The 111710-nt window shown below is 52.2% G+C and carries 125 protein-coding genes and 1 tRNA gene (1 of these 126 running past the window's edge); 71 read left to right on the plus strand and 55 right to left on the minus strand.

Going from position 1 to position 111710, the window contains the following annotated elements:
- A partial coding sequence (locus Q394_RS19470) for a zinc ribbon domain-containing protein (RefSeq protein WP_038140844.1) occupies positions 1–286 on the plus strand: 286 nt, incomplete at its 5' end.
- Positions 287–386: 100 nt separating this feature from the next.
- Here the strand turns inward: Q394_RS19470 and Q394_RS0107360 are convergent.
- On the minus strand, positions 387–1628 hold the full coding sequence (locus Q394_RS0107360) for a rhodanese-like domain-containing protein (protein ID WP_038140845.1): 1242 nt from the start codon (positions 1626–1628) through the stop codon (positions 387–389).
- Positions 1618–2187, minus strand: a complete 570-nt coding sequence (locus Q394_RS0107365) for a cysteine dioxygenase family protein (protein ID WP_028488712.1) — start codon at positions 2185–2187, stop codon at positions 1618–1620. The genes Q394_RS0107360 and Q394_RS0107365 overlap by 11 nt, the downstream gene beginning before the upstream one ends.
- Before the next feature lie 60 nt (positions 2188–2247).
- On the opposite strand from Q394_RS0107365, the gene Q394_RS0107370 reads away from it, so the two are divergent.
- Together Q394_RS0107370 and Q394_RS0107375 are read left to right on the plus strand one after the other, a co-directional pair.
- Positions 2248–3447, plus strand: a complete 1200-nt coding sequence (locus Q394_RS0107370) for a methionine gamma-lyase (protein ID WP_028488713.1) — start codon at positions 2248–2250, stop codon at positions 3445–3447.
- A 14-nt stretch (positions 3448–3461) separates the two neighbouring features.
- Entirely contained in the window at positions 3462–3968 is a 507-nt protein-coding gene (locus Q394_RS0107375) for a hypothetical protein (protein ID WP_028488714.1), read from the plus strand.
- 105 nt (positions 3969–4073) lie between these two features.
- Here the strand turns inward: Q394_RS0107375 and Q394_RS0107380 are convergent, their stop codons facing one another.
- Both Q394_RS0107380 and Q394_RS0107385 read right to left on the minus strand, forming a co-directional pair.
- Positions 4074–4415 carry a UPF0175 family protein gene (locus Q394_RS0107380; RefSeq protein WP_028488715.1) on the minus strand — a complete coding sequence of 114 codons (342 nt, stop codon included), beginning with the start codon at positions 4413–4415 and terminating at the stop codon, positions 4074–4076.
- Between the two features lie 67 nt (positions 4416–4482).
- On the minus strand, positions 4483–5085 hold the full coding sequence (locus Q394_RS0107385; protein WP_051543045.1) for a glutathione S-transferase family protein: 603 nt from the start codon (positions 5083–5085) through the stop codon (positions 4483–4485).
- A gap of 82 nt (positions 5086–5167) precedes the next feature.
- On the opposite strand from Q394_RS0107385, the gene Q394_RS0107390 reads away from it, so the two are divergent.
- Together Q394_RS0107390 and Q394_RS0107395 are read left to right on the plus strand one after the other, a co-directional pair.
- A complete protein-coding gene (locus Q394_RS0107390; RefSeq protein ID WP_028488717.1) occupies positions 5168–5536 on the plus strand; it encodes a hypothetical protein in 369 nt (122 codons plus the stop codon).
- Positions 5537–5627: 91 nt separating this feature from the next.
- Positions 5628–6830, plus strand: coding sequence for a pyridoxal-phosphate-dependent aminotransferase family protein (locus Q394_RS0107395; RefSeq protein WP_028488718.1), 1203 nt, complete (start codon positions 5628–5630; stop codon positions 6828–6830).
- Between the two features lie 5 nt (positions 6831–6835).
- Here Q394_RS0107395 and Q394_RS0107400 read toward each other — a convergent pair whose 3' ends face one another.
- Positions 6836–7291: an NfeD family protein gene (locus tag Q394_RS0107400; protein WP_051543047.1), complete on the minus strand. Its 456-nt coding sequence runs from the start codon at positions 7289–7291 to the stop codon at positions 6836–6838.
- Positions 7291–8166, minus strand: coding sequence for an SPFH domain-containing protein (locus Q394_RS0107405; protein WP_028488720.1), 876 nt, complete (start codon positions 8164–8166; stop codon positions 7291–7293). The genes Q394_RS0107400 and Q394_RS0107405 overlap by 1 nt, the downstream gene beginning before the upstream one ends.
- Positions 8167–8417: 251 nt before the next feature.
- On the opposite strand from Q394_RS0107405, the gene Q394_RS0107410 reads away from it, so the two are divergent.
- The 7 genes from Q394_RS0107410 to Q394_RS21395 all read left to right on the plus strand — a co-directional run bounded on the left by Q394_RS0107410 (position 8418) and on the right by Q394_RS21395 (position 15127).
- Complete coding sequence (locus Q394_RS0107410; protein ID WP_028488721.1) at positions 8418–8660, plus strand: hypothetical protein; 243 nt, start codon at positions 8418–8420, stop codon at positions 8658–8660.
- On the plus strand, positions 8653–9882 hold the full coding sequence (locus Q394_RS0107415; protein ID WP_028488722.1) for a 4-vinyl reductase: 1230 nt from the start codon (positions 8653–8655) through the stop codon (positions 9880–9882). Before Q394_RS0107410 ends, Q394_RS0107415 begins: the two co-directional genes overlap by 8 nt.
- Positions 9883–9890: 8 nt before the next feature.
- The gene (locus tag Q394_RS21390; protein WP_051543050.1) at positions 9891–12509 is read left to right on the plus strand and encodes an ATP-binding protein; all 2619 of its coding nucleotides are present in this window, start codon (positions 9891–9893) and stop codon (positions 12507–12509) included.
- Between the two features lie 24 nt (positions 12510–12533).
- On the plus strand, positions 12534–12890 hold the full coding sequence (locus Q394_RS0107425) for a response regulator (RefSeq protein WP_028488723.1): 357 nt from the start codon (positions 12534–12536) through the stop codon (positions 12888–12890).
- A gap of 67 nt (positions 12891–12957) precedes the next feature.
- On the plus strand, positions 12958–14028 hold the full coding sequence (locus Q394_RS0107430; RefSeq protein WP_028488724.1) for a hypothetical protein: 1071 nt from the start codon (positions 12958–12960) through the stop codon (positions 14026–14028).
- Between the two features lie 25 nt (positions 14029–14053).
- Complete coding sequence (locus tag Q394_RS0107435; RefSeq protein ID WP_028488725.1) at positions 14054–14287, plus strand: hypothetical protein; 234 nt, start codon at positions 14054–14056, stop codon at positions 14285–14287.
- Positions 14288–14356: 69 nt separating this feature from the next.
- Complete coding sequence (locus Q394_RS21395; RefSeq protein WP_051543053.1) at positions 14357–15127, plus strand: transglycosylase SLT domain-containing protein; 771 nt, start codon at positions 14357–14359, stop codon at positions 15125–15127.
- Positions 15128–15131: 4 nt separating this feature from the next.
- On the opposite strand, the gene ppk2 is transcribed toward Q394_RS21395, so the two are convergent.
- Complete coding sequence (gene ppk2 / locus Q394_RS0107445; protein ID WP_245606749.1) at positions 15132–15947, minus strand: polyphosphate kinase 2; 816 nt, start codon at positions 15945–15947, stop codon at positions 15132–15134.
- Between the two features lie 458 nt (positions 15948–16405).
- On the opposite strand from ppk2, the gene asd reads away from it, so the two are divergent.
- On the plus strand, positions 16406–17524 hold the full coding sequence (gene asd / locus Q394_RS0107450; protein WP_028488727.1) for an aspartate-semialdehyde dehydrogenase: 1119 nt from the start codon (positions 16406–16408) through the stop codon (positions 17522–17524).
- Here the strand turns inward: asd and Q394_RS19485 are convergent, their stop codons facing one another.
- The 4 genes from Q394_RS19485 to Q394_RS0107470 form a co-directional block, all read right to left on the minus strand.
- Positions 17525–18187, minus strand: coding sequence for a PspA/IM30 family protein (locus Q394_RS19485; RefSeq protein ID WP_051543057.1), 663 nt, complete (start codon positions 18185–18187; stop codon positions 17525–17527). It lies immediately after the preceding gene.
- 11 nt (positions 18188–18198) lie between these two features.
- Positions 18199–18471 carry a YiaA/YiaB family inner membrane protein gene (locus Q394_RS0107460; protein ID WP_028488728.1) on the minus strand — a complete coding sequence of 91 codons (273 nt, stop codon included), beginning with the start codon at positions 18469–18471 and terminating at the stop codon, positions 18199–18201.
- A 135-nt stretch (positions 18472–18606) separates the two neighbouring features.
- Complete coding sequence (locus tag Q394_RS0107465) at positions 18607–19152, minus strand: RNA 2'-phosphotransferase (protein WP_028488729.1); 546 nt, start codon at positions 19150–19152, stop codon at positions 18607–18609.
- A 48-nt stretch (positions 19153–19200) separates the two neighbouring features.
- Positions 19201–20361, minus strand: a complete 1161-nt coding sequence (locus Q394_RS0107470) for a slipin family protein (protein WP_028488730.1) — start codon at positions 20359–20361, stop codon at positions 19201–19203.
- Between the two features lie 69 nt (positions 20362–20430).
- Here Q394_RS0107470 and Q394_RS22980 point away from each other — a divergent pair, with 69 nt between their 5' ends.
- Positions 20431–20559 carry a hypothetical protein gene (locus Q394_RS22980; RefSeq protein WP_281169636.1) on the plus strand — a complete coding sequence of 43 codons (129 nt, stop codon included), beginning with the start codon at positions 20431–20433 and terminating at the stop codon, positions 20557–20559.
- 435 nt (positions 20560–20994) lie between these two features.
- Here the strand turns inward: Q394_RS22980 and Q394_RS0107475 are convergent, their stop codons facing one another.
- Positions 20995–21315, minus strand: coding sequence for an NGK_0946 family protein (locus tag Q394_RS0107475; protein WP_028488731.1), 321 nt, complete (start codon positions 21313–21315; stop codon positions 20995–20997).
- 43 nt (positions 21316–21358) lie between these two features.
- On the minus strand, positions 21359–21586 hold the full coding sequence (locus Q394_RS19490; RefSeq protein ID WP_038140849.1) for a hypothetical protein: 228 nt from the start codon (positions 21584–21586) through the stop codon (positions 21359–21361).
- Positions 21587–21767: 181 nt separating this feature from the next.
- On the opposite strand from Q394_RS19490, the gene ung reads away from it, so the two are divergent.
- Entirely contained in the window at positions 21768–22451 is a 684-nt protein-coding gene (gene ung, locus Q394_RS0107485; RefSeq protein WP_028488732.1) for a uracil-DNA glycosylase, read from the plus strand.
- Here the strand turns inward: ung and Q394_RS0107490 are convergent.
- The gene (locus Q394_RS0107490) at positions 22448–23332 is read right to left on the minus strand and encodes a fructosamine kinase family protein (RefSeq protein WP_084260385.1); all 885 of its coding nucleotides are present in this window, start codon (positions 23330–23332) and stop codon (positions 22448–22450) included. The genes ung and Q394_RS0107490 overlap by 4 nt on opposite strands.
- 25 nt (positions 23333–23357) lie before the next feature.
- Here Q394_RS0107490 and Q394_RS0107495 point away from each other — a divergent pair, with 25 nt between their 5' ends.
- Entirely contained in the window at positions 23358–24086 is a 729-nt protein-coding gene (locus Q394_RS0107495; RefSeq protein ID WP_028488734.1) for a MipA/OmpV family protein, read from the plus strand.
- A gap of 6 nt (positions 24087–24092) precedes the next feature.
- Here the strand turns inward: Q394_RS0107495 and Q394_RS0107500 are convergent, their stop codons facing one another.
- Entirely contained in the window at positions 24093–24353 is a 261-nt protein-coding gene (locus Q394_RS0107500) for a hypothetical protein (protein ID WP_028488735.1), read from the minus strand.
- Positions 24354–24416: 63 nt separating this feature from the next.
- Positions 24417–26690 carry an NADP-dependent malic enzyme gene (locus Q394_RS0107505; protein ID WP_028488736.1) on the minus strand — a complete coding sequence of 758 codons (2274 nt, stop codon included), beginning with the start codon at positions 26688–26690 and terminating at the stop codon, positions 24417–24419.
- Between the two features lie 254 nt (positions 26691–26944).
- Here Q394_RS0107505 and Q394_RS0107510 point away from each other — a divergent pair, with 254 nt between their 5' ends.
- The 6 genes from Q394_RS0107510 (at position 26945) to Q394_RS0107535 (ending at position 32482) form a co-directional block, all read left to right on the plus strand.
- A complete protein-coding gene (locus Q394_RS0107510) occupies positions 26945–27952 on the plus strand; it encodes a TRAP transporter substrate-binding protein (protein WP_028488737.1) in 1008 nt (335 codons plus the stop codon).
- Between the two features lie 61 nt (positions 27953–28013).
- Complete coding sequence (locus Q394_RS19495; protein WP_038140851.1) at positions 28014–28634, plus strand: TRAP transporter small permease; 621 nt, start codon at positions 28014–28016, stop codon at positions 28632–28634.
- Entirely contained in the window at positions 28631–29914 is a 1284-nt protein-coding gene (locus Q394_RS0107520) for a TRAP transporter large permease (protein ID WP_028488738.1), read from the plus strand. Before Q394_RS19495 ends, Q394_RS0107520 begins: the two co-directional genes overlap by 4 nt.
- A 12-nt stretch (positions 29915–29926) precedes the next feature.
- Positions 29927–30421, plus strand: coding sequence for a universal stress protein (locus Q394_RS0107525; protein WP_038140853.1), 495 nt, complete (start codon positions 29927–29929; stop codon positions 30419–30421).
- Positions 30422–30659: 238 nt separating this feature from the next.
- Positions 30660–31076: a CBS domain-containing protein gene (locus Q394_RS0107530; RefSeq protein WP_028488740.1), complete on the plus strand. Its 417-nt coding sequence runs from the start codon at positions 30660–30662 to the stop codon at positions 31074–31076.
- 74 nt (positions 31077–31150) lie between these two features.
- On the plus strand, positions 31151–32482 hold the full coding sequence (locus Q394_RS0107535) for an ATP-binding protein (protein WP_028488741.1): 1332 nt from the start codon (positions 31151–31153) through the stop codon (positions 32480–32482).
- 191 nt (positions 32483–32673) lie between these two features.
- On the opposite strand, the gene Q394_RS0107540 is transcribed toward Q394_RS0107535, so the two are convergent.
- The 3 genes from Q394_RS0107540 to Q394_RS0107550 are packed head-to-tail and all read right to left on the minus strand — an operon-like array spanning position 32674 to position 34345.
- Positions 32674–33264 carry a hypothetical protein gene (locus tag Q394_RS0107540; protein ID WP_028488742.1) on the minus strand — a complete coding sequence of 197 codons (591 nt, stop codon included), beginning with the start codon at positions 33262–33264 and terminating at the stop codon, positions 32674–32676.
- 5 nt (positions 33265–33269) lie between these two features.
- Positions 33270–33548: a hypothetical protein gene (locus Q394_RS0107545; RefSeq protein WP_028488743.1), complete on the minus strand. Its 279-nt coding sequence runs from the start codon at positions 33546–33548 to the stop codon at positions 33270–33272.
- A complete protein-coding gene (locus Q394_RS0107550) occupies positions 33545–34345 on the minus strand; it encodes a hypothetical protein (protein WP_028488744.1) in 801 nt (266 codons plus the stop codon). Before Q394_RS0107550 ends, Q394_RS0107545 begins: the two co-directional genes overlap by 4 nt.
- 203 nt (positions 34346–34548) lie before the next feature.
- Here Q394_RS0107550 and Q394_RS0107555 point away from each other — a divergent pair, with 203 nt between their 5' ends.
- Positions 34549–35775 carry an ATP-binding protein gene (locus tag Q394_RS0107555; RefSeq protein ID WP_038140855.1) on the plus strand — a complete coding sequence of 409 codons (1227 nt, stop codon included), beginning with the start codon at positions 34549–34551 and terminating at the stop codon, positions 35773–35775.
- Here the strand turns inward: Q394_RS0107555 and Q394_RS0107560 are convergent.
- From Q394_RS0107560 to Q394_RS19500, 6 genes are read right to left on the minus strand one after another with little or no spacing between them, the layout of a single operon-like run.
- The gene (locus Q394_RS0107560; RefSeq protein WP_028488746.1) at positions 35753–36829 is read right to left on the minus strand and encodes a DUF3616 domain-containing protein; all 1077 of its coding nucleotides are present in this window, start codon (positions 36827–36829) and stop codon (positions 35753–35755) included. The genes Q394_RS0107555 and Q394_RS0107560 overlap by 23 nt on opposite strands.
- An 18-nt stretch (positions 36830–36847) precedes the next feature.
- Positions 36848–37831: an acrylyl-CoA reductase (NADPH) gene (gene acuI, locus Q394_RS0107565; RefSeq protein ID WP_028488747.1), complete on the minus strand. Its 984-nt coding sequence runs from the start codon at positions 37829–37831 to the stop codon at positions 36848–36850.
- A 2-nt stretch (positions 37832–37833) separates the two neighbouring features.
- A complete protein-coding gene (nadA, locus tag Q394_RS0107570) occupies positions 37834–38886 on the minus strand; it encodes a quinolinate synthase NadA (RefSeq protein ID WP_028488748.1) in 1053 nt (350 codons plus the stop codon).
- Positions 38883–40130, minus strand: coding sequence for a DNA cytosine methyltransferase (locus tag Q394_RS0107575; RefSeq protein WP_028488749.1), 1248 nt, complete (start codon positions 40128–40130; stop codon positions 38883–38885). The genes nadA and Q394_RS0107575 overlap by 4 nt, the downstream gene beginning before the upstream one ends.
- On the minus strand, positions 40114–40857 hold the full coding sequence (locus Q394_RS0107580) for an Eco47II family restriction endonuclease (RefSeq protein WP_028488750.1): 744 nt from the start codon (positions 40855–40857) through the stop codon (positions 40114–40116). The genes Q394_RS0107575 and Q394_RS0107580 overlap by 17 nt, the downstream gene beginning before the upstream one ends.
- 3 nt (positions 40858–40860) lie before the next feature.
- Positions 40861–42147: a DEAD/DEAH box helicase gene (locus Q394_RS19500; RefSeq protein WP_051543063.1), complete on the minus strand. Its 1287-nt coding sequence runs from the start codon at positions 42145–42147 to the stop codon at positions 40861–40863.
- 117 nt (positions 42148–42264) lie between these two features.
- Here Q394_RS19500 and Q394_RS0107590 point away from each other — a divergent pair, with 117 nt between their 5' ends.
- The 4 genes from Q394_RS0107590 to Q394_RS22330 all read left to right on the plus strand — a co-directional run bounded on the left by Q394_RS0107590 (position 42265) and on the right by Q394_RS22330 (position 45751).
- Positions 42265–42618 (plus strand): YkgJ family cysteine cluster protein, encoded by a 354-nt coding sequence (locus tag Q394_RS0107590; protein WP_028488751.1) that lies wholly within the window; start codon positions 42265–42267, stop codon positions 42616–42618.
- A gap of 153 nt (positions 42619–42771) precedes the next feature.
- Positions 42772–43785, plus strand: coding sequence for a ligand-gated ion channel (locus Q394_RS19505; protein ID WP_051543066.1), 1014 nt, complete (start codon positions 42772–42774; stop codon positions 43783–43785).
- A gap of 85 nt (positions 43786–43870) precedes the next feature.
- Positions 43871–45316: a cell envelope integrity protein CreD gene (gene creD / locus Q394_RS0107600; RefSeq protein ID WP_245606747.1), complete on the plus strand. Its 1446-nt coding sequence runs from the start codon at positions 43871–43873 to the stop codon at positions 45314–45316.
- Between the two features lie 291 nt (positions 45317–45607).
- The gene (locus Q394_RS22330) at positions 45608–45751 is read left to right on the plus strand and encodes a hypothetical protein (RefSeq protein ID WP_156946768.1); all 144 of its coding nucleotides are present in this window, start codon (positions 45608–45610) and stop codon (positions 45749–45751) included.
- On the opposite strand, the gene Q394_RS0107605 is transcribed toward Q394_RS22330, so the two are convergent.
- The 5 genes from Q394_RS0107605 to Q394_RS0107625 all read right to left on the minus strand — a co-directional run bounded on the left by Q394_RS0107605 (position 45743) and on the right by Q394_RS0107625 (position 49433).
- Positions 45743–46009 (minus strand): hypothetical protein, encoded by a 267-nt coding sequence (locus tag Q394_RS0107605; protein ID WP_028488753.1) that lies wholly within the window; start codon positions 46007–46009, stop codon positions 45743–45745. The two genes, Q394_RS22330 and Q394_RS0107605, sit on opposite strands and share 9 nt — an antisense overlap.
- 69 nt (positions 46010–46078) lie before the next feature.
- Entirely contained in the window at positions 46079–46240 is a 162-nt protein-coding gene (locus Q394_RS22335) for a HipA N-terminal domain-containing protein (RefSeq protein WP_156946769.1), read from the minus strand.
- Positions 46227–46472, minus strand: a complete 246-nt coding sequence (locus tag Q394_RS0107615; protein WP_038140858.1) for a helix-turn-helix transcriptional regulator — start codon at positions 46470–46472, stop codon at positions 46227–46229. The genes Q394_RS22335 and Q394_RS0107615 overlap by 14 nt, the downstream gene beginning before the upstream one ends.
- A 77-nt stretch (positions 46473–46549) precedes the next feature.
- Entirely contained in the window at positions 46550–48334 is a 1785-nt protein-coding gene (locus tag Q394_RS0107620) for an ABC transporter ATP-binding protein (protein WP_028488755.1), read from the minus strand.
- An 85-nt stretch (positions 48335–48419) separates the two neighbouring features.
- Positions 48420–49433, minus strand: a complete 1014-nt coding sequence (locus Q394_RS0107625) for a c-type cytochrome (protein WP_028488756.1) — start codon at positions 49431–49433, stop codon at positions 48420–48422.
- Between the two features lie 214 nt (positions 49434–49647).
- Here Q394_RS0107625 and Q394_RS0107630 point away from each other — a divergent pair.
- The 10 genes from Q394_RS0107630 to Q394_RS0107675 all read left to right on the plus strand — a co-directional run bounded on the left by Q394_RS0107630 (position 49648) and on the right by Q394_RS0107675 (position 59285).
- Positions 49648–49723, plus strand: a tRNA-Arg gene (locus Q394_RS0107630).
- Between the two features lie 205 nt (positions 49724–49928).
- Positions 49929–51437 (plus strand): YifB family Mg chelatase-like AAA ATPase, encoded by a 1509-nt coding sequence (locus Q394_RS0107635; protein WP_028488757.1) that lies wholly within the window; start codon positions 49929–49931, stop codon positions 51435–51437.
- A 33-nt stretch (positions 51438–51470) separates the two neighbouring features.
- On the plus strand, positions 51471–52643 hold the full coding sequence (locus Q394_RS19510; RefSeq protein ID WP_038140861.1) for a YbfB/YjiJ family MFS transporter: 1173 nt from the start codon (positions 51471–51473) through the stop codon (positions 52641–52643).
- Between the two features lie 6 nt (positions 52644–52649).
- Positions 52650–53588 (plus strand): nucleoside recognition domain-containing protein, encoded by a 939-nt coding sequence (locus tag Q394_RS0107645; RefSeq protein WP_028488758.1) that lies wholly within the window; start codon positions 52650–52652, stop codon positions 53586–53588.
- 42 nt (positions 53589–53630) lie between these two features.
- Positions 53631–54521 (plus strand): ABC transporter ATP-binding protein, encoded by an 891-nt coding sequence (locus tag Q394_RS0107650; protein ID WP_038140863.1) that lies wholly within the window; start codon positions 53631–53633, stop codon positions 54519–54521.
- The gene (locus Q394_RS0107655; protein WP_028488760.1) at positions 54518–55534 is read left to right on the plus strand and encodes an ABC transporter permease; all 1017 of its coding nucleotides are present in this window, start codon (positions 54518–54520) and stop codon (positions 55532–55534) included. The genes Q394_RS0107650 and Q394_RS0107655 overlap by 4 nt, the downstream gene beginning before the upstream one ends.
- Positions 55535–55766: 232 nt before the next feature.
- A complete protein-coding gene (locus Q394_RS0107660) occupies positions 55767–56798 on the plus strand; it encodes a bifunctional nicotinamide-nucleotide adenylyltransferase/Nudix hydroxylase (protein ID WP_028488761.1) in 1032 nt (343 codons plus the stop codon).
- A 61-nt stretch (positions 56799–56859) separates the two neighbouring features.
- A complete protein-coding gene (locus tag Q394_RS0107665; protein WP_028488762.1) occupies positions 56860–58242 on the plus strand; it encodes a nicotinate phosphoribosyltransferase in 1383 nt (460 codons plus the stop codon).
- Positions 58243–58250: 8 nt separating this feature from the next.
- Positions 58251–58508, plus strand: coding sequence for a membrane protein insertion efficiency factor YidD (yidD, locus tag Q394_RS19515; RefSeq protein ID WP_038140866.1), 258 nt, complete (start codon positions 58251–58253; stop codon positions 58506–58508).
- Between the two features lie 72 nt (positions 58509–58580).
- Entirely contained in the window at positions 58581–59285 is a 705-nt protein-coding gene (locus Q394_RS0107675; protein ID WP_028488763.1) for a flagellar basal body-associated FliL family protein, read from the plus strand.
- A 5-nt stretch (positions 59286–59290) separates the two neighbouring features.
- On the opposite strand, the gene Q394_RS0107680 is transcribed toward Q394_RS0107675, so the two are convergent.
- Together Q394_RS0107680 and Q394_RS0107685 are read right to left on the minus strand one after the other, a co-directional pair.
- Complete coding sequence (locus tag Q394_RS0107680) at positions 59291–59947, minus strand: thiopurine S-methyltransferase (protein WP_028488764.1); 657 nt, start codon at positions 59945–59947, stop codon at positions 59291–59293.
- A 19-nt stretch (positions 59948–59966) separates the two neighbouring features.
- Positions 59967–61430 (minus strand): RimK family protein, encoded by a 1464-nt coding sequence (locus tag Q394_RS0107685; RefSeq protein WP_028488765.1) that lies wholly within the window; start codon positions 61428–61430, stop codon positions 59967–59969.
- Positions 61431–61492: 62 nt separating this feature from the next.
- On the opposite strand from Q394_RS0107685, the gene rimI reads away from it, so the two are divergent.
- Positions 61493–62602, plus strand: coding sequence for a ribosomal protein S18-alanine N-acetyltransferase (rimI, locus tag Q394_RS0107690; protein WP_028488766.1), 1110 nt, complete (start codon positions 61493–61495; stop codon positions 62600–62602).
- Here the strand turns inward: rimI and Q394_RS21880 are convergent.
- Together Q394_RS21880 and Q394_RS19520 are read right to left on the minus strand one after the other, a co-directional pair.
- Positions 62561–62842: a helix-turn-helix domain-containing protein gene (locus tag Q394_RS21880; protein ID WP_084260387.1), complete on the minus strand. Its 282-nt coding sequence runs from the start codon at positions 62840–62842 to the stop codon at positions 62561–62563. The genes rimI and Q394_RS21880 overlap by 42 nt on opposite strands.
- Before the next feature lie 117 nt (positions 62843–62959).
- A complete protein-coding gene (locus tag Q394_RS19520) occupies positions 62960–64045 on the minus strand; it encodes a ChaN family lipoprotein (protein ID WP_051543071.1) in 1086 nt (361 codons plus the stop codon).
- Between the two features lie 30 nt (positions 64046–64075).
- Between Q394_RS19520 and Q394_RS19525 the strand changes: the two genes are divergently transcribed.
- Together Q394_RS19525 and Q394_RS0107705 are read left to right on the plus strand one after the other, a co-directional pair.
- The gene (locus Q394_RS19525; protein WP_051543074.1) at positions 64076–66061 is read left to right on the plus strand and encodes a M1 family metallopeptidase; all 1986 of its coding nucleotides are present in this window, start codon (positions 64076–64078) and stop codon (positions 66059–66061) included.
- A 295-nt stretch (positions 66062–66356) separates the two neighbouring features.
- A complete protein-coding gene (locus Q394_RS0107705; protein ID WP_028488767.1) occupies positions 66357–67421 on the plus strand; it encodes a hypothetical protein in 1065 nt (354 codons plus the stop codon).
- A gap of 59 nt (positions 67422–67480) precedes the next feature.
- Here the strand turns inward: Q394_RS0107705 and Q394_RS0107710 are convergent, their stop codons facing one another.
- The 4 genes from Q394_RS0107710 to Q394_RS0107725 are packed head-to-tail and all read right to left on the minus strand — an operon-like array spanning position 67481 to position 70482.
- Positions 67481–68221: a dolichyl-phosphate beta-glucosyltransferase gene (locus Q394_RS0107710; RefSeq protein WP_028488768.1), complete on the minus strand. Its 741-nt coding sequence runs from the start codon at positions 68219–68221 to the stop codon at positions 67481–67483.
- Positions 68214–68612 carry a DMT family transporter gene (locus tag Q394_RS0107715; RefSeq protein ID WP_028488769.1) on the minus strand — a complete coding sequence of 133 codons (399 nt, stop codon included), beginning with the start codon at positions 68610–68612 and terminating at the stop codon, positions 68214–68216. Before Q394_RS0107715 ends, Q394_RS0107710 begins: the two co-directional genes overlap by 8 nt.
- On the minus strand, positions 68609–68974 hold the full coding sequence (locus Q394_RS0107720) for a DMT family transporter (protein WP_028488770.1): 366 nt from the start codon (positions 68972–68974) through the stop codon (positions 68609–68611). The genes Q394_RS0107715 and Q394_RS0107720 overlap by 4 nt, the downstream gene beginning before the upstream one ends.
- Positions 68974–70482: an ArnT family glycosyltransferase gene (locus tag Q394_RS0107725; RefSeq protein WP_028488771.1), complete on the minus strand. Its 1509-nt coding sequence runs from the start codon at positions 70480–70482 to the stop codon at positions 68974–68976. The genes Q394_RS0107720 and Q394_RS0107725 overlap by 1 nt, the downstream gene beginning before the upstream one ends.
- Before the next feature lie 136 nt (positions 70483–70618).
- Between Q394_RS0107725 and opgC the strand changes: the two genes are divergently transcribed.
- The gene (gene opgC / locus Q394_RS0107730) at positions 70619–71845 is read left to right on the plus strand and encodes an OpgC domain-containing protein (RefSeq protein WP_028488772.1); all 1227 of its coding nucleotides are present in this window, start codon (positions 70619–70621) and stop codon (positions 71843–71845) included.
- 7 nt (positions 71846–71852) lie between these two features.
- Here the strand turns inward: opgC and Q394_RS0107735 are convergent, their stop codons facing one another.
- From Q394_RS0107735 to Q394_RS0107765, 7 genes are all read right to left on the minus strand, one after another.
- A complete protein-coding gene (locus Q394_RS0107735; protein WP_028488773.1) occupies positions 71853–73091 on the minus strand; it encodes a cation:proton antiporter in 1239 nt (412 codons plus the stop codon).
- A gap of 296 nt (positions 73092–73387) precedes the next feature.
- Entirely contained in the window at positions 73388–74074 is a 687-nt protein-coding gene (locus Q394_RS0107740) for a response regulator (protein ID WP_028488774.1), read from the minus strand.
- Positions 74067–75347 carry a DUF4118 domain-containing protein gene (locus Q394_RS0107745; protein WP_084260390.1) on the minus strand — a complete coding sequence of 427 codons (1281 nt, stop codon included), beginning with the start codon at positions 75345–75347 and terminating at the stop codon, positions 74067–74069. Before Q394_RS0107745 ends, Q394_RS0107740 begins: the two co-directional genes overlap by 8 nt.
- A 115-nt stretch (positions 75348–75462) precedes the next feature.
- Entirely contained in the window at positions 75463–77496 is a 2034-nt protein-coding gene (locus Q394_RS0107750; protein WP_028488776.1) for a solute symporter family protein, read from the minus strand.
- Between the two features lie 10 nt (positions 77497–77506).
- The gene (locus Q394_RS0107755) at positions 77507–77821 is read right to left on the minus strand and encodes a DUF485 domain-containing protein (RefSeq protein ID WP_028488777.1); all 315 of its coding nucleotides are present in this window, start codon (positions 77819–77821) and stop codon (positions 77507–77509) included.
- A 226-nt stretch (positions 77822–78047) separates the two neighbouring features.
- On the minus strand, positions 78048–78944 hold the full coding sequence (locus Q394_RS0107760) for an EF-hand domain-containing protein (protein ID WP_028488778.1): 897 nt from the start codon (positions 78942–78944) through the stop codon (positions 78048–78050).
- A complete protein-coding gene (locus tag Q394_RS0107765; RefSeq protein WP_028488779.1) occupies positions 78913–79488 on the minus strand; it encodes a LemA family protein in 576 nt (191 codons plus the stop codon). Before Q394_RS0107765 ends, Q394_RS0107760 begins: the two co-directional genes overlap by 32 nt.
- A gap of 116 nt (positions 79489–79604) precedes the next feature.
- On the opposite strand from Q394_RS0107765, the gene Q394_RS0107770 reads away from it, so the two are divergent.
- Positions 79605–80147 carry a chalcone isomerase family protein gene (locus tag Q394_RS0107770; RefSeq protein WP_028488780.1) on the plus strand — a complete coding sequence of 181 codons (543 nt, stop codon included), beginning with the start codon at positions 79605–79607 and terminating at the stop codon, positions 80145–80147.
- A 22-nt stretch (positions 80148–80169) separates the two neighbouring features.
- Here the strand turns inward: Q394_RS0107770 and alkB are convergent, their stop codons facing one another.
- Positions 80170–80817, minus strand: a complete 648-nt coding sequence (gene alkB / locus Q394_RS0107775; RefSeq protein WP_028488781.1) for a DNA oxidative demethylase AlkB — start codon at positions 80815–80817, stop codon at positions 80170–80172.
- A gap of 79 nt (positions 80818–80896) precedes the next feature.
- Here alkB and Q394_RS0107780 point away from each other — a divergent pair, with 79 nt between their 5' ends.
- Positions 80897–81814, plus strand: a complete 918-nt coding sequence (locus Q394_RS0107780; RefSeq protein ID WP_156946770.1) for a PGN_0703 family putative restriction endonuclease — start codon at positions 80897–80899, stop codon at positions 81812–81814.
- A gap of 14 nt (positions 81815–81828) precedes the next feature.
- Positions 81829–82305, plus strand: a complete 477-nt coding sequence (locus Q394_RS0107785; RefSeq protein WP_038140870.1) for a DUF6998 domain-containing protein — start codon at positions 81829–81831, stop codon at positions 82303–82305.
- An 87-nt stretch (positions 82306–82392) separates the two neighbouring features.
- Here Q394_RS0107785 and Q394_RS0107790 read toward each other — a convergent pair whose 3' ends face one another.
- Positions 82393–82725, minus strand: coding sequence for a helix-turn-helix transcriptional regulator (locus Q394_RS0107790; protein ID WP_028488784.1), 333 nt, complete (start codon positions 82723–82725; stop codon positions 82393–82395).
- 324 nt (positions 82726–83049) lie between these two features.
- Between Q394_RS0107790 and Q394_RS0107795 the strand changes: the two genes are divergently transcribed.
- The 4 genes from Q394_RS0107795 (at position 83050) to Q394_RS0107805 (ending at position 87178) form a co-directional block, all read left to right on the plus strand.
- Positions 83050–84567: a Fic family protein gene (locus Q394_RS0107795; RefSeq protein WP_028488785.1), complete on the plus strand. Its 1518-nt coding sequence runs from the start codon at positions 83050–83052 to the stop codon at positions 84565–84567.
- 2 nt (positions 84568–84569) lie between these two features.
- On the plus strand, positions 84570–84806 hold the full coding sequence (locus Q394_RS19530; protein ID WP_051543081.1) for a hypothetical protein: 237 nt from the start codon (positions 84570–84572) through the stop codon (positions 84804–84806).
- 415 nt (positions 84807–85221) lie between these two features.
- Positions 85222–86391 carry a hypothetical protein gene (locus Q394_RS21400; protein WP_051543084.1) on the plus strand — a complete coding sequence of 390 codons (1170 nt, stop codon included), beginning with the start codon at positions 85222–85224 and terminating at the stop codon, positions 86389–86391.
- Between the two features lie 421 nt (positions 86392–86812).
- Positions 86813–87178, plus strand: coding sequence for an HVO_A0114 family putative DNA-binding protein (locus Q394_RS0107805; RefSeq protein ID WP_028488786.1), 366 nt, complete (start codon positions 86813–86815; stop codon positions 87176–87178).
- 81 nt (positions 87179–87259) lie between these two features.
- On the opposite strand, the gene Q394_RS19540 is transcribed toward Q394_RS0107805, so the two are convergent.
- Together Q394_RS19540 and Q394_RS19545 are read right to left on the minus strand one after the other, a co-directional pair.
- The gene (locus tag Q394_RS19540; RefSeq protein ID WP_051543086.1) at positions 87260–87943 is read right to left on the minus strand and encodes an ATP-binding protein; all 684 of its coding nucleotides are present in this window, start codon (positions 87941–87943) and stop codon (positions 87260–87262) included.
- Positions 87944–88040: 97 nt separating this feature from the next.
- Positions 88041–88829, minus strand: coding sequence for an expansin EXLX1 family cellulose-binding protein (locus Q394_RS19545; protein ID WP_051543089.1), 789 nt, complete (start codon positions 88827–88829; stop codon positions 88041–88043).
- Positions 88830–89027: 198 nt separating this feature from the next.
- On the opposite strand from Q394_RS19545, the gene Q394_RS0107820 reads away from it, so the two are divergent.
- The 6 genes from Q394_RS0107820 (at position 89028) to Q394_RS0107845 (ending at position 94505) form a co-directional block, all read left to right on the plus strand.
- Complete coding sequence (locus Q394_RS0107820; protein ID WP_028488787.1) at positions 89028–90785, plus strand: methanol/ethanol family PQQ-dependent dehydrogenase; 1758 nt, start codon at positions 89028–89030, stop codon at positions 90783–90785.
- A gap of 76 nt (positions 90786–90861) precedes the next feature.
- Complete coding sequence (gene pedF, locus Q394_RS19550) at positions 90862–91335, plus strand: cytochrome c-550 PedF (RefSeq protein ID WP_051543094.1); 474 nt, start codon at positions 90862–90864, stop codon at positions 91333–91335.
- A gap of 51 nt (positions 91336–91386) precedes the next feature.
- Complete coding sequence (locus tag Q394_RS0107830) at positions 91387–92250, plus strand: substrate-binding periplasmic protein (RefSeq protein ID WP_028488788.1); 864 nt, start codon at positions 91387–91389, stop codon at positions 92248–92250.
- A 7-nt stretch (positions 92251–92257) separates the two neighbouring features.
- Positions 92258–93004: a quinoprotein dehydrogenase-associated SoxYZ-like carrier gene (locus tag Q394_RS0107835; RefSeq protein WP_028488789.1), complete on the plus strand. Its 747-nt coding sequence runs from the start codon at positions 92258–92260 to the stop codon at positions 93002–93004.
- The gene (locus Q394_RS0107840) at positions 93001–93933 is read left to right on the plus strand and encodes a quinoprotein relay system zinc metallohydrolase 1 (protein ID WP_028488790.1); all 933 of its coding nucleotides are present in this window, start codon (positions 93001–93003) and stop codon (positions 93931–93933) included. The genes Q394_RS0107835 and Q394_RS0107840 overlap by 4 nt, the downstream gene beginning before the upstream one ends.
- Complete coding sequence (locus Q394_RS0107845) at positions 93930–94505, plus strand: rhodanese-like domain-containing protein (protein ID WP_028488791.1); 576 nt, start codon at positions 93930–93932, stop codon at positions 94503–94505. The genes Q394_RS0107840 and Q394_RS0107845 overlap by 4 nt, the downstream gene beginning before the upstream one ends.
- A 17-nt stretch (positions 94506–94522) precedes the next feature.
- Here Q394_RS0107845 and Q394_RS0107850 read toward each other — a convergent pair whose 3' ends face one another.
- Both Q394_RS0107850 and hisI read right to left on the minus strand, forming a co-directional pair.
- Positions 94523–95257: a sulfite exporter TauE/SafE family protein gene (locus tag Q394_RS0107850; RefSeq protein ID WP_028488792.1), complete on the minus strand. Its 735-nt coding sequence runs from the start codon at positions 95255–95257 to the stop codon at positions 94523–94525.
- On the minus strand, positions 95257–95643 hold the full coding sequence (hisI, locus tag Q394_RS0107855; RefSeq protein WP_051543097.1) for a phosphoribosyl-AMP cyclohydrolase: 387 nt from the start codon (positions 95641–95643) through the stop codon (positions 95257–95259). The genes Q394_RS0107850 and hisI overlap by 1 nt, the downstream gene beginning before the upstream one ends.
- Positions 95644–95732: 89 nt before the next feature.
- On the opposite strand from hisI, the gene Q394_RS21405 reads away from it, so the two are divergent.
- Positions 95733–96401 carry a glutathione S-transferase N-terminal domain-containing protein gene (locus tag Q394_RS21405; protein ID WP_084260391.1) on the plus strand — a complete coding sequence of 223 codons (669 nt, stop codon included), beginning with the start codon at positions 95733–95735 and terminating at the stop codon, positions 96399–96401.
- A 2-nt stretch (positions 96402–96403) separates the two neighbouring features.
- On the opposite strand, the gene Q394_RS0107865 is transcribed toward Q394_RS21405, so the two are convergent.
- The 4 genes from Q394_RS0107865 to Q394_RS0107880 form a co-directional block, all read right to left on the minus strand.
- Positions 96404–97264, minus strand: a complete 861-nt coding sequence (locus tag Q394_RS0107865) for a class I SAM-dependent methyltransferase (RefSeq protein WP_028488795.1) — start codon at positions 97262–97264, stop codon at positions 96404–96406.
- Positions 97261–98205 carry a hypothetical protein gene (locus Q394_RS0107870; protein WP_028488796.1) on the minus strand — a complete coding sequence of 315 codons (945 nt, stop codon included), beginning with the start codon at positions 98203–98205 and terminating at the stop codon, positions 97261–97263. Before Q394_RS0107870 ends, Q394_RS0107865 begins: the two co-directional genes overlap by 4 nt.
- A gap of 194 nt (positions 98206–98399) precedes the next feature.
- On the minus strand, positions 98400–99155 hold the full coding sequence (locus Q394_RS0107875) for a helix-turn-helix domain-containing protein (protein WP_028488797.1): 756 nt from the start codon (positions 99153–99155) through the stop codon (positions 98400–98402).
- A 117-nt stretch (positions 99156–99272) separates the two neighbouring features.
- Complete coding sequence (locus tag Q394_RS0107880) at positions 99273–99848, minus strand: DUF6174 domain-containing protein (protein ID WP_156946771.1); 576 nt, start codon at positions 99846–99848, stop codon at positions 99273–99275.
- A gap of 228 nt (positions 99849–100076) precedes the next feature.
- Here Q394_RS0107880 and Q394_RS19560 point away from each other — a divergent pair, with 228 nt between their 5' ends.
- The 16 genes from Q394_RS19560 to Q394_RS0107960 all read left to right on the plus strand — a co-directional run.
- On the plus strand, positions 100077–100463 hold the full coding sequence (locus Q394_RS19560) for a PIN domain-containing protein (protein ID WP_051543100.1): 387 nt from the start codon (positions 100077–100079) through the stop codon (positions 100461–100463).
- Positions 100464–100575: 112 nt separating this feature from the next.
- Positions 100576–101583, plus strand: coding sequence for an ABC transporter substrate-binding protein (locus Q394_RS0107890; protein ID WP_084260392.1), 1008 nt, complete (start codon positions 100576–100578; stop codon positions 101581–101583).
- Positions 101580–102326, plus strand: coding sequence for an ABC transporter permease (locus Q394_RS0107895; RefSeq protein ID WP_245606750.1), 747 nt, complete (start codon positions 101580–101582; stop codon positions 102324–102326). The genes Q394_RS0107890 and Q394_RS0107895 overlap by 4 nt, the downstream gene beginning before the upstream one ends.
- Positions 102323–103090 (plus strand): ABC transporter ATP-binding protein, encoded by a 768-nt coding sequence (locus tag Q394_RS0107900; RefSeq protein WP_028488801.1) that lies wholly within the window; start codon positions 102323–102325, stop codon positions 103088–103090. Before Q394_RS0107895 ends, Q394_RS0107900 begins: the two co-directional genes overlap by 4 nt.
- Positions 103083–103841, plus strand: coding sequence for an ATP-binding cassette domain-containing protein (locus Q394_RS0107905; protein WP_028488802.1), 759 nt, complete (start codon positions 103083–103085; stop codon positions 103839–103841). The genes Q394_RS0107900 and Q394_RS0107905 overlap by 8 nt, the downstream gene beginning before the upstream one ends.
- A complete protein-coding gene (locus Q394_RS19565) occupies positions 103838–104764 on the plus strand; it encodes an alpha/beta fold hydrolase (protein WP_051543105.1) in 927 nt (308 codons plus the stop codon). Before Q394_RS0107905 ends, Q394_RS19565 begins: the two co-directional genes overlap by 4 nt.
- A gap of 46 nt (positions 104765–104810) precedes the next feature.
- A complete protein-coding gene (locus Q394_RS0107915) occupies positions 104811–106151 on the plus strand; it encodes an NAD(P)/FAD-dependent oxidoreductase (RefSeq protein ID WP_028488803.1) in 1341 nt (446 codons plus the stop codon).
- Between the two features lie 93 nt (positions 106152–106244).
- On the plus strand, positions 106245–106577 hold the full coding sequence (locus Q394_RS0107920) for a rhodanese-like domain-containing protein (RefSeq protein ID WP_028488804.1): 333 nt from the start codon (positions 106245–106247) through the stop codon (positions 106575–106577).
- Positions 106578–106661: 84 nt separating this feature from the next.
- Entirely contained in the window at positions 106662–107126 is a 465-nt protein-coding gene (dsrE2, locus tag Q394_RS0107925) for a sulfur carrier protein DsrE2 (protein WP_028488805.1), read from the plus strand.
- 71 nt (positions 107127–107197) lie between these two features.
- Positions 107198–107812: an NAD(P)H-dependent oxidoreductase gene (locus tag Q394_RS0107930; protein WP_028488806.1), complete on the plus strand. Its 615-nt coding sequence runs from the start codon at positions 107198–107200 to the stop codon at positions 107810–107812.
- Positions 107813–107836: 24 nt separating this feature from the next.
- Positions 107837–108700, plus strand: a complete 864-nt coding sequence (locus Q394_RS0107935; RefSeq protein ID WP_028488807.1) for a metallophosphoesterase — start codon at positions 107837–107839, stop codon at positions 108698–108700.
- Between the two features lie 177 nt (positions 108701–108877).
- A complete protein-coding gene (locus Q394_RS19570; RefSeq protein ID WP_038140874.1) occupies positions 108878–109375 on the plus strand; it encodes a response regulator in 498 nt (165 codons plus the stop codon).
- 12 nt (positions 109376–109387) lie between these two features.
- Positions 109388–109774, plus strand: a complete 387-nt coding sequence (locus Q394_RS0107945; RefSeq protein ID WP_028488808.1) for a response regulator — start codon at positions 109388–109390, stop codon at positions 109772–109774.
- Complete coding sequence (locus tag Q394_RS0107950; protein ID WP_028488809.1) at positions 109767–110297, plus strand: chemotaxis protein CheW; 531 nt, start codon at positions 109767–109769, stop codon at positions 110295–110297. Before Q394_RS0107945 ends, Q394_RS0107950 begins: the two co-directional genes overlap by 8 nt.
- Positions 110294–111433: a methyl-accepting chemotaxis protein gene (locus tag Q394_RS0107955; protein ID WP_028488810.1), complete on the plus strand. Its 1140-nt coding sequence runs from the start codon at positions 110294–110296 to the stop codon at positions 111431–111433. The genes Q394_RS0107950 and Q394_RS0107955 overlap by 4 nt, the downstream gene beginning before the upstream one ends.
- A gap of 13 nt (positions 111434–111446) precedes the next feature.
- Positions 111447–111710, plus strand: the start of a protein-coding gene (locus Q394_RS0107960; RefSeq protein WP_028488811.1) for a FimL-related protein. The gene runs 1566 nt beyond the window's last position; the window shows 264 of its 1830 coding nt (coding positions 1–264); the start codon lies at positions 111447–111449; its stop codon lies off the right edge, out of view.

Raw genomic sequence — 111710 nt, forward strand, 5'->3', positions numbered from 1 at the left:
TGTGGTCGTCGTGGCTGATCGGTTTTTTGCCTCCAGCAAAACCTGTTCTGCTTCTGGCTGTGGGCATAAAGTGGACAATCTGCCGCTGTCGATACGTCAATGGACTTGCCCTGTTTGCGGTGCAGTCCATGACCGTGACGTAAACGCCGCCAAGAATTTGCAAGAATACGCCGTGAGTTACACGGTGTCTGCCTGTGGAGGGGAAGGCGCTGGCTCTCGGTGTAAGCCGAAAGCGAAACCAGCCCCCGTGAAGCAGGGATTCAACACCATGACTACTTTTAGCTAGCTATAGGTATATTTGGGTAGGTTTGAAATAACGGTAAAATGTCTCTTCATACCTTGCAATTTAAAATGTTAACTTTTATTTTGCAAGGTATGAAAAGGATTTAATCTGCTTTCAGCGGTTGAAAATGGTGCGTCCCATCCCGCCGCAACTGCTCAATCAGCCCAAATTCCCAATCCAGATAAGCTTGCATCGCCAGCGGTGGCGCATCTGTCCCCTCATACGGGCGCTTATAACGCCGCATAGGCGGGGAGTCTTTCGGTTTTTCATAACCTGTTTCTGAAAAATCGCGGGCGGTCAGGCCGTCAATCACGTACACATCCCACGCCATTTGTGCCAGCCACGAGGCGGACATATTGGCGCGAGTGCCATCATCATCAACCAGCAACAAGCGTGCGCCGCGCACCGGGGCGTACATTTCGGTTTCCTGCACCAACTGACCGCCGGGGATCGGGTAACAGCCCGGCAAGTGGCCGGTGGCGTATTCAGCGACATTGCGCACGTCGAAACAATAGGTGGTGCGGCTGTCCTGTTGCATCCACGTTGCCCAATCCTGCTTGCTGGCACGTTTAACCCCGGCACGATCAGCGACTGCCCGCGCCCGTTGCCGGGCAATGCCTGCCGACGGGGCGGAGGTTGCTGAGAAACGCCGCGTTTGCCCAAAGTCCAATTGCTGCTGCGCCAACAACCAGCCGATCGTGCCATTGCGCAAGGCTGCAATCGGATTCGGGAAACCCGCATTAATCAACGATTGCGTACCGATCAAGCTACGGGTACGGCCTGCACAATTGACAATGATTTGCGTGGTAGGCTTGCGCACCAAATCCGCGACACGCAACACCACTTCCGCGCCGGGAACGCTGATGCCGGTGGGGATGCTCATGGTCTGGTATTCGTCGAAACGCCGCACATCCACGATCACCATATCGGCTTTGGCGTCGAGCATCGCCTTGACTTCCTGCGCGGAAAACGACGGGGTGTGGCAGGCCGCTTCCATCAATTCGCCAAAGGCTTTGCTGGGCACGTTCACGTCGATGAAAACTTCGCCGCCCGCCGCTTTCCAGCCGTCAAGGCCACCGGCAAACACCGCCACATCGCTATAACCCAGCGCCAGCAGACGTTCAGCCGCTTGTTCCGCCAGCCCTTCGCCATTATCGAAGGTCACAATCGGCACATCGCGGCGCGGCAATTTGGTAGCAGCATCCAGTTCCAGACGCACCAGCGGGAAATTGGCGGCAAACAGTGGATGCCCTTCGGCATGAGGCGCTTCTTCGCGCACATCGAGAAAAGCGATTTCCTCACGGTTCAGCAGTTTTGCACGCACCTCGGCATAATCACGCAACATTGGAATACCCCGAAATAAAGTCCTTGGCAGCACCGCCTTCGGGTGGGAAAACGTGGCGCTTGACCTTGCCGATATTCGCGCCATAAATGTGAATGCTGATGGATACTTGATCAGACAACGCATTCCTGACCTTGTGCACATCACCCAAAGTCGGGGAAACAAATTCAACCGCACCGGGGGCAAGCGTGAGTTCTGCACCAGTCGGAGTCGGCGTGCCGTCAGCGGCAATGGCGTAGTTTTGGCACATTTCCGCACCACGTAACATGCCGATCACGCCCCAAACCGTGTGGTTGTGGATCGGCGTTTGCTGCCCCGCCCCCCACACGAAACTGACGACTGAAAAGCGGTCTTCCGGGTCGGCGTACAGCAGGTATTGCTGGTAATACTGCGGGTGCGGCTGCGCATATGCCGGGTCAAGCCAGTTATCTTGCGCAACCAGCGTGCGCATGGACTCGCCAATCTTGGGCAAATAGCTGCTTTCCTCTTCAGGGTTTGCCAGCAGCGCGGTTACTTCGTCCACGAATTGCTTCAATGGCGCAGGTAGGTAATTGTTCTGCATCTTGTGATTCTCCTTTGGTACTATCGCCAACTATATAGGAAATACGCTAGTGAGGAACCGATGAGCAAGCCAACACACGAGAAAATGGGATTTTCTACCCGCGCCATCCATCATGCTTACGATCCGTATGCAGGCACAGGCGACCTGAACCCGCCGGTACACATGAGCTCCACCTACACCTTCCCCACCGTGGAAGACGGCAGCAAGCGTTTCGCGGGTGAGCAGGAAGGCTTCGTCTATTCCCGCGTCGGCAACCCGACCACCGTATTGCTGGAGCAGCGCATTGCCAGCCTTGAAGGTGGTGAAGCAGCGTTAGTAACAGCTTCCGGCATGGGTGCAACGGCTTCACTGCTGTGGACGCTGCTGAAACCCGGTGACGAAATCCTTGCCGACAAGACGCTCTACGGCTGCACCTATGCCTTTTTCCATCACGGCCTGAGCAAATTCGGCGTAACGATTCGCCACGTTGACATGACTGACCCTGCCAACCTTGCCGCCGCCATCAGTGCCAAAACCCGCATGGTCTTTTTTGAATCCCCCGCTAACCCCAATATGCGGCTGGTCGACATTGCTGCCGTGTCTGAAATCGCCCATCAATACGAAAACTGTAAAGTGGTAGTCGACAACACCTACTGCACACCCTACTTGCAACGTCCGCTGGAAATGGGTGCGGATTACGTGGTGCATTCCGCCACCAAATACCTCGGCGGACACGGCGACCTGATTGCCGGGGCGATTGTCGGGGATGCAGAAACGCTGACGGAAGTACGCTTCTATGGCATCAAGGACATGACTGGCGCGGTAATGTCGTCGCAGGATGCTTTTCTGGTGTTACGCGGCCTGAAAACGCTGGCGCTGCGCATGGATCGCCACTGCCAGAATGCGCAAGCGATTGCCGAAATGCTAGCGCATCACCCCAAGGTCGAGGTCTGCCATTACCCCGGTTTGGCGAGCTTCCCCCAATACGCGCTAGCAAAACGCCAGATGGCGCAGCCGGGCGGCATGATCGCGTTTGAACTCAAGGGCGGATTCGAGGCGGGTTGCCGTTTCATGAATGCGCTGAACCTGATCACCCGCGCCGTTAGCCTTGGTGATGCGGAAAGTCTGGCACAACACCCCGCCAGCATGACGCATTCCACCTATACCCCGGAAGAACGCGCCGAACACATGATCAGCGAAGGCTTGGTTCGGGTATCGGCAGGGTTGGAAGATACGGCTGATTTGCTGCGGGATGTGGAGCAGGCGTTATTGGTTGCCTGAACAAGGGGAAAATCATGTATCGCAACTTATTGATCTGTTTACTGATGGCAACTGCCCTTACAGGGTGTGCCAAGCTGGAAAAGGTTAATCACTTCTTACCAGCAGCCTTGGCGTGGTTCAATCAGACAGAACAGGAATTGTTGGCTGTCGGGCGTCCGCTGACTGCGGAGGAGCTGGAAATTGCCCATAAAGTCGGCGTCAGTCAACCAGAAAAAGTGCGGCTGGTTGTGCATCCAGACTTTCCGATCCCATCTGACCCGGAACTTCGTCGGGAAGCGGAGCGTTTGCGCTTAGGAAGTGATTGGGAAGGAGGCAGAACCATGGGGTATGCCATTTTGCTCAAACCCGAGTTTGCAACCAACCGAACCATGCTCACCCATGAACTTGTGCACGTCACGCAAATTGACCGTATGGGGAATGAGGACTTCCTCAAACGTTACCTGATTGAAATGGAATTGCTTGGCTATGAGAACTCACTGATGGAAAGGGAAGCCCGGCAAGTGGCTGGGGAGGCTTTCTAGTCATATGAAAACGCGATTTTTCGAGGATGTCATCCCTTTGTCCGACTTGAAGGCAAACCCCGGCAAGGTAGCCAAACAAGCCAATGAAACCCAAAGTCTTCACGACTACGATGTGAGCCATTGATCCAGCGTATCCATATCCTGTTGAACTTCCACCACCGTCTGGCTAATAACAGGGATACCCAAACGTGACACGTGCGCGATGAAATCAGCCAAAACCATTTGTGCCGACCGTGCGGAACGTGCCAATGACAACGCCCCCTCGTTGAACAGGGCGGTTGCCAGTGCAGCCCGCACGCCGGGTATATCCAGCGTATCTATCTGGTTCACGCCAACCATTAACACATCTGGCTTGTCGCAGCTCATCACCAACACCATATCTTCGCGGGCAAAGCGCAGCACCTCGCCGGGGTTGTTTTTCAGGCTGCTGACATTAACCGTTCTCATAGAGACACCTCCCAAAAATATTGGACAGGAACATTGCAGGGAAAGACTGCTACTACCACCCTTCTGACTAGCCGGGTTGGGTTGCCAACATCGCCGGGCGCTGCCGGAAGACCGCATACCACGTGATAATGTGCGGGCAACGCGCTTCTTGCAATAGCTGTGGCAAACGGAATTCGAGATAACCAAGTGCTGCGCCTAGTGCGATATGCGCCAGCGTCAGCGCATCGCCCAACGTTTCCAGCCGGGTTTCGATGTATTGCAGGGTACGGATAATTTCGGCTGACCAACGCTGCATGGTTGGCGGGGAACGTTCCTGTTCTGGGCGACTGCGCTGCTCCATCACCAAATTATAAGCGGCGTCAGTCAGTCCATCCGCGAGGGCTTCCCAGCGTAATACTTCCCACTGCTGCCAGCCGGAGGCGGGAATCAACGGCACATCATCCAAACGATCAAGGTAACGGCAAATCACTGGACTATCAAACAACGCCTCACCATTTTCTAGCAATAGCGCTGGCACTTTGCCGAGTGGGTTGGATGCGAGCAATTCCACGGTAGGCTTGCTGACATCTACCGTGACAGTCGTGATGCGGGCATCCAGCCCTTTTTCGAGCGCCAATAGGCGGACTTTGCGAGCGTAAGGCGAAGTTGGAGAGTAAAACAATGTCATCATGAGTGTTTTGCCTTGTTTTGAGCGATTCAAGCTAAAATGATAGTATCAAATACCCACGGTGCATACTGCACAAGGAACTCACATGAAACACCCCTACTTGATCGCCTGCGTTGCGGCTGCCCTGCTGGCAGGCTGCGCCAGCACTCCACCTGCCGAACAACTGAACCGTGAAATGGTCGGTGTCAGCGGCAAATCAGCACTGTTTACCTCAGGCTACCGCGACGGCTGCCAAAGCGGTTTATCCGCAGGTGGCAACAAGTCATTTGCTTACGCCAAGGACTTAAGCAAGGTCAATAACGCTGACTACAAACTGGGTTGGGAAGACGGTTTCCGCGTGTGCCAGTCACGGCAGGTACAACGCAATAATGACCGCAACAGCTACGAGGGTTTTGGTGGCCACCCTTCCCCGTGGTTCCCGCGTACTGGAGTGAGCATTGGCGTACAATTGTAAGAAACACGGGCGGGGCTTCCATTACAATACGGTTACAGCTAATGTTAGCGCGGGTTAAATCACAACACATATTTTGAAGGACAGCATTGCCATGAATGAATTACTCCCCCCGCCCAGTATTGTGCCACTTGAGCACATTTTACCGGATGAACCACTCCTGATGATGGGCGCGGGGCCTGTACCCATCCCGCAAAAAGTCGCGGCGGCGAACTCGATCGTCATCAATCACCTCGGCGAAACCATGAACCGGGTGATTGAACAGGTCAAAGACATGGGGCGCTACGTGTTCCAGACTGATTCCAGCCACGTCATGGGGGTCAGTGGACCAGGATCAGCGGCAATGGAAATGGCAGTCGCCAATCTGGTATTACCGGGTGAGCGCGTGCTGTGCATTACCAACGGCTATTTCAGCCTGCGCATGGCCGAAATCGTGCGACGGGTACGGGCAGAACCGACGATTCTGGAAATGCCCCATAACGAAAGCGCCGATCTCGCCTTGGTGGAACGCGCCCTTAAACAAGGCCAATTCCACGCAGTCACGCTGGTGCAGGGTGAAACCTCCAACACCGTCTGCAACAAAAACCTCGACCAGATCGCCAAACTTGCCAAACGCTATGGCTGTCTGGTCATCGTGGATGCGGTTTGCACCTTGAGCACCATGCCACTGGCGATGGATAACTGGCAAGTCGACGCCATTATTACCGGCGGGCAGAAAGGCTTATCCTCAATCCCCGGCGTATCACTGCTGGCATTTTCTGAATCAGCATGGTCAAAGAAAATTGCCCGCCGCGAAGAGCTGCCGTTCCATTGGTGTCTGGATGCGCAACTCGCCGACAAGTTCTGGAACCAGAAATCCTATCACTACACCGCGCCCGTTTCCGGCATCCTCGCCCTGCACGAAGCCTTGCGCTTGGTGTGTGAAGAAACCTTGCCACAACGTTTCGAGCGCCATTTACGCTGCTCGGAAGCCCTGCAAGCCGGGATAGAAACCATGGGTTTGAAAATGCTGGTCGAAAAACAGCACCGTTTGAATTCCGTGGTGGGCATTATCGTGCCAGATCACGTTTCCGCAGACGTGGTACGCGCCCACATGTCGAAAGTCCACAAAGTGGAAATTTCTGGCGCGTTTGGGTTGAATATCCTGCGTATCGGGCAGATGGGCGAACAAAGCCGCGCTTACAACCTGTTCCGCACCTTGCACGCCCTCGGGTCGAGTATGCGTGCAGCAGGCGCATCGCTGGATTTACCAGCCGGTATGGCTGAAATGGAACGGGTCTTGTCGGGCGAAGGTTAAGCGCTTCACCCGCCTGACTTTTCGACGATAAACATCACACCATCCACGCCGGTCACACGCACCCGTGTACCGGCGGGCATGTCCGCTCCCTGTACTCGCCATGCGGTGTCACCGACCCGCATGGTGCCACGCCCGCCGATAATGGCGGTGGTTAGCACGTATGCCTTACCGATATGGCTATGCAGGCGGTTGTTAAGGTCAGGGGAATCCGAGGTAATGTTGGCTTCGCTGAAGCGCGATTTGCGCCAGCCGAGCACACTGATCAATGACACCAGCCCAAATATCAGAATTTGCACCCCCAGCGACAGCGACGGTATCAGCCACAGCGCAACCCCGGCGACTATTGCACCAAAGCCGAACCACATCAGCACCATCGCAGGCGCAAACACTTCCAGCGCCATCAACAGCATACCGAAAATCAGCCAGTGCCAGAATTCAATTAGTAACGTTTCCAGTTCCATCAGCTTTTATCCCTCATCGCTTTCCACAATTCGTTGATGCTGCCGATGGAACCCATCAGACCGCTGGTATCAAGTGGCATGAAAATGGTTTTTTGCTGGTCGGAATCGGCAAACTTGCCCAGTGCTTCGACGTATTTTTGTGCCACAAAGTAGTTGAGGGCTTGCACATCCCCTTCCGCGACCGCTTTGGACACCATCTGGGTGGCTTTCGCTTCAGCGAGGGCTTCACGTTCACGGGCTTCGGCACGCAGGAATGCGGCAGATTTTGCGCCTTCGGCTTCGAGGATTTGTGCCTGCTTTTTACCTTCGGCTTCAGTGATCTGGGCGCGTTTCTGGCGTTCGGCGGTCATTTGCAGGTTCATGGCGCGGATCAGGTCGGCGGGCGGTTCGATGTCCTTGATTTCGACCCGCAGTACTTTAACGCCCCACGCATTGGTGGCTTCGTCGACAATGGTGAGTACCCGTGCGCCGATTTCATCACGTTTGCTTAGCAGGTGGTCGAGTTCCAGCCCACCACACACCGAACGCAGGTTGGTCATGGTCAGATTGAGGATGGCGTGTTCCAGCTTGGCGACTTCATACGAGGCTTTGGCCGGGTCGAACACTTGATAGAACACGACGCCGTCGATGTTGACGTTGGCATTGTCAGCGGTAATAACTTGCTGCGGCAGAATGTCGAGTACCTGTTCCATCATGTTGACCTTGCGCCCGACACGGTAAATCACCGGAATAATCAAGCCCAAACCGGGTTGCAGAGTGGTCACGTAACGCCCGAAGCGTTCGACGGTGTAGTTGTAGCCTTGCGGTACCATTTTCACGCCCATGAAAATGAGCGCGGCAATGAAAACCAGAACGGCGATGGCAAATGGGGTCATAAGATACTCCTTACTGGTGACTCTAGGGTATTGTTTCTATTGACCTACAGTGTATGCCTCTCAAACGCAAACCAACACTATTTCCAGATGAAGATAGGGTTACTGCCGGGGGAAGTTAATAAAAATCAAGACATGAATCGGCATGTCGCCCTACAGCTCATCGGTTAGACTTTGCTCAATTCTGACAACCAACGGTATAATCGGTAGGGATTTTCCGATAAGCTCTGCTGACTCTATATAAATAAAAAATTATGAAAGATATACAACCGATTTTTGAATGGGCCTTACAAAACGGTGATGTTAAGGTGGTAGACCGCATCTGTATCAAGTTATTGCCGGTAATGCTCAAAAATAATATCCAGTTAACCGAAGCCTTGATCAAGGACTGTGACTCGATAGACGTTCCCGATGCCCTCTATGAAGAGGTACTGAAAATGGCCGTCAGTCTGGTAGGCCAGCCCTACGATACAAACAAGGAGGCCAAGCATGTTTGATATTAACGCCTACCCCTTCGACACAGAGCACAATTACATGGAAATAGGCGGTGAAGCCATGATTTTCCATTGTCACCACTATCTCACTATTCTGACTCGCACTATCCTTGATGCAGACTATATCGACAGCCGCCCGATGATGATTGGTAGTTCCGCTGACGCCAACTACAACCAGCTAAAAAACCTCTGCGCGAATCACAGCATCGCTGAATCCAAACTCATCGCCCAAGAGGTCTACAAAACGTTTGGCTATGGTTTGCTCGATCTTTCCAGCATGGACGAGAACGGCATCACCTTATCCACCACCAAATCTTTTTTCTCCAAAACGTGGAAAATGAAGTTTGGGCTGAGAGATCAACCGATCGACTATTACACCAGTGGTTTTCTGGCAGCCGCCTATGCCGTGATCTACGGACGTGAGCTTGCTGAAGTACAGGTGGAACAGACCGAATGTATCGCCTGTGGAGCCTCAGCCAATATCCACGTCGTGAAACCGGGCACGAGCAACTTCGCCATTTACCCGCCAAAACAACCGGTCGCATTCAAGAATGTGCCCAAATTGCCGTTGAACTGGGAACACGAAGCGGCTCTGACCAATACATTCCTTGGCGCTCATGCCACCTTAATCGGTAATGAGGAAGGCTATATCCCGGCCTTTGGCGTTTATGTGGTGCGTAACCAAAGCGATTACGTCAATCGCCTCCAGTTCGAGTTTGGGCGTGCCATGATCGAAGTGGCGGGTGACTATGGTATTACCCTTGCAGGTGAACTGTTGATGGAGGCAGGCCATGCCTGCGGCTTCTTCACCTATGGTGGCATCATGACGTCCAACGAATGGAATACCTATGTTAAGCCCTATCTCAAAACCCGTGAAGATTGGGTCAAAGGGCTTGCGGCCATGATCAACACCATGGGCTGGGGCTATCATACCGCTGCCGAATTAAGCGAAGAACGCGCTGTATTCCGTAACTACAACGATTTCGAGGATCTCAGCTACCTGCGCATGTATGGCAAGAGCGACTACCCCATTCACTGGGCAAACAGTGGTGGATTTACCGGCCTGATGCAACTGATTTATAAAACAAATTTAGTCACAGACGGCAGTTTAGGAACCGAGGAAGGTTTTCGTCAGATGCGCCGCTCCAAGCTGGGTTATAAGACCCACATGAGCAAAAGCATCGCTTGCGGAGACGACTACCTCGAAGTCATCATTAGCCAGTAACCAGTCAAATGTCTGAACCTATCTCACAAAGTGAGTTCACCAAACTCAAACAGGATCTTGCCAGATTAGAGGGTGAGGCACGTGCGAAAACGCGTATCTATAAACGCTTGCACGCATTGGGCAAGAGCCTGAATGAAACCTTAGAAGTCGAGCAGGTTCACACTATTGCTGCCCGCTTTGCGACCGAGGAACTAGGCTTTGAGAAGTGCTTGATCTTTCAGCATGATGATAGTAATGGCTGGTTCAGAATCGTACAGGCAGTTGGTTATCAAAACCCCACTGAACAACGGGTTCTGAAAATCATCAACCTGTTGCTGTCCGGTGAGGTGGTGGAGTATCTGCGGGTGAGCGGCAAGGCCATCATTCACACACAGGAAGAGCCAAACCACATGGTTGAGAAACTGACCAATTCCTTGTTTCTGAGCGAATGTACGCTGGAGTTGTTCGGTGGGGATGTGGAAATGCCCTTCGGCTTGATCATCGCTGGCAACGGTTTTCATGAACCGGAACGTTTTTCGCGCATTGGCACCGATTCCATGCGGATGCTGGCACTGGGCAATTTCATCGTCCAACTGTCCAACAGCACCAACAATATTATCTTTTATAAGGCTTGGCACGCAGAAAAGCAGTATTTGGAAGAAAACATTCTACGGCGCACCGAGGAAATCACCGCACAGAAACAAACGTTTGAGGCGATCTACAAAACATCCAAGGATGGCATTGCCATCATCGATGTCGAAACCAGCGCTTTTCTGGATGCCAATCAAGCCTACCTCGACATGACCCGCTTCAGCTACGACGAATTGCTGTATACCAGTAATATCAAGCTCTGCGTCGAGGCCGACCGGGCGAGAACACGGCTGGCCATCCAAGAGGTGGTAGAGCAAGGCTACATCAAGAATTTTATCCAGACTTCCCTAACCCGCGATGGCACACCCATCATCACCACGATGTCTATTGCTCTCATGAGCGACACTTCCAAAATGCTGGCCAGTGTGAAAGACATCACGGTGCAAAAGGAGTTGGAGAGGAGTCTCACCGCCGAGAAACAACGGGCTGAAAGTGCAGCACAGGCCAAGTCAATGTTTCTGGCCAATATGAGCCATGAAATTCGCACGCCCATGAATGCCATCATCGGCATGACCCACCTAGCATTGAAAACCGACCTCGACAACAAACAACGCAACTATGTCTACAAAGCCAATCACGCCGCAGCAAGTTTGCTCGGCATCCTCAATGACATTCTGGATTTCTCCAAGATCGAGGCGGGCAAAATGGCACTGGAGTGTACCCCCTTTCGCCTTGAAGACGTTCTCGAACATCTGGAAAACTTATTGTCCTTCAAAGCCGAAGAGAAAGGCATCCACTTCAGCATCCACACCGACGCGGCGGTTCCTACCGCACTGATCGGCGATCCGCTGCGCCTTGGCCAAATTCTCATTAACCTCGGTAACAACGCCATCAAGTTCACCAACATGGGTGGCAAAGTCGACATCCGGGTGCAGCTTGAAAAAACAAGCAACACGCAGGCACTGTTACATTTCCTGATACAAGACACCGGTATCGGCATGACAGAGGAACAGCAAGCCCGGCTGTTCCAGTCGTTTAGCCAAGCGGATAATTCCACCACCCGCAAATTCGGTGGTACAGGGCTAGGGCTTGCCATCTGCAAGAGTTTGAGCGAGCTGATGAGTGGTCATATTTGGACAGAAAGCCAGCCCGGCGCAGGCAGCACTTTCCATGTCACCTTAGCCATGCTGATACAGCAAGGGCAAGCATCTCCCAGACGATCCGAACAAGTCGCCGACAGTGCTCAGGTAGCCATCAACCTTGCTAGCTTAACAGGCAGAAGAGTCCTGTTAGTCGAAGATAACGCCCTCAATCAGGAAGTGGCTTCTGACATACTGACCGACTATGGGATGCAAGTAGGCATTGCCAACCACGGCCAAGAAGCGCTGGATATCCTCAAAGATCAGACCTTTGACTGTGTTTTAATGGACTGCCAAATGCCGGTCATGGATGGATGTACCACCACCCGTGAAATACGCAAGCAAGCCAGATTCCAGTCATTACCGATCATTGCCATGACCGCCAACTCCATGAACGGTGATAAAGACAAGATTCTCGCTGTTGGCATGAATGACTACATTGCCAAACCCATTGATATTGCTAACCTGATCGACACGCTGGTGAAATGGGTAAACGTCCAACAACCTGATTCAAACAGGGCATCCCAACCCGATAAAACCTTGCCGTCGACCAACACCATCGACCTGCCCGATTTGCCCGGTATCGATACGGCTAAGGGTCTCGCTCAAGTCGGTGGCAAAATGAATCGTTACCGCAAGTATTTAGGCGTCTTCCTTGAGGATAATCAGGACTTTGCATCAAAGCTGGGTCATGCACTGCAACAGCAAGACTTAGAACTGGCTCACCGCCTGACTCATACCCTTAAGAGCAATGCCGCAGGCTTGGGCATGACCGAACTGCACCAAACCGCATTACATCTGGAAAACGTTTACCAAACAGCACTGGACAACAGCGACGAATTGAAAGAGGCTCTTATCTCTCAATTACAGACTGTACTACAGGGGTTGCACAGCCTGTTTGAGCAACACGATACGTAAAAATAATCACCTGGGGATAGCCTAATGGCAAAAATATTGGTCGTAGATGACGATAAATTGACGAGAATGATGCTGAATGATGCGTTAAGTGAAGCGGGTCATCAGGTTATCGAAGCGGATGATGGTAAAAAGGTTGCAACCTTGCTTAAGCAGCATTTCCCGCACATCCTGATTACCGACATCATCATGCCAGATCAGGAAGGGATTGAAACTATTCTGCAAATGAAGCGAGAGCATCCTGCTTTACCGATCATCGCCATCTCGGGACACTATAACTACCTGAAAATGGCAGAAACATTTGGTGCCAGTGCCATCATGTTAAAACCGATAGATGAGGCACAATTGCTGAAAAACATCGATGAGCTGTTAGCATCGCTGTAACCTGAGTGACAGGTACTGCATACGCTTCCCTCTTCCGTTTCAAACGTCTCAACAATCAGCATTAATAATGAAACACCTTGTTATTGACATTACCGCTCACGGCTTCGGGCACATTGCGCAAACGGCTGCCGTTTTGAATGCGTTGGACTGCACCAATACCCGTCTCACCATTCGCTCCTGTGCAGCGGAAGAAGTGTTGCGTGAACGCATTCACCACCCGTTTACACGCATTCACCACCAGCAAGACGCGGGCATGTTGATGCATGATGCTTTGAGGGTTGATGTGACCGCCAGTATGGACTGGTATGAACACTTTCATGCCACCTATGCCTCTCGCAAAGCCCAAGCTGCTCACGAATTGGAACAACTCCAGCCTGACCTGCTATTTGCCAATGTGCCTTACCTCAGTCTGGACGCCGCCGGAGAAATTGGCATACCCAGTGTGGCACTGTGCTCGTTAAACTGGGCAGATGTCTTTCACGCCTACTGCGGTCACTTACCGGGGGCAGGGAAAATTCGTGAAGCAGTACTTCAGGCTTATGCGCAAGCGAGTGTATTCCTGCAACCGACCCCTTCGATGGATATGCATCCTAGCCTGCAAACGCAAACAATTGCCCCGATTGCAGCTATCGGCACACCCCAACGGACGTTATTGCAGGAAAAAACCGGAGCATCTGAACATACCCGTTTCGTACTGGTCGCACTGGGTGGCCTAGGTATGGATTACCCACTGGACAATTGGCCGTACCTACCCGGTATCCTGTGGATTTTCCCAGACAATGCACTAACCCAATCACGCGCCGACTTTATTCCCGCATCGTTCATCGGGTTGGATTACGTGGATTTGCTAGCATCCTCTGATGTCGTTATGACCAAAACCGGCTACGGCACACAAACCGAAGCCGTCGTCAATCAAGTGCCAGCCTTATGCATTTCACGCCCCGGTTGGCCAGAAGAACCGAATTTACCCCGTTGGCATCAACAACAGGGCGAAGTTCTCTTCAGCGACTGGCGCACCATACAAACTGGCGCATTTGCCCAACAGATACTGGCATTACTGGAAATGCCGTGGGAAAAGCCGCTAGTATTGCCCACTGGCGCAAGTGAAGCAGCAGCCTTACTTGAACGGATGAACTAATCACCTCACCCAAGGAGCAAACACCATGCAAGATGGCATTATACAAGACAGCATGAAAGGCATTGCCAACATCGCTGACAACCCTTACAAGCATTTGCAGAAAATTTCGAGTGAGTTGGATAGCTACGATACCCGTGACAAAATTGACCGCGTACTGGATGAATTAGACTTTATTCACGAATTAATTGACCCCGAAGCGCAACCCATGGTGACACAAGTCACCAACGCTTTAATGGAGCGTTACCGGGCGTTAGCCTAATTTTTCTATTGACCCTCTGGTTCTTTTTGCTTAAAACGTTCACTTTGTATACGCCAAAGTGAACTTAACATGAACAAGAGTGTCTTTTCTGCCGCTAGCATCGCGCTAACGGCAGCGCTGATTATGTCAGTAAACCTAATCCCCAATACCGCTTATGCAGCAGGCTGCCAAACATTAAGTAGTGATAACTTACAAGAAAGAGCAAGTGCTTATCAGCCCGCTATTCAAACGGCTGCCAGCCAGCATGGGGTCAGTGCCAGCCTGATAAAAGCAGTGATTACCGTAGAAAGTTGTTTTCGCAGCAAGGCGCGGGGTTCATTGGGTGAAAAAGGCTTGATGCAACTGATGCCAGCCACCGCACGGCGCTTCAATATCAGCAACGGCTACAGCCCCCAGCAAAATATTCACGGCGGGGCACGTTATCTCGGTTTACTGCTACAACGCTATGATGGCAGCGTGCAACACACTGTCGCTGCCTATAACGCAGGCGAAGGCAATGTCAAACCTAATGGACGCATTCCCAACAAAAGCTACGTCAGCAAAGTACTGGAAGCCTACGGGAAATTCTCAGGCAAAGGGGAAAAAGTGGCTAGTGCAACGCTAGAAACCACCAAAAAACAGCCGGTTACACAAAAAGCAGCTTGGAACAAACCAGCATCACACGGCCTACCGTGGGCAGACTTACCAACAACCTCAAGCAGCACGTACACCGTAAAAGCGGGCGACACAGTATACGCAGCCATGCGTAACACCGGGATAAACGCTAAACGCATTATTCGTCTCAATGGCCTGTCCGCGCCTTACGCTATCAAAGCGGGACAGGTATTGCGACTCCACTAAGGGTTTAGCTGTTACTGCCACCAAAACTGGCTCGACCCACAATCAGCGGGTCGGCCTGATTGATATTACGCAGGTCTTTACCCTTGTAATCCATTTTGTTGAGCACGTAACGCATCGCATTGAGGCGGGCGCGTTTCTTACAGTCTGACTTAACGATGATCCACGGGCACTCAGACGTATCGGTGTGGAAGAACATTGCTTCTTTCGCCTTGCCGTATTCATCCCATTTTTCGAGGGAGGCCAAGTCGATCGGGCTAAGCTTCCACTGCTTAAGCGGGTGAATTTCGCGCTCCTTGAACCGACGACGCTGCTCTTTACGGCTCACGGAGAACCAGAACTTAATCAGGTGGATGCCACTATTCACCAAATGACGTTCCATTTCAGGGGCTTGGCGCATGAACGCAAGGTATTCATCTTCCTCACAAAAGCCCATGACACGCTCAACACCTGCACGGTTATACCAAGAACGGTCCATCAGCACGATTTCACCAGCGGAAGGCAAGTGCTGAATATAACGTTGAAAATACCATTGCCCACGCTCCATATCCGTAGGTTTTTCCAAAGCGACGACGCGCGCACCCCGTGGGTTAAGGTGCTCCATGAAGCGCTTGATCGCGCCCCCCTTACCCGCCGCATCACGCCCCTCAAACAAAATCAGGACACGTTGTCCTGTTTCGCGCACCCAAGCTTGCAGCTTCAGTAATTCCACCTGTAGGTGGTATTTTTGTTTTTCATAACTCTTACGTGACAGACGGTTTTTATACGGATAAACCGCATTGCGCCAATCATCCACCAACTCATCATCTGGGCTGACCGGCATCCGCGCTTCATACTTTTTCCAGCGCAACAACGAGGCTTTCAGCGCGGCGGCATCATCAGGTGACGCTCCCTCCAGAATCGCCTCTAATGCCTTGAGTGCGGCTTCACCATCCGTCGGCGACGGGGAAGTGTGCTCCAAAATATCTTCTGCTGCACTGATTTGAGCATCTTGCGCTTCAGAACTGGCCTGCGTCACCGCAAACTCCTCAACCGCATAATCAGTAATAGGGTCAATACTGACGGGCTGTTTTTGCTCTACACTGTCTTTATCCATTATGCACTCCGCGTTTTTTTCATAAAATTTAACGCTCCCATGCTAGCAAAAACGCAACAGCTCGTTCCTGACAAATGTCAGAACACGTTATTTTCAAGCCACTCTCCAGCACGGGCAACTGTTTTGCTCCACTCATGAGGGTGCTACAATCCCGGCCTTAATAGCGGTTTTTGTCGGAGTTTGTCATGTTAAAGGTAGGTTTTGTCGGTTGGCGCGGCATGGTCGGTTCAGTACTGATGGAACGGATGCGCGCTGAAAACGACTTTCAGGGGTTTGAACCAGTATTTTTCACTACCTCACAGTCCGGTAAACCCGGCCCTGACGTCGGCATGGGCGCACAGCCGCTGGAAGATGCCATGAACCTCGACAAGCTGGCAGAAATGGACATTATCCTCTCCTGCCAAGGTGGCGATTACACCACAGCTGTATACGAAAACCTGCGCGCCAACTGGAACGGCTACTGGATTGACGCAGCTTCCACCCTGCGCATGGCCGATGATGCCATCATCGTACTCGACCCAGTAAACCGCGCTGTCATCGATGCAGGTCTGAAACGCGGCATCAAAAACTACATTGGTGGTAACTGCACCGTTTCTCTGATGCTAATGGCGTTGGGTGGCTTGTTTGAAAAAGGGCTGGTCGAATGGATCAGTTCCATGACCTATCAGGCAGCCAGCGGCGCGGGCGCGAAAAACATGCGTGAATTACTCACCCAGATGGGTGAACTCAACGGCGAAGTCGGCGACTTGCTGGCAGATCCTGCTGCCGCGATCCTCGACATTGACACCAAAGTGACCGCGAAACTCAACGACGGCACACTATCCACGGCTAACTTCGGCGCACCGTTGGCAGGTAGCTTGATCCCGTGGATCGACAAGTTGTGGGAAAACGGCCAGACCAAAGAAGAGTGGAAAGGTATTGCCGAAACCAACAAAATCCTCGGCAAAACCGCAGCAAACATCATCCCTGTTGATGGTCAGTGCGTGCGCATTGGCGCTATGCGTTGCCATTCACAAGGCTTCACCATCAAACTGAAGCAGGATTTGCCACTGGCTGACATCGAAGCCATCATCGCCAGCCACAATGAATGGGTTAAAGTCATCCCGAATGACAAAGCTTCTACCTTAAATGGCCTAACGCCTGTACAGGCTTCTGGCACGTTAACGGTTCCTGTTGGACGTATCCGCAAGATGAACCTGGGGCCAGAATACCTCACCGCGTTCACTGTTGGCGACCAACTGCTATGGGGTGCGGCCGAACCTGTACGGCGAATGCTGAAAATCGCGCTGGCTCATTTAGGCTGACTATGCGCGTAACCGCGCCAGCACCTCCACCGCCCGCTGTTGGTGTTGCTGCTTTTCGGTCGGTTCGCCACTGAGATAAGCATCAATCTCCTGCATCGCCTCCAGCTTGTCGTCGAAAGCATGGTGGCGGTGCTGGATGCGTTCCAGCGAATCCTGCATCCGCGAAAAAGTTTCGCTATGGGCATTCGGCTGGCGGGCAAGTTTTCCCAGCGCTTGTTGGGCGTGGGTGGTGGCTTGCGCCATACGCAGTTCAGCGCGGTAATGTTCCAACTTGCTGGCAACGGTTTTCAGGGTGTGCAATAAACGTTGTTCGTAAGCCAGCAGTTGTGCGTGCTGGCGTTGCTGGGTTTCCAGCCAGCTTTCCTGCTGGGCAAGCTCTTCCGCCAACGGCAGGGCTGCGGCTTCGTTGCCTTGCTGCAACTGGACGCGGATGGCGTTTTCTTTGCTCGCCATACGGGTTTTGTGGGTGTCCATCTGGCGTTGCAGGCTGAGCTTTTCGGCCATGACTTGCGCCAGATGTTGTTTGGATTGGCGTAAGTTGCTTTCGCATTCGTAAATCTCTTGGGCAAAGATGCGTTGGGCATTGGCATCAACGGCCGTTTCCAGCACTTCGCGTGTCCCACCGCGCACGGCGGTGGCGAGTTTTTCAATCAGGTACAGCATGGTGATTCCCCTTACTCAGCGTATTCTTTCAGGATTTTGTTGGTTTTGGCTTCGTTGATGCGGCTGATCAAACGTTGTGCTTCGTGGTCATCACGCAGGGTTTTCGAGAGCATAATGGTGGAACTGACAAGAAACAGGGCGTTCAACGCCAGATACCCCTTGGTCAATAAATTGCCTTCCAAAAAGAAAATGAAAGCGACCATTGCCGTTAAAGCGATGCCAAACGTTAACTTGACGAAGAATGTCCAGCTACTGGTATTGGGCAGGTTGAGTGTATCGTTCATGGTGTGTTCCTCTGGTTTGTCGTTGGGCTTGGTATGAGAGGAAGATTAAGGGAAGGTAGCACAAGCCGCAACGCTGGCCGCAGAGGTTGAATCCGGCAAGGCTTTGGGTAGCAAAATACGCTACCTGTGGGTTGATCATTTCAATAAATAGGCAATTGGCACATGATCAGTCAACCAGACGCCGTTGTCCGAGCAGTAAAAAATAAAGCCGTCGTGCTGCATTTGCCGTGCCGCTACCCTCAAAATAACGGGCGAGCCGTGGCGCGAACCCACTTTATGCGCGGTAAGTTCATCCACCGATAAATGCACATGCTGGCGGGAACGTTTTTCCAGTCCGGTTTGCAGGATGGAATCCAGAAAGCGTTTGGCAGTACCATGATACAGAATGTCGGGGGGTTCAGCAGATGCTAAGCCCAAATCCAGTGTTTTCAGCGAATGCCCCTGATTAGCACGGATCTGGGTTTTATCGGCATTGAAGCTGTAACGTTGCTTATCATTGCTGGCAACGATGTCTTCGAGTTCAGCCATGCTCATGCCGCGCCCATGCGCCGCCAATTGCTTTAGCAGTTCAGGAACAGCCACCCAGCCAGCGGCGTCCAAGGTCAAACCGATGGCCTCCGGTTCGTGGCGCAAAATAAGACTGAGAAATTTACCTTGTTTGATTTTATTTTTTGAATGCATTGTTATTTTCCAATAGTGTGTCGGGCTGCACTTCAGCCCGACGAGTTGTCAAATTTTAGGTTTGTCGGTCAACTTGACCAAATCGTTCATCACGCCATCCAGACCGCCGTAGACGTTCAGGGTACTGATGCGGGCAGCAATCTTTTCCAGCACATCCAGCTCTTTGAGGCGCAGCAACACGGGGTTGCCTTCCATGACTTTGGCGGTGTTGTGCAAGGAACGGGTTTCATGCGTTTCCTCACGGCGGCGGATCAGGCTGGCTTCGGCCTTTTTCTCGGCTTCCACCACTTGTGCCAGAATCGCTTTCATTTCACCGGGCAACACGATGTCACGCGCCCCAACCGTTTTCAGGTCGATGCCATAAGCGGCGGCCTTTTCCGCCACGGTTTGCTGAATGGTTTGATTCAGCAGGTTTTTATCTGCCAGCAACTCATCCAGCGTTTGGGTGGAAACCACCGCCCGCAACGCCAGTTGCAGCTCGCGGTACAGGTAATCTTTATGGTCTGCCAATGTGACTTTCACTTGTTGTGGATCAACAATCTGCCACATGGCGGAAAAGTTGATGCGCAAACCCACGCGGTCTTTGGTGAGGATTTCCTGACCGTTGACCTCCATGTTTTGCAGGCGGCAATCCAGTTGCGTGACCTTGATACTGTGATTGAATTGCCACCAAACATGCGTGCCGGAGGTGAGCATTTCACACTGTTCGCCATCCACTTCCAGAAAACCGCTGTGACCGTCGGGAATCGGTGCAGCCACCAATGCCGCCCCGACGGCACTACGCAAAGGCTGTTCTTTCGCTGCCAGCAATTGGCTTGCCAAGGCTTTGGGCAGTTTAAAGTCGCCACTGATGTCGAGGGTGCGCACCTCGATGCTACGTTGGTTACGCCAATACGCGCCGCGCTGCGCGGGGGCTTTGAGGTCTTTCAGCACACCATTTTGGTAAACCAGACCAACTTCGTGTTCGCCTGTCGCCCAGGTATACAGATGCTCGGCGAAGGTGTCGGGGTGTAAATCCGCCAACACCAGAATGTCTTCCGCCACGCCTTCTTTCAGGGTTTGGCTGGTATTGATGAGCTGGATACGGTGATCCTTTTTCCAGTTGCCATAGTAGTGCAAACCAGCGGGTAACACGGCGGTCAGTTGCTCATTTTTGAACAACAACCCACGATGTGCTTCTGGAACGATAGTCTTTGTTTTGAAAAACATGGTGTTGTCCTTTCTAAAAATAGTAAAAGCATTGCTCCCCACCCTTACCGGCTTGACGGCTTGTGGGGGATGGGAAAACCGCACCAGCCGAAGCATTGGCGGTTTCGCATCCCACAAACCCACCGTCAAGGCGGCGCGGGTGGTGGTCGCAACCGTCTGGCAATCAGTGCCGAAATACCTGTTGCCATCAGGCATTGACCGTGGAGGTTTGCCATTTTGCCCTTGCGGGCTACCGTTGAGGGGTAGGGCCGTTTCAAGATGGGATTCGAACCCATTCGCCTCGGCAGAGGCTTTACCATTGACTGCCTACGCAGTATTCAACCGCTGTACAACCGATACGCTGGTACACCAAAGGGGCAGCGTCAGGTCGGCTGTTAAACCGACTCCACAGGTTCTACAGCGGATCAAATTTGTTATCTGTGTTATTGCAATGGGTGTGCCAAGCGAGTGATATTTTTGCAAGCCATTGAATTAGATAGGATTGAATATGTTTTACTGGTGAGCAAGGGAAAGAACAGGCAGGAAATTTCTATCTAAAAAAATAGAGATCTATCAGAAAAACAGGAGCAACTCATGCAAGCCAGGCTGCACTAGAGACCAATGCAGCACAAGCTTTTCAAAAACCGAGGGGACTTAAAAACGGTTTAATAATTCCAAGCTCTTCAATGAAGCCCCGACATTGACGGCCGTTTCTGCCATTGAATTAATACCATGCAAGGATGTATCAACATTATCCCGAGCAGCCTCATTACTAGCCATTTGCGTCTGAGCTTCATTAACACGCGCTACTTGTTGACGATGAATTTGATCAGCTTGAGCCGCTGACATAATCGCCCCTGGTTTACTCGCCGCACTATTAATGCTGGTAGCACTAATACTCTCGCCAGTGGAGGCACAACCTGAAAACAAAACAACAGATGCTAATACAGCCGGAAAGAAATAAATGCTTTTCATAGGGGAATCCTTTTGTTTTTAAATATTAAGGGAAAAACGAATATTATTTAATGATTACCAGTGACGGGGAGCTTTGGTTGATACGCTCAATAGCTTCCACTTCACGCATACGCTCAACATGAGCGCGATTACGGTCACTCTCATCGATTTGGTCAACGTATTGACGATTGATTTCTGCTTGCGCTTGCGTCATTTCTGGGGCTGGGGTAGCACATCCACTCACAACACTCACTAGCAACAATGCACCACTCAAGGTGATAGGCTTTATCATGGTATTTGACACTCTTTAATATTTTTAACTTTGTTATTCAGTAAACAAGGTTATCCATTCCTAATAAACTGTTACTGCCCACAAATATTCACATAAATTTAAATTAACGTTAAATGGTTTCGGACGAGAGGAATAACGTTATACTTTTTGGACTTTAATTAAATCCAACACCCGAATTTTCATGAAGAATATGCATATCACTTGGCAGTCAGCGCTTGCCGCTGAATTTACCCAACCTTATTGGCAAACCTTGCAGGATTTTCTAATGCGGGAACAAGCAGCAGGGAAAACCCTCCTGCCGCCGGAAACCATGCGCTTCAATGCCTTGCAAGCCACTGCTCTAGACAAGGTGAAGGTGGTGATTTTGGGGCAAGACCCCTACCCAACCATCGGCCATGCGCACGGCTTAGCGTTTTCGGTATTGCCAGACGTGAAGCCCTTGCCACGTTCCTTGCAGAACATTAACAAGGAATTGCTGGAGGATGTGGGCGTAGACAATCGCCAAACAGGTTGCCTGCAAGCGTGGGCAGATCAGGGCGTGTTATTGCTGAATACCGTGCTGTCGGTCGAAGCAGGTCAGGCAGGCAGCCACCAGAAACAGGGCTGGGAACGTTTTACCGATGCGGTGATTCAGGCGGTTAACCAACAGGCGCAGCCGGTGGTGTTTGTGCTGTGGGGTGGTCATGCGCAGAAAAAGGCGGCGTTGATTGATGCATCCCGCCACTTGATTATTCAGAGCGCACACCCTTCCCCGCTATCGGCACGACGCGGCTTTTTTGGCAGCAAGCCGTTTTCGCGGGCGAATGCATTTTTGCAGACGCAGGGGCGTGAGGGGATTGACTGGCGGATTTCCCCTGAACCTTAAACCTCTGCCAGCAGCTTTTCCGTCATCCGCGCCGCCTGTTCACCGTAACTCCCGCCGAATAAGTTGAAATGGTTGAGGATGTGATACAGGTTGTACAGCGTCTTACGTACCGCATAGCCGCTATCCACCGGCCATGCCGCCTGATAAGCCGCGTAAAAATCTTCCCCGAAGCCACCAAACAGCTCGGTCATGGCAAGGTCGGTTTCACGGTCGCCGTAATACACCGCCGGGTCGTAAACCACCGGGCTGCCATCCGCGAGATAGGCCAGATTGCCACCCCACAAGTCACCGTGCAGCAAGGAGGCTCCAGGCTGGTAGTCAGTGAAGAAAGCGCCTAATGCATCCTTAAGCTGCATCCCCAACTCATACGACCGACCGGGGTAGCCATTGCGCCGCGCCCGTTCAAGCTGAAAACCGAGGCGGTATTGCTGCCAAAAGCTCACCCAATCAGCATCTTGTGGATTACGTTGCGGGCTAGCACCAATGGTATTGTCACGGAACCAGCCATGTTGGGCGGCAGTATAACGGTGCATGGCTGCCAGTTGTTCACCAGCCTGCGAGAGGTTGCCCTGATCTTGCAACGGCAAGTACTCCAGCAGCAAGTAAGCATGATTGCCCTCAACACCATAGCCCAACGGCTCAGGTACACGCAGGGTGTTACTGGCACGGATAGCTGCCAGCCCTGCCGCTTCCGCTGCAAACATTTCCAGCATACTGGCTTGATTTAGTTTAAGGAAATAGCCGGAACCATCGGCAAGTGTTACCTTATTGGTTTGGTTGATACACCCGCCACTGGCGGCTTCAACGCTGCGGATAACAACAGCATTCCCCACATGGCGCTGGATGACAAGTTGGGACAGGGTGGTGGTGTTAGGCTTCACTTAATTTGACACTAGGATAATGAATATGAAGTATGCATTGTGTGCCGCGCTGGCATTATTGGCAACCCTTCCGGCACACGCGGACGACAACACTGCCGAAGGCTGGAATGTTGGTCTCGCAGCCACGATGAGTCAATCTCCCTTTGTTGATGGTGATAACGCACTGGGCGGCAAACCCGTCATGCTCAGTAACGATGAATTTGACATTGCAGGTCCTACGCTATCCTTCAACGCCACCCCGCAACGCGAGTTTTATGTCGGAGCAGGGCTGGATAGCTGGGATCACGAGCGTGGTGATAGCCCTACCCTGCAAGACATGAAGTCGTTGGATCGTGCGATTAATCTACGGGTTGGTGGCGCATGGAAGTTGGCCAGTGGTAATGCGACGGTTGATCTGGCACAAGATGTGACAGCACACAAAGGTGCTCAGGTCAAAGCGCGTTACACCCAACGGCTTGCCGGGTCATACGCCGCTGTGCGCCCGTATGTGGAAGCGCAATGGCTTTCCGCCGACATGACCGACTATTACGTGGGCGTGGATGCGGATGAGGTCAAAGCAGGCCGCCCAGCCTATCAAGCCGATGCTGCACTAGCACTGAAAGCAGGTCTACTGTTGGAACAGCCGATCAGTAAACGCCTGACCTTGGTGGGTGAGGCAAATGTTACCGGCTACGACAGCGCCATCAGTGACAGCCCGATCATCGACAACAGCACCATTTGGGGTGGCGCGATGGGTGTTGCCTACCGCTGGTAAAACGCCTTATTTGCCACCGCTTAATTGCTGAACCTCGGCAACGGCGGGGGCAGAACCTTCAATATCGAACTGGGGCGGGAACGATTCACGTACCGCCAGCACCTTCAACTGACCGGCTTTTTCAAGCGCACGAATCTTCATTTCTACCGGATCGGGTTTGGCGGCAGTGCCGTGTATCGTGGCTCGGCTGGTGGGACTATTGTCCGTCGGCGGGGTGCAAGCACTGAGGGTAGCGAGACAAAATGCCAGTGTGCTGAAGGTTTTCATGATGCGTCCTTAGGTTGGGTGGAGACACAAAAGCTTGCGTCTCCACGCACCCATTGTCAAATCTTACGCTTTGCGGCTAACCGCTTCTACGCCTGCAAACGCCGCCATGTTCACAATCCCGCGCACCGTGGTACTTTCCGTGAGGATATGTGCCGGGTAATTCGTACCCACCAGCATAGGCCCAACAGGTGTGCCTTCGCCCAGCATTTTCACCATATTGTAGGCAATGTTCGCCGAGTTCAGATCCGGGCACACCAGCAAATTGGCTTCGCCTTCAAACGCGGAGTTAGGGAACAAACGGTCGCGGATTTCCTGTGACAGCGCCGCATCCGCGTGCATTTCGCCTTCTGCCAAAATGTGCGGGTACTTCTCGCGCAGGATTTCCAATGCCTGACGCATCTTGTCGGACTGCGCATTCATGCGGCTGCCGAAATTGGAATGCGACAGCAATGCCGCCTTCGGTTCCATCCCAAACCCCGTAATCAGCTCCGCCGCCAGCGCGGTATTGTCAGCAAGCTGTGCGGCACTTGGCTCGATGCCTGCATGGGTATCGGTGAGGAAATACGTGCCTTTTTTCAGGATCAGCATGGTGACAGCCGCCACGTCAGCCAAGCCGGGGCGAGCACCAATCAGGTCACGCACGTAATGCAGGTGGGAAATAAAGTTACCTTCTACCCCGCAAATCATCGCATCGGCATCCCCACAACGCACCATTACCGCCGCAATCTGGGTGGTACGTGCGGTCATGACCCGACGGCTGTAGGTCGGGGTAATGCCTTTGCGGCACATCACCGCGTAATGTTCCGCCACATGCTTTTCGTAGTGGGGGTTGTTACGCGGGTCAACCACTTCGATGTCTTTGCCGATCTTCAGGCGCAGGTCGTAAGCGGTAATATTGCGCTGAATGCTTTCCGGGTCGCCGATCAGGATCGGTTTGCAAATGCCGTCATCCACCAGTTGTTGCACGGCATTGATGACACGTTGTGATTCACCTTCGGCAAACACAATGCGCTGCGGGTTGAGTTTGGCGCGTTCAAACACCGGCTTCATGGTCATGCCGGAGCGGAACACGAAACTTTCCAGTTGACGCCCATAAGCCTCGAAATCGGTAATCGGACGAGTAGCAACCCCGCTATCCATCGCTGCCTTAGCAACACGCGGCGGGATAATGGTCATCAAGCGCGGGTCAAACGGCTTGGGGATCAGGTAATCGCGCCCGAAGTGGAATTCCGCACCACCGTAAGCGGAGACCACTTCGTCGGAAGCTTCACGGGTGGCAAGGTCACCAATCGCTTCGACCACGGCGATTTTCATCGCTTCATTGATTTCGGTTGCGCCCACATCCAACGCGCCCCGGAACAGGAACGGGAAGCACAACACGTTGTTAACTTGGTTCGGGTAATCGCTGCGCCCGGTGGCCATAATCGCGTCGGAACGCACTTCGTACACCAGTTCCGGGCGGATTTCAGGCTCAGGGTTGGCGAGTGCGAGGATAAGGGGGTTTTCCGCCATCACCCTAACATGCTCCTGCTTGAGCACACGCGGAGCGGACAGGCCGAGGAAAACATCCACACCGTCCATCACATCATCCAGCGTGCGGGCGGTAGTGTCGATGGCGTAGGCGGAATTGTACGGGTTCATTTCCTCCTCACGCCCTTTGAAAATGATGCCGAAACGGTCGTTGACGATAATGTTTTCTTTCTTCAGACCCATTTCCACCAGCAGGTTGAGGCAGGCAATCGCTGCCGCACCCGCGCCGGAACACACCAGCTTGATGTCTTCGATATTCTTGCCTGCGACGCGCAAACCGTTACGGATAGCGGCTGCCACGCAAATCGCCGTACCGTGCTGGTCGTCGTGGAACACCGGGATTTTCATGCGGGCTTTCAGACGCTTTTCCACCTCAAAGCATTCTGGCGCTTTGATGTCTTCGAGGTTGATGCCGCCGAAAGTGGGTTCCATCAGGGCGATGGCTTCGACCAGTTTGTCCACATCCAGCGTGTCCAGCTCGATGTCGAAAGCGTTCACACCGGCGAATTTCTTGAACAGTACCGCCTTGCCCTCCATGACGGGCTTGGAGGCCAGTGCGCCAATCGACCCTAGCCCCAGCACCGCTGTGCCGTTGGAAATCACCGCTACCAGATTGCCACGGGTGGTGTAATTGGCCGCCAGTGTCGGGTCGGCGGCAATCGCCAGACTCGCTGCCGCCACACCGGGGGAATACGCCAGTGCCAGATCGCGCTGGTTGGTCATGTTTTTGGTCGGGGTCACTTCGAGTTTGCCCGGCTGCGGGAATTCGTGGTAATCAAGCGCGGCTTGGTCTAGTTCGTCTTTCATGGCGGTCTGTTATCCTCTATATTTTTAGCGGGGAGGTGGCGGAATCCCGCCGCCTGACAAAATGCCTTCTGGCGGGATTCCGCCGTTTGTCTGATATTACCTGACTTTGATGCAATGCGGAAATATTTCTTAAGTCATTGTTTTTTAATTATTTTAATTTATTTTAATTATTTATCTGCTAAAGATAGGAGCTTGGCACGTTTCTTCCAATGCTTAACCTGTGTTTAATTCGTAATGCATTTGGAGAGAGAGAGATGAAAAAGACCCTACTGACCCTGACCACTGCCGTTGTCCTTGGTTTATCTAGTATGTACGCCTACGCTGCCGACCCAATCGTGATCAAATTCAGCCACGTGGTTGCACCGGATACCCCCAAAGGCAAAGCGGCTGAAAAATTCAAAACCTTGGCAGAAGAAAAGACCAAAGGCGCAGTCAAGATAGAAGTTTACCCCAACAGCACCCTCTACAAAGACAAGGAAGAAATGGAAGCCCTGCAAATGGGTGCTGTGCAAATGCTCGCGCCATCACTGGCGAAATTTGGCCCCTTGGGTGTAAAAGAGTTTGAAGTATTCGACCTGCCGTATTTGTTCCGCAACTACGACGACCTTCACAAAGTTACCCAAGGCGACATCGGTGCAGGCTTGATGACCAAACTGGAAACTAAGGGCGTGAAAGGCTTGGCGTATTGGGATAACGGTTTCAAGGTGATGAGCGCGAACAAGCCGCTGAAAACACCCGATGATTACAAAGGTCTGAAAATGCGCATCCAATCTTCCAAGGTATTGGAAGCTGAAATGCGTGCCTTAGGGGCAAATCCACAAGTCATGCCATTCTCCGAAACTTACCAAGCCCTGCAAACCGGCGTGGTTGATGGCACTGAAAACCCACCATCCAACCTGTTCACCCAAAAAATGCACGAAGTGCAAAAGAACGCGACCGTGACCAACCACGGCTACTTGGGTTACGCCGTCATTGCAAACAAAGATTTCTGGGAAAAACTGCCAGAAGACGTGCGCACAGGCTTGGATGAAGCGCTGAAAGAATCCACCGATTTCGCCAACCAAATCGCCAAGGAAGAAAATGACAAGGCACTGGAAGCAGTGAAAGCGTCTGGTAAGACGGAAGTTTACACCCCGACTGAAGATGAGATCAAAGCCATGCAAAAAGCCCTTGCCCCAGTGCACACAGAAATGGCTGATCGGATTGGCAAGGATGTCATTGAGTCCGTTTATAAAGCAACCGGATTTGATCCTTCCAAATAATTAACAGGAAGGTGGGGGAGAGGAAAACCCTCTCCCCCAATACATTTTGGAGGAGAAATGTATGAAATGGCTCGATCATCTGGAAGAAATATTCATTACCGCGTTGATTGGTGTAGCAACGCTGATCATTTTCATTGCGGTGGTTCACCGCTACGCGTCCGGCTTACCGCTGGGTGCTTTCCAAGATTTTTTACTCAGCATTCACATGAGCTGGGCGCAGGAGCTGTGCATTATCCTGTTTGTGTGGATGGCAAAATTCGGCGCAGCTTACGGTGTGCGCCAAGGCATTCACGTTGGGGTGGATGTACTGGTTAACCGCTTGAACGCTGATAACCGTCGCCGCATGACGACGGTAGCATTATCGGCGGGCATTTTGTTTACGGGTATCGTTGCCATTCTGGGCGCACGCATGGTTTGGGAAAACGGCTTGGCGTATGTTGCCCTCAACGCACTGGGCATGGATACGGGCAGCCATTACGAAGGCCCCACCACCCCCGATTTGGAATGGCCAACGTGGATCGTGTATATGGCCGTACCGCTGGGTTCGTCGTTAATGTCATTCCGATTTATGCAAGTGCTGGCGAATTTCTGGCGCACGGGTGACTTACCCCATCATGACCACGGCCACGTCGAAGGGCTGGATGAAGTTGAACCCTTCCCGATTGTGGAGCACAAACCATGAGCGCATTAATCATTTTTGGCTTGTTAATGATGCTGATGCTAACCGGGATGCCAATCTCGATTGCGCTCGGCCTCACAGTATTGACCTTTTTGTTTACCATGACCTCTGTGCCGATTGAAGCGGTGGCGCTAAAGCTTTTCACCGGCATTGAGAAGTTCGAGATCATGGCGATTCCATTCTTTATTCTGGCGGGTAACTTCCTCACGCACGGCGGGGTGGCGAAACGCATGATCGTCTTTGCCTCGTCGATGGTGGGGCATTGGCATGGTGGCTTAGGTTTGGCTGGCGTTTTGGCTTGTGCCTTGTTCGCGGCGGTTTCCGGCTCTAGCCCTGCGACGGTAGTGGCGATTGGTGCGATTCTGTTGCCTGCCATGATCAAAGCGGGTTTTCCAAAGAGCTTTGGGGCAGGGGTTATTACCACCTCGGGTGCGTTGGGGATCTTGATTCCACCTTCCATCGTGATGGTGATGTATGCGGTGGCAACCAATACGTCGGTAGGGGCGTTGTTCATGGCGGGAGTTATCCCTGGTTTCTTGCTGGCAATGTTTTTGGGGTTAACCACGTGGTATCGGGCGCGGAAAAACAATTACCCACGTCAACCCAAAGCGAGTGTGGCAACACGGATTAAGGCTTTCCGCGATTCCATGTGGGGCTTGTTGCTGATCGTGGTCGTCATGGGGGGGATTTACTCTGGCATTTTCACTCCAACCGAAGCGGCTGCGATGAGTGCAGTGTATGCCTTCGTAGTGGCGGTGTTCGTGTACAAGGATATGGGCCTGAAGGATGTGCCGAAAGTGCTGCTGAATTCTGCGAGCATGTCAGCAATGTTGCTGTACATCATCACCAACGCAGTGATGTTCTCGTTCATCATGACCAATGAGCAAATCCCGCAAACCTTGGCGGAGTGGATGTTGGCGCAAGGCTTAGGGCCGATTATCTTCTTGCTGGCGGTGAACGTACTGCTGTTGCTGGCAGGGAATTTCATGGAACCCTCCAGTATTACCTTGATTTTTGCGCCCATCCTGTTCCCTATGGCGATAAAACTAGGTATCGACCCTATCCATTTCGGTATCTTGATGGTGGTGAATATGGAAGTCGGAATGTGTCATCCGCCCGTGGGCTTGAACCTCTATGTCGCGTCGGGGATTACCAAAATGGGCATTACTGAGCTGACCATTGCGGTCTGGCCGTGGCTGCTAACCATGCTGGGTTTCTTGGTACTGGTGACGTATGTGCCTGAACTCAGCCTGTGGCTGCCACGGGTAATGGGGATGCTGTAAGGAGCTATGAGCATGAATGAAATGAAACCGTTCAAAACCATTTTGTATGCTACCAATCTGGGTACACATATGCGCCCGGTGTTCCGCCATGCCATCAATATGGCACGCATCCATCAAGCGAAGATCATCATGCTGCACGCCGTCGCGCCGATTGGCTCGACTGGGCAGGCGATTTTGTCGATGTATTTGCCTGACAAGGAAGTGCATGACATTGAGCAAGACAGCATGAATCAAGTGATCGAAACCATGCGCGAACGCCTGAAAAACTACTGCTCTGAAGAGGATGACATCTGCAAGGATAAGGATGCACTGATCGACAAAATTGCTGTCAGCGCGGGCAATCCAGCGGATGTCATCAACCATTATGCAGAAACGCACGGGGTGGATTTGATCGTGATTGGTACGCATACCCGTCAAGCCAGCGGGCACACCATGCTGGGGTCAACGGCGCGGACGGTGACGCAACATAGCAAGGTTCCGGTGCTGATTATCCCGAACGGCGGGTAAACGTTTACATGGTTGAGGGGTTGTAGAGACGCGAGATTTTGCGTCCCTGCGGCAGTGGTCGCGCCTGCCGGTTTTCGGATCGGTGGGCGTTAATACTGTGCCGCCGTATGGCTTACTTTGTGTCGAAAGTCAGTGAAATTATCCCTTACTTTGTGACGAAAACGGGCAAAAATAACCCTTGCCTTGTGTTAAAATATTGTTTCAATTTCGTGAAATAGTCATTAATTCAAAGGCTTATATGATAATTTCCAGCGTAGAAAAACTTATTGATGGAAAACTGCCTGGGCAAGTGCAGTTCAGCGCTACTATCAGTGAAGCCTGTAAACGCATGTGTGAACTGAATGTTGGGGCACTGGTGGTTTTTGATCAGCAACAACTGGTAGGCATTTTAAGTGAGCGGGACATCATCCGCCGCTGTCTGGGTATCGACCTCCCTGTGGACGAGACCGCTGTTGCGATGGTCATGACCAAAACCCCCATCACCATTGACGCTGGCAGCAGTCTGGCAAACGCGCTGGAAGTCATGCAAACGGGCGGTTTCCACCATCTCCCGGTGACAAAAGACGGTCAGCTTATTGGCTTGCTGGAGCTGGATGACATTCCTGAGGAATACCATTTGCTGCTGGAACAGTTCAAGGAATTGCGGGGAAGCTAGGCAGTATTGGGGACTCGCCTATTCGCCTAAAAGCAACTATAGTAACCTGCATTACGATAACCTAGGTTACTATTATGCAGTTCTATGGCAGGGAAGACGAACTCGCCCAATTGCGGGCGATAACCGCACAAGCCACCTCCGGCGGTAAAATGACCGTCATGACAGGTCGTCGTCGGGTAGGTAAAACCTTACTTGCCAGAGAATCATGCAAGGATGGGCAAAGCCTGTACCTGTTCATCGCCAAGAAAAGTGAAGCACTGCTCTGCGCGGAATGCACCGACATCATTAAAAACACCTTCGACGTGCCCGTGTTCGGCGACATCCAGCACTTCCGCGATGTGTTCCGGTTATTGCTGGAAATCGGCAAAACCCAGCCTTATGTGCTGATCATCGACGAGTTTCAGGAGTTTTACCGCATTAATCCGGCGGTGTATTCCGAAATCCAGAATCTGTGGGATCAGTACCGCCAGCAAACCCGCATTCACTTGATGTTTGTCGGCTCGGTGCATTCGCTGATGGTGAAAATCTTCCAGAACAACAAAGAACCCCTGTTCGGGCGGGCTGACCGCATCCTGTACCTGAAACCCTTCAAGCCGCAAACCATCCACGAAATCCTGCAACATGCGCAACAATACACCCCTGAAAACCTGTTTTATGCCTATCTGCTGACGGGCGGCATTCCGCGCTATCTTGAAATCCTGCACGACAATGCCGTGTATGGGCGCGATGCCATCATGGATTTTGTGTTCAGCAAAAACTCGCCCTTTCTGGAGGAAGGCAAGCATGTGCTGATCGAAGAATTCGGCAAGGAATACGCCACTTATTTCTCCATTCTGGAATTGCTGGCGAGCGGCAAAACCGGGCGTGGGGAACTGGAATCCATTCTTGCCACCAATGTCAGCGGTTATCTGGTGCGCTTGCAGGATGAATACGATGTCATCGCCGTGCGCAAACCCATCAACGCCAAGCCGGGCAGCAAAGTCCAGAAATACTTCATCAAAGATAACTTCCTGAATTTCTGGTTTCGCTTCATTTATCGCAACAACAGCGCAGTGGAGGCGGAAAACTTCGCGTATATCAAACGCATTCTGGAACGTGACCTCTCCACTTACAGCGGCATGGTATTGGAACGCCTGTTTCATGTATTGCTGGCAGGCACAGGCCGTTACAACCAGATTGGCAGCTATTGGGAGCGCGGCAATCAGAATGAGATTGATGTGGTCGCGGTCAACGATCTGGACAAGCAAGTGCTGGTCGGGGAAGTGAAAATGAACCCGGATCGCATCCGCATTCCGGCATTGCAGCACAAGGCGGTGAAGCTGGAACAGGCGTTTGCGGGGTATGCGTTTGCGTATCAGGGGTTTAGTTTGGAGGCGATTGATCAGTATTTTGGGCGGCAAGATTAATACGGTTATGGCTTACTTTGTGAAAATGGCATTGGCAATGCAAATATCGTTCGACACGCCATCAAAGAAGAAGACCTTATGTCAAAAAGTGGTGGAGAATCTACAATAAGGACGCAGAATGTCGTACTTATTACACCTGCTAGCTTCCCTATCAGCAGGTGTTTTTATTTCAGCCATCAGCGTTATAATACTCACTTCACTGATGGCTCTAACACTGTTACCGACATCAATAAATTCAATTCTTTGCCAACTTCATCCAGCAGCTTCTTCATATTATCGACCGATGAATGTCTTGTGACATACCACATACCAACCTTTTTTTGGCTTTGGTAGTCTGTTTTGGCTGTTTTTGAAACTAATGGAATTCCTGACAGACGCTTATTCAACTTGGCAACACGCTCAAAGCCAATACACTCCAAAACACTTACAAACGTATCAGTTGCCTTAGATTCTTGGAAAACTTTACCCGCTAAAGTTACACGGAGTTTTTTACGTGCGCTAACATGATCACGATGTTTAGAGTGAGTAAGTTGCTTTTTTGGCACTTCCGTTTTATGCGTAACACCCACTTGCCCGCGTTCCATCAAGGAACTGGTATCTTTAGCAAAAGCTTGTAGTTGCATTGAAGATTGGGACAGTTCAAGAACTCTAGAGAAATTGCCTTCCAAGCTTGCTTCTGCACATGCCATTTTCAAATCATCTGCAATGTTGCTTAACGAGTGAATTAATTCGACGAACTTTACTGACACTGGATCAGTAGGTTTTAATGTTACTGCTTGCATGATAATCAGCCTCTCTTGATGCGTTTTGTAAGATGTCCAACAGTGATTGTGCGACCATCTTGTGTACTGACCACTTTGTACACACTACGGTAATCGGGTAACAATTTGTGAATAGGGTCACGTCCGTATGTCCGCTCCATTATACGGACGCTTGATTGGCTAAAGTAACGGCGCACACCGCCATGACCGTCATAGGCTTTCTCACCAAATTGGTCGAGCCATTGGTCAATGAGGGGTGGTATGCAACGTTGTTTGGCGCGTATTGCTGCATGATGCGTGTTCATATGGATACTCTCCCTCTGTTTGCTTGTTCCTGCTGTTTCATCTGTTCACGTTTCTGTTTCCGCTCCTCTTTTTCCTTTTGCAGATCAATTGAATTAACTGGATAAAGGAACATATCAAACTCCAACACAATGTCAGACATTACGCAGTTCAAAAAAACCGCATTACTTGTTTCCAATGATGTCTCTTCCGGCACTTTAATAAGTGCCTCACGACAAATGGATTCTCCATGCAATAACAAATCATGGTTTATTTTTCCAGCTTTCTGCTTGCCATTAAGACAACTGCGTAAGAACCAGAAAGGGTCAGCATCAATATAATCGGCAATTGCATTAACCAAACTAAACTGCAAAGATATTTTCTCCTCCCCTCCCCAATCAGCATGATTAAAATAAAAATCACTAACAAGATCAGTATCATTTTTAAAAAACAGATTTCTTATTAAATCTTCCGGGGCAACCAATAGAAAAATAATGCGATTAACAAAGGAATCACGCACTATGTTAAAGTGTTTGCACTTCTCATTAATAATCGTAATTGTCTCTTCGCTTAGATAAAAAGTTACAGGTTTAAACATACCTCTTGTTAAAGCATCTGAAATATATCGTTTTGCCTTTAACGAGTTTGGCTGGGTTATTTCTTTTTCTAGCATTTTGGCTTCATATTTTAGAACCCGATCAAGGAAGGCATCCCTATTCAAACATGCATCTTTGATTTTTACCTCCAATCTGCTGATGAGAGGTCTCCATATATTACATACCAATTTAGTCGGTTTCGGCTTATCTGTAGTGACTTTCATTTTGTGCTGTTCCTGTTTCAACTTCTATGGAATGCATCATAGGGAGAAGCAGAGCATTCGTCAATTAATTTTTGATAAATTTATACTATTTATTTATGGTAAAAATATCTAAAATTACTCGAAAGGACATGATAAAAACATACTGATTGCTCACCTTCGACAGCTCGACTAAACTGGAATAATATTCCAGATTGGTCAAACCCATGTTTACACACAGAACTTTGCAGAAAACCATCCAACTCGCGTCCCAATCTTTCCCCGTGTTGTTGCTAACAGGTGCACGTCAGGTAGGAAAAACCACGCTATTGGAAGCCTGCGCCGAACCCACCCGCCGCTACGTCACCCTCGACGACCCCGAACAGGCGGCACTCGCCCGCACCGACCCCGCGCTCTTCTTCCAACGCCACCCGCCGCCCATAATCGTGGATGAAATCCAATACGCGCCGGAATTGTTCCGCGCCATCAAGTTACTGGTGGATAAAGCCAAACAACCGGGCATGTTCTGGCTGACAGGTTCGCAAAAATTCCACCTCATGCAAGGCATCACCGAAAGTCTGGCGGGACGTGTCGCGGTGCTGGATTTGCTGGGTTTGTCACAAGCCGAAATCAACGGCAAAACGGATACCGCACAACCCTTCCTGCCCACCCCTGCATGGCTGGAACAAGCCCGCCAACAAGCAAGCAAACCGCTGCCACTGCCTGAGGTTTACCGCCGCATCTGGCGTGGCTCGTACCCGCGTATGGCACTGGATGACACCTTGCCGCGTGACCTGTTTTACAACGCCTACCTGCAAACCTATTTGCAGCGCGACGTGCGCGACCTGACCCGTGTAGGCGACGAACGCGCCTTCCTGCTGTTCCTGCGAGCCGCTGCCGCCCGCATTGGGCAATTGCTCAACTACGCCGATCTTGCACGAGACGTAGACATCGACCAGAAAACCGCCAAAGCATGGCTGTCGATACTGGAAGCCTCCGGCATCGTCTACCTGTTACAGCCCTATCACAACAATGTGACGAAACGCCTGCTAAAAACCCCCAAGCTGTATTTCCTCGACACGGGTTTGTGCGCTTACCTCACCCAATGGTCATCGCCGGAAACGCTGGAAGCGGGCGCTATGTCCGGCGCAATCCTCGAAAACTGGCTGTTGTTGGAAATCCTCAAAAGCTGGTGGCACAACGGGCAAACGCCAGCGGTGTATTTTTACCGCGACAAAGAACAGCGTGAAATCGACCTGCTGATTGAGCGCGACAACACCCTGTATCCGGTGGAATTCAAGAAAACCGCCAGCCCGAACATGGGTGCGGCAAAGCACTTTACGGCACTGGAAAAACTAGACAGGCAAGCGGGGCATGGCGCAATCATCTGCCTGCGCGAAACCGATGTGCCGCTCTCGCAGGAAGTGGACGCTATTCCAGCAGGCTACTTATAGAAGGTAATACAAACACATCCCCCCACACCCCGCTCTCCCCACGCTTACGCCCTGCTGCCGCATTGTCATACACCACCAACAACGCGGTTGGGTCGTTACCTTGCGTAAACAAACACAACCCCTCAGCGTGATCATTCCCATGACCGTGCGGAATTTCCGCCGCCACCTCCAGCGCAGCGCGAGGCATCAAGCTTTCCGCATCCGGCTTAGCCCCACCCTGCCAACGGTAAACTCGCACTGGGCCATCCAGACTCATGGTAGGTCCTGCCAAGATCAGCAAATCCTCGCCTTGCACGCACAAATCGCGGATGCCCAAACCATCCAATTGCAGGAAATGCTTACGGTAAGGACGATCTTCCTCGCCGATACGCGCCAGTGTCAGCACGGTGGGATCGTTGTCATCTTCCACACACTCGATTTCCAGCAACACCGCCCAGCCGCGTAATACGGGCCCGCGCAAACCGAGGAACAGCCGCTTGCCAATCACCGCCAGACCTTCCACATCAAAGCCATTGTCTTTGCCGGGAATTTTTAGAAAAGGCTTCAAGTGTGGGTCATCGTGCAAGGCTTCCATCAGCACATTGCCTTTGCTATGCAGCGGTAACTGTGCGCCCGGTGCTTGTAACGTTGGCACGCTATCCACCGCGCTCATCGGAATGCGGGCAATCAGGTAACGGTTGGGGTCAGGGACAATTCTCACCAGCCGCTCAATGCCTTTTTCGGTGGATTTGTCCGACTGTGGCTTCTTACGCTTGAGGCTGTGCGACCCCACCACCCACAAATACCCGTCGTGGCACGCCAAGCCTTCCACATCGACTTCGTTATCGTCTGCATCCGCCGCAACCGGCAATGACAAATAATCATGCAAAGCAAAACGGGTATGCGCGGCGTACAGCGGATTGCCATCCGCATCCGAGCCTTGATAACTGAGGCGTTCCAGATGAATGCTTTCGTCGTTGGCAACCCACAACGTGTCGCCGATTTGAACAATGGCAGACAGCGCGTCGCGGCATTCCAGCGCGGACGGGGAGAAGGTGAAGTGAGCAGCTTTCATACAGACTTATCCGTTACCTTACAGATTCAGATTAACCAACATCCGCCCTTGGATGCGCCCGGCCAGAATGTCTTTAGCGGCCTGCGGCACTTCCTCCAGCGCAATCGCGCAACCCAAATCCGCATAGGCACTGGCTGGCAATTCCGCCGCGAGACGTTCCCACGTGCGGATGCGACGTTCCTGCGGGCAACTCACCGAATCGACCCCACGCAGGCCGACATTGCGCAAAATAAACGGCATTACCGTGGTATTCAGCTCGAAACCACCCGCCAGACCGCAAGCAGCGACCGTGCCGCCGTACTGCATTTCTGCCAGTACCCGCGCCAGCGTGCTGCCGCCAACCACATCCACCGCGCCTGCCCAGTTCTGGCTTTCCAGCGGATGGGCGGGCTTGCTCATGACTTCGCGGGCAATGAATTCTTTTGCGCCTAGAGCCGTCAAGAAATCCTGCGTTTCCGGGCGACCGGATACCGCGACGACGTGGTAGCCCAGTTGCGACAGCAGCAACACGGACACGCTGCCCACGCCACCCGCCGCACCTGTCACCAGTACCTTGCCGGAATCGGGTTTTACGCCGGACTCTTCCAGCGCCATCACGCACAACATCGCGGTGAAACCGGCCGTGCCAATAATCATCGCTTGCTTCGCGTCCAGCCCCTTGGGCATAGGCACGAGCCAGTCGGCTTTCACCCGTGCTTTCTGCGCATAACCGCCCCAGTGACGCTCACCCACACCCCAGCCGGTGAGGATAACTTGATCGCCCGGCTTGAAACGCTCGGACGCGGATTCAGCCACCGTCCCCGCGAAATCAATGCCGGGAACCATCGGGAAGGAGCGGATGATTTTGCCCGTTCCCGTCACGGCCAAACCATCCTTGTAGTTGAGCGAGGAATAAGCGACATCGACCAATACGTCGCCTTCCGGCAAGTCGTCAATGTTCAGGCGGCGGACTTCCGCGTGGGTTTTACCTTCGACCTGATTGAGTAACAATGCTTTAAACATAATCAACCTCCTTTACGCATCGCGGCAAAATCCAGCATTCGCTGGGTTGAACGCAAGGCTTTTACGCGGACTGCCTCGTCCACAAAAATTTCGTTGTTGCCGGTTTCCAGCACTTGCAGCAAGTTGTGCAGGCCATTCATCGCCATCCACGGGCAATGCGCACAACTGCGGCAGGTTGCACCTTCGCCCATAGTCGGCGCGGCAATAAACTCTTTACCCGGTGCGGCCTGTTGCATTTTGTAGAAAATGCCGCTGTCGGTCGCCACGATAAAGCGCTTATTCGGCAAGGTTTGCGCGGCCTTGATGAGCTGCGAAGTGGAACCTACGGCATCCGCCAGCTTGATGATTTCTTCCGGCGATTCGGGGTGAACCAGAATGGCTGCATCGGGGTATTTCCCGATCAAATCGCCCAGAGCGCGGGATTTGAATTCGTCATGCACCACGCAAGCCGCTTGCCAGCGCAACATATCCGCCCCGGTGAGGCGCTGGATGTAATTGCCCAGATGCTTGTCCGGTGCCCAGAGGATTTTCTTACCCTGCGCGTGCAACCATGTTACCAGATCGACCGCAATGCTGGAGGTGACCACGTAATCGGCGCGTGCTTTCACGGCCGCGCTGGTGTTGGAATACACCACCACGGTGCGATCCGGGTGTTCATCGCAAAACGGGATGAACTGGTCAGCGGGGCATTCCAAATCCAGCGAGCATTCGGCTTCGAGCGTCGGCATCAGCACGCGCTTTTCCGGGGTCAAAATCTTCGCGGTTTCGCCCATGAAACGTACCCCGGCAACGATCAGGGTTTGCGCGGGGTGTTCTTTGCCAAAACGTGCCATGTCGAGGGAATCGGAGACGTAACCGCCGGTTTCTTCCGCCAGTTCCTGCAAATCACTCTCGACGTAGTAATGCGCAACCAGCACCGCGTTTTGCGCTTTAAGGAGGCGCTTGATCTTGTCCTTCACCACGGCTTTTTGTTCCGGGGTGTAATGCGGGTTCAGGGACTCGATCAGCGCGGTGGCTGGGACTCTAATGACGGGGATATTGATAGTTTTATTCATACGGCATTCTCAGCTTCGATACTATTTAATAACGCAATCAGGCTTCTTCCCATCGCCAAGGCTAGGTTAACAGGAACGGCATTACCAATTTGCTTATATTGACTGGTGACAGGGCCAGAGAAATGCCAAGCGTCAGGAAAGGTCTGGATACGAGCATATTCTCTCACCGTCAACGGACGATCTTCTTCGGGATGACAACGCTCGGTTTGCTTTTGTGCTGGACTACAAGTCAACGTGAGGCTTGGCGCATTCCATGCCAAGCGTCGTGCCATGCCTGTTTTCCCGCCACCGAGAAAATAACTACCTTGCATGTATTCACGCTGCAAGTCATCAGGTAAATCACGCCAATAACCTCCTTGAGGCACTAACTTAAGAATTTCTGCCTTGCGTTTTGGGTATTTTTGTCCTTCAGAAATAGGCGCATTGTTAGGGTACAACTCACCGGATTGCAGCGCATCCTTCAATGTAAAAATACGTTTATAGGGTGAAGGCCAATTAAATACTGCGTTAGGCAACAAGTCATTGCGAATCCCCACCAACATTAAACGCTCACGTTTCTGAGGCACTTTATAAAAGATGGCTTTTAATACGTGTGGTTCAATGAGTGTATAACCTAAGTCGGCAATGACTGATTTGATGGCAGCAATGGTTTTGCCATTATCATGTTCCAATAAGCCTCTAACATTCTCACCCAAGAATACCCGTGGCTGGCACTCTTTAATAGCGCGTGCAAACTCGAAAAACAATGTACCGCGCGTATCTTCAAATCCTAACTGATTCCCTGCATATGAAAAAGCTTGGCAAGGAAATCCACCGGATAAAAAATCAATGCCTTTAAAGGGTGTGAAATCAATACCACATACATCACCTTGCACTACATTCCAGTGTGGACGATTTTTTCTCAAGGTATCACAAGCATGTTTATCCAATTCATTCAACGCTAAGGCTTTAAAGCCTGCTTGTTCCAAGCCAATCGCTAAACCACCTGCACCTGCGAACAATTCAATCGATGAAAAATCCCTGACAGGCTTTATTTGTGCTTCAGCCTCCCACTTGGAATTCAACATTGCTTGAATCGGGGCGAAGTCTGCCAACTGCTCAAGCAAATATTTCTTCTCCCCTAACGCATTGTATACAGGTGTTATTTTGCCATTTTTTTCCCATGACAAAAGTGTCGACTTTGACACCGACACAATATCCGCCAGCAGATTAGCATCAATACTTTGATTACAAGGTGAAATCATGAAAACCTTCATATTTTTTAAATGACAGGAGATAAATACTTTTCAATAAATTCTCATCAATAGCTTGAAGCTCATCAATAACTGTATTCGTTCTCTCAGCAAGTGTTGATTCTTGAACAACATCTTCAATAATTCTTGGCAGAATCGTACATAATTTTTTAAATGCACATTTATCACCCGTAACCATTTCATAGAACTTATCAATAGAAACACGACGAATTCTTTCATCAACTACAGACTGTTTATCGAGAGAGGCTCGCCAAGGTATATTTTGGCTGTTAGCAGCAATCACTTCAACTAACATACAGGTTGCCTTGGCATCTTGTAGCAGCGTATGTTGCATTCTCATATATGTTTTTTGTGAAGAGGATGAATTCATTGTATTATGTTTATTTTTCATCTCAACATATATTTTTCGTTCCAGATGAACTATATCATACCCTTCATCAGGTACTATCCAACCATCGCCAATATACTTAAAGATATTTTGATGAAAATAACCAATATGATTAGTGTTGCTTTTATCTAGTTGCCGAATAACTTCGCTTTCGATAACATCTTTAATATCTTTTTTGTACACTTTTGCATCAAAAGTTAGCTTAACTGGGTCAATCAAGTTGCTATTAAAATCAGCAAGTCCAATTTGAAAACGATACTTCAGCACGGTATGTTTAACATGCTGAAAAATATCATTATCGCTAATAAAATCCAGATGATAGTTGTTCATAACTTAACGCTTTTTACCCTTGGTTCCATTAGTGCCTTTTTTGGCCGCTGCCTTTTTGGCAAGTTTCTTCTTTTTGCTGCCTGCCGCTTTACCGGAGGCTTTGAGCTTTTTGGGGCCGGTATACGTGCCTTCCAGACCCTTAATAGTACGGCGATTGATGCGCTGTTTCAAAAACCGTTCGATACCCACCATTAAATTCCATTCGCTGTCCTGCACCAGCGCAATGGTCAAGCCTTTCGTGTCGTTGCGCCCGGTGCGCCCAATGCGGTGGATGTAATGGATGCCGGTACGCGGCACGTCAACATTCACCACCAGTTCTACGCCGGTAATATCGAGGCCACGCGCAGCAAGGTCAGTGCCTAGCAATGTGGTGATCGTGCCTTGGCGGAACAAAGCCATGATGCGGTTACGTTCTTTCTGATCCATATCGCCGTGCAATACGCCGCAACGCACGCCTTTGCCCTGCAACACGCCGCCCAACTGGTCGGCTTTGGCGCGGCTATTGGTGAATACCAGCGCCTTGTTGAAGGTTTCATTCAGCAGCAACCACGTCAGAAGGCGCTGTTTGTGTTCGGCGTTGTCGGCGAGGATAACTTGCTGTTCGATATTATCGTGCTGATCTTGCAAGGTATTCAGCCCGACCATTTCCGGGTCATGCAATACGCGATCCGCCATAGTCAGGATGCCATCATGGTTGAGGGTCGCGGAAAACAGCAAGGTTTGGCGGTGTTTGTTGCACGCTTCGGCGATGGTTTGCAGCTCTTGGCTGAAACCCATTTCCAGCATCCGGTCGGCTTCGTCCAGAATCAACACTTCAAGCCGGGAAAAGTCGGGGGTTTTCTCTACCATCAACTCCAGCACGCGCCCCGGTGTGGCGATGACGATTTGGGCATTTTTACGCAGCATGGTTTGTTGCACGCGGAAATCCGCGCCACCCGTGATCAGCCCAACGTGCAGCGGGGTGAATTCGATGAGTTTCTGGCACTGTTCGTAAATTTGCTTCGCCAATTCTCGGGTCGGCACCAGCACCAACGCGCGAGTACCGTATTCGTCGGAAGGGTTTGCCAGCAAATGATGCAGCGTGGGCAATAAAAACGCGACGGTTTTACCGCTGCCGGTTTCGGCACTGACCAGCAAATCACGGCGCGTCAGAGCGCGGGGAATGGCTGCTAATTGCACCGCCGTGGGTTGGGTAAAGCCCAGTTTCTGGATCGCTTGAAGCAGCGGTTCGGCCAGCGCGAAAGCGGCAAAAGTGGGGGGTGCGAGTTCCGGCGCGAGTGCTTGTTCCATGTGTCGTAATTCCTTGATGCCATGACGGGATGTCGTGACGACGTTCCCACCAATTGTACGGCATTTACCAAGCAAGGCGTATCATGTGGGTTAACCTAAGGAGACGTTTATCTCACCATGACTCAAAACGACCAAAAACTTCGCTATTTCCGCCAGCGTATTCCCACGTTTGCCTGCGTACCTGGCTGCCACGATTGCTGCGGCCCCGTCACCACTTCCAGCGAGGAGATGGCGCGGCTGCCAGAAAAAAGTGAAGCGGAACACGATGCAGCGCTTGCTGATTTACGTTGCCCGCATCTTGGTGAGAAGGGCTGCCAAGTTTACGCCGAACGTCCGCTGATCTGCCGTCTGTTTGGAACCACCCCGCGTTTGGCCTGCCCTAACGGCAAACGCCCAGAGGTGATGATTGACCCCAAACTGGAGCAGCAGATCATGCGGTTTTTCAAGGAAACCCGCCAAGTGCTGGTGTGAATAGGCTACAGCAAATCCGCCCCTATCGTTTCCAGACTCTGCTAATACCAGCTTGAGGCCAACAAGGCTTTAAGCAATGGACAAGTGTCTTCAATACTTATGCTCAAAATATCTGCTATCGTCACGGGACAATGAGTGTCAGAGGAAACGATTATGCAGCAGCACTGGATACAGCGGATGGTTTATTGGATTTTGCTGGCTATGCTCGCCAGTTTGCTGTGTATTTCCACCGCTCGCGCTGCCAACAGCATCGACAGCAACGGCACCCCACAAACCGTAGCCGTGGGGTTTTATCCGATGATTTTGCATTCTCTTAACCAGCAAAACAGTACATTTTACGCTGACCTGTATGTATGGATGCGCTGGAAAGGCGACCCTAAACGTGACCCGACGGCGACTACTGAATTCGTCAATAACGTGGAAAAATGGGGCTTCAGCAATAATTCCACCTACGAAACACCCAAAAAACTGCTCAATGGCGAATACCTGAAGGAATTGCATGTACAAGGCCAGTTTTTCCAACCCCTGTTATTGGATAACTATCCTCTGGATAAACATGAGCTCAGTATTGTATTGGAAGATAGCACCTACCCCATCAACGAGCTGCTTTATAAGGAAGACATAGGGCAATCTGGCTTAGATGCTCGAGTTAATCTAGCGGGTTGGAAAATTACGGGCTGGACAGTGACCACAGAACCCCATGCTTACGCCTCCAAATTCGGGGAACTCAGCACCACACCGCCCCCTGCTTATTCGTCGATCCGTTACACCGTCAACATTGAACGCCCACTGAACTTCTTTGTGTGGAAACTGCTTCTGCCCCTGCTGATTGTGTTGCTGTTGGGTTGCAGCGCCTTGTTTATTCACCCGACGTATACCGAAGTGCGACTGGCAGCACCGGCGACAGCACTGCTCTCGTTGGTCTTTTTGCAACAAGCGTATTCGGCTTCCCTTCCCGAAGTCGGGTATCTAGTCTTACTGGATAAGGTTTACGTGCTGGCTTACATTCTGGTAGTAGGGCTGATGCTATCCACCATCATTACCTCGTCGTGGATACGCACCGGAGACGAGGTGCAAATCAAGCGGACAATCCAATGGGATAAATTGATCGTCATCTGTATGTTACTGTTTTTCGTTGTAGGAACAAGCGTCTTGTTAATTAGCTAATCTGCACCAAACCTGCACCCTTCTCCACTGCTTTTCCACACGGCTCTCACGGAATCTCCATTACCTTTATTTATGATGCAAGGCAATGCAGTCACCAGAACCCAAGGAGCCTTCCGTGCACAACCAGCGTTTCTACCTCAAACTTGCCATCATCGCTTTCCTGATCTTGTTTTTGCTGATTCCGCAAGCCTTCATACTGGGGCTGGTCGGCGAACGCGCCAGTTGGCGGCAGCAAGCCTACAGCAGCATCGAACAAAGCTGGCCGGGGATGCAAACCCTCGCAGGCCCGGTGCTCATCGTGCCTTATCAGCTCACCTATAACACCAAGGAAAGGGTCAAGGACAAAGACGGTAAGGAACGCGAAACCGTGCGTGAAGTCACCGACCATGAGCTGCTTTACCTGATCCCCAACCAGCTCGACATTGCCAGCAAGCTGCAAAGCGCCTTGCGCTACCGGGGCATTTACGACGTGCCGGTGTACAGCAGCGGCCTGCAAGTCAGCGGCGCATTCAACACCCAGCCCCTGCTTGACCTGATCGCCACCACCAAGGGCAAACAACTCCACTGGGACAAGCCGCAACTGTCGGTAATGGTGCGTGACCAACGCGGCATTGCTGCCCCGCCCAGCCTGCAATGGAACGGAGCCAACCTCGCCTTCAAACCCGGCAACAACCTGCTCGGCAGCGCCAGCGCGGGGATGCACTCCATCCTTCCCGAGATTGACCCTACCCAGACCAGCCAAGTGCCCTTCGCGTTTGATCTGGAATTGCGCGGAATGCGTTCGATGAATTTCGCCCTGCTCGCCGAAAACAGCGCGGTAAAACTCAGCGCCAACTGGCCGCACCCCAGCTTCAGCGGCGAATTGCTACCTGAAACCCGCGAAGTCAGCGACACCGGCTTCAACGCCGTGTGGAAAGCCTCGTCGTTTTCCTACAATGTCAGTGGCGCGTTGGAACAATGCCGTCAGGGTGAATGCGCTGGCTTACTGGAACGTGCGGTCGGTTTCGAGCTGATCCAGCCGGTGGATGTGTACCAGCAGTCCGAACGCAGCATCAAATACGCCGCGCTGTTTATCGTGCTGACCTTCGTGGTGCTGATCCTGTTTGAATTGTTGAAAAAGCTGCGGGTACACCCGGTGCAATACACCCTCGTTGGCTTTGCGCTGTTGGTGTTCTACCTGCTGCTGATTTCGCTGTCGGAACACGTCGATTTCCTGCGGGCGTATACGGTGGCGGCACTCGCCAGCACCAGTTTGCTGACGCTGTATTTCGGGGCGATTTTGCACAGCCGCAAGCTGGGCTTGATGCTCAGTTCGGGGCTGGCGGGGTTATACGCACTGTTGTACGTCATCTTGCAGGCTGAAGAAAACGCCTTACTGATGGGCAGTGTGCTGATTTTTACGGTACTCGCGCTGCTGATGTTGGCCACCCGTCACCTTGACTGGTATGCCTTGACGGCAGGAAATTCCCCTAGCCGTACAGCTTCCGGTACAGACCAGCCTGCTCCAGTAATTGCTGATGACGCCCCTTGACGCTATGTACTCCCTCATCCGCAGCCCTTCCCCCGCAAGGGGTGAAGGGGGCAAAAGGGGGATTGAGGGGGATTTACTTGTCGCAAGACAAGCCCCTTTGCGAGAGGTAGCGTTGTATGAATTTGCAACCACGGACAATCAAGCCATATATTGATAAAATCGCGGGAATGCTAATTTACAAATAGCGGGTAGTCTATTGTTAAAATCGCGGGGATTTATGCGACGGACGTGGATATTAAGGAACATGCACGAAACAACATCCCTGACTCGGCACAACCGTGAAGAGGGCGTATGCAATACGCCCCTACCAAGACCATCCGCTGTAGGGGCGTATTGCATACGCCCTCTTTGGGAAGTTGTTTCGGACACGCTCCTAAGCAATTGCCGGGGCGCTTCCGGCTGACGGGTTCTACCAATATCCAAGCATTATGGTAATGGCGTTAGCAACAAAGTATGCAAACCTTCCCCAATCGGCGCAAACCCCGCATATTGCTGCTGCAAGCGTTCCAACAGCGGCAAATTTTGCCGGATAGCCTGTTCCACCGCCGCCTCAATTTCGCCAATTTGTTGCGCAGCAAGCTGGCAATGCTGCTTGGCAAATGCCTGTAACACCTTGCGCTTAGGCCAACGTTTCGAGCCAGTCAACGTCAAGGCCATCGTGTCATGCGGCAAATAGGGAACGGTGCTGACCAAATCAAATGCTTCGTGCCTTTGGCTTGCAGCCCGCAAAAATCTTCAAAGCCCAAGGCTTCACCGTTGCTGTCATTGCGCGTGGCTATAGCTTTCGTGACGGAGTGGCATAGTCAGCGACAAGGCTTCGGGCGCATCGTGGCGGTAGCTAAAATGGTATTGCTGTTGGCTGGCGCTCAAGCGTCCGGCGGGTGTAGGACGATGATGCCCGGTGTACACATCAACCGCCGCCATACTGCACCTTCAACTCATCCAGCGTCGGCAAGCCTGCATCCTGGGTGGTAAGGACTTTGCCCAGCACCATGAGCACCCGATCTACCTTGCGGATACCGATGTCGTTGTAAGCATTGCGCTCAAGTGCGCCGATGGTGGTACGGTCAAGATGACACAGGTCGGCAAGCTGTTGCTGGCTCCAGCCCCGCGCTTGGCGGGCGGAGCGGATGGTTTCACCGATGGCTTCTAACATGATGGATATATTCATCAAAAAGTGGATTTAAGCCATTATTGATGAATATATTCATCATTTCAAGCCGAAAAATACGCCTAGCCGTACAGCTTCCGGTACAGACCATCCTGCTCCAGCAATTGCTGATGACTCCCCTGCTCACTGATACCGCCGTCTTCAAACACGAAAATGTGATCAGCCTGGCGCACGGCACTCAAGCGGTGTGCCACGATCAGGGTAGTGCGTCCCGCTAAGAATTCACTCATAGCAGCGTGCAGCTTTTGCTCCGTTGCCGTATCCAGTGCCGACGTCGCCTCATCCAGAATCACCACGCTGGGGTTCGATAAAATCATCCGCGCAATCGCCAGCCGCTGGCGTTGCCCGCCGGAAAGCCGCATTCCTTGCCGCCCGACGATCGTCTCCAGACCTTGCGCCTGTTCGCGAATGGTGGCGTCGAGTTGCGCAATGCGTAACGCTTCCCACAACTCCGCGTCGCTGGCATCGCGCCCCAGTGTCAGGTTGGCGCGTACCGTGTCGTTGAACAGCGCCGGTTGTTGCAATACCGTGGCGACGTGTTCACGCACCACATCCAGCCCTATTTCTGTCACGGGCACATCATCAAAATAGAGTTGCCCTTGCTGCGGCTGGTACAGCCCCAACAGCACTTGCACAAAGGTGGATTTGCCGCCGCCGCTGGCTCCCACCAGTGCAATTTTCTGCCCCGCCTTGATGGTGAGGTTCACATCACGCAAGACCGGCGGCTTGTCACCGTAGGCAAAGGTAATGTGTTCCGCCCGCACGCTGACCGTGGTTTTGCCTGCAAACGGGTCGTGGAGATGGGGGTAATGTGGCTCGGGCTGCATCGCCAGCAGGGTATTAATGCGCTGCAAGGCTGCTCGTGCGCCAAACCAGCCGTATTGGATCGCCAGCACTTCTTGCACCGGCCCCATCATGAACCACAGGTAGCTGAATACCGCGAACATTTCGCCAATGCTCAGGTCGGAAAAGACTACCATCAACATGCTGCCTGCGCGGAACAGGTCAAACCCGGCGATGAAGACGGTAAACGACAAGCGGCTGGCTGCATCGCTGCGCCACGCGAATTGCCCGGCGTGCTGTTTCACTTCCTGCGCATGGGTGGTCACTCGCCCGAAGAAACTGCTGGCGCGATTGCTGGCGCGAATTTGCTGGATGGTGTCGAGCGTTTCGGTGAGGGCTTGCTGGAACCGTTCAAACGCGCTGTTTTCCTGCTTTTTCAGATCCTTGACGTAACCGCCGAGCTTGGTGGTCAGCAAAATCACCAGCGGGTTGAGCAGCAAGATGAACAAGGCCAGTTGCCAATGCAGCCATAACAGGATGGCCGTCACGCCGATCAGGGAGAGCACCGCCACAATGAATTTGCTGATACTGATGCCGAGGAAGTTGTCGATGGTTTCCACATCCACCACCAACCGCGAGCTGACCGTGCCACTGCCGAGGGTTTCGTATTCGGTCATCGCCACGGTTTCGATATGCCCCAGCAAGCGACGGCGGATGCTGTAGGTGAGTTCCTTGCTGATCAGGGTGAATTCGCGGTTTTGCCATACCCCGGCAAGCAAGCCCGCCAAGCGCATGATGACCGTTAGCACCGTGATGAAGGTGATGTATAACACTGGTCCATGCCATTCAGTGGGGAACAGCTCATTCATCCTCGCTACCAACCAGCCGGGCTTGTGGAGCAGGACTTCATCGACCAGCAGCGGAATCAAGAGCGGGATCGGCACACTGATCAGTACCGCAAACAAGGCGACAAGGTTGGCGATCACCAATTCGCGGCGATGCCGTAGCATTTGCTGGAACAATTCTTGCCAAGTGTAGGCGTATTGGGTGTCAGGTGTTTTCATGTGGGCATACTACCCGGATTTGGGTGCGCCGCAAAAAAGAAAGGCGCAAATTGCGCCTTTCTTTAACTGTTATGCCATGACGACATTACTGGGATTTACCCACCATGAAATCGACAGCAGCCTTGACTTCATCGTCAGACAACGCTGGGTTGCCACCTTTCGCAGGCATGACATTTTTGCCGTTGATCGCGTTGTGGTACATCGCGTCATTACCTGTAGCGATACGTGGAGCCCAAGCGGCTTTGTCGCCCAGTTTCGGGGAACCAGCAATACCCACATCGTGGCAAGAGAAACAAATACCTTTGTAGATTTTCTCACCATCAATGGCAGCAGCAGCGACCGGGGCAGCAGCTTGCTCAGCAGCAGGCGCTTCAGCCGGAGCAGCCGCAGCTTGCTCAGCAGCAGGCGCTTCAGCCGGGGCAGCCGCAGCTTGCTCAGCAGCAGGCGCTTCAGCCGGAGCAGCCGCAGCTTGCTCAGCAGCAGGCGCAGCGGCAGCTTGCTCAGCAGCAGGCGCTTCAGCCGGGGCAGCGGCAGCTTGCTCAGCAGCTTGCTCAGCAGCAGGCGCTGCGGCAACGGCTGGAGCTGCATCCGCGCTTCCCGGAACCAACCCTTTCGCGTCAGCTGACAAATCAAAACCAGCTTTACCTGTCATGTACACGATAGTGTTGAGCAGTTCCTCATCCGTAATCGTAGGATCACCCCCACGAGCAGGCATGGAACGGATACCATTGGTCGCATGATCCAGCAATACTTTCAGGGTTTGCGCTACCCGTGGTTCCCATGCGCCTTTATCATCCAGCTTCGGAGCACCCAACACGCCCGCAGCATGACAAGAGGTACAAACGGCGTTGTAAACCGCTTCACCAGAACGCGCTTCCTTGACGATGGACTTATCGACAGTAACCACAGAACCAATCGGGGCAAGGTTGATATCAGCAGCCGCTGCTGCCATCGAGGTGTCTTCAGCGCCTTTGGTCGAGTTCTTGTCAATTGTGCTGAACAAGTTGGAAACCAGTACAAAAATCGTCGTACCGATCAAGGCAAGACCACCAACCAATACTGGCTTAGCCATAGGGTCTTTATGTGTAGAGTGAGCCACTTTATCCTCCTGTAGATTGGGCGGTAGCTGCCCGACAATCTGTGAATCTAAGCATTAGAAAATCGTAAACCGGCAGATTATATTCACAAATACTAATATTCGCTATGTATTGCTAGAGAAAACTTGACCTTAATCATACTAAAAAATGCGGTTTACTGCACTAAAGTGGCGATAGACTCAGGGGCAAGGGTTGGGTATGATGCGCTTTCACGACGCACCCGTAGCTCAGGGGATAGAGTATCGGCCTCCGAAGCCGAGGGTCGCTGGTTCGATTCCAGCCGGGTGCGCCAATAAATTCAAAGACTTGCGAGAGAGTATTCACACGCTAGAAATAGCGAGTTAGCATTAAGTTAGCGCAACGTCACCGTCTGCACAAAATCTAGAATACCTTAATTTCAAAATCTACCGCGCCATTCATCACTCTGATTTGATAAGGCCGCCGGAAAATCACAAAATCAAAGCCCCTGAAACTCCAATAATAACAACAGACCTACCATGAGCCTTGCAATCGTTTATAGCCGTACCAATAACGGGCTGGATGCACCACTGGTTAGCGTGGAAGTGCATCTCGCGAATGGCCTGCCCGGTGTTTCCATCGTCGGCCTGCCAGAAACAGCGGTGAAAGAAAGCCGCGATCGTGTCAAAGCTGCCATGACCAATTCCAATTTCAACTTTCCGTTACGGCGCGTCACTATCAACCTCGCCCCTGCCGACATCCCCAAAGATGGTGGGCGCTTCGACCTACCCATTGCCATTGGTATGTTAGCTGCCAGTGAGCAGTTACCTCACGACGTATTGCAAGGCTACGAATTCATCGGCGAATTATCCTTAGGCGGGCAATTGCGCCCAGTACGCGGCGTGTTACCAACAGCTTTCGCCGCCTTGCAAGCGGGACGAGCCCTAATCGTGCCGCAAGACAACGCCGCCGAAGCCAGCCTGATCCAAGGGCTGAAAGTTTACGCCGCCAGCACCCTCAGCGAAGTGGTCGAACACCTGCACGGCAGTGAACCGCTGGTGCGTTGGGAACAAGCCGTTGAAACCGCCGAAACCACCTACCCGTTTGACTTGAGCGACGTAAAAGGCCAATTCATGGCACGCCGTGCGCTGGAAATTGCCGCCGCCGGAGGCCACAACCTGCTGATGGTAGGCCCCCCCGGCACAGGTAAAACCATGCTGGCCAACCGCCTCGCCACCATTTTGCCGCCGCTGTCGGAAGAGGAAGCGCTCGAATCTGCCGCCATCGCCTCCATCAGCCACCACGGCTTTGAAGCCAGCCGCTGGGGGCAACGCCAGGTACGTGAACCGCACCACACCTCGTCCGGCGTCGCCTTGGTCGGCGGCGGCTCGCAAGTCAAACCGGGGGAAATTTCCCTCGCTCACCACGGCATTTTGTTCCTCGACGAACTCACCGAATTCAACCGCAATGTGCTGGACGTGCTGCGCGAACCGCTGGAAACGGGCAAGATCACCCTGTCCCGCGCCGCCCGCCAAGCCACTTACCCCGCCAAATTTCAGTTGGTGGCAGCGATGAACCCTTGCCCGCAAGGCCGCGCCTGTGACCTGCGTGACAACTGCGAATGCACCCCGGAACGCCAACGCAAACACCGCAGCCGCATTTCCGCCCCCTTTCTCGACCGCATTGACCTGCAAATCGAAGTGCCACGGGTGAAACAGGAAGATTTGCAATCGCTCAAACACGGCGAAACCAGCGCAGTCGTGCGCCAACGGGTCGAAGCAGCCCGCACCCGCCAGCACACCCGCCAAGGCAAGATCAATAACGCCCTGAGCGGACGCGATGTCGACCAGTATTGCCTGTTGGCAGAAAAAGACCAGAAACTGCTGAATGCGGCGATGGAACGTTTCAAACTGTCGGCACGGGCGTACCACCGTATCCTCAAAGTGGCACGCACCATTGCCGATTTGGCAGAAAGTCCCGAAATCCGCACCCCACACTTAACCGAAGCCTTGAGTTATCGGGCATTGGATCGTTTAGCAGCGTTATAATCCCGCGCTAATCATTAGCGACAAGGTGCGGGTATGTGGCGGTCGACAGACACAAGGAAGGTATTGCTGGCAGGTATTTGCAGCCTGATCCTCACCGTAGGGCTGGCGCGATTTGCGTATACGCCGCTCTTGCCGGTGATGCGCTCGGAAACCTGGCTGACCGAAGTCGCGGGGGGCTGGCTGGCAACCTTCAATTACATGGGTTACATGAGCGGCGCTTTACTGGCGACATCCATCAGCAGCTTGCACACCAAATATCAGTTATACCGCGCAGGCTTGGTGCTGGGGGTCTTGAGCATTTTCGGCATGGCCATGACGCAAGACATGCTGCTGTGGTCACTGTTGCGTTATCTGGCAGGATTGAGCAGTGCGGCTGGCTTGCTGATCGGCTCGGGCTTGATGCTGAATTGGTTAATGCGCAATGGGCATCGCCCGGAATTAGGCATCCACTTCAGCGGCTTGGGTGGTGGTATTCTGGTATCTGGGCTGGTCGCGGTGCTCATGGCAGCAGTCCATCTGGATTGGGCGCAACAGTGGGTAGCTTTGGGATTATTAAGCGTCTTACTGTTCATTCCAGCTTGGTTGTGGTTGCCTGAACCCGCGCCTGCGAATAAGCAACAGGCTACCCCGCCTGCACCACCTTCTCGTCAGTGGTTGGCGCTAATGATTGCCATGTATTTCTGTGCTGGGGTCGGTTTTGTAGTCAGTGGCACTTTCACCGTGGCAATGGTGGAAAAAATTCCCACCCTCAATGGCTTGGGCAGTTGGGTCTGGGTACTGGTTGGGGTTGCGGCAACACCGGCGTGTTTTGTCTGGGATCATGTTTCACGGCGTATCGGCGATATGCCTGCGTTGCAACTGGCCTTTGCTGGGCAAATCGTGGCGATTCTCCTGCCTGCCCTTTCGATGAATGCCGCCGTCGCGGTGTTTAGTGCAGCACTTTACGGCGCAACCTTTATCGGCATTGTCAGCCTCACCTTGACCATTATTGGGCGACATTACCCGGCAAATCCCGCCAAAGCGATGGCACGTTTGACCTTGAGTTACGGCGTGGCACAAATCATTGCACCCGCCGCCACGGGCTACATCGCGGCAATGACCGGCAGTTATCAGGGCGGCTTGTTGATGGCCGCAGCACTGATGCTAGTTGGCATGGGCTTGCTGTGGAAATTGCACACCACCCCAACACATTCACCAACGTTTTAAGGCGCTATGGAAACCATTATTCAAGTCATTCTGGCGGGTGGGCGCACTGGCGTTGACCTCGCGCTATACACCTTGTTACCCATTATGGTGGTCATGCTGGCACTGATGAAGTTGCTGGATGCTTGGGGCGTGTTGGCGTGGGTGGCACGCTTACTCAGCCCGGTGTTGAAACCGTTTGGCATACCCGGCTTGGGCATTTTTGCGGCGGTGAAAATGCTGCTGGTGAGTTTTGCCGCCCCCATTCCCACCTTTGCACTGATGGGACAGGGCGGAACCTCGCGTCGGCATATTGCCGCCACCTTGGCGATGATGATGGTGATGACACAAGCCAATGTGTCATTTCCGCTGGCGGCCTTCGGGCTGGACGTGGGGATGTCATTGTTCACCTCCGTGCTCGGCGGGCTGTTGGCGGCTAGCGTGACCTACCATTACTTAACCCCGAAAACGGGCTGGGATGATGAAGCCTTTCCGGCTGAAGCACCGGATGTTTCCCCGTACAAGGGCAAAAACGCCATACGCATTTTGTCCGACGGTGGCTTGGAGGGCATGAAAATCGTGGTGAATTCCATCCCCATGTTAGTGCTGGCCTTGTGTTTCGTGAATGCGCTCAAAGCCAGCGGCGCTATCGTGGGCTTAACCACACTGTTAGCGCCCGTGCTGGCCTTGATCGGTTTGCCGGAAGCCGCCGTTTTGCCCTTAATTACCAAGTTTATTGCGGGTGGCACAGCGTTCATGGCAGTCACCATCGACTTGATCCAGCAAGGCAGTCTGACCGCGTTGGAGTTGAATCGCATGGTCGGTTTTGCCACCAATCCGCTAGATATTGTGGGAATTGCCTTGTTTGCCAGTGTGCATCCGCGTGTTGCAGAAGTGATGCGCCCCGCCCTATTGGGGGCGTGCGCGGGCTTATTGGTGCGGGGCACAATTCACCTGATACTCTACTGATTTTGTGCCATCATAGCCGCCTCTAACTCAGGAAAAGGCACGATGACCCAAGCGATTCTGGAAGTCCGCAACCTGCACAAGCAATACCCCGGCGTGAATGCCGTCAATGGTATCGACTTCGCCGTTCCCCAAGGCATCTGTTTCGGCTTGCTCGGTCCCAATGGCGCGGGCAAAACCACCACCATCGAAATGATGGAAGGCATTATCAAGCCCACCTCCGGCGAAATTTTCTACAAAGGCGAGCCACAGGGCGCACGTTTCCGGCAGGAAGCGGGTATCCAGTTCCAATCGACTGCCTTGCAGGATTTCCTCACGGTGCGCGAAAACCTCAAGTTCTTCGGCAGCTTGTATCCCAACGGCCTACCACTGGAAGAGCTGGTGGAAATCTGCCGCCTGAAAGATTACCTCGACCGCGATGCCAGCAAACTTTCCGGCGGGCAACGCCAACGCATGTTGCTGGCACTCGCGTTGGTGAATGACCCCGATGTGGTCTTCCTCGACGAACCCACCACCGGCCTCGACCCGCAAGCCCGCCTGAATTTCTGGGAACTGGTCAACAGCATCAAGGCACGCAACAAAACCGTGCTGCTGACCACGCATTACATGGAAGAGGCTTACAACTTGTGTGATGAAATCGCCATCATGGATCACGGCAAAATCATTGCCCACGGTTCACCCGACGCGCTGCTAGCGAAACACTTTCAGGACGTAATCATCGAATTGCCGCAAAGCGATTTCCCGGAAGCGGCCAAAGATATTCCACACCGTTACCTCGACAAAGTGCGCGGCACGGTGGAAATCATCACCCCGGATGTCAACGGCACGCTGGCACAATTGATCCAGCACGGCGCATCGTTAGCGGGCTTACAAGTACGCCCCCGCACCCTCGAAGACTTGTTCCTCGAATTGACTGGCAAGGAGTTACGCGCATGATGAAACGCATCTGGGCGGCCTTTTACGCCCGCACTCTGGAATTTTTACGCGACCGCTCTTCATTGGGCTGGAATCTGATTTTACCGGTGGCGCTGGTCTTCGGGCTGGCCTTCGTGTTTTCCGGCGCAGGCCAGCCGCTGTTCAAGGTGGCGGTGGTGGCGGAACAGCCAGCCAATCACCCGTTCCTGCAAACCCAGCACGTCAATTTTTACGACATTACCCCGCAACAAGTGGACACCACCGTGCGCAAGGTCGGGCGGCATCAGGTCGACATGCTGCTGGATTTGCGTGCCGGGCAGCAACATTACTGGGTCAATAGCGACTCGCAGAAAGGCTACTTTCTGGAACGCTTGCTGGAAGGCAGCCCTGACGGGGCGCAACTGACCAAACAGAGCGTAAAAGGCGAAGAAATCCGCTACGTCGACTGGGTGGTTCCCGGCATTCTGGGGATGAATTTGATGTTCAGTTGCTTGTTCGGGGTCGGATTCGTGATCGTGCGTTATCGCAAAAGCGGCTATTTGAAACGCCTGAATGCGACGCCGTTAAGCGCCTCCGAATTCCTGTTGGCGCAGGTGTTTTCGCGGCTGTTACTGGTGGTGGCGGTGACTTCGCTGGTGTTTACCGGCACAAACCTGTTCATGCACTTCACGGTGGAAGGCAGTTATCTGAACCTATTGCTGGTATTGGTGTTGGGCGCTTTCACCCTGATTGCGCTGAGTCTGGTGGTAGCGGCACGGGTCAGCAGCGAGGAGTTGGCAGGCGGGTTGCTCAACCTGTTGACTTGGCCGATGATGGTGCTGTCCGGCGTGTGGTTTTCGATGGAAGGCACTAACCCGGTCATGCAATGGCTGAGCCAGTTATCACCGCTGACGCACATGCTGAGCGCCGCCCGCGCCATTATGTTGGATGGCGCGGGGCTGGCCGATATTAGCGGGCATTTGCTGGTATTGGCGGGCATGTCGGTAGTCTTCCTGCTGATCGGTGCCGCAACCTTTAAATGGACAGCCGATTAACACACGATCCAACATTCACGCATTCTTTTCGTGAATTTTCGTCCGCTGAACCAGCAAATTTGCTGTTGGCTCAGCACTGCATACATCGACCAGTGGGAAATGAAAAAACGATAGATAACCAGACACTTCATCACCAGATGAGAGGTAATTGACACACCTCACTAACAGGTGTCTACTGATAAGTATCTTGGATAGACCAAGATCAACCATTTTCAGTAAGGAGCTTACTGACATGTCCAAACCTGATTTCGATTTTCTGGTCTTTATCGGCCGCTTCCAGCCTTTTCATGCAGGCCACCAAGCCGTGGTTGAAACCGCGTTGCAGCGTGCCGAGCGCGTCATTGTACTAGTCGGTTCCAGTTGCCAGCCGCGCACCTTGCGTAACCCGTGGACATTTGCCGAACGCGAACAGTTTATCCGGGCGGTGTTTCCTGAGGCAGGTGAACGCCTGATCCTCGCACCCTTGCTGGATGACACGTACAACGAGCAAGGCTGGATTACCCTTGTGCAACAATCGGTGCATGGCATCACTTGCCGCTTTCCACCCAAAGTGGGCAGTGCCGCGCCGCGCATCGGCCTGATCGGGCACAGCAAAGACCACAGTTCCTACTACCTGTCGATGTTCCCACAATGGCAATCGGTCGCGGTGGACAACGTGCGCGGGCTGTCATCCACTCCGCTGCGTGAACAGTATTTCCAACACGGCACCGCGCAAGGCGAATTGCCTGATGCCGTGCAAGGGTGGCTGGAAACCTTCCGCGAATCCGCCACCTTCCAGCACATTGCAGGTGAATGGGAATTCGTCAACCAATACCGCAAGGGCTGGGAAGCGGCGCCTTACGCACCCACCTTCGTCACGGTCGATGCAGTGGTGGTGCAAGCCGGGCACATCTTGCTGATCGAACGCAAAGCCCGCCCCGGCAAAGGCCAATGGGCGCTACCCGGCGGTTTCCTCGACCCGCACGAAAAGCTGCGCGAGGCGGTCATCCGCGAATTGCGTGAAGAAACCCGCATCAAAGTCCCCGCGCCGGTGTTGGCAGGCTCGATTGTGAAGGAACAGGTCTTCGATGACCCCTACCGTTCCGCACGCGGGCGCACCATTACCCATGCATTCCTGATCGAACTCAAACCCGATGCACACGGCCTGCCGAAAGTGAAAGGCGGCGACGATGCGCAACAGGCTTTCTGGGTTCCGTTGGGCGACCTCGACCCTGAACGCTTGTTTGAAGACCATTTCCAGATCATCAAAACGATGATTGGGTAAACATTCTCACTTTCCGCGCTGGATAGACCGGCGCTTAACTCTCAACACAGGAGGATTTCCTATGTTCACCAACCTGATTCTCAACACTGACAGCTACAAAGCCAGCCACTTCCTGCAATACCCTGCCGGAGCGGACGTTGTGTCATCCTACATCGAAGCACGCGGCGGGCAGTTCAAACAATCGCTGTTCTTCGGCTTGCAGGCATTCCTGAAAGAAACCTTGAGCAAGCCCGTCACACTCGCCGATATTGACGAAGCGGAAGCGGTGTTTGCCGCGCACGGCGTACCGTTTTACCGCTTGGGCTGGGAACAGATTGTGCAACGGCACGGTGGTTTCCTGCCCATCGAAATCGAAGCTTTGCCCGAAGGCATGATAGTCCCCACCGGCACTGCGCTGGTACAGGTGCGCAATACCGACCCGCAAGCCTACTGGCTGACGTCGTATCTGGAAACCGCCTTGTTGCGGGCGATTTGGTATCCAACTACTGTTGCCACACTGTCATGGCAAGTTAAACAGACTATCCGCCAATCACTCGAAGCCACTTGCGAAAACCCGGACGCGGAACTCCCGTTCAAACTGCACGACTTCGGCGCTCGCGGAGTGTCTTCCCACGAATCCGCAGCCCTCGGCGGCATGGCGCATTTGGTCAATTTCATGGGCACGGATACGGTTGTGGCCTTGCTGGCAGCGCGGAAATATTACGGCGCAGACATGGCGGGCTTCTCGATTCCGGCGGCGGAACACTCCACCATTACCGCGTGGGGACGCGATGGCGAAGCAGACGCTTACGCCAATATGCTCAAGCAATTCGCCAAACCGGGGAAATTGTTAGCGGTGGTGTCCGACTCCTACGACATTCACCACGCGGTTTCCGAGATTTGGGGCAAGCAATTGCGGGCGCAAGTCGAAAGCAGCGGCGCAACCGTGGTGATCCGCCCTGATTCCGGCGTGCCAGAAGACATCGTGCCGGAAGTGCTGGAACGCCTGTATGCCGAATTCGGCGGACGGGTAAACAGCAAGGGTTACAAAGTGCTGAGTGATTGCGTGCGGGTGATCCAAGGCGACGGGGTGGATGTGGACTCCATCGGCGTGATTTTGCAACGTATCCAGCAAGCGGGCTTTTCCACCGAAAACGTCGCGTTTGGCATGGGCGGCGGGCTGTTGCAGAAGGTTAACCGCGACACCTTGAGCTTTGCCATGAAAGCTTCCGCGATCCAGATCAATGGTGCATGGCGTGACGTGTACAAACAGCCGGTCACCGATTCCGGCAAGCACTCCAAACGTGGGCGGCTGGCGGTAATTCGCGATGCTGGCAAGCTGACAACCATCCGCGAAGATGCCCTGTCGTGGGAAAGCAATTTGCTGCGCCCAGTGTTCCGCAACGGCGAGTTGCTGGTGGATGATCGTTTTGAGGTAGTACGGGAGCGTAGCAACACCGTATAATCGAGGGCATGAAATACCCACTCATCCTCATTATCCGCTTCTACCAATTGTTCCTCAGCCCGATGCTGGGGAGCAATTGCCGCTTCTACCCCACCTGTTCGCATTACGCGAAGGAAGCGATTGAAACCCACGGCGCACTCAAAGGCAGTTGGCTCGCCATTCGCCGCATCGGCCGCTGCAACCCGTGGAACGAAGGCGGGGTTGACCCCGTGCCGGAAGCCTGTGGCTGCGGCAAACACCCGCAAAAGCCGCCTGACCCCGAATAGCGCGTTCATCTGCCCATCATTTACATCCTGTCGGACTGCTTATACCCTCTAATAAAAAACAGGATAAAAGCCATGTCAGAGTCACCAAAAGCTCAAATACCAGAACTGTTCGATCTCGTCGTCACCGGGCATAGCTCCGACAAATCGGTCGAAGCCTTGGTGCGCGACGTCCTCACCTTGCTGGATGACAACAGCCCTTACCTCGAATTCAAGCTGTCGGATGCGCTACTGTTCAACAACGGCATGGTATCCATCCGCGAAAACATCAGTCAGGTCGAAGCCGAAGCCATCAGCCAGCAACTCAGCACATTGGCTATCAAATGCGCGATACGCCCCACCCTACAACTGGTTCCTCTGGAAGAAAATACCCAACTCACCGGCCCGCTGTACACCTGCCCTGCCTGCAAACACCAGCAAGTTCAAACCAAAGAGCACAATGAAAAATGTGAAGCATGCGGTGTGATCGGTGACAGTTTCCTGCGCACCCAGCGCATGAAAGAAGCCGTGGAAAGCGAACGCCAGAAATACGAAAACGAACTCAGCAAAAGCATCAAGGCAGCAGAAGAAAGCGCCAAGCGTTATGAAAGCGATTCAATGTATCAAGAAGCCCGTCGTCAACTAGGCGTTGAAGACAAATCAGGCGACTCCAAACTAAAAATAGTTGCTGTTGTGGCTGCCATCGGCATTGGCATCGCCACCCTGTATGCGTTCAATAAACCTGACAAGACAACAGCACCGCAACCTGAAACAGTCGCGGCTACTGCCCCTCCGCAATAATTCCCTTAATTCGGCGTCAGCAAATACACCTTTTCCTCCAGCCGGGTTACGCCCCGCTGGCGGAAACCGGGTTCATCAGCCAGCGCATCCAGCACCAACAGACGTTCCACCGTACACTGTTGCTCGTACAAGCCCCGCACTTCCGACTCATGCACCGCAAACGGCGGCCCCTTCATTTCGCTCTGATCATATTCCAGCGTAATCAATAAAGTCTGCACACCCGGTGGCAAGATAGCCATGAAGTGTTGTGCATAACGAACCCGCATCTCCGGCGGCAAGGCAATCAGCGAGGCACGGTCAAACACCCCGGCACATTCCCGCACATCCACGGAACTCAACTGGAAAAAATCACCCCGCAAAATCACCAGACCATCGCATTCCCAACGCTCAAACGCGCCTTGCTGGGTAACGGTTGGCTTCAAGCCATTCTCGGCAAAAAAGTCGCGGACAGCAATCGCACTGATCTCTATCCCGGTCACGTTAAAACCTTGCGCCTGTAACCACAGCATGTCGCGACTTTTGCCACACAAAGGCACAAAAATCCGGCCACCGGCAGGCACGACCATCCGCCCCCAGAATGCTTGTAAATGGCTATTGATTTCAGGCTGATGGAAACCAATCTGGTTTTGTTCCCAACGCTCAAGCCAAAATTCTGCTTGCATAGTATCCGCTCCTCTATCGCTATCCCTGCTCCAGCCGTCGCCGGAACTCACCCATGATCCGCTGGTAAAGCTGTTTACCCAGCACCTTGTCTTCCACGCCATACTCTAGGCTAGGGTTGTCATTGACCTCAATCACCACCACCCCGGTAGCGGTCTGTTTCAGGTCGACTCCGTACAAGCCATTGCCGATCAAACCCGCAGCCCGTAATGCCGTTGCTAACACCGTAGCCGGAACAGCATCCACAGGCAAGGTTTCCCACTTGCCTTCTTTCGCCTTGCCGCCGGTATTGTGGTTAATGATTTGCCAATGCCCGCGTGACATGAAGTAACGGCACGCGTACAACGCCTCGCCATTCAACACCCCGATGCGCCAATCGAACTCCGTATAAGTATACGCCTGCGCCAGAATCAGTGCCGAATGCTGGAACAATTCCGCCGCTGCACGCTCCATTTCCTCGCGATTACTCGCCTTGAACATGCCCCGCGAAAACGACCCGTCAGGAATTTTCAACACCACCGGGTAGCCCAGTTGCTGCTCTGCCTTATCCAATTCGCCTTTCGCCAGAATTAGGCTCGCAGGCGTCGCCACCCCATTCGCCGTCAGCAATTCGCTCAGGAAAATCTTATTCACACAGCGGCGGATCGAATCCGGGTCATCAATCACCACCATGCCCTCGTTGGCAGCCTTGCGGGCAAAACGGTAAGTATGGTGATTCAAGGCCGTGGTTTCGCGGATAAACAGCGCATCGTATTCCAGCAAATGCCCGAAATCCTTGGGCGTGATCAGTTCCGCTGCAATGCCCTGTTCGGCAGCCGCGCGGATGAAGGCTTGCAAGGCTTTCGCATCCGACGGTGGCAACTTTTCTTCCGGGTTATGCAAAATCGCCAGATCGTAACGCGCCTGTTTGGCACTCGCAGGCTTTTGCCAACGTTGGCGGACTTGCTTGTCGAGCACTTGCAGGAAAAAATGTTCCTGCGGGTAACTCAACTTATCCAACGTTCCCGCCCGCAATTTGCTGATGCGCCAGCGCCCATTGCGGCGAAATTCCACCCGCAATAACGGTACGCGGAACGCCTCATAGAGTTTGCGTGCCAAGGGGCGCAGGGTTTCGCTGTCGCATTTACCGAAATGCAGCACGATTTCAAAGCGCGAAATATCCACGCCATGTGCTTCTTGCCCCAGCGCTTTGTTGACCAATGCATCCAGATCGTCCAGCACCGGACCGTACAAGGTCTTGCGGGTCAAATCCTGCAAAGTGCTGACGGTGGGGAGCACCCGATGCCCCCGCGCTTCCGCCAGCAAGGACGCATAGTAACCGAGACTTTGGTAAGACAAGTCGCGGCACAAATTGATGACATGCAAATGCGGACGCTTCGCCCACACCTCCCCCGTCAGATAATCCTTGACCGTTGCCAGCGGGTGTTCGGGAAAATCTTTTTTCCAATGCTTGAGGTCATCGACCAGCAACAAATAGTCAGGCATGTAAGCGTTATCCCCATCGTTCGTGTAATAATTAATTTTGGTAAATTTAAGGCTACCCCCGCATGTTTGCAACCGATATTCGTCCCGCCACCAACGCCGACATTGCGGCGCTGGTCACACTGGAAAACGCCAGCTTTGATAGCGACCGCTTAAGCCGCCGCAGTTTCCGCTATTTCCTGCAACACGAGCAAAACTGTTTTCTGGTGGCGTATCAGGGGCAAACCCTCGCAGGTTATGTGCTGGCATTATTGCACCGGGGCACGCATCTGGCACGTATTTACTCCCTTGCCGTCGATGCCAGCCAGCGCGGGCGCGGTATCGCCCAACAATTGCTCGAACACGCTGAAAAAGCCTGTGCCGAAAACGGGCGCGTCAGTATGCGCTTGGAAGTACGCACCGATAACGACAGTGCCATTCGCCTCTACCAGCGTTTGGGTTACAAGCCCTTCGGCGAATACAAGGATTATTACGAAGACCATGCCGATGCGCTGCGCCTGCAAAAACGTATCTTGCACCCCAAAGCCCAAACCACCCATGTGGATGTGCCTTATTACCCACAACACACTGATTTTACCTGCGGCCCGGCAGCCTTGATGATGGGCATGGCAGCCCTCAGCGCCCAACAAACCATGAGCATGAGCGAAGAGTTGGGCATCTGGCGCGAATCCACCACCATTTACATGATGGCAGGGCATGGCGGGTGCAGCCCGGTGGGGTTGGCGTTGGCGGCGATCCGACGCGGTTACAGCGCTGCAACTTACCTGTCTTCAACCGAAACGCCGTTTATTGACTCGGTGCGCGATGAAGACAAAAAGCAGGTGATTGAACAGGTACATCAGGATTTCCTGCACCAACTGGCGGAACAGGCCGCCCCGGTGCATTACACCAACATTACCCAAGTGGAATTGGAAGCGGCACTAGAACAAGGCCATGTGCCACTGGTGCTGATCAGCACCTACCGCTTCGACCACAAAAAGACCCCGCATTGGGTCGTGGTCGCGGCGATCGACAAGCGTTTCATCTACATCCATGACCCTTACATCAATGAACCCGACTACCGCTTTGCGCTGGATAATCAGTACTTACCGATCAGTCGCAGTGATTTCGACAAGATGTCACAGTTCGGGCAATCACGCTTGCGCACGGCGGTGATCATCGGCAGAAGAGTGTAAGCGCCGTGTATCTTCAGAAGTTTCTTCTCCAAAATAGATGTTTAATAAAAACATTGGAGTAGTTTCCAATGCCTCCGCTAACCGCACCATCGTCGATAATTTCGCATCAGTAATATCTTCACTGAGCAATCGATACCATGTTTGGCGTGAAATATCGGCACGCCGGGCAACTTCTGACTTAGAAATCCCTAATCTCGCAACACGCTGACCAAGGTAATCGGCAAGATCTTTTGCTGACATGAGAGCTCCTCCGGCTTCTATTTTGTTGTAAATGACCCTTTGTGCTTATGTCGCATTAAACAGGATAAACGTTCACCACAGATGCTTAAAAATAGATTTCTCTAATGTAGATTTTATTTAATGTAATCTCACTGCATAGGATAATAAATCTTTTTCCCCACTACGCTGCACGACCAACGTCACCGTTTCACCTGCGGTGTATTGTGCCAACACTAGTTTCAGGTCAGTCATATTATGGATAGTCACGCCCTCCAAACTGACCACTCGATCAGCCTCACGCACACCTGCTTTCACTGCACCGCTATTGGGGTCTAATGCGGTAACTACCAGACTATCTTCCTGATTATTCAACAACAAACCCAACCGTCCCAGCGGCGGCAGCTCCAATAACGGGCTGGGTAGCGTGTGATCAACACTGTTCGGCGGCGCATCCGACGAGCTAGCACTAGCAACGGTGGCTAGCTTGATAGCTGGGATTTGCCGGATCACATCTGCGGGAATGCCAGCGCCGTCGCTGATATGCCCGACGCCCGCGAACACTACCACCTGATGCTGTGGGTGTTTTTGCAGATAATTCACCACATTGTACGCCATGGTTTCATCCCAAATGCGCTGTACGGTCAAGAAATGCTCAAATTGTGTTTTATCCTTGGAATGCACTGCAAAAATCTTTTGTAGCCGTGCCCGGTAAGCGGTATCTGGCGGGTTAATCGTCGCGGGTAATTGCGCTCGTTCGGTACTGCTCAAGGCTTCCAACCCACCTTTGGACACTTTGCGGGTCAGCTCGACCGGCGCATTCAGGGCAATTACCGGCAAATGGTTGGCCTTGGCGTATTCCATGATCGGGCGTAACTGGCGGTAATCGTAGCCCCAACGATCGAAATATTCCGTGCCACGCAACAGCTCGGTTTCGTTGATTTTTCCCGCCAGAAAGTCGTTGACCGCCGCTTGAAACGGCTGCTGGAACCATTCCACACCAATCGCAATGTTAGGATTTTTTTGGTGTAATGCCCGCAATACAGCCAGTTGGTTGAGGTGGTGGTCGTAACGGTCGTGGACTTCACCCACGAATACCACCCGGTTTTGCGCCAAGGTGTCTGCGAGCGGCTTAGCCAGTGGATGTGCGTCAACATACGCCAACGCATCTTCCGGTGTTGCTGCCATCGCCCCCCAAGGCAAGCACGTAACCAACAGCATGACCATGACACGACTCATACGATGGATTAATGATTTATGCCGATTCTGAAACATCTTGTTGTCCTACTGGTTTGGTTATTGCCTGCCCTGTCAGTGGCAGACGCTTTGCCAGTGCTGCACCACAACCTGCGGGTCACACCTGACATCAAAACAGGCCGTTTGCAGGTGGAAGACACGCTGCAAGTGCCGGATAGCCTGCGGGTAAATGGCGCGTTTGAATTCACGCTCAACCCGGCCTTCAAGCTGAACTCCGCGCAGGGAGCAAGCCGCTATAGTATTCCACTTCTACCAGAGCAGCGGGAGATCACCCTCAAATACAGTGGTAAGCTCGCCTCCACCCCTGACTGCGCGTGGCTGACGCAAGCTTGTGTACTGTTGAATGAAACAGGCATTTACCTCGACGGTGCCAGCCAATGGTATGCGCAAAGCGCCAATGCGCTGCACACCTTTGAACTGCACACCACCTTGCCCGAAGGTTGGGTCAGCCTCAGCCAAGGCAAACAGAGCGGCGATGGCTGGGCGGAAAACCAACCACAAGACAGCCTTTACTTACTGGCAGGCAAATTCCACGTTTACCAGCAACCCGGCAAGCACGCCACCGCGATGGTGTATTTGCAGGAAGCAGATGAAGCCCTTGCGCAACGCTACCTGCAAGCCAGCCAACAATATCTGGATGAGTATTCCGACTTGCTGGGCGCGTACCCTTACGCCAAGTTTGCCACGGTGGAGAGTTTCTGGGAAACAGGCTGGGGAATGCCCTCGTTCACGCTGCTCGGTTCGCGGGTGATGCGCTTGCCGTTTATCCTACACTCCTCGTTTCCGCATGAAATCTTGCACAATTGGTGGGGCAACGGGGTCTATGTCGACGCCAGCCAAGGCAACTGGTCGGAAGGGCTGACTGCGTACCTTGCCGATCAGCGCATCAAACAGCAAATGGGCGAAGGCACCGAATACCGCCGCAGCACCTTGCAAAAATACGCCACGTTTGTCGGCTCGCAAAACGATTTCCCGCTCACCAATTTCCGCAGCCGTCACGATGAAACCACCCAGGCGATTGGTTACGGCAAGTCGCTGATGCTGTTCCACATGCTGCGCCAGCAGGTTGGCGAAGCGGCTTTTTTCAAAGGCTTGAAGGCTTTCTATCAGGAATACCGTTTCCGCCCCGCCACCTTTGGCAACTTGCTGGACAGCTTGCACGCCGACCAAGCCTTCCGGCAAGTCTGGCTGGAAAGCACGGGTGCGCCACGTTTGAGCATCCAGTCACACACGCTTACGCCGCAAGGTACTGGCTACCGCCTGCAACTGACCTTGCAACAAACACAAAGCGGTAGAGCCTACCCGCTGGCGATTCCTGCCCACATCCGCTTTGCTGACAAACACCCCGCGCAAGTGGAAACCTTGTCGATGACACAAGCCACCCAAACCTTTGAGTTAAGCCTGCCTGCCGCCCCCGCACAACTGGCGCTTGACCCGGATTTCGACCTGTTCCGCCTGCCGGATGCGGCTGAAATGCCCGCCACCATTGGCGTGTTATACGGCAAAGAAACCAAGACCTACGTGCTGTCCCGCAAAACGGATGAAGCCATGCAAGTGGCGTGGGAAAGCTGGCTGGATGCGCTGAAAGCCCGCGACCCGACGCTGCGGGTGCAATACGACGATGCGCCATTGCCTGATACCGGCACGGTAATCTTGCTGGGTGGCGACAGTGCGGCGCTGCAAGGCTTGCTCGAACGCGCCAAGCAACCGTTCAACATGACCGATGCGGCGTTTACCCTCAATAGCGTGAATTACACCTGCGGGCTGCACACGCTAGCGCTGGGTTTACGCGCCGGGCAACAGAACATTGTGCTGCTGGATGCCTCCAGCCCCGACGGTCTGGATAAGATGCTGGCAAAACTGCCGCATTACGGCAAGTACAGCTATCTGGTATTCAATAGTGCAACCGGTGAAAACGTCGCAAAAGGGCAATGGGAAGTAACCGATTCGCCGCTGGTAGTGGATTTCCCCACTCATCGCCCCTAAGGCTACGCATGTCATGAGCAGTCGTTACCATTCATAATACTTATGACAAACTGTTTTCAACAAATCAGGAATGACCTGCTTTTGTACTCGATATGCATTTTTTTCTTGACTCTCTTGTAGATGGATTTAGCCGGGCGATTACCCGGCTTTTTTTTTGCATCAATACTAAGCAACAACTCAATCCAGTCATTAACATTATTGATAGATGGGTAAAATCACTGTAAAAGGTATACCGCCCCCCCCAATAAATGAGGATACAATAATGTTTAGATTTCCCTCTAAAAGAGCCCTATCAATGGCCGTTTCTATTGCGGTATTTTTAGGTGTTAGCGGCCATGCTTCAGCCAACTATAACGGCAGTACGGCTACCGGTCTTGACCAAATCGTCACCATCATCAATACCGACAAAGCACTCAACAAACGGGTAACACCTGCAAACATTGAGCAAGCCGCTATGTCTGCCGATACCATGAATCAGTTGATTATTCAGGCTATTACCACAACAGGTGTTGCCAATGACACCAATATTTCAACGGCCGACGCACGAGAATTAAACGACTATATTTTTCAGTATCACCATACAGAGTGGCTGACATCCCATGGTGATGATGAAAATGGTGTAGAAACCGGCTTTCATCTGGTACAAGGCGATGGTGCAAGAACCACCCTCTTTGGCAAAAATGCCATCAACACAGTAGCAGACGGCATTTACCATCTGGGGTTTGAATCCCACCGTAAAAACAAGCTGTTGAACGAAGACGGCACCACAAACGCTAGCTATGCCAATGTTGGTCAATGGCTCAATGTACTACTGGCTCAGGATCTAAGCGCCGGAACCTTAAAAAACCCGACCATCACCGAAGTAAACGGAAGCACAGGAACCGGGTTGGATAAGATCATCGACATTATTTATCAAGACCCCGGCTTACAGAAAAAGATCTCAACCGGTGATATACGTGAAGGTGCCGCAGCAGCAGATGCGATGAACCACATTATCGTACAAGCCATTAAAGCCACAGGCATTGCTGCGGATGGCCTCATTGCCCCAACCGAAATACAAACCCTAAGTAACTATATCCAAGCCAACCATTATGACAGTTGGCTGGTTTACCATGGCGATGATGAAGCTGGCGAAGAAACTGGCTTCCATTTGGTGCAAAGCGATGGCGCAAAAACTCAACTCTTTGGCAAAAATGCCATTAACAAGATTGCGGATAGTCTCTATCACTTGGGTTTTGGTCTGAATAACACCCAAAAACGCCTAATCAACGAAGATACCAATCGTAATGCTACCGTCAAAAACGTGGCAAGCTGGCTCAACCAACTTCTGGCCAACGACCTGAAAAACGGTTCGTTGTAACGCTTGTGCTGAAGCCCCCCCAGAAAAAAATTTCTGTGGGGGTTGAAGCTAATTGGTTGTCAAATAGCCCGATGCAACCAGCGAATCTTCAGCAAATCCATAAACATCCGAATGGAATCCTTGATCGGATCAACAGTAGAACCTTCCATGTGCTCCCACTTGACCGCCACCTCCTTAATCCTGAAGCCTTGCTTGCGGGCAATGTACAAATGTTCCACGTCAAAACCAAAACCGTAAATACGCTGCAACAAGGCAATGCGCTGCGCTGCTTCGCGCCGATATGCCTTGAATCCACACTGTGTATCCTTAATACCCGGCACTGACAGGGCACGAACCGCTAGGTTGAACAGCAAACTCATCGCATCCCGATACCACGGTTTCTTTTCCACCTCGGAATCTGCCAGTTTGCGTGAACCGATGACCACGTCATAACCTTGATCAAAATACGGCAACAGCTTCTCCAGCTCCTCAATCGGGGTAGAAAGATCAGCATCACTAAACAGCACGATCTCGCCAGAGGCTTTGATCATCCCGCGTGCAATGGAAAAACCTTTACCAACATTCTTAATATTTTCCAGTAACTCACCTTCATCCTGCTCCTTGGTTTCCTTACCGTAGATGTCGATAAACTTCACCACCTCGGTGGTCAGGTCACGACTACCATCATCCACCACGATGATTTCGCTGCGGTAGGATTGCTGTGAAAGGTAATCTTTCACCTTATAGAGCGAATCGGCAATCCGACTCTGCTCGTTGTAAGCCGGGATAATGATAGACAGGTAAGGTCGTTCGTTATTCATGATTATTTGCCTTAGTCGGAGTTGCTACCAGTGCCACACCCAGCATGATCAGCACAATGCCCACTGTCTTACCCAACGTGAACGATTCGCCAATCTGCGGCCATAACACTGCGCCTAAATAAACCAAAATATACCCTACGCTCAGCAAAGGGTACGCTACGCTCAGTTCAAAATGCCCGAGCACATAAATCCACACCAGCATTGCAATGCCATAACACACAATGCCCGCCACCACCCACAACACTCCGCCCCATTGTTCAGTGCTCACCGTGCCGAATGGCAGCGCAGGAAAAAACGCCGCCAGCTCCCCCACCGACTGCATTCCGGCCTTCATGAACAACTGCCCCAACGCCCCACAAATAATCGACGTTGCCATCAGTAACCACTTCATACGACGCCCCCAACCAACAGCGAAATCCCCGCCATAATAAAGGCCGTACCCAACCAGCGGCGCGGCGGAATGATTTCATGGAATAACTGGCGGGCGGCGAGCATGACCACGACATACCCCATGCTCAGCATCGGGTAGGCTATGCTCAATTCCAGCCTCCCCAGCACCACCAACCACAATAGCAAGCCAGTACCGAGGAAAAAAATGCTCAGCAAAATGTTCCGTTTCAGCAACAAACGCAACGGCGAGCCGACATGCGTTGCCAGATCCTGTGCAGCCAATTTTTGGAAAATTTGTGCGGCACTGCTACACCCGATCGACACGAGCAGCACTACATAAATCCATGCGGGGATACTCGCCATTACTGAAACATCACATCGTTAGTCACTGCAATTCGCGCAGGCTCAGTACTTTTGTACAACTCCAGCACGCCCTTATCCTGATGGCTCATCACTTGCGAAGTCTGCCAAGGGATTTCCAACACCTTTTCATAACCACGGCTGTGCATAACACCCCGCAAATCCTGATTGGCTTTGGGCTGGATCAGGTTATTCATGAACACATAGGTAAACTTACGATCCCACAAGGCTTCCACCACATCCTTCTTTTCGGACTTACCGTCCCTGTTATTGTCCATCCACTGCAATTCCTTGATGTGGTTTTGCGGCAAATGGCTGAAAGCGGCATAGCGCATTAGGTAAGGGTCTTCGCTGGCGATCGTGGTATTGCCATCCAGCGGCTGTGCAGCCAGCGCCGCTATCACCGGGCGCACATCCGGGTAACCGTGGTGCATATCGCGCAAGAAACTGTCGTTCAGCCCGACCATCGCCAGCACCACTACCGACGCGCCTGCTTGCGCCACTAGCTTAAAATCGAAACGTTGCATCACATTCCACAGCAGCCACGCCATTACTGGCGCGAGAAAAAACAGCGCATACACCAGATGCTTGTACAAGGAAATCATGTTCTGCCCGTGCAAATGGTAAGCCACCAATGGCAAAGCAAACACCAGCAGCGCCAGCATGATCAAGGTTGTGCGGTCACGCAGCGCCCGTCCCCGCTGGTGATAACGCTGCCAGCCCAGTGCTGCCAGCCACATCGCCAACGGCAAAGCCAGATACAAACCTTCCATACGCAAAATATCGTCATAAGGCGCATTCGCCCCGTGCACACCCAGAATCTGAATCCGATACAAACCCTGCAAATCCACCCAATGCCAAGCAACATACGCACCCAGAATCAGCGTCACCCCTGCACCGAACAACAGCCCCACCAGCGGCGACAACCACAAAGCCACCAACACCAACAACGGCACATACGCCACCACAATGTATTTACTGGTAACAGCCAGCGAAACCAAACCCACCGCGACCAGCAAAGGCAGATAACGCTGCCTGCCTGACGACTGACACGCCCGTAACAACGGCATCAGCGACAAGCTGAAAAACGCCAAAGCAATAATGTCGTAAGTGGCAAATTTACTGATGAAAATGTGAGCCGCCTGCATCGAGAACAGCGCCACACTCAAGCCCGCCAACAATGCCGACCCGTACAACTGACGCACAAAGCAATACAGCCCAGCCAATGACAACAGCCCAAACAGCCCCGCTACAGCCCGCGCTCCCATTAACCCACCGAGAGCCTCTCCCATCCCCAGCATGTACCAGTTCAGGTTGGAACCAAAAATATAGAAATAGCTGCGCCACTCATTACCCGACCATAACTGCTTAGCAACAAACAAATAATCGTATTCGTCGATGTGTCCACCATTGAAATTCAGGTACAAGCGCATCACAACGGAAAACAATAGACCGAAGGCCAGCACCGCGAGGAAGAGATAAGGTCGTGCAGCAGGCTTATGGATTGCCACAGATTTGCCCCCTGAAATTATTGTTATGTGTGTAGGGATTTAAGCAGCACCGTATGGCGGCACATGCTTGCTTACCACCATCCTAATCAATAAGATCGATTAACGCGATATAAAAACTGATAAATGGCGGTACACCATGACGACAGAAACCTTACGAGCCTCACGCTCTTTTTTCGAGCTGATCCCCTCCAGTTGGGCTTACCCCGACACGGGTGCAACCCGCGACCTACGCCTTGACCTAATGCGTGGCTTTGTTATCCCGCTGCTGTTTGCCAGCCACTTTGAATACTTTTCAGCCCTGATGTTTATCGGTTGGGAACGCATCGGCGTGGTATCAACGGCGGAGATTTTTGTCATCCTCTCCGGCATTGTGGTGGGGATGGTGTACGGCAAAAAGATGAAACGGGACGGTTTAAGCGCCGTCATGCCGGGTCTGATCCAGCGTTCGGTGAGTTTGTACCGCATCAGTGTGGTGATGATTTTGATCGTGGCCGCCATCCGCTACCTGCCGTGGATCGACAGCACCATCATTACCACCTTCCACGACCCGTATGGTGGCAAAACCTTCCAGCTTTACCCGCCGATGGATGCCAGTATTTTTCAGGTAATCAGCAAAGCGCTGTTGTTGCAGATTGGACCCCACCAGTTCCAGATCATTGGCATGTATGTCTCCATGTTCATCCTGTTTACCCCGCTGGTGTTTTTCATGATCAGCAAGCAAAAAACTGGCTTGTTACTGGGGTTAAGCTGGGTGTTGTACTTGATTAATCTGGGCGCAAACCCGTCTTTCCGCCCCACCAATGCGCAGTTTGAATACGCGTTTCCCATCATGACTTGGCAGTTGATTTATGTGCATGGCATGGTGGCAGGTTATTACAAGCAAGAACTGATGGCGTTTTTCGCCACGGATTGGGGCAAGCGTCTGGTGTATGCCTGCATCGCCTTGGCAGTAGGGTTCATGTTGCTCACTTGGAACCATCCGCTGGACCAATTCCCTGACTGGGCAAAACTGCACTTTGTGCCGCCGGATACCTTTCTGTACCTTTACAACGAATATTTTCCCAAAAGCACACTGGGGATCGGCCGCTTGATTAATGCCGTGGTGTTATTCGTGGCGATTTACGCGCTAATGACACGCTGCTGGCAGCCGATCAACAAGGCACTGGGCTGGCTGTTCATTCCCTTGGGGCAAGCCTCGTTGTATGTGTTCTTCATCCACGTTTTTCTATTACTGGCGATTGCCAATACCCCGTTGCCGGGGTATGACAATTTCTGGCTCAACACCAGCATTCATGCCGGGTTGATCGCCCTGGTGTGGGTGCTGGTGAAAAAGGAATTCCTGTTTAAGTGGATTCCGCACTAATTCACGCTTAGCCCTCTTCCAGCATCCCCAGTTTCCCGGCCACCCACTTCGTGGTAGTGGCCTGGATCAGGATGGTCATCAGAATAGCGATGAAGGTGACTGAAGCTACCACATCCGCCCCCGGTGCTTTCATCCCTACCAACATGCCCGCCAACGCGCCCGGAATAACCCCGGTTTCACGGGTCCAGCACATGAATAGCAACTCATTACGTGTCCACTTGGCTTTAGGGTCGAGTGCCGCACAGGCAAACACCGTCAGCGGGCGACCAATGAACATAAAGATCAGCACGATGATCACCCCACCCACCAAGTATTCATTCATCAAGGTGAAATTCACCTGTGAACCCAGCAAGATGAAAATGAACATGCGCATGATCAATGCCGTGGTCAGGATATAATCTTCCATCCGCTCCGCTTCACGCTCACGCATCGCAAAGCCGAACATATCCTTGTTGCCCAGAATAACCCCGAAGGTAAACACCGCCATAAAGCCGGAAGCATGAGCACCATCCGCCCCCATGTAAGCACCGATCACGGCCATTAACGTCACCAACGGCGCGTATTCCAGCAAGAAACTGAAACGTTCATGGGCAATCAGTACCGCTGCTAAATAGCCGAGCACCCCCCCCACAAAAATCCCCAAACAAGACTGCCACAGCAATTCGCCGATCGAGCCGAACAAGGAAAACTCTGCATGACCCATTGCAATTCCCAACACGGTGAAAGTCGCAATCGCCCCCATTGCATCATTGAAAGCTGACTCACTCATGACCGCTTGCGCCACTCGCTCACGGATTTTGACCTGCTGGAACACTGGCACTAAGGTCGCAGGGTCAGTCGACGCAATGGTCGCCCCCAACAATAAAGCGATGATGAACGGTATGCCCAAAATCCAGTACGCCACCACACCCGTGACCAACATGGAAATCAGCACCCCTAAGGTCGCCAGAATAACCACGGTCAACCACACTTCCTTCAATATTTTGAGCTTGAGTGAAGCCCCGCCATCGAACAGGATGTAGCACGAACCAAAAATCAAAATCAGTTGGTTAGCAGCTGAATCTGCCTTGATGTCGATCAGACCCAACATTTCAGGGCCCAGAAGCATTCCGACCAATAAAAAGATGGCGACATCCGGCGTTTTCAACTTTTTGGCGAGAATGCCAACAAAAGAGCCGACCGCCAAAATCAAGCCAAATGTCAACAATGCTTGTTTAGCTATTTCAATAGATGCTGAGGATTCCATAACTTATAACTGCGTGGTGAAAAAAGAAAGGCGTATTGTAGGACAATCAAAAATCAGGCATCAGCCAAATTAAAGCTGATATTCAGCTAATGTGCGTACTCATTAACACCACCTGTCACAGGATAGCGACAAAGGAGCCGACCACTGAAATCAGTCAAAATGTCAACAATACTTGTTTGGCCATTTCAATAGATGCTGAAGATTCCACAACTTACGATTGTGCGCTGCAAGAAACAAGGCGGTATTGTAGGACAATCTTGCGTAAACGAGGTGTAAATAAATTGATAATTCGCCATCTACAAGGTGAAACGATAGCCAATACCCGTTTCAGTCAACAGGTGGCAAGGTTCAGCAGGAGTCACCTCCAACTTCTGGCGTAAGCGCCCGATATAGATGCGCAGGTAATGCCCATCTTCAGAATGCCCAGCACCCCACACCTCTCGTAGCAATTGCCGTTGGGTTAACACTTTACCGGGTTGTGCCATTAGAGCAGTCAGCAAGTGATATTCACGCGGCGTCAAATGCACCGACTTACCTGCACGCGTAATATAACGTTTGGAACGGTCTACGATAATTTCACCAAACTGGATGATGGCAGTATCATCTGGTGAGCGATTATCCCTACGACGTCTCAGCGCCCGTAGCCTTGCCAGCAACTCGGCAACACCAAATGGCTTAGCAAGGTAATCATCAGCGCCTAAATCTAATGCTGCCACCTTGTCGGCTTCTAGATGTCGGGCTGACAATACCAAGATCGGCACATCCGACCAGGTACGTAGCGTGCGAATAAACTCCAACCCATCAGCATCAGGCAAGCCCAAGTCCAGCACCACTAGATTCGGGCGACAATCGCCCGCCAAGGCCAGTCCATTAGCAACCGTAGCAGCCTCAAACACCTTGCATCCTTCGGATTCAAAAGCGACACGCAAAAACTGACGAATACGCAGTTCATCTTCCACTATCAAAATGGCATGGCTATTCATACGACAACAGTTCCTCTTCGGGCTCATCTTCCATGAGCGGGGGTATGCCTAAAGGCAAGATTAAACAAGCGCGAGCACCACCATTCTCACCCGTTTCCAGACGTAGTTGCCCCTGATGTGCTTTGATAATTTCCGCACAAATGGCCAAACCTAGCCCACTGACAACCGCAGTCTGATGCGTATTCATCAACAAGACATGCGGGGGGAAGCCTGGGCCATTATCGGCAACACACAACTCAGCGCCATCACCGACGATGCGGACACTCACACGGATAAGGGTATGATCGGGGCAATGTTTGGCGGCATTTTCCAATAAATTACCAATCACCCGCTCAATAAGAACGGCATCAAATGCTAGTAGCGGAAAATCTGAGGGAATCGTGACCTGCACTTGCTGGTGATGTTGTTGCAACAAGGGTTTCAACAAACTCAAGGCTGAACCCGTTACCTCTTCCAGCGACTGCCACTCGCGATTCAGGGCGAGTTTCCCCGCAGATAAACGCGCCAGATCCAACAGCTTGGTCACCATATCAGCCAACCGCACCGCTTGCTCGTGGACAGCCTCCACCATATCACGTTGCACGTGTGGCGAGAGTTGCTCACCCTGAACACTCAGGGTTTCCGTCAACCCCACCAAAGCAGTCAAGGGGGTGCGCAAATCATGCGACAGTGACGACAAAATCGAGGCACGCAAACGCTCGGCTTCACTGTGCACATAATTGGCCTGCGCCATCTCGGCATAGTGTAAACGCTCACCCGCAATAGCCATTAACGAATCTGCCGCAAGATTAGTAGGGTAACACGCAGCAATATCACGCATTTGTTGCTGATCCACCGCTCCGGTCAGCTCCCGCGCCATACGGTACAACGCACCGGTCCGCTCCTCACTAAGCTGTAAGGCACGGTTCTGGCTTAATAAGACTGCCGCCAACTGCCCTGTCCACAACGCCACCACCAACATGACCACCAAAGTAACAATATGCTCAACACTGGTTGTCAATAAGGCAAACTGGGGGGGAACAAACAAAAAATCAAACAACAAAACAGAAGCAAATGCCGCCACCAAAGAAGGTCCTTGCCCTAGCCATAAGGCGCATAAAAACACCTCCAGCAGGAACAACATCACAATATTGGCGTTATCCAGCAAATTGGCCAATGGATAAGCAATAACACAAACCAATGCTGGCAGCAGAAAACCCAACACATAGGAATCCAGCCCGTGCGGATTGTCTATATTCAAACGTAAAAAACCGATGCCACTGACAGCCATCATGCCCTTCCCATAACACTCAATAAGATCATCACTATTACGTAACGCCTGATTGCTGACAAGAAAAACCCCCGTACAAGACGGGGGTTCTCTATTAAGGCAACAACGATACCGTTACTTAGTGTGCTTGCGCACCTTCAGCATTGATACCGGTGTTCTGACGGACATACAGCTCATCCCACATCTCATCTGCGCGACGGTCACGCGTGAACAGTGAAACCAGAATAGTGACCAGGAAGCCCAAGATAATGGAAATCAAACCTGGGTTTTTCAGCATAAACCACGGTTTTTCCAAACCCATCATGCTGGTGGTTTGACCTTCAAACTTCTTCAGGTCGCCTTCAGCCGCCGTGATGGATTTTTCCAGACCAGCAATTTCTTTGGTTTTCGCGGCTTTCGCGGCGTCATCTGTCAACGTTGCGAGATCCGCTTGCGCCTTTGCCAGTTTCTCAATAGCACCCGGAACAGCCGGTTTTTCTGGAGACGCTTTCACTTCTTTCTTGCAATCAGGGCTAGCGAACAGTTCACAAGAGAAGCTCCATTGTGCAGGTGCTGCTTCTTTTGCCAACGTCACTGGCGTACCTTCCAGCACTTTCTTCGCATCAGCAATTTTTGCTAATGGGTAAGTCATGTTGGGGGACAGCATAACTAACAAAATCGCTGATCCTGCACCAACCAACATCCCGGAGACTATACCGTAGGTATTGGCTTTCTTCCAATACAACGTCAGGAAGACGGCTGGCAGGTTAGAAGAAGCCGCTACCGCAAACGCCAAAGCCACCAAGTGTGCCACGTTTTGGCCTTTTGCAGCGATGCCCACATAGATAGCCAATGCACCGACGATAACGGTAGCAACACGCGCAGCAGTGATTTGCTCTTTCGCCGTTGCGTCTTCACCACGGAATACACCGACATACAAGTCATGGGACATTGCAGAAGCAGATGCCAATACCAGACCCGCCACAACAGCAACGATAGTTGCAAAAGCAACAGCGGATACGAAGGCGAGGAACAAGTTACCCAGCATTGAATCAGCGCCACCACCAACGTACTGTGCCAGCAACGGTGCTGCCATGTTACCGCCTTTATCCAACGCCATGATGGAAGCAGGGGTTACATTCATCGCAGCACCCAAGCCCAAGAACAGAGTCAGAACGTAGAAGCCACCAATGATACCCATCGCCCAGAGAACAGAAGTCCGTGCATCTTGCGCAGTAGGTACTGTGAAGAAACGCATCAGAATGTGTGGCATACCCGCCGTACCCAGTACTAGCGCCATACCCAACGAGATTTGGTCAATCGGGTTTTTCAAGTACAGACCCGGTTCAAGGAAGCGTTGACCCAGTTCAGCCGGTGTCATGTTAGTGGCTGCATCACCGATCAGTTTAGCCACTTGCTTTTGGATATCAGGGTTATCAACCGCCGCTTGCAGGAAGCCCGGCAGTGAGAAACCGTATTGACCCCAAGTGAACAACACCAACAGGACAGACGCTGTTACCAACAGAATGGCCTTGATGATCTGCACCCAAGTGGTGGCTTTCATACCGCCGAAGACGACGTAAGTCAGCATCAGGATACCAACCGCGATAACGGAAACTTCATAGTCAATCCCGATCAGGGTTTTAACCAGAACACCGCCACCTACCATTTGAGCCGTCAGGTAGAAAGTGGAAACTGTTACGGTTGAAATGGCCGCTACGGTTTTGGCTGCTTTCGGATTGTTACGGAAAGCAAGGATATCACCCAAGGTGTACTTACCGATGTTACGGCAGGGCTCAGCAATCACCAGCAAAACGGTGATGTACGCCACCAACCAACCTACGGAATACATGAAACCATCATAACCGTACAGAGAGATCAGGCCAGCGATACCCAAGAAGGATGCAGCAGACAAGTAATCACCTGCAATTGCCCAACCGTTTTGGATACCGGTAACAGAACGACCAGCCGCATAAAAGTCAGCCGCTGAAGAGGTCTGCTTGGCTGCACGGTACGTCACGTACATGGTCATACCAATAATCAGACCGAAGACCAAGAAAGTCAGCCATTTGTATTTGTCGGCAACCGCGCCACCGTCTGCTGCGAAAGCAGCCTGGCTTGCCAACAACGTTAATAACAGGGCTATTGAACCTGCCCAAAAAGTTTTCTTCATGTGTCTCTCCTTACTTGATCAAATTCGAGTCACGGACGATTTCCGCCGCCATCGCATCGAACTGACTGTTAGCACGCCGTGCATAAACAGCCGCAATCGTCCATGCCACCACGAACTCGGATAACGCAAACAAAATGCCTACGTTCATTGGCCCCCATACCTTGATTTTGAATAGCTCAGGATAGTAAGCCGCCCCAATGGGCAGTAAGAAATAATACACAGTTGAAATAGCCATCAAGCTCCACAAGAAAGTTGTTTTTTTCTTGTGCAAAGCCTGAAAGCGCGGATCGTTATCGATCGCCGTCCAGTTGACTGTTGATGCCATAACAATGACTCCTCCGTTTACCAAAAAACTCCTCAAAAACACGTCTGACTGTGGCTCTAATCAGGGATATTCTTAATATTGTCGACAATTGCTTATTAAACAGACGTGAAATCAACACCAAATCAACTTATTCACCCAAAACATGGGGAACTTGTCGATCATGGCAATCATGTCATTTGAGGTGTAAAAAAGGTGTAAACAGAGGTGTGTAATGCGCAGGTGTTATTCAGAGCAGATGTATACCCATCAACACCGCCAGCCAAAAACACAGGTGCAGCCATGCCGCCCAGCGGTAACGCAGCGCCAGTTCTTCCGGCGGGATATTGGTAATCAGGAATAACTGCCCGGCTTGCGCCCCGGCCATTACATGCGTACCAGGCGCACGCTGCTGTTCACGCAGATCTTCCGCTACCCATTGTTCCGCAGCTTGGCGCACAGTTTGCCATTCGTCCGGGTCGATCTGCCCATTGCCGTTGGCGTCGAAATTCTCCAGTAACTGCTGTTGGTCGCTTTTCCATTCCGCCAGCAAGGCCGCCAGCCGTTCGCGCCGATCCAGTTGCAGGTTGTCGGCACGCTGGGTGTACAGCTCACCGAGTGCATACAAGGTTTGTCCGGGGTAAATGGCGTGTAATAGAAACAGGTGGTTATCGCCGGTGCGGGTCACAATTTCAGCATTTTCCGGGTAAAGCAGGCAACGGCCATGTTCGTCTTCCAGCACAAACGGCTCATCTTCCACATAACCCGGCAACCAAACGGTGACGGGCAGGTGCGGTAAACCCCGAAAACTTTCCCCCGCTGGTAACAACGCTGTACCCCGCAATTCCACATAACCTTGCGCACTGCTGCTGAGGCGCGAAGTGGGCGTATCCACGATCAAACGGTAACGCCGGAACAGACCGAGGGAAAACAACAGGCTGACAGTGGCGGGCAACAACAGCCATTCCTGCCCCACCCGCTGATACAGGAAATAACACCCTGCCAACCACGCGATGGCAAAACCCCACGTTGCCGCCAGATTCATCACGCCACCCCGGCGCAGCACGGCAAGCCGCTGGTTTTCCGCGACCTGATACCAGTTCAGGCCATCTGCTTCAGGGTTGGAAGTGGGCGGCCACATCGACATCGCGGGTTTCCTCGGCAGTAAAACTCATCAGGCGGAAACGCTTGAAGCTGAAGGCTTTGGCAATTACCACATCCGGGAATTGTTCGATGCGGGTATTGTTGAACGCGGCGGAATCGTTATAGAACTCACGGCGGTCAGCAATGCTGTCTTCCAAGCCACTGATGCGTTCGCGCAAATGCTGGAAGGAATCGCTGGCCTTGAGTTCCGGGTAGGCTTCCGCCACCGCGAATAGGTTGCCGAGGCCGATACGCAGCGTATTTTCCGCCGCGCCCAACGCGCCCATATCGCCTGATTGCATGGCACTGGCTACCCGGTTGCGGGCTTCCATCACTTTTTGCAGCGTCTCTTGCTCGTATTGCATGTGTTCTTTGCATACCGCCACCAGTTTGGGCAACTCGGCATTGCGTTGCTTGAGCAACACGTCGGTATTGCTCCAAGCCTTTTCAGTATTGTTTTTCAAGGCAACCAATTGGTTATACAGCAGGATGCCCCACAGCAGCAGGCCACCCAACAGGGAAACGAAAATAAGAAGTCCGGTATTCATGGCGTTATTTTTATCAATGGTTTATCGGGTTACGCCCAGTCTAACAGCTAGCCCTGCCCAGACCAACGTGGTATAGATAAGTGGTTATCATCACAGCAAAAAATGAGGAGGAAGGTATGCGTACCCTGTTGAAATTCTGGTTGGCGTTACTGTGTCTGTTACCTGTTATCGGGCAAGCAGCCGACAATTTTCCCGCCCAGCAAACCCTTGCCGGGCAAGCCCTGACCTTGAATGGCAAAGGCATCCGCACCAAAGCATTTTTCAACCTTTACACCGCTGGGCTGTATGTGCAGGCTAAAAGCACCGATGCGGCTGCCATCTTGGCTAGCGACACGCCGACGGCTATCCGCCTCGAAGTCACCTCGTCCATGATCACCAGTGAAAAAATGGAAGAAGCGGTGCGGGAAGGCTTTAAGAAATCCACTGCTGATCCGGCTATTCAGCCACGTATCGAGCAGTTGATTGGCGTGTTCAAGGAAGAAATCAAAGAAGGCGACGTGTACGATTTCGTCTACAAACCCACCAACGTGGTCATTATCAAGAATGGCAAACCATCCGCGACGATTGCAGGCAATGACTTCAAACAGGCATTGTTTGGCATTTGGCTGGGTGAAAACCCGGTGCAGGCGAGTTTGAAGAAGGCGTTGCTGGGGCAATAAGCACGTTCGGGTTTCACTTCATTCACAGCGCCTGCCGAAACGTCAGATTAATGCGTTCCTCACCCAAGCGCGGATGTTGCGCCGCCTTGAGTGGCGCAATGCAATGAAACACCAACCGCGCTGCCCCGCCCCACACCACCACATCGCCGTGCAGCAATGGCACTTTCACCGCCTTGTCACTGCGCTGCAATCCGCCCCACAAAAACGTCGCGGGCACGCCCAACGACACCGACACAATCGGCGCGGTCAGGTCGCGTTCGTCGCGATCTTGATGCAATGCCATTTTCGCGCCCACCGGATAGCGGTTGATCAGGCAAGCATCCGGCTGGAACGCGGGGAAACCTGCCGTGAGTGCTGCGGCTTGCGCCAAGCGGCGGAAATCCGCTGGCATCGCAGGCCACGCTTGCCCACTCAGCGGGTCGGTGGTGCTGTAGCGATAGCCTTTGCGGTCGGTGATCCAGCCCGCCGTGCCGCAGTTGGTCATCGCCACCGACATCGTATAGCCGCCGGGCGTTTGCATGTGCCGGAACGGGGCTTGGGCAACAATGGCGTGGATGCCTGCCAGCAAGCTGTCGGTGTGGGCGGTGGCGTATTGGCGCAATACCAGCGCACCGGGGCTTAAGGGTTCAGTCCACGGTTCGGGCGGGGTGTTGAAGAGGTCGAGGTTCATGCTGGTATTCTAACGATTTGATGTGCAAAATCGAGACATTCATTAATTTTTCAACTTTTTACATTTTTAGGGGAAATTTGTGCATATTAAAGACTTTATTGGCAATATTTCCACATCCGATAGCCCTCGAACCAAACGAGCGCGTATCCATCAGGGTTGGTGGCGAGCCTTCGTCCTAAAACAACCCGCCGGACAACATCCTATCAAAAAAGATATGACGGTATGCAATGTATTGCCTGATCAAACGGCTGGCTACAGCAACTTTATAACGGAAAGTATCGGTGATCTGGCTGAACGTACAGCAAAAGAACATAACAACACAAAGTCTGCCGGAATGATGGAAATGAATCGCCTGAAAACCAACCTACTTTCCAGCCAACCGCTGTGTTTCAATTTCTTTGGGCTGCTGGCACTAGACCATGAGCTTGGTCTGAAAACCATTAAAGCTTTTTTTCCCGAAATAACGGGATTTTCAGGCGTAAAATTTGAATATGCGCCATCACCAAAGGAAGAATACACCAATGACAATTCAGCTTTTGACGTTGCATTGGAGGTATCCATCGGTGATCAACTAGGTCTGATTGGGATTGAATGCAAGTATACTGAACCGTTTTCTCCGCACGAGTACAGAAAGTCTGACTATGAAAATATCCACAATGCGAGCAATAATTTTCTTGCCAGTTATGAGGTGTTGACCAGTAGCACATTCAATCAGCTCTATAGAAATCAACTCATTGCCGAAGCATTACTGCAAAAGGGTCATTATCAATTTGTGAAAACGGCACTCTTCTGTTCACCTGATGACGAAAATGCCAAAAATGTAGGTCATGAGTTCAGCAAAATGATTAAAAGCGGCTTCACCGTTATCGACTTTTTTGAATACATTACCGCCATGCAAAAACTTGATCTCACGCCTACTCAACGAAAAAACACTATGATGTTGTGGGCTCGGTATATGGCGCATGAATTAAGTCACGCTGCTGCGTTAGAGTATTAAGGATAACAACCCTTATGATTGATCACCAAAAATTCCAGTCCCTAGTCAAGCAGCTTTACACCACCGTTAAGGCGTTGGAAGACATGTTTCCGGGGCGACATTTCACGCCTGATGGTCATCTGGTGGGCAGTCTTGGCGAATGCTTGGTGGCGGATGCTTATGGGCTGACGTTACAGCCTGCCTCCAACAAAGGATACGACGCGATTAGCGCATCCGGGCGCGAGGTCGAAATCAAAGCCACGCAAGCCAACAGTGTAGGATTTCGTAGCCAGCCAACCCATGCCATCATTATCAAAATACGCGCCGATGGTACGTTTGAAGAAATATTTAACGGGTCAGGGCATTTAATATGGCAACAGTTTGCAGGCAAGACGCTCCCCAGCAATGGGCAATTTCAAATCTCGCTAACCAAACTACGCAAGCTCAATGAATCCGTCGCCTCGACAGACCGTTTACCCAGAATCGCCGCAGAAAAAAGCACAATAACCTAAAGATCGTACAACAGAATAACCTATAAATCGTCTAACGGTTTACACGGCAACCAGACCCACACAAAGGCTTCTTTGTAACCTTTGGTATCAGAAATCATCCTCTACCTCCTGCCTATCGGGGTGGGTATGCTTTGGCAACAACGCCAATACCTCGCTGGCGTGGCCGATTTGCCGATTTAACTCGGCACTATTCGCATCAAATAGGCGCACGCCGACCAATGCCGCCACTTCAAACACCAAGCCGATAGCCACCCCCATATCGCCGCTTTCAATTTTTTGCAGGGTGGAACGGGAAATTCCGGCGCGTTCGGCAAGCGCATGTGCTGTCCATTTGCGCCGCTTGCGTCCAAGGCGGATTTGCTGACCGAGCAACTGGCTGGCGGCGATGGTGTAACGGGAATAGGTTCGGGGTTGTGGCATAACGACCATAATAGTAGCCATATTGATAAAATATGACTGTTATTATACTCAAATTATGCTTTTTGTACACGGCCGCGACACCGACCCAAGCGGTGCGGGCAGTGATCCAGCGCACCGGGGCTTAGCGGCTAACTCACGATAGACGCACGCCCTATGGTCTATAATGCATGACTGAACTCAATGAATCCGTCGCCTCGACAGACCGTTTACCCAGAATCGCCACAGAAAAAAGCACAATAACCTAAAGATCGTACAACACAATAACCTAATAATGGTATAGCATGATAACCTAAAGATTGTCTGTCACAGCCCGCGAGTACCCCCATGTCCCCAGCCGACAAACTGGCGCAATCCCTGAGCGCCTTGAAAGCATTGCAAGACCAACAGCGCGTTGGCATCCAAAGCAGCGAGCTAACCCGCACCCACCGCGAACGCCTGCTGCAACAAGGTTTCCTGCGCGAAGTCATGAAAGGCTGGTTCATTCCCACCCGCCCAGATGAACGCCAAGGTGAAAGCACTTCTTGGTACGCTTCATTCTGGGGTTTCTGCCACGATTACCTGAATACCCGCTTCGGCACTGAATGGTGTTTGGGCGCAGAACAATCCATCAGCCTGCACGTTGGCAACTGGACAATTCCCCCGCAATTGCTGGTACGTTCCCCCAAGGCAGGCAATAAGCCGACAGCACTCTTGCATGGCACATCATTGCTGGATTTGCGCTTGGAGATTCCCGCCCCGGCATACATCCAAACTCTTGACGGCATTCGCGTCATGCGGCTGGAAGTGGCACTCATCCAATGCTTACCGCGCCAGTTCAGCAGCAATCCGATTGAAATACGGGCAGCGTTGGCGATGTTGCCCGATGCGTCCAACCTGTTACGGCATTTGCTAGAAGGCGGTAATAGTATCGTGGCGGGGCGTTTGGCTGGGGCATTCCGCAATATCGGGCGGGATGCCATCGCCGATAATCTGCTTGCCACCCTACGCAGCGCGGGTTACAGCGTCAGCGAGCAAGACCCGTTTGTGGATAAGCCCACGTTACCCTTGCAAAGCCGCAGCCATTCCCCCTACGTCAACCGCCTGCGCATGATGTGGCAGCAATACCGCCAGCCTGTCATCGAGCATTTCAACGTTACCCCCAATCCAGTCACGGATGCGACAAGCTACCTGCAACACGTCGAAGAGGTGTATCTGACCGATGCTTACAACTCCCTCTCCATCGAAGGCTATCGAGTCAATACCCAACTGATTGAACAAGTACGTAGCGGGCAATGGAGTCCGCAAACCAATCCCACCGACCGCGAACATCTGGATGCGATGGCGGCACGGGGTTACTGGCAAGCCTTTCAAGCGGTCAAATACAGCGTTGCCAAGGTGTTACAGGGCGGAAATGCTGGTACGGTTGCCAGCCAGGATCTCGATACGTGGTATCGGGAACTGTTTGCCCCCAGCGTTACCGCCGGTATCCTGAGTGCTGTCAATTTGGCAGGCTACCGCAATCACCCCGTTTACATCCGCCATTCCCAGCACGTCCCACCCAACCACGAAGCGGTACGCGAACTCCTGCCCGCCTTGTTTGAACTCATGGAAAATGAATCCGAACCCGCCGTGAATGTGGTGCTGTCACACTTTTTCTTTGTCTACATCCACCCCTACATGGATGGCAACGGACGTTGCGGGCGTTTCCTGATGAATCTGATGATGGCAGCAGGCGGCTACCCGTGGACTGTCGTTCCATTGGCAAAACGCGACGAATACATGGATGCACTGGAACAGGCTAGCGTTGGGCAAAACATTGTGCCGTTTACTAGCTTCATCGCGGAGTTAGCAGCAAACCAGTAGAAATGAGGACGCTATACTCACGACACAAAATCGAAGGCTTTGATGTCACTACGTTTTCTGGACACAACGAGCCGGAATGCTCGCCACTGTCATGCAACGCATTAGCGACTGATATTTCGGTCAACCAACATTGCCTGTTCAATACGTTTGCGGAAGCAAAAGAAGCCATAGAACGTGGATTTTTCAAGAATTCCGAACCGGGGCCGTACCGGATTTTCGCGGTTTACACGATTTTGTAAGGTAAACAGCGTGTTTCGGGTGTCGAAGAGGTTGATGTTGACGGTTATACACACGAATGCGGGCGTTATTAGTGAGTATTTTTTACTAACTTATGATAGAGTTTCAGGCAATTCGTCAAGCATTGACGACAACTCAACACACGCCATACCAATCATAACAACACGCGACTGACCCTATGCTGGTTTCGGCGCAGTAGGGCGGTAGCGTGTCAGCGATTCCTCGTATGGCAGCGGTGTATGTACGGCAGGCGTGAATCAGAAGACAGCAACGACAATCCCAGACTAGGCGGAATGCTAGGCGAACCATATCGGCAGTCTCTGCTTATTGGTTGAGCGGAGGCTGTATATTCTGATATTCCTGAACGTCGAATAGTAAATTGTTAGAGTATAAATTCATACAATCATCACATAAAACATGAAAACTGAAGAAGAATTATTTAAATCATTGAATTTACGACTAAAGGATTTCAAGCCTGATGATGAAGCCAATAAACATTGGTCAGATCCGAACGCAGGAACAGCCGTCAAGGTAAAGGAAAAACCTCCTCCGTATATAGTCTTTATTATATTTATTCATTTAAAAAAATACGACTTCGGTGGAAGATGGGAAAAAGTTGCTTGGGAAATACCCATAAAATATAAAAATATTCCTATGATGTTGACGCATAAAAAATTTGGATTTTCTATACGCACACTCACCAATAAAGAAGAACATGCAAAATTAGCTCAAGAAGCAATATATAAAATCAACAAAACAATTCCTGTAGCTGAACAACTCATAGAACCACTAATAAAATCTCAAGTCGATAATGGAGCAATTACATTAGCTAATGATTATAATTTTCTTAGGTCAAGATATAAGTATTTTCGAGAGAAAGCTATCGAACACTTAAGAAAAGAAATTTATGGAGATGATGAGTCACAAAAACATTACGAAGAAGCTATGGAAGAATATCGAAAATCAGGGTCAATAGAAATTGACTTTAGAGTTATGAAAGGAAAGGCTTCCAGTTATATTGCAGCAATGACTGATGCCTATTACAGTTTGCTTGAGCACATTTTTGTATTAATAAGACCATTTCATAAAAATGAAAAAAACAGCATACCTCTATCTAAATTCATAGGACTAAACTGGAGCGAGAAATATAAAATACTCTTTGATGTAAAAGATAGCAAAGCCAAAAAACAGCTAGATGTTCTTCAAAAAATTAAAGAAATATATAGAAACCCCTTAGCACATGGTAATTTTCGCAAAGAAGGATATTCATTATATATCCATTTTCCTCGTGTGGGTGCTATACCTATGAAATTAACACAAGCTGATTCCATAGAATATTTCTCATTCTACGACACGAAAGAAACGGAACTAGATTTCATATGCAATAGCTTTGATGAATTTGATTCTTTCTTAGAAGAAGGAAGTGCAAAGTACGGAATGATATACATAAAAAGAGAACTAGATGTTTTTTACGATGATAAAAATAGAAAGCGTTATCAGGCAGCGATGAGTTCTGAGAAAAAATTTATTGCGTTGGTTGAGAAAATGATACGTGATTCTGAAAACGCAAAAAACATGGATTGGTAAAATACTCTAACAACTCATTCGACGACGGACGCGGTGACAGCCCGCGATTCTTAACAGCCTACTCCCCGCCGCGCCCGTCATGCTGGACGTTGAGGCTGTAGAAAAACGTTGCCCCACCAAGCCTTGGCAATGCACCTTAACCCACCATATCCCTTCACCCTGCCATCATCCCCAACGGCACTGCCCACACCTTCACCCCATCACTCTCCCCAAACGGCAACACCCGTTCCCCGCCATACAACACAATCCCCTGTACCACCCGCCCCGAATTCTGCCCTATAAAGTAGCTGATATGCCGGAAATCCGCCGGGGTAATAAATCACTTGTCTCCCAATGCCATTGGTTGGCACAATAGCCAACATCCCTATTTTTTCAACGATATAGACACATTAATCGAAGACTTTTTGCTAGAGGTGGACAAATGGAAAAGCGTACATTAACCATCACATTGCAACCTGATTGGAAAGCTGCACTGCGTGCAGCAGGAAAAGCCGCACAGCGCGGAGGATACCAAGGTGAATTTCTTAATTTTGAGTCACCCGGCATCTTTTTTTCCCGCCTGAGCGAACGCCGCTGGGCAATCATCAATGCCCTACAGGTGACGGGTACAATGGGAGTGCGAGAACTGGCACGGCATCTACAACGGGATGTGAAGCGCGTCCATGAAGATGCTCAGGCGTTGGTTGAATTGGGCTTGATTGAGCGTGACACCAAAGGCTCATTGACCTGCCCTTATGCGGATATTCATGTTGATATGCACATCGCTCCCAATTTACAAGCAGCATAAAAACTCACTGAGTCACCACGATGGCAACGTCGGGAAGAATCCGAGCCTAATCCCTATTCTTCCCTGACTCGCTGTTTATCTTCACCCCGCCAACATCCCCAACGGCACTGCCCACAACCTCACCCCATCACTCTCCCCAAACGGCAACACCCGTTCCCCGCCATACAACACAATCCCCTGTACCACCCGCCCCGGATTCTGCCCGATAAAGTAGCTGATATACCGGAAATCCGCCAGGGTCACGCTATGCGCCGCCTTCACCTCCAGCAACACCAGCCCTTTGCCGTTATCCAGCACGAAGTCGATTTTCTTGCCATCGCTGGTGCGGTAAAAGCTCAAATCCACCGGCTGCGCCGCGTAAGTATTCGCCTTCACCAATTCACTCAACACAAACGTTTCATACACCGCTCCGCGCTGGCTGGATTGCTGCAAATCCTCCGCGCTACTGAGCTTGAGCAAATGGCACAAAATGCCGCTATCGAGCATGAACACCTTGGGCATTTTCACCAGCCGTTTCGCCGCATTGTTGAACCACGGTTTGAGCAACGCAATCTGGTAGGTGTGCTTGAGAATGCCGAGGTAATTATCCAGCGTTTTATTGTCAAGCTGGCAATCCCGAGCCAGATCAGCCTTGTTGAGCAGATTGGCACTGCGCAACGCCAGCGACAGGTACAGGCGCATAAAGCCATCGAGATTGCGGATATTGCCCATGTCGTGCAAATGGCGCTCAATGTAGGTGCGAATGTACGAACTGAACCACAACATGCGCGTTTTAGCGTATGCAATCGTCTGTACTTCGGGAAAACCACCTGTAAATCTAAGGATTATAATCCATTAATTTACAGGAACAATGACCTTCTATCTACCTACCCCACTGCAAACGCCGCGTCAACAAGCCTCCCAACAGAAGCAATATCGGCCAATCTGTAGCGCCAGCTCCACTGCTAGTGGCAGCAGATTCATCGTACACATCAAATTGCGTACCCGTATCGAGTTCCACTCCCGGCATTAGCGGAATGCCAGGAACGTCGATGGTTTGCCCCCAGAAATCCGTGATCCGAAAATCGTAAGGCCCAATCCCCAAACCACTGGGCGCAACAAAGTAATTGTGTGCTTCCCGCGCGATGGTCGTGTAGGCATTGCCAGAACCAGCAGTGCGTGCTTCCAGTTTTGCAATCGGATAAAGGTGGTCGCGCACCTGCACCGCCATCCACCATTGACTGGAACTTTCCTCCACATAGAGCTTGAGGTTGCCGACTTGATCGTTGGCGACATAATGCCAACTGATCGGAATAATACCCGTGTCAAGATTAGCAATCTGCGCAAAAGCATCCTGATCAAGATCGACATTGCCGGGCGCACATTCAGGGCACTGATCATCAACCCGCACCGTGACGCTCAGCCCAGAATCCTTATTGGTTATCTGGATAAGCCCGCCACAGGCTGCCGAATTGGCATAGTCGCTTGCATTCATCGCCGCCGTCAGGGTGGTAGTGGGAACCGGCAGGCTGCAATTGCCCCCGCCACTATAGCCATAGAAAGTGCCTTGGCCAGTATGCGTACTACTGTCGGCATAAGCACTGCCACCAGAAGCCAGTAGCAGCAGTGCGCAACTGATGCGCATAGAATGGTGAAAAATAGAAATAGTCATGGTCAGTCAACTCCCTTCAACGATGCCATGACTCAGTATAGTTGTGGTTGACACCGTTAGTCCCCTCATCTACCCAACTTGCCCAACCTTTTTCCAACCTGCTCTTCATTAAGCTGTTTTCCAGTACCTGTAGTGGCATAGGAGGCTGTTACGGGGTCAACCTAGATATTTGCTTTAGCTGGAGAGGAGAATCCCCCCATGAAACAAGAGCGTACCTTCCGTAAACTGTTGCTGGTACTGACCGTCAGTTGTGCCTTTAGTAGCCCGCTAGCCCATGCCGTCGTGACCGACCAAGACATTGCTGACGATGCCAAAACCACCAATGATGTCGTGAGCTACGGCATGGGCTTGCAAGGCCAACGTTTCAGCACGCTGGACAAGCTGAATACCGAGACGGTGAAAAACCTCACTCCCGCCTTCGTGCTGTCTTACGGCGATGAAAAGCAACGCGGTCAGGAAGCGCAACCCTTGGTGCATAACGGTAAAATCTTCGTCACCGCCTCTTATTCCCGCGTATTCGCTGCCGATGCCAAAACCGGCGAAGAAATCTGGCAATACGACCACCGCTTACCCGAAGGTATTATGCCCTGCTGCGACGTGGTAAACCGGGGCGGCGCGTTATACGACAACTTGTTCATTTTCTCCACCCTCGACGCACAACTGGTTGCCCTCGATCAGGACACCGGCAAAGTCGTCTGGAAAGAAAAAATGGAAGACTTCAAAGCCGGTTATTCCAACACAGCCGCGCCTATCGTGGTGAAAGGCATGGTCATTACGGGCGTCTCCGGCGGTGAATTCGGCGTGGTGGGTAAAGTCGAAGCGCGGGATGCCAAAACCGGCAAACTGATCTGGTCACGCCCCACCGTGGAAGGCCACATGGGTACACTCAACGGCCAAGACAACGGCATTACCGGCGAAACCAACAAATCTTGGCCGGGCGACCTGTGGAAAACCGGCGGTGCGGCGACGTGGTTAGGCGGTACTTACGACGCTGAAACCGACAGCCTGTTCTTCGGCACGGGCAACCCTTCGCCTTGGAATTCGCATTTACGCCCCGGCGATAACCTGTATTCCTCCTCCGTTCTCGCCATCAATCCTGCGGATGGCAAAATCAAATGGCACTACCAGTGGACACCACACGACGGTTGGGACTTTGACGGCGTAAACGAATTCGTTCCCTTCGATCTGAAAAAAGACGATGGCACGGTCGTTAAAGCGGGTGGTCATGCTGACCGTAACGGCTTCTTCTACGTCTTGGATCGTACTAACGGCAAGCTGATCAATGCCACCCCATTCGTCAACAAAATTACGTGGGCAAAAGGCATTGATCTGAAAACCGGTCGCCCTGAATACGACGACACTAACCGTCCGGGCGCCCCGGGCAGCGAAGCCAAAGGCACATCCGTGTTCTCCGCCCCGTCCTTCCTCGGCGGCAAAAACTGGATGCCGATGGCGTACAACCCCGGCACAGACCTGTTCTACGTCCCCGCCAACGAATGGGGCATGGACATCTGGAACGAGCCGATCAGCTACAAAAAAGGCGCGGCTTACTTAGGTGCTGGCTTCACCATCAAGCCATTGAACGACGATTACATCGGCGCATTACGGGCGATGGATCCGAAAACCGGCAAAATCGTGTGGGAAGCGAAAAACAAAGCACCTCTCTGGGGCGGCGTACTGACCACGGCAGGCAATCTGGTCTTCACGGGTACACCCGAAGGCTACCTGAAAGCGTTTGATGCCAAAACAGGCGCAGAACTGTGGAAATTCCAAACAGGTTCCGGTGTCGTTGGCTGCCCAACCACGTGGGAACAGGATGGCGAACAGTTCGTCGCCGTGCCTTCCGGCTGGGGTGGTGCTGTGCCTCTGTGGGGTGGTGAAGTCGCCAAGACCGTCAAACACCTCAACCAAGGTGGCAGTCTGTGGGTATTCAAACTGCCTAAAACAACCTCTTAACCCCGACAACGCGGGCGGGGTGCAACCACCCCGCCACAACGCGGAATGGGCTTTTCTTTGATCGAAGGTATGTACTATGCAAATCGCAACACGTTCTGTTTCCGCTGCACTGGCAGCTTTAGCATTGGTTGCTGCCACCAATGCGTTTGCCCACGGTGATGTCACCCCACAAGCCATTGATATTTCAGGCATTGAACCACTTAAAGACAGTGCGATATGGGAGGAAACCAACCCGTATTCTGGTAACGAAAGGGCGGCTGAAATCGGGCATCACGCCTTCGCCCAAAACTGCGCCCGTTGCCACGGCATCGACGGTGTTTCGGGTGGCATTGCCCCTGATTTACGCGAAACCCTCCCGTTGGGTGCAGAAGGCGATGAAATTTTCAAAGAACGCATGATCAATGGCGCAATCCGCAACGGCGTCACCTACATGCCCAAATTTGACGGCATTGTGGCTCAGGAAGGTCTGTGGGCAATCCGCTCATGGCTGGAAACCGTTTCGGTCGATGCGCCCCCCAAAGACGCCGCCAAACCAGAAGAAAAAAAATAGTCGTTATGCCCCTCCCCAAGAGGGGTTTTCTCATGCAGAGGAGGATACACCATGAAATTGACCACATTAAGCACACTCGGGTTAAGCGCCCTATTATTCGCTGCCCCGCTCTACGCTGGTACGCTGGAGGAAGTCAAAACCAAAGGCGTGTTAAGCATTTCCCTGTACAAAGAATTCCCCCCGTATTCATCCGTGATTGATGGCAAACAACAAGGCGTAGACGTCGCCATTGCCGAAGCCCTCGCCCAAAAACTGGGTGTAAAAAGCGAAATTCGGCTGGTCAGTGCCGATGAAAACGTCGAAGACGACCTACGCAATAACGTTTGGAAAGGCCATTACCTCGGCGGTGGTGTTACCGATGTGATGTTACACATGCCTTACGACAATGCTTTTTCCGACAAAGTGGATAAGGTCAAATTCGTCGCCCCGTATCAGATGGAGCAAGTCACGTTTGCCTTTGATACCAGCAAAGTGGGTAAGCAACCGACGCTAGCGAATTTCACCAGCGCCCCCATCGGGGTTGAAATCGACACCCTCAGCGACTTTTACTTGCTGGAAGCCTTACAAGGGCAAATTAGCAAAAATATCCGGCATTTCCCCAACCTTACGCAAGCCGCCGATGCCCTGAAAAAAGGTGAAATTGCAGGCATTATGGGGCCACGCGGTGAACTCGAAGGCGTGTTAAGCGAACGCCCGGACAATATCCAAATTCAAGGTTTGATTACCCCCGGTTTAGGCCGTGGCAGTTGGGCGATGGGCGTGGCGGTGAAAGCCGATAATGCCGACCTCGCCAGCGCCGTGGATGGCGCGATGGCAGAGTTGGTTAAAGACGGCTCCGTGAAAAAGATTTTCGAGCAATACAAACTGACGTACAACCCAGCAGCAGAACCCCCTGTGGCAACCGCCCAGAAGTGAAGGCTTTATGATCAGGCATGGTCGATGGCTGGTGTTCTGCCTGCTCTGTCAAACGGCAGTAGCGGCAGAACCTGACCCCCTCAACTCCCCGCAATGGGAGGCGATGCACACGCGTTTCCTCAACGGCGAGCCGTACACCTTCGACAGCAAGGTAACGGTGGAAGCCCCACCAGAGGCGGAAGATTCACTCAATGTTCCCATCGCCTTACGGGTGACGGACTTGCAGGGAATACAGGAAATGCGCGTGTTTGCGGATCTCAACCCGCTGCCACACGTGCTGAACTTTCGCCCCAAAACCATCGCCCCGAACCTTGCCTTCCGCATGAAGTTGCAACAAGGCAGCCCGGTGCGGGTCGCCGTGAAAACGGCTGACGGGCTATGGCATGTTGGCGGCACGTATGTCGAAGCGGCAGGCGGCGGTTGCACCTTACCCAGTCTCGGCACATCCAGCGGTGACTGGAGCAAAACGCTGGGGCAAGTCTCGGCTAATGTATGGGAAAACCCCGACAACAATCGCTTGCGCATCCGCGTCATGCACCCGATGGATACTGGCTTAGCCAGCGGCATTCCCACCTTCCACATTGAAAACCTCAACGTCAAAGACGCGCAAGGTCAGGTACTGGCCGAACTCGACCTGTACGAGCCGATCAGTGAAAACCCCATGCTGAGCCTGGATGTCGGCAAAAACACCACCTTCACACTGGAAGGACGCGACAACAACGGCAACAAGATTGCAGCGGAGGTAACCCCATGAAACGCTGGTTACTCATGCTGTTACTGGTAAACGCTACGGCAGTGGCGGAGAGTTTCGAGTACCCACTACAACCGCAGCCAGTGGCCACCGACACCTACGTCATCGAAGGCAAAACCGAGGATTTTTCCAAACAGAATGGCGGTTTCATCGTCAACACCGGCTTTATTGTCACCACTGCGGGCGTGGTAGTCATTGATACCGGCGTATCGCGGCGTTTTGGCGAACAACAACGCGCGGTGATTGAAAAGCTTACTGGCAAAAAAGTGGTGCGTGTGTACATTACCCATCACCACCCCGACCACTTTCTGGGCAATCAAACGTATACCGATGTGCCGATTTACGCCCTACCCGCAACCCGTGACGGCATCAAGGCGGAAGGTGAAATGTTCAGCGGCAATATGTACCGTATGGTCGGCGATTGGATGCGCGATACCCGCGTCACCCCGCCCACCCAAGATGCCAAAGCAGGCAAGGAAACCGTCGGTGGGCATGAACTGGAAGTGATTGCCCTGCAAGGGCATACCGCTGGCGATTTAGTGCTGTTTGATCACACCACCGGTGTCTTGTTTTCCGGCGACCTAGTGTTCAATAACCGTGCGGCAACGACCCCACACGCAACGCTGGCGATGTGGTTAACAACGTTGGATAGCTTGCAAGCCTTGCCCTTTAAAACGCTCGTGCCGGGGCATGGCAACGTCGCCAGCGACACCGCCCCGATTCAACAAACCCGTGCGTATTTGCAATGGCTGCAAACCACGCTTGAAGATGCCGCCGCACACGGGCTGGATATGTTGGAGGTAATGCAAACACCGATCCCAGCCGACTTCCAACACGTCGCGTTGGTGCAACATGAATTACGGCGCTCGGTCAGCCATCTGTACCCGGCGCTGGAACAAGCACACCTGAAACCGGCGAAGCCAGCAGAATGAAATGGGGCAATCTCCTCCTCCCACTCTATTGCCTTTGCTTACCTGCTTGTCAGCCGGATTGGGGTTTAGCTGACTGTGAACGTACCCCGGATATGCCAGCGGGGTTAAAAATGGCACATTACCGGGGGGCAACCCCGGCGTGTGTTCCCAATGGCATCACGCTGAATGTGACAGCCTTACAAACCCTGCTGCAACGCCCTGAATCCCCCGTGCTGATTGATGTGTGGGCGATTCTGTTGCGTCAGGAAACAGGCTTCCCCAGCGTCTGGCTGCCAAATGATGTGCATGAAAGTTTGCCGAACGCGGTGTGGTTGCCGAACGTCGGTTACGGGGAGTTAGCGCCGGAAATCGACACGTATTTGCAAACCAACCTGCAACGTTTGAGCGGCGGCGACAAACACAAACCGCTGGTGTTCTTTTGCGTAGCGGATTGTTGGATGTCGTGGAATGCCGTGCAGCGGGTACGCCAGTACGGTTACACGCAGGTGTATTGGTTCAAGGATGGCACGGATGGCTGGGCAGAAGCAGGGTTGCCGTTACAGGCCGCCGAACCCATTGCCCTTAGCGACTAGCAGCACACCCATACCCACTACAGAATAGCTTTCAAGGTCAGCGACACACTCGCCAGCAGTAACAATATCCCAATCAGGCGCGTCATCTGCGCTTGTGTTAGCCCCGTATGCACCCGCCCGCCTGCCCACAATGCCCCCAACATAATAGGCAAGGCAAACAAGGCACTCCACCACACCGTTTGCGCCATCAGCAGCCCGGCGATAAAAAACGTCACAATACGCACTGCACCTTCGATGAAAAACAGCGCCGAAAACGTGGCTCGCAACAAGCTTTTGTCGTGGATCCGGTGGTTCAGGTAAATCACATACGGGGGGCCACCCGTGCCAAACAAGCCGCCCACCGTTCCGCCCGTCAAGGCCGCAGGCACTGCCCAGCCGCGTGAAATCGGCTTTTCACCCTTGAGATTCAGCAAACTGCGGATGGCAAAGACTAAAATGAACGCCGCCAGTGCCAACAACATTGGCGTCATCGGCAGATTCACCAGCAATTGCGTGCCAATGATCACCCCCAGCAGGCTAAACGGAATCAGGATATTGATTTCCTGCCATTGCACCCGCTTCAAGTCCAGCCCACCCATCACCAGCGACGCGGTGAAATCCAGCAGCAGAATGCTGGGTACAACAAACGTCAGTGGCAAAAACAGCGCCAGCAAGGGCACGGCAATCAAGCCCGACCCAAACCCTGCAATGCCCCGGATGAAATACGCCAGCACCACAATCGCCGTTGCAGCAGCATACTGCCAGACTTCCATCAAGCGTAGAGCGTTTGCGGGTCAATCAGCACGTCACGGTCAATGATGACCTGATCGCCTTCCACCTTGTTGTAAAAGCAGGAACGCCGCCCGGTATGGCAAGCAGGCCCAGTCTGATCCACCAGCAGCAAAATTGTGTCGGCATCGCAATCAATGCGCAATTCTTTCAATACTTGCATTTGCCCGGAGGACTCGCCCTTGCGCCAGAACTTGTTGCGCGAACGTGACCAGTAACAAACGCGCCCAGTTTGCAGGGTTTCTTCGATACTTTCCCGGTTCATCCACGCCATCATCAGGACTTCGTGGGTATCGTGTTGCTGGGCAATGGCGGGGATCAGGCCATCAGCATTGTATTTAAGCGCGTCGAGTGTGTCGGTCAGTGTCATGGTGTTCCTGCTAATGCATCGTTTATTGGTGCGAGTATACCAGCATGTTGTAAGATATAGCCCACCTCTGATTTAAGCGAAATGACCCCATGTTAACCCTGTATCAATTTAATTCCTGCCCGTTTTGCTGGAAGGTGAAAGCCTTCATGAACTACACCCACATCCCCTATGACGTGGTGGAAGTCACCCCGTTTGGCATGAAGGAGCTGGATTTTACCGACCATAAAAAAGTGCCTGTGCTGAAAGACGGTGCGGAAATCGTGGTGGAATCCAGCGCGATTGTGCGTTACCTCAACGACAAATACGCAGATTTGCTTCCCGCCCCGCAGGATGATGAATGGCAGGCGTGGGTGGATAACACTCTAGTACATTACTTGCCACCCTTGATTCACCCCAACATCGGCAAATCGTTCAAAAACCTTGGGCTGTTGATGGCGGTTAGTAAAGATGGGGCGTTAAAACGCTTCTTCGTGCGCTTGGCCGGGGCGCTGGTCATGCCACGTGTCGCCAACAAAATGAAGCTGAAACACCAGATCCAGAATCCTGAAAGCGAGTTTCAAGCAGCGCTGGCGCATTGGGTCGATAAGGGTCTGGAAAACAAAGCCTTTTATGGCGGGGAACAACCCAGCTTGGTGGACACGAGCGTCTTCGGCGTCTTACGTTCCGCCCAAGGCATGGGCATCCTCGAAGCAGCGGCGCTCACCAACCCCACGTTCGGGCGTTGGTATGAAGCCTGTCGCGGCATGATGGGTGCTTAAGGTTATTTGCTGCGGTTGCCTACCACCCGTAGCAAATTACCGTAGAACAACGCTTTACCCGTGCTGGTTTGCATCCACAACTCGCGAATTTCGCAATCTCGTGGTTTGAAATACTGATGTGCCAGCCGGGTAATTTCCGGCAAGCCGATGGTCGGCGAATAGGTATTAAGGATCAGGAAACCATCCTTCGCCAGCAAACCCTGCACACCTTCCAGCAAGGCTTCCAACTTATTATCAAGCTTCCACTTTTCGCCTTTTGTGCCCAAGCCCCACGCGGGCGGGTCCATAATAATGCCTTGATAATGCCTGCCACGCTTGAGTTCACGTTCGACGAACTTGAGTGCGTCTTCACGTACCCACTTAACGTCAGCCAGCCCGCTGCGCTCCATATTGGTGTGCGCCCACGTCAGCAGTTGTTTGATGGAATCGACATGCAAGGTTTCCGCCCCGGTTTGCCTTGCCACGCATGATGCTGCGCCGGTATACGCAAACAGGTTGAGGAAACGCCCCTCGGCAGGCAGATGTTCGGCAATAAAATCCCAGTTGCTGCGCTGTTCGGGGAACAGGCCAAGGTGTTTGAAACGGGTCAATTCCAGTCGGAAGCGTAGGTGCTTATAACCGATTTCCCACGTGGTAGGTGCCGCATCGCGCAAGGCGTGCCAAGTGCCAGAATGCTTGTCGGTTTCGATGAATTCCCAATGCGCCAGCGTGCGCCATTCACTGTAAGGCGTACCCGGCTTGAAATAGGCTTGCACATCGGGGCGGATGGTGAGGATGTTCCCCCAACGCTCCAGCTTTTTACCATTGCCTGCATCGAGCAGTTCGTAATCATCCCAGCTTTGGGTGTAAATGCGTTGATTCATACTCTTTGTGTCAATGATGATTTGCCCTTCATGATTTTGGATATGTGCTGCGCAACCAACGGTTTACTGTCATGGATGGGCATCAGTGCCAAGGTGGGTAAGGAAGAATAGCCTAATGTTTTCACAGCGGCAGTTTCCCTAGGTTTGGCGTCGGTATCAGGTTCCTCTAGAGGCATGTCCAGTACCGTGACACTTTGCTCGTGCGCCGGAGCAGCGGTGGGGCTGATAACCTGCATGATAATGTCGGCGCGTTCTTCGGGGGGGAATTTGACGATAACATCCAGCACTTTCATGCGCACTTCGTGCGTCAATTTGCGTTCTTCAATTTGGTAATGGTGTTGCTGATGTAATTCGGTCATTTCCAGACGCGAGCGCCGCCAGATGTGGAAGAAAACCGCACTAGCTGCCGAGAGAACCAGAATAATCCCCACTCCCGCACCGGATAACACATAAATGTGCCTCTCGGTGGTTTCGGCCGTTTGACGTTGCATGGCTTCCTCGTGCTGGAGGGTTATGCCCAAATGTGTGCTTTCAGCCGCTAACTTTTGTTGGTTCAGGGTGGATTGAGCATCCAGCTCAAGCTGTTTGAGCGTCGTTTGCGCTTGCTGCTTTTGTTGCGCTATTTGTACTTCGCTGTTGGATTTCCATTGTTCGTTGGCTAATTCTTTTTGCATTTTTAGCTGGGCTAATTGCGCATCATGGTTCAAGGTTTGTTGCTGGAGATAGGCTTGATAATCGAGTTGCTGGCGGTTTAATTCCAGATCGCGCTGCAAGTCGAATTGTTTCAAGGTAATTTCATGCTCTTGCTTATCATCATCCAGCTGCAATTGCGTTTTCACTTCCGCTGCCGTAACGGGTTTGTCACTTTTGGCGAGGGAATAGCCCAAAAATGCAACAAATAAAGCGACAAATAGAAGCGTCAATACGCCAGAGGGTTTCATAAATGATTCGCGCCAACCAAAACTAAAATAACCAAATTAAACAGGGTAATATGCCCTATTCGCGTTCCTTGCTCTTGGGCTATAGCTGTGAATTATATAGCTACACTCTGCCTTAAACGTACAGTGCAACTGAACACATTTCAAGAAAAAATAGTTAGTAAGGGCATGTTTAACCTACAAATGGTCTGCCTTTACTACGACCATCCCCGTCCTTGCTTACGTTGCTCACCGAACAAGCGCTCGTAATCCCAATCACGCAAAGCCAGCAAGACGGTAGAACCCTTACGCTCCCCCAGTGGCAGGCTGGCGTCATCCTTGCTCAGTGCATCGAAATCTTTCGCCAATTGCGCCATTTTACGCTGGAATAATGCATTGCTGGCATCGCTCAACATGCCATTCAACACCACCAGCTTTTCATGGGTTTTGCTGAAACGGGTGCGGAAAAACTCGGTTTCGATCTTGGCGAGGAACAGTTTCATGATAGGGCCATCGTCACGCCATTTAAAATTGGGAGCCACCAGCAGCTTAATCCGATTGCCGGGCAGCAATTCGATAATGTTCAAACGGTCAAGGTGCGCCAGATAGCGGATGACCTGCGCTTCACTAAAATTGTAACGGCTAATGATGTCCTGCCATGACCAGCGATTGAGTACCAATACTGTCACCAGCAGCAGGCTGAGGTCGTCGGCAATTTCCTTTTCCTGTGCGTGCGTCAGTTCGCTGATGGGCTTGGCGTGTTCGGAGCGCATTTCATGCACCAGATCGGAAATTTCCATGCCCATCAAGGCACACACATCATCCAGCCGTTGCAGCGAAAGGTTTTGTTCGGAAAATAGGCGTTTGACGCTGGCTTCGGAAAGTTGCAGGCAATCGGCAACATCCACATAGGTTTTATTGTGGCGCTTGAGCAGCTTTTTGAGGGTAGTGATAAGTTCAGTGGTTTGTGGCATGTGGTACTGCTGTTTTAATTGTTATGGCTAAAGTACCGTATTGTAATACGTTTGGGGCGTAAATGGCGGGTAGTGGCGCAAGATTTTTCGCCCCTACCCTTCAGGATTTGCCTTGGTTTATTTTTTGTTCGACTTTTTGACAGTCTTCTTCACGGTCTTTTTGGCTTTGGGTTTTGCCTTGGTCATGACCTTGAATTCAGAAGCGGTGTAGTACATTTCCTCATCGGCAATCTGCACACTCTGGTCAACACTGACCGAGAGCGGGTAGCCGTAGTGCTCATCGTATTTCACATCGATGCGGGCAGCCTTGCTGTCGACAGCCTTGTGGATAATGTCGAACAAGCCTTCCATGCTGATAGCATCAGTGCGACGTGCTAACGGCAAGGGGGTCTGATCTGCTTGCAGCGTCGCTTTAGTCACGGTACTACCGGATACTGCAATGGCCATTGGTTGCCGGAATTCCGGCGAGCAGAAGCAGGAACGCTGCAAGGTGTAGCTGTAGTACGCTGGCTTGTTTTGCCGCCACTTGGTTTCGGCTGCCAGCAAGTCACGATTGGCGATAAAATAGCTGGCAGTAGGTGGGGCGGGATGTTGTACACCGCCATCATTTTGCCCTGAAAAAACAGGTGCGGTTGCAGCACAACCACTCAGCAAGCCCATGCAGAGTGTGGTAGCCAGAAGAAGTTGTTTCATACCAATATGCCCCCGTGTGATGATTGTATTGATACAACAAAAGACAGGGGGTCGGTGGGAAAGTTCAAGCGCGGCATGGACTTATTCGAGGATAAGAAAGGTTGTTTGATAGCTATCACAGTTTTATTTTGAGCAAAATGTAAACTGTTGAGACGACTAGCTCGAGATTGACCTCTCACTCTACCAAGCAGTGACAGGCAAAGAAGAAGAAATGAACAGCAATCCCCATTGGCTACCCAGTTAATTGAGCGACACGCCAAGGTATTGGTGACAGATGTTGTGTTGATCGAAACAGTCTGGATATTGAGCGGTAAAAAGTACCAAGCCAGCCGTGATGACATTATCAAACTGATCAGTGACTTGCTGAGCGAGCCAAACATCGTGTTTGAAAATCCCCAAGTCGTGTGGGCTGCATTAAGTGAATTCCGCACTGAACGCTCTACCCAAGATGAAACAGGCAAAAAGCTCAAGCTGCCCGATTTTCCTGACACGTTGATCATTTACAAAGCCAAACAGACTGCCAAGCAATGGGGCGAACCCATTGAGGCGGTTTACAGCTTTGACAGTGGCACGTTGCGGGTTAGAGTGCACAATAACCATTTTCCTCAAATCTGATAAAGCCATTCCACAATTGTTCTGGATCCCCGCAGGTTGGTAAAAGGTGGGTAGTATTCCCCCCTGCTTTGCGGTATCAAGAAGCCTTCATGTCATCGTGGAGGAGGACATTATGTCGGGTTCATACCGTCTTTACTGGGTGCGCTGTATCGCCGTTTTGGGTTTACTCACAGGGCTAACATCACCCGCCTTCGCGCTGGAAAAAGTCCGCGTTGGCGTGCTGGAATTCGGCACGGTCAACTGGGAAATGGACGTCATCCAAACCCACAAACTCGCCGAACAACAAGGCATTGATCTAGAAATCGTGCCGCTCGCTTCCGCCGATGCCTCCACCGTTGCGCTACAAGGTGGCGCGGTCGACATCATTGTCTCTGACTGGGTATGGGTCGCCCGCCAACGCGCTGCCGATGTTGATTACACCCTGTTCCCCTACTCCAACGCGGTCGGCGAATTGCTGGTCAAGGCCGATAGCCCCATCAAAACGCTAGCCGACCTCAAAGGCAAAAAACTCGGCGTGGCGGGCGGCGCGTCCGACAAAAGCTGGCTGCTGTTACGCGCCTTTGCCCAGCAACAACAGACGCTGGATTTGCAAGCCGACACCGAGCCGCAATACGCCGCGCCCCCGCTGCTGAATGCGCTGATGCAACGCGGCGATTTGGATGCAGTGCTGAACTTCTGGAACTACGCCGCCCGCCTCAAGGCCGCCGGGCTACGCAGCATCATCACCGTGCCCGATACGCTGGAAGGCTTAGGCATCCCGCGTGACCTACCGCTGCTTGGCTGGGTCTTCAGCGAAAAATGGGCAAAGGAACACGCCGCCAGCGTCAACGGTTTCCTCAAAGCCTCGTATGCCGCCAAGCACATCATGCAAGATGACGATGCCGAATGGGTACGCCTGCGCCCGCGCCTGAAAGCCGATGACGACGCCGTGTTTACCGCCCTGCGCGACGGTTTCCGTGCAGGCATTCCCACCTGTTTTGGCGACAAGGAAAAGCAGGCAGCGGCGGATACCTTCCGCATTCTGGCTGAAGTCGGTGGCGAAAAGCTGGTCGGCACCGCAACCGCGTTGGACACAGGCGTGTTCTGGCCTGACTTCAGCCTGCCTGCTTGCGCGAAGTGAAGCTGAATCAGCGTTACGTGCGGGTGCTAGTGCTAGGCGGCTTTTTGCTGGCTTGGCAACTGCTCGCGTTACTGCTAGCCAGCCATTCCCTGCCCAGCCCGCTGGCAGTGCTGGAAACCTTGTGGCAACAGCTCGTCAACGGTGAATTACTGTTTCATCTCGGCATCACCCTGCTGCGGGTTATCGTCAGTTTCACGCTGGCGATGCTGGTCGGGGTCGCCATTGGCATTCTCATGGGCAGCCGCAAAGCGTGGGATAATGCGCTGGATGTGCTGCTGATCCTCGGCCTCAATATTCCCGCGCTCGTCACCATTATCCTCTGCTACATCTGGCTGGGCTTGGGCGAAACCGCAGCGGTGCTGGCGGTGGCCTTGAACAAAATCCCGATGGTGATCGTCACCCTGCGCGAAGGCGCTCGCGCCATCGACCACGACTTGCTGCAAGTCGCGCAAGTCTATCGGCTGTCACGCTGGCAAACCTTCCGCAGCGTCTACCTGCCACAACTTTACCCCTATTTGTTCGGCGCAGCGCGTAACGGGCTGGCGCTGATCTGGAAAATCGTGCTGGTGGTGGAACTGTTGGGGCGTAGTAATGGCGTCGGTTTCCAATTGGGCAATTACTTCCACTTTTTCGACATTAGCGGGATTCTGGCCTACACACTGGCGTTTGCGCTGATTGTGCTGGCGCTGGAAGCCTTGCTGCTACGCCCGCTGGAGCGGCATTTGAATCGGTGGCGCACATGAATCTTCTATCCGTTGATTTACAACGCAAAGTCTACCCAAACGGCGTCTGTGCGGTGCAGGATTTGCGTTTTAGTGCCAATCAAGGCGAATTCATCGCGCTAGTGGGGCCTTCGGGGACGGGCAAAAGCACCTTGTTGAATATGATTGCAGGGCTGGATACCGATTTCACTGGGCAAATCCACTCCCCGCCGGACACTACCTTAAGTTTCATGTTTCAGGAACCGCGTTTGCTGCCTTGGCTAAGTGTCGCGGATAACATCCGGCTGGTGCTGGAGGCACCGCAACGCCAGCACGACAACGCACGCTTTGCCCGCATGGAGACGCTGTTGCAGCAGCTCGGTTTGCAGGATTTCCGTGACAGCTTCCCCAATCAACTGTCGGGCGGAATGAAACGCCGCGCCGCACTGGTACGCGCCTTCGTGACCCAGCCCAGCCTGTTGCTGATGGATGAACCCTTTCAGTCGCTGGATGAACCCACCGCACAAGACTTACGCCAGTTGCTGCTGAAGCTGTGGGCAGAAAGCCAGCCGACCGTGCTGTTTGTCACCCACAGTTTGAACGAAGCCTTGTTGCTGGCGGATAGAGTGCTATTCTTATCGCCACGCCCTGCTAAGGTGATTCTGGATTACCGCGTGCCGCTGCAACGCCCGCGCCCACTGAATACCAGCGCCTTACAACCCTTGCAGGCTGAACTGCTGCAACAATACCCGGCACTGCTTTCCGGCCTGCTTGACCGGACTTCTGAGGAATTTCCACATGCCTGAATTACCTATCCTGTCCGTCGTTGCGATCAGCAAGCACTACGGCAAACTGTGTGCTGTGAATCAGGTGAGTTTCCAGCTTGGCAGCGGCTTTCATGCCTTGCTGGGACCCAATGGAGCGGGGAAATCCACCCTCTTCCAACTGTTGACCGGACTATTCGCGCCGGATCAGGGCGATATTCACCTCAACAGCATCAGCATTCGCCAACACTTGCCGCAAGCACTGGCGCAGATGGGCGTGGTGTTCCAGCAACCCGCGCTTGATCTTGACCTCAGCGTGCAAACTAATCTGGACTTTTACGGGCGTTTGCATGGCATGGGTAAAGCCGACATCCGCGCCCGCAGTGCCCACGTCCTCACCCAACTGGAAATCGCCGACCTTGCCCCCACGCCTTGTCGCAACCTCAGCGGTGGCAATCGCCGCAAGGTGGAACTGGCGCGTGCACTCTTAACCGAACCGAAATTGCTGTTGATGGATGAAGCCACCGTCGGCCTTGACCCCGCTTCCCGCGCCACCTTGCTGGCTTACGTCCACCGCTTGTGCCGCGAGCAAGGCTTGTGTGTCTTGTGGGCCACCCATTTGATGGATGAAGCCGAACAAGCCGATCAGGTACTGGTGATGCACAAGGGCAAATTGTTAGCGCAAGACACCCCGATAGCACTGATGACCCAAACCCACACCACGTCCTTACTGGAAGCCTTCTTCCAGTTATCGGGGGAGTCTCACGTAGAAACGACGCCAACCCAGTTATGAATCTGCCTGTCACACAAGGCCATGTGCTGCATTACGCCGAATTTGGTCATCCGATGGGTATTCCTTTGCTGTTTGTGCACGGCGGCCCCGGTTCGAGTTGCCATCCGGCACAAGCCAAGCTGTTGTATCCACAAGGTTTCCGCATTATCCAGTTTGACCAGCGCGGCTGTGGGCAGTCGACACCTGGCGGTAGCTTATTGGGTAACCATACCGCTGCATTGATACAGGATATGGACGCTTTGCGCCTGCATCTAGGCATTGCCCAATGGGTCGTGTACGGCGGTTCATGGGGCGCGACATTGGCGCTGGAATACGCGAAACGTTACCCGCAACAGGTGCTAGGCTTGCTATTACGCGGGGCATTTCTGGCACGACAGGAGGATTGGGAATGGTTCAGTATGCCGCACGGGGTTGCTCAACAGTTTCCGACAGCGTATCAGGCATTACGCCAAGCCTTGGGTACGGTGGATGGCGCCAACCCGATCCACGGCTTGTACCAGCAGTTACTTAACCCGCAAACCACTCAGGAAGCCGCTTACCGTTACGCGCTGGCATGGGATGCGTGGGAATGCACCGTCATGCGACTGGCGACACCAACCTTTAACCCTGATCCGACCAGTTGGCAGCGGAGCATCCATCGCGCTCGCGTGTATAGCCATTACTGTGCCCAGCAGTTTTTCCTCAGCCCGCAAGGTGTCCTGCCGGGGCTGGAGGCTATCCGCGATATTCCCGCAATTCTGGTACATGGCATTAATGATCAGGTATGTCGTTATGCTAGTACTCTCTTGCTCGTGGAGGCTTTGCCACAGTGCCAACAGGTAGCGGTAGAGCAAGCGGGGCATGGGATGCATGAAATCACCTTGCAACAAGCCCTGCAACAAGCGGCAACCACATTACATACCAACCTTTTGCCAAGGCTTTAACCTTAAGCTAAGCTCCACCGCAATATCCTTAATGGCGAGAATCCTTATGCAAATTCATACCCCAGATGGGGAAGGTATGCACCGTATAGTGATCGTGGGCGGTGGTGCAGGCGGCTTAGAACTGGCTACCCTGTTGGGTGACAGTCTCGGTAAACAGCGCAGTGCACACATTACCTTGATTGACAAGAACCGTACCCACATCTGGAAACCCATGCTGCACGAAATCGCTTCCGGCAGCATGGATTACACCTTGCACGAAATCGACTACCTTGCCCAAGCGCACTGGCACCACTTCCGCTATCGCATTGGCGCCATGAGCAAGGTTGATCGTACTCAACGGCTGGTATTCATTGATTCGCATACCGATGAAGATGGCGATACCGTTACCCCTGATCGCGCGATTCCTTACGACACCTTGGTGGTGGCGATTGGTAGCCGCACCCATGATTTCAATATTCCCGGCGTAGCGGAACACGCGATCCAAATGGACACGGCGGAACAGGCGGAGCGTTTTCACCGCAAGCTGGTCAATGCCTTTATCCGTGCCAATGCGCAGCCACAAGACCTGCAAGCCGGGCAGTTACAGGTAGCCATCATCGGTGCAGGTGCAACCGGCGTTGAACTGGCTGCCGAACTGCACAAGAGTGTGCGTGCTCTGGTCACTTATGGGCTGGAACGCATTGATGCTGACCGCGACGTAACCCTCAACCTGATCGAAGCCGCGCCACGCATCTTGCCTGCCTTACCGGAACGCATTGCCGGGGAAGCCATGCGCATCCTCAATAAACTTCAGGTGAATGTACGCACCAATGCCCGCGTTTCTGGCGTGCAAGCGGATGGTGTACAACTGGCCTCTGGCGAATTCATCCCCGCTGAACTGGTGGTGTGGGCGGCGGGAATCCGCTCGTTTGTATGCCTGCAAAATATGGATAACCTTGAGATCAATGGCATCAACCAGTTACTGGTCAAGCCCACCCTGCAAACCACGCTGGATGAGAATATCTTCGCGTTTGGGGATTGCGCCGCCGCGCCCTGGCTGGGTAAGGATGCAGGTACACTCGTTCCGCCAAGGGCACAAGCCGCTCACCAACAGGCCATGCACCTCACCCAACAACTACACCACCGGCTGGATGGCAAACCGCTGAAAGATTTTCAGTATCAAGATTTCGGCTCGCTGATATCACTGGGTGAAAACTGGGCAGCAGGCGGCTTGATGGGCAACCTTGCCCAAGGCACGTTGTTTGTGGAAGGTTACATTGCCCGCTTTATGTACAATATGCTGTATAAAAAACACCAGTTCGGGCTGCACGGTTTTTGGAAAGTGGCACTGGATACGGTATCAGGCTTCATCCGTCGTAAAACCACCCCGCGCATCAAGCTGCATTAAAGGCTGCTAATTTACCCACGACAACTTGACATGAAACCTATCTCCATTAGAATATAAGTAAGCTTTAATATTTATTGGGATGCAAGGTCGTTTATGTTTGGAATTCGTGAAGTTGACGCTGCTGGTTTGCAAAAAATGTTGGATTCTGGTGAAAAAGTCCGCCTGATTGATGTGCGTTCCGCTTCGGAAGTGGCTCAGGGAATTATTGAAAATTCCGAGTTCATGCCCTTGCATACCCTGCCATTACGCATGAACGATCTGCCGAAAGATGAAACCATCGTTTTTTATTGCCGCAGCGGGGCGCGTTCCGCTCAGGCATGTATGTTTCTGTCACAAAACACCGGCATCGAAGCGGTCAACCTACGTGGCGGGATTATCTCGTGGTATCAAGCAGGTATGAAGGTCGTATTACCGAACGCTGCCTAAATAAGAGAATTCTGTTATACTGGCAGACGAGAGAGGTGGGTCGTTACTGACCTGTGAGTTACAATTTATCATGAGACATCGAACATGAGCAAAAAGCTAGCGATCATCGCAACTAAAGGTACGTTGGATTGGGGCTACCCTCCGTTCATTCTGGCATCCACAGCGGCTGCGCTTGGTTATGACGTGCAAGTTTTCTTTACCTTCTACGGCTTACAGTTGTTGAAGAAGAAACTTGACCTGCAAGTTACCTCATTGGGCAACCCCGGTATGCCAATGCCTATGCCTATGCCAGTCCTGTTACAAGCACTGCCAGGTATGCAAGGCATGATGACCTCCATGATGAAAAAGAAAATGGCGGACAAAGGCGTTGCTGATCTGGGCGAACTGCGTGAACTGTGTCAGGAAGCTGATGTCAAATTCATCGCTTGCCAGATGACCGTTGACCTGTTCGAGATGGATACCAAAGACTTCATCGACGGCGTGGAATACGCTGGCGCTGCGATGTTCTTCGAATTCGCTGGCGAATCCGACATCTGCCTGTTCATCTAATCTCCGAAGGTTATTGGACAGTCACTAAGAAGCCGGGTATACCCCGGCTTTTTACTTTAAGGAACTGCACCATGAAAATCATGCTCATCAGCGGCAGCCACCGCGAAGACTCTCAAAGCGAGAAAGTAGCGCGGCACATCGCCCAATCATTGCTAGATAACCAGCAAGCAACCGAAACCGAAGTTTTTTCCTTAGCAGGCAATCCTTTGCCCTTGTGGGACGAGGGTATATGGAATGGTGAGGCCAAATGGCAGACCATACTTAACCCTTTATCGGAAAAATTGGCCTCTAGTGATGGTTTTGTCATCATTGCGCCGGAATGGCATGGGCAAGTCCCTTCAGGTTTGAAAAATTTTTTCCTGCTCTGGGGAGCCGGAGAGCTAGCACATAAGCCTGCATTAATCGTAGGTGTGTCATCCTCAGACGGTGGTGCTTACCCAGTGGCCGAATTACGTATGAGCAGTTACAAAAATAACCGTATCTGTTACATCCCTGAACAATTAATTGTTCGCAATGTGGAATCTATCCTCAATGCGGATAATAGTAAAAACAACTCGGACGCAGACCGTTATTTCCGTGAGCGTATCGTGTATGCGGGGGGAATCCTCAGTGCTTACGCAACGGCTCTCAAGGGTGTGCGCGAGTCTGGCATTACCGCGACGGATACTTTCCGTAATGGTATGTAATACTTTATTGACGAGGCAGCAACCATGTTGAAATCAGCGGCGATGACACCCCAGCGGGTACTGAACCGCATCGGGCGCATGAACTATTTCCACGACGACCGCCACGCGGAGCGTACCAACGAAATCCGCTGGCTGGTGGAAGAGTTCGTGGAAATCCCGGTGAAAAACCTGCCCTTAGCCTTGGAAGGTTTTACGATTGTACAGCTTACCGACATGCATTTGCGGCCTTACACACAGGTGGAACACATCCAGCGGGCAGTGGAAAAAACCAATGCCCTCAAGCCTGATCTGGTGGTGCTAACCGGCGACTATGTGTGGCACGATGGCGAGGATATCCTCGACCTCGTACCAGTACTGGCGGGGTTAAATGCTCGCTATGGGGTCTTCGCTGTCATGGGCAATCATGACATCAAGACCGACCCGGTGCTGATTGAAGAAACCTTCGCTAAGCACGGTATTCCGGTATTGCGCAATGACGGGCTGGATATTCAACATGATGGCGGCCTGTTCCATCTGGCGGGTATCGATGATGGCTGGCTGGGTAAGCCAGACATCAAAGCGACACTGGACAAATTACGCGGCAACAAGCCGGTGGTATTACTGGCGCACGAGCCAGATATGATCGACTGGTATGCGAATGATGAACGGATTTCCCTGCAATTGTCCGGGCATACTCACGGTGGGCAAGTGCAGCTTAAACCCGGCAAGCCGTTTATTCGGCCGTATCTGGGGCGGAAATACGTGCAGGGGCTGTACCGAGTTAATGAATCTTGGGTGTATACCAGCCGAGGCATTGGCTCCACTGGGCTGCCGATTCGCCGTAATTGTTCGCCAGAAATTACCCACGTCACATTGGTGGCAGGTGATTATTATGCACAGGCGGCATAACGCTTTATCTGAAAGGTTTGTACGCTAGGCTTATCAAGTGGGTAAACTGAGTGCTATGTACAAAGGTGTCGGACTACCCGACACGACATAAAGACCTTCTGTAAGCTTAGGCTTATAAGATGAGTCGAGTAGTCTTGTAATAATTAAAAAAACAACAAACTAGGTCAAAGTGTAAATATGCCTGATAACCTGAACAATACGCTTGAACGCGATCTGACCGGCCTGAAAGTCGTGGTAGTGGACGACAGCAAGACCATCCTGCGAACTGCTGAGGTTTTGCTGAGTGAGCAAGGCTGCTGGGTAGTGACAGCCAGTGATGGTTTTGAGTCACTATCTAAAATTTCATCCTTTAAACCCGATGTTATTTTCGTCGATATCATGATGCCACGCCTAGATGGTTATCAGACCTGCGCCCTGATCAAGGCCAACCGCCAATACCGTGATACCCCCGTCATTTTACTATCGAGTAAAGACAGTATTTTCGACATGGCTCGCGGGCGACTAGCGGGTTCTGACAAATACCTCACCAAGCCGTTCACCAAAGACGATTTACTGACGGCTATTTATACTCATGTCAAACAGCCAAAGGCTGTTGAAACAGCAGAAACAATACCACCTGCTGCTGAGTCTAAACCCGTTGAGCCAGTTCCTTTTATTGACCTCATTGACGATTAAAGAGGGAATTGCATGTCTGCTCCACACATACTGATCATTGATGACTCATTGGCTGAAACCCGCATTTTTACGGTATTGCTGGAAAAAAAAGGGTATCAAGTAAGTGTAGCCTGCAATGGTCAAGAAGGTATTCAGGTCGCGAAAGCCCGTCAGCCTGACATTATCTTGATGGATGTGGTCATGCCGCTACTCAATGGTTTTCAGGCGACCCGTGAACTCACTCGCAGCCCAGAAACCGCACATATCCCTATTATTGTGTGCAGTTCTAAATCGGCAGAAACGGATCAAGTTTGGGCTTCACGGCAAGGGGCAAAAGCTTATTTAATCAAGCCAGTAGACCCGAAAATATTACTAGCCACTATTACCCAATTTTTACCGAAGGCGGTAGACAATGGCTAGCCCTTACGAACTATTGGCAGGACTGGCTTTGCTGCGCGAAAAAAAGCGTCGCTCACGCCAGCACCATGCTCAAGACCTACAAGAATGGTCAGGATTTCAGGTAACCATTGGTGAAATAACCTGCCTCATTCCCTGTGATCAAGTTGAAGAGGTCGTCACACCCAGCAACATTGCCTTGGTACGTGGTGTCCCTCCTTGGATCAGTGGTGTTGTGTATTGCCGCGCACAACTCGTTACCTTGGTGGACTTAGCCTCACTATTACGCGCTAACGGACGCTCAAACACCTCTGGACGCGCTTTTGTGGTACGTGGAACACGGGAATGGTTCGGGTTACAAGCGGGTAACTTTGAAGGTGTACGACATATTTGGTCAGATACACCAAGTTGTGAGACGCCAACGCAACTAACCGGTGATTGGTTACGCTATACACACCAATGGCTATTACTGGATAACCACCCCACCGCTGTACTCGATGCCACTCGGTTAATCACTGCGCTTGAAAGCGGAGAGATACCCGTATGAGTCTACTTATTTACCAAATCATCATCGGCGTATTACTGCTGATCGTGGTGGGAATGGGTGTTTTATTATTACAGATGAAACGTCAAACACATACCCAAACGGCCGGAGACGCCCGCCAACAACAGCAAGCTGTATTACGCTTACTGGATGAAATGAGCTCGCTAGCCGATGGTGATTTAACCATGCGTGCCACCGTGACGGAAGACGTCACCGGTGCCATTGCGGATGCAGTCAACTATGCCGTTGACGCGCTACAGGCACTGGTCGTGCGTATGGGCATGACATCGCAGCGCCTGACGGGCTTTGCCCAAGATGCCGAAACACGCGTAAACAGCTTAGCGGGTTCTACCTCCAAACAAGCACAAGAAATAGCGGTGGTCACATCCGCCATCGCGACGATGACACAGTCTATTCAAAAGATATCGCGCAATGCCTCAAGTTCTGCGGAGGTCGCTCGAAAATCACTGGATATTTCACAGACAGGCGCACAAACCGTGCGAGCCACGATTGCCGACATGGGCGCTATCCGCGAAAAGATTCAGGCAACCTCTAAGCGCCTTAAGCGTTTAGGTGAAAGTTCACAAGAAGTCGGCGACATTGTACGACTCATGAACGACATTGCAGAACAGACCAATATTTTAGCACTGAATGCTTCGATTCAGACCAGTGCCTCCCAAAACACGAGCAGCAATGCCAATAACAACAAGGGTTTTCGACGCTTAGCGGATGAGATGCAGCAATTGGCTCAGCAAGCAGCGGAAGCTTCACGCAAGATTGACGTGCTGATCCGTACCATGCAGGCGGATACCAGCGAAGTAATGGCCTCGATGGAAGAAACCACCGCCAAAGTGGTAGATGGGGCGCGGAATGCCGAATCGGCAGGTGCCGCGTTGGATGAAGTTGAAGACGTGACTATCGGTCTGGCGCGTCTGATTGGCAATATCTCTGATGCAGCCGGTAAGCAGGCCAATATGGCCGGGCAAGTGGTCAAAACCATGAGCGCGATTCAAGAGATTACTCAACAAACAGTCCGCTACAGTGAAGAGACTAGAGAATTGGTCACGGATCTGAATGCCACTGCTGCTGATTTGCGCGGTGCTATCGCGGATTTCAATGTAGCCGAAGAAAAACAATAACGACAGGTGTAATATGATTTCGGATAAATCAAGTCTGGCTAGCCGGATCGGGTGGATCGCCAATGAAACTGAACAAGCGATTGAACAGGCACGCCAAGCCTTTGGCCGCTACAGTGAATCATCTGAAAAAAGTGAGTTAAGTGCCTGTCGCGAGACATGTCGCCAACTTAACGGCATACTAGACATGCTCGATGCTAGTGGCGTTAGTATGCTAAGCCAGGAAATTGTCAGCCTACTGGATGCATTGATCCAAAATCAGGTAGAAAACCTGCGAGCC

It is taken from the genome of Thiothrix lacustris DSM 21227, assembly GCF_000621325.1.
GTDB classification, from domain to species: Bacteria; Pseudomonadota; Gammaproteobacteria; order Thiotrichales; family Thiotrichaceae; genus Thiothrix; species Thiothrix lacustris.

Bases quoted from the DNA above. Each gene is read 5' to 3' on its own strand.
- Q394_RS0107360 (WP_038140845.1), bottom strand. From the start codon at position 1,628: ATGTTGCGTGATTATGCCGAGGTGCGTGCAAAACTGCTGAACCGTGAG.
- Q394_RS0107365 (WP_028488712.1), bottom strand. From the start codon at position 2,187: ATGCAGAACAATTACCTACCTGCGCCATTGAAGCAATTCGTGGACGAA.
- Q394_RS0107370 (WP_028488713.1), top strand. From the start codon at position 2,248: ATGAGCAAGCCAACACACGAGAAAATGGGATTTTCTACCCGCGCCATC.
- Q394_RS0107375 (WP_028488714.1), top strand. From the start codon at position 3,462: ATGTATCGCAACTTATTGATCTGTTTACTGATGGCAACTGCCCTTACA.
- Q394_RS0107380 (WP_028488715.1), bottom strand. From the start codon at position 4,415: ATGAGAACGGTTAATGTCAGCAGCCTGAAAAACAACCCCGGCGAGGTG.
- Q394_RS0107385 (WP_051543045.1), bottom strand. From the start codon at position 5,085: ATGATGACATTGTTTTACTCTCCAACTTCGCCTTACGCTCGCAAAGTC.
- Q394_RS0107390 (WP_028488717.1), top strand. From the start codon at position 5,168: ATGAAACACCCCTACTTGATCGCCTGCGTTGCGGCTGCCCTGCTGGCA.
- Q394_RS0107395 (WP_028488718.1), top strand. From the start codon at position 5,628: ATGAATGAATTACTCCCCCCGCCCAGTATTGTGCCACTTGAGCACATT.
- Q394_RS0107400 (WP_051543047.1), bottom strand. From the start codon at position 7,291: ATGGAACTGGAAACGTTACTAATTGAATTCTGGCACTGGCTGATTTTC.
- Q394_RS0107405 (WP_028488720.1), bottom strand. From the start codon at position 8,166: ATGACCCCATTTGCCATCGCCGTTCTGGTTTTCATTGCCGCGCTCATT.
- Q394_RS0107410 (WP_028488721.1), top strand. From the start codon at position 8,418: ATGAAAGATATACAACCGATTTTTGAATGGGCCTTACAAAACGGTGAT.
- Q394_RS0107415 (WP_028488722.1), top strand. From the start codon at position 8,653: ATGTTTGATATTAACGCCTACCCCTTCGACACAGAGCACAATTACATG.
- Q394_RS21390 (WP_051543050.1), top strand. From the start codon at position 9,891: ATGTCTGAACCTATCTCACAAAGTGAGTTCACCAAACTCAAACAGGAT.
- Q394_RS0107425 (WP_028488723.1), top strand. From the start codon at position 12,534: ATGGCAAAAATATTGGTCGTAGATGACGATAAATTGACGAGAATGATG.
- Q394_RS0107430 (WP_028488724.1), top strand. From the start codon at position 12,958: ATGAAACACCTTGTTATTGACATTACCGCTCACGGCTTCGGGCACATT.
- Q394_RS0107435 (WP_028488725.1), top strand. From the start codon at position 14,054: ATGCAAGATGGCATTATACAAGACAGCATGAAAGGCATTGCCAACATC.
- Q394_RS21395 (WP_051543053.1), top strand. From the start codon at position 14,357: ATGAACAAGAGTGTCTTTTCTGCCGCTAGCATCGCGCTAACGGCAGCG.
- ppk2 (WP_245606749.1), bottom strand. From the start codon at position 15,947: ATGCCGGTCAGCCCAGATGATGAGTTGGTGGATGATTGGCGCAATGCG.
- asd (WP_028488727.1), top strand. From the start codon at position 16,406: ATGTTAAAGGTAGGTTTTGTCGGTTGGCGCGGCATGGTCGGTTCAGTA.
- Q394_RS19485 (WP_051543057.1), bottom strand. From the start codon at position 18,187: ATGCTGTACCTGATTGAAAAACTCGCCACCGCCGTGCGCGGTGGGACA.
- Q394_RS0107460 (WP_028488728.1), bottom strand. From the start codon at position 18,471: ATGAACGATACACTCAACCTGCCCAATACCAGTAGCTGGACATTCTTC.
- Q394_RS0107465 (WP_028488729.1), bottom strand. From the start codon at position 19,152: ATGCATTCAAAAAATAAAATCAAACAAGGTAAATTTCTCAGTCTTATT.
- Q394_RS0107470 (WP_028488730.1), bottom strand. From the start codon at position 20,361: ATGTTTTTCAAAACAAAGACTATCGTTCCAGAAGCACATCGTGGGTTG.
- Q394_RS22980 (WP_281169636.1), top strand. From the start codon at position 20,431: ATGGGAAAACCGCACCAGCCGAAGCATTGGCGGTTTCGCATCCCACAA.
- Q394_RS0107475 (WP_028488731.1), bottom strand. From the start codon at position 21,315: ATGAAAAGCATTTATTTCTTTCCGGCTGTATTAGCATCTGTTGTTTTG.
- Q394_RS19490 (WP_038140849.1), bottom strand. From the start codon at position 21,586: ATGATAAAGCCTATCACCTTGAGTGGTGCATTGTTGCTAGTGAGTGTT.
- ung (WP_028488732.1), top strand. From the start codon at position 21,768: ATGAAGAATATGCATATCACTTGGCAGTCAGCGCTTGCCGCTGAATTT.
- Q394_RS0107495 (WP_028488734.1), top strand. From the start codon at position 23,358: ATGAAGTATGCATTGTGTGCCGCGCTGGCATTATTGGCAACCCTTCCG.
- Q394_RS0107500 (WP_028488735.1), bottom strand. From the start codon at position 24,353: ATGAAAACCTTCAGCACACTGGCATTTTGTCTCGCTACCCTCAGTGCT.
- Q394_RS0107505 (WP_028488736.1), bottom strand. From the start codon at position 26,690: ATGAAAGACGAACTAGACCAAGCCGCGCTTGATTACCACGAATTCCCG.
- Q394_RS0107510 (WP_028488737.1), top strand. From the start codon at position 26,945: ATGAAAAAGACCCTACTGACCCTGACCACTGCCGTTGTCCTTGGTTTA.
- Q394_RS19495 (WP_038140851.1), top strand. From the start codon at position 28,014: ATGAAATGGCTCGATCATCTGGAAGAAATATTCATTACCGCGTTGATT.
- Q394_RS0107520 (WP_028488738.1), top strand. From the start codon at position 28,631: ATGAGCGCATTAATCATTTTTGGCTTGTTAATGATGCTGATGCTAACC.
- Q394_RS0107525 (WP_038140853.1), top strand. From the start codon at position 29,927: ATGAATGAAATGAAACCGTTCAAAACCATTTTGTATGCTACCAATCTG.
- Q394_RS0107530 (WP_028488740.1), top strand. From the start codon at position 30,660: ATGATAATTTCCAGCGTAGAAAAACTTATTGATGGAAAACTGCCTGGG.
- Q394_RS0107535 (WP_028488741.1), top strand. From the start codon at position 31,151: ATGCAGTTCTATGGCAGGGAAGACGAACTCGCCCAATTGCGGGCGATA.
- Q394_RS0107540 (WP_028488742.1), bottom strand. From the start codon at position 33,264: ATGCAAGCAGTAACATTAAAACCTACTGATCCAGTGTCAGTAAAGTTC.
- Q394_RS0107545 (WP_028488743.1), bottom strand. From the start codon at position 33,548: ATGAACACGCATCATGCAGCAATACGCGCCAAACAACGTTGCATACCA.
- Q394_RS0107550 (WP_028488744.1), bottom strand. From the start codon at position 34,345: ATGAAAGTCACTACAGATAAGCCGAAACCGACTAAATTGGTATGTAAT.
- Q394_RS0107555 (WP_038140855.1), top strand. From the start codon at position 34,549: ATGTTTACACACAGAACTTTGCAGAAAACCATCCAACTCGCGTCCCAA.
- Q394_RS0107560 (WP_028488746.1), bottom strand. From the start codon at position 36,829: ATGAAAGCTGCTCACTTCACCTTCTCCCCGTCCGCGCTGGAATGCCGC.
- acuI (WP_028488747.1), bottom strand. From the start codon at position 37,831: ATGTTTAAAGCATTGTTACTCAATCAGGTCGAAGGTAAAACCCACGCG.
- nadA (WP_028488748.1), bottom strand. From the start codon at position 38,886: ATGAATAAAACTATCAATATCCCCGTCATTAGAGTCCCAGCCACCGCG.
- Q394_RS0107575 (WP_028488749.1), bottom strand. From the start codon at position 40,130: ATGATTTCACCTTGTAATCAAAGTATTGATGCTAATCTGCTGGCGGAT.
- Q394_RS0107580 (WP_028488750.1), bottom strand. From the start codon at position 40,857: ATGAACAACTATCATCTGGATTTTATTAGCGATAATGATATTTTTCAG.
- Q394_RS19500 (WP_051543063.1), bottom strand. From the start codon at position 42,147: ATGGAACAAGCACTCGCGCCGGAACTCGCACCCCCCACTTTTGCCGCT.
- Q394_RS0107590 (WP_028488751.1), top strand. From the start codon at position 42,265: ATGACTCAAAACGACCAAAAACTTCGCTATTTCCGCCAGCGTATTCCC.
- Q394_RS19505 (WP_051543066.1), top strand. From the start codon at position 42,772: ATGCAGCAGCACTGGATACAGCGGATGGTTTATTGGATTTTGCTGGCT.
- creD (WP_245606747.1), top strand. From the start codon at position 43,871: ATGCAGTCACCAGAACCCAAGGAGCCTTCCGTGCACAACCAGCGTTTC.
- Q394_RS22330 (WP_156946768.1), top strand. From the start codon at position 45,608: ATGCAATACGCCCCTACCAAGACCATCCGCTGTAGGGGCGTATTGCAT.
- Q394_RS22335 (WP_156946769.1), bottom strand. From the start codon at position 46,240: ATGGCGGCGGTTGATGTGTACACCGGGCATCATCGTCCTACACCCGCC.
- Q394_RS0107615 (WP_038140858.1), bottom strand. From the start codon at position 46,472: ATGTTAGAAGCCATCGGTGAAACCATCCGCTCCGCCCGCCAAGCGCGG.
- Q394_RS0107620 (WP_028488755.1), bottom strand. From the start codon at position 48,334: ATGAAAACACCTGACACCCAATACGCCTACACTTGGCAAGAATTGTTC.
- Q394_RS0107635 (WP_028488757.1), top strand. From the start codon at position 49,929: ATGAGCCTTGCAATCGTTTATAGCCGTACCAATAACGGGCTGGATGCA.
- Q394_RS19510 (WP_038140861.1), top strand. From the start codon at position 51,471: ATGTGGCGGTCGACAGACACAAGGAAGGTATTGCTGGCAGGTATTTGC.
- Q394_RS0107645 (WP_028488758.1), top strand. From the start codon at position 52,650: ATGGAAACCATTATTCAAGTCATTCTGGCGGGTGGGCGCACTGGCGTT.
- Q394_RS0107650 (WP_038140863.1), top strand. From the start codon at position 53,631: ATGACCCAAGCGATTCTGGAAGTCCGCAACCTGCACAAGCAATACCCC.
- Q394_RS0107655 (WP_028488760.1), top strand. From the start codon at position 54,518: ATGATGAAACGCATCTGGGCGGCCTTTTACGCCCGCACTCTGGAATTT.
- Q394_RS0107660 (WP_028488761.1), top strand. From the start codon at position 55,767: ATGTCCAAACCTGATTTCGATTTTCTGGTCTTTATCGGCCGCTTCCAG.
- Q394_RS0107665 (WP_028488762.1), top strand. From the start codon at position 56,860: ATGTTCACCAACCTGATTCTCAACACTGACAGCTACAAAGCCAGCCAC.
- yidD (WP_038140866.1), top strand. From the start codon at position 58,251: ATGAAATACCCACTCATCCTCATTATCCGCTTCTACCAATTGTTCCTC.
- Q394_RS0107675 (WP_028488763.1), top strand. From the start codon at position 58,581: ATGTCAGAGTCACCAAAAGCTCAAATACCAGAACTGTTCGATCTCGTC.
- Q394_RS0107680 (WP_028488764.1), bottom strand. From the start codon at position 59,947: ATGCAAGCAGAATTTTGGCTTGAGCGTTGGGAACAAAACCAGATTGGT.
- Q394_RS0107685 (WP_028488765.1), bottom strand. From the start codon at position 61,430: ATGCCTGACTATTTGTTGCTGGTCGATGACCTCAAGCATTGGAAAAAA.
- rimI (WP_028488766.1), top strand. From the start codon at position 61,493: ATGTTTGCAACCGATATTCGTCCCGCCACCAACGCCGACATTGCGGCG.
- Q394_RS21880 (WP_084260387.1), bottom strand. From the start codon at position 62,842: ATGTCAGCAAAAGATCTTGCCGATTACCTTGGTCAGCGTGTTGCGAGA.
- Q394_RS19520 (WP_051543071.1), bottom strand. From the start codon at position 64,045: ATGGTCATGCTGTTGGTTACGTGCTTGCCTTGGGGGGCGATGGCAGCA.
- Q394_RS19525 (WP_051543074.1), top strand. From the start codon at position 64,076: ATGCCGATTCTGAAACATCTTGTTGTCCTACTGGTTTGGTTATTGCCT.
- Q394_RS0107705 (WP_028488767.1), top strand. From the start codon at position 66,357: ATGGCCGTTTCTATTGCGGTATTTTTAGGTGTTAGCGGCCATGCTTCA.
- Q394_RS0107710 (WP_028488768.1), bottom strand. From the start codon at position 68,221: ATGAATAACGAACGACCTTACCTGTCTATCATTATCCCGGCTTACAAC.
- Q394_RS0107715 (WP_028488769.1), bottom strand. From the start codon at position 68,612: ATGAAGTGGTTACTGATGGCAACGTCGATTATTTGTGGGGCGTTGGGG.
- Q394_RS0107720 (WP_028488770.1), bottom strand. From the start codon at position 68,974: ATGGCGAGTATCCCCGCATGGATTTATGTAGTGCTGCTCGTGTCGATC.
- opgC (WP_028488772.1), top strand. From the start codon at position 70,619: ATGACGACAGAAACCTTACGAGCCTCACGCTCTTTTTTCGAGCTGATC.
- Q394_RS0107735 (WP_028488773.1), bottom strand. From the start codon at position 73,091: ATGGAATCCTCAGCATCTATTGAAATAGCTAAACAAGCATTGTTGACA.
- Q394_RS0107740 (WP_028488774.1), bottom strand. From the start codon at position 74,074: ATGAATAGCCATGCCATTTTGATAGTGGAAGATGAACTGCGTATTCGT.
- Q394_RS0107745 (WP_084260390.1), bottom strand. From the start codon at position 75,347: ATGATGGCTGTCAGTGGCATCGGTTTTTTACGTTTGAATATAGACAAT.
- Q394_RS0107750 (WP_028488776.1), bottom strand. From the start codon at position 77,496: ATGAAGAAAACTTTTTGGGCAGGTTCAATAGCCCTGTTATTAACGTTG.
- Q394_RS0107755 (WP_028488777.1), bottom strand. From the start codon at position 77,821: ATGGCATCAACAGTCAACTGGACGGCGATCGATAACGATCCGCGCTTT.
- Q394_RS0107760 (WP_028488778.1), bottom strand. From the start codon at position 78,944: ATGTCGATGTGGCCGCCCACTTCCAACCCTGAAGCAGATGGCCTGAAC.
- Q394_RS0107765 (WP_028488779.1), bottom strand. From the start codon at position 79,488: ATGAATACCGGACTTCTTATTTTCGTTTCCCTGTTGGGTGGCCTGCTG.
- Q394_RS0107770 (WP_028488780.1), top strand. From the start codon at position 79,605: ATGCGTACCCTGTTGAAATTCTGGTTGGCGTTACTGTGTCTGTTACCT.
- alkB (WP_028488781.1), bottom strand. From the start codon at position 80,817: ATGAACCTCGACCTCTTCAACACCCCGCCCGAACCGTGGACTGAACCC.
- Q394_RS0107785 (WP_038140870.1), top strand. From the start codon at position 81,829: ATGATTGATCACCAAAAATTCCAGTCCCTAGTCAAGCAGCTTTACACC.
- Q394_RS0107790 (WP_028488784.1), bottom strand. From the start codon at position 82,725: ATGCCACAACCCCGAACCTATTCCCGTTACACCATCGCCGCCAGCCAG.
- Q394_RS0107795 (WP_028488785.1), top strand. From the start codon at position 83,050: ATGTCCCCAGCCGACAAACTGGCGCAATCCCTGAGCGCCTTGAAAGCA.
- Q394_RS19530 (WP_051543081.1), top strand. From the start codon at position 84,570: ATGAGGACGCTATACTCACGACACAAAATCGAAGGCTTTGATGTCACT.
- Q394_RS21400 (WP_051543084.1), top strand. From the start codon at position 85,222: ATGAAAACTGAAGAAGAATTATTTAAATCATTGAATTTACGACTAAAG.
- Q394_RS0107805 (WP_028488786.1), top strand. From the start codon at position 86,813: ATGGAAAAGCGTACATTAACCATCACATTGCAACCTGATTGGAAAGCT.
- Q394_RS19540 (WP_051543086.1), bottom strand. From the start codon at position 87,943: ATGTTGTGGTTCAGTTCGTACATTCGCACCTACATTGAGCGCCATTTG.
- Q394_RS19545 (WP_051543089.1), bottom strand. From the start codon at position 88,829: ATGACTATTTCTATTTTTCACCATTCTATGCGCATCAGTTGCGCACTG.
- Q394_RS0107820 (WP_028488787.1), top strand. From the start codon at position 89,028: ATGAAACAAGAGCGTACCTTCCGTAAACTGTTGCTGGTACTGACCGTC.
- pedF (WP_051543094.1), top strand. From the start codon at position 90,862: ATGCAAATCGCAACACGTTCTGTTTCCGCTGCACTGGCAGCTTTAGCA.
- Q394_RS0107830 (WP_028488788.1), top strand. From the start codon at position 91,387: ATGAAATTGACCACATTAAGCACACTCGGGTTAAGCGCCCTATTATTC.
- Q394_RS0107835 (WP_028488789.1), top strand. From the start codon at position 92,258: ATGATCAGGCATGGTCGATGGCTGGTGTTCTGCCTGCTCTGTCAAACG.
- Q394_RS0107840 (WP_028488790.1), top strand. From the start codon at position 93,001: ATGAAACGCTGGTTACTCATGCTGTTACTGGTAAACGCTACGGCAGTG.
- Q394_RS0107845 (WP_028488791.1), top strand. From the start codon at position 93,930: ATGAAATGGGGCAATCTCCTCCTCCCACTCTATTGCCTTTGCTTACCT.
- Q394_RS0107850 (WP_028488792.1), bottom strand. From the start codon at position 95,257: ATGGAAGTCTGGCAGTATGCTGCTGCAACGGCGATTGTGGTGCTGGCG.
- hisI (WP_051543097.1), bottom strand. From the start codon at position 95,643: ATGACACTGACCGACACACTCGACGCGCTTAAATACAATGCTGATGGC.
- Q394_RS21405 (WP_084260391.1), top strand. From the start codon at position 95,733: ATGTTAACCCTGTATCAATTTAATTCCTGCCCGTTTTGCTGGAAGGTG.
- Q394_RS0107865 (WP_028488795.1), bottom strand. From the start codon at position 97,264: ATGAATCAACGCATTTACACCCAAAGCTGGGATGATTACGAACTGCTC.
- Q394_RS0107870 (WP_028488796.1), bottom strand. From the start codon at position 98,205: ATGAAACCCTCTGGCGTATTGACGCTTCTATTTGTCGCTTTATTTGTT.
- Q394_RS0107875 (WP_028488797.1), bottom strand. From the start codon at position 99,155: ATGCCACAAACCACTGAACTTATCACTACCCTCAAAAAGCTGCTCAAG.
- Q394_RS0107880 (WP_156946771.1), bottom strand. From the start codon at position 99,848: ATGAAACAACTTCTTCTGGCTACCACACTCTGCATGGGCTTGCTGAGT.
- Q394_RS0107890 (WP_084260392.1), top strand. From the start codon at position 100,576: ATGTCGGGTTCATACCGTCTTTACTGGGTGCGCTGTATCGCCGTTTTG.
- Q394_RS0107900 (WP_028488801.1), top strand. From the start codon at position 102,323: ATGAATCTTCTATCCGTTGATTTACAACGCAAAGTCTACCCAAACGGC.
- Q394_RS0107905 (WP_028488802.1), top strand. From the start codon at position 103,083: ATGCCTGAATTACCTATCCTGTCCGTCGTTGCGATCAGCAAGCACTAC.
- Q394_RS19565 (WP_051543105.1), top strand. From the start codon at position 103,838: ATGAATCTGCCTGTCACACAAGGCCATGTGCTGCATTACGCCGAATTT.
- Q394_RS0107915 (WP_028488803.1), top strand. From the start codon at position 104,811: ATGCAAATTCATACCCCAGATGGGGAAGGTATGCACCGTATAGTGATC.
- Q394_RS0107920 (WP_028488804.1), top strand. From the start codon at position 106,245: ATGTTTGGAATTCGTGAAGTTGACGCTGCTGGTTTGCAAAAAATGTTG.
- dsrE2 (WP_028488805.1), top strand. From the start codon at position 106,662: ATGAGCAAAAAGCTAGCGATCATCGCAACTAAAGGTACGTTGGATTGG.
- Q394_RS0107930 (WP_028488806.1), top strand. From the start codon at position 107,198: ATGAAAATCATGCTCATCAGCGGCAGCCACCGCGAAGACTCTCAAAGC.
- Q394_RS0107935 (WP_028488807.1), top strand. From the start codon at position 107,837: ATGTTGAAATCAGCGGCGATGACACCCCAGCGGGTACTGAACCGCATC.
- Q394_RS19570 (WP_038140874.1), top strand. From the start codon at position 108,878: ATGCCTGATAACCTGAACAATACGCTTGAACGCGATCTGACCGGCCTG.
- Q394_RS0107945 (WP_028488808.1), top strand. From the start codon at position 109,388: ATGTCTGCTCCACACATACTGATCATTGATGACTCATTGGCTGAAACC.
- Q394_RS0107950 (WP_028488809.1), top strand. From the start codon at position 109,767: ATGGCTAGCCCTTACGAACTATTGGCAGGACTGGCTTTGCTGCGCGAA.
- Q394_RS0107955 (WP_028488810.1), top strand. From the start codon at position 110,294: ATGAGTCTACTTATTTACCAAATCATCATCGGCGTATTACTGCTGATC.